The organism is Oxalobacter paraformigenes, from assembly GCF_000158475.2.
Taxonomy (GTDB): domain Bacteria; phylum Pseudomonadota; class Gammaproteobacteria; order Burkholderiales; family Burkholderiaceae_D; genus Oxalobacter; species Oxalobacter paraformigenes.
Genome location: NZ_KI392030.1, coordinates 201,299 through 316,641, shown reverse-complemented (window position 1 = coordinate 316,641; position 115,343 = coordinate 201,299). Strand labels below are relative to the sequence as shown.

The following is a 115,343-nucleotide window of genomic DNA, read 5'->3' as shown; positions in this document are numbered from 1 at the left end:
CAACAATCAGCTGACCGACATGCGGTTTGCGCTCATCCGCCAAAGCCGGGGGGTAACGATAATCAAAATAAAAGTCAAGAGGTGTATCGAAAACAACCTGAACGATAAGATACGACATCAACTTAATGTAAACCCTGTGTATAGAGGCTAAGCATCGATTTTGTAAGACCTTTTTCACCTATCCACAAAGTTTGTGGATAACATTGTGGAAAATAAGCTATTGACAAACCTCTGCCCCAGTATTTATGCGGTTTCCAACAAATTGCCTATCTGGAATGCAAAAAAATAATTGTTGAAAATCAATAACTTAAAAACCAATAAAAAATTACAAAAAAAAATAATTTCAAAAATATTTCTTTATTTTTTTGTGCATAACTTTGATATAAAAAAGAAACGGACTTGACATTTCTCGTTCTGTCATTATCCGGATTTTTCCAAAAAAAGGAAAACCACGGGTTTTCGGACGCGAATCAGCGCGTCCGTCCCGTCCGTTACACGCCCATACTTTGCAGGATATTCGACAACTGCATGATCAGTCCGCCAACATGCGGATGTTTCGCTTCAAATCTGGCCGCCAGAAGTCTGGCCTGTTTATCCAGTTCGGCCAGTTCAGTCGCTCCATTTTCGTTTTGCACTGTTTTCATTGCACGGATATTTTTGTCCAGTTCACGGAATTCTTTCTGGAGTGCCGGATCGACTTTTTCCGTTTTCGCAATATGGGTATGGATCTGATCCAGCATATCGTTGATTTCAACCATTTTCATCTCCTTTTCAATAAAAACGCCGCATTAATCGAATTCATTTCCATCCCTGCCGAAAAAGTTGGCTGGACGTATCGTCTTGATTCACGTCATGGACTATCATTATCTTTAATGGCAACCTTTTTTAATCAACCGCAACGGAGGCAACATGTACAGAAAAATTTTGGTTCCTACTGATGGCAGCGTACTGTCCGAAAAAGCGATTGCAGCCGCTATTGAATTTGCAAAAAGCCATGCGGGCTGTGAAATCGTCGGTTTTTCTGTCGCCGAACCGCTCTCCTTCAATCAAATCGAATCCCTGACCAAATCGGGAGAATCCGATTATATGGTACGCGAACAGCTCTCGGCACAGTCCAGAGTGCAGCGCATTGCGGAACTGGCCAAAGCCGCCGGCGTTCCATGCGAAACGGTTGTCACCCAATCGACGAAACCGCATGAAGAAATCGTTCGGGCTGCCAGTGAATACCATTGCGACTGTATTTTTATGGCTTCCAATGGACGAAAAGGTCTGAACAAACTTTTCATCGGCAGCGAAACCCAGAAAGTGCTCGCCACTGCCCAGGTTCCGGTTCTTGTCTATCGTTAAAAAACCTCCTGACCGGACTTTTCATTTTTCTGGCTGTTTCGGAAGAAGCAGCCAGATTTTGAGTTTTTGCTTCATTTTCCCTGCCTGTTTTCCTGCATCTGAACCAAACCCCCAGAAATAATCCGCCCGTACAGCTCCTTTTATCGCACCGCCTGTATCCTGCGCCATCACCAATTTTCGCAAAGGTACCGGACTGTAAGGCTGCGTCGTATCAATAAATACCGGGGCACCTAATGGAATATGGCGCGGATCGACAGCGATGGAACGTTCCGCTGTCAGGGGGATGCCCAGCGCTCCTTTCGGCCCCTCTTCCGGATCGGTTATTTTTTCCTCCCGAAAAAAAACATAGCTTGGATTGGCATCCAGTACCTCTCTCAAGCGTTCCGGATTTTTGCGGATCCACTCCTTGATCTGCTGTGCCGATGCCTGCCCCGGCTTCAACTCCCCCTTGTCAAGCAGATACCGGCCGATAGAACGATAGGGACGACCATTCTGGTTGGCATAGGCCAACCGGATCGTTTCGCCCGATTCCGGCAAATACACCCTTCCCGATCCCTGAATTTCCAGAAAAAACGCATCCAGGACATCATCGACCCAGACAATTTCATTACCGTCCAGTTTTCCGGATTTTTCAATTTCGGCACGCGTGTCGTAAGGAACGACCCGGTGTCCCTCCAGCTTTCCCCTCAGCCGCAACCCCTTCAATTGAGGATAAGCACTCGCCAGATCAATAACCAGCAAATCGTCCGGTTGCCGGTACAAGGCCGTCTGGAATTTTCCTTTCCGGTTCCGGCTGCCAGTTAACAAGGGTTCATAGTAGCCTGTAGCGAGTCCTGTATCCGAGCCGTTTTCGCCGACAATCCGGTAAGGGTCGAAATACGATTCGAAAAAGGTACGGATAGCGGCCTGATCATTTTTATCGATGCCGCGCGCTTTCAGGCAAATGTTCTGCCAGTCTGTCCTTTTCCCGATAGCGCGGCAACTGTTTAGGAAAGCAGGCCAGACAGCCTTCATATTGTCAGTATTCCAGTCCGGCAAATCGGTAAATGAAACCCGTTGCCGTCTTTCGGGCGGCACGACTTCCGGTTCAGGAATCTCCGGGGGCGTCGTTGTACAGGACGCCAGCAAAACTGCCAGACAGACTAAAACAAAATACGGAATAAAACGTTTGCCAAACATAATCGGAACCTGTGCTCTTTAATCGACCGGAACAGCCGCCTGGGCCATAAAAACATTCTGTTCCGTATCATAAGCCATTATGAGCCGTCCAAACCGTCATACAAGCGTTTATCAGGATTTTAGTGAAGTGTTCTCGGCAAAGACAGCACGAATTCGGGGATTTTCACCTGAAACTGTTCTCCTTTTTCCGTCACGCACAAAAATTCTCCCTGCATTGATCCCTGCGGAGTTGACAGTGCCGTACCGCTGGTATATTCGAATTCTTCCCCGGGCTTCAACAAGGGCTGCCGGCCCACAACGCCCAGTCCGCGAATTTCCTCCACATGGTTGTTGGCGTCCGTAATGATCCAGTGACGGGCGATCAGCTGGGCGCCTACTTGCCCTGTATTTTTGATCGTCACGGAGTACGTAAAGACGTAACTGCCCCGGTCAGGTGCAGACTGATCATCTATGTATCTCGTGGTAACCGAGACATCCAATGCTTGAGAACTCATTCAAATCCTCTTCTTTTCAAATAAGCGTTATTATCCAACGATACAAAACTCCTGAATTTGCGGCTCGCCAAAGTTCTTTCCGATGCCGCCGGTATAAAATAACGGTTTCACCTATTTAACCTGTATTCCCATGACTACTTACCGCATCGCTCCCAGCATACTTTCAGCCGATTTTGCGCAATTGGGCAAGGAAGTACGTGATGTCGTCGCTGCCGGCGCGGACATGATCCATTTCGATGTGATGGACAATCACTACGTTCCGAACCTGACCATTGGCCCCATGGTATGCTCCGCCATCCGCCCGCTGGTAAAAGTGCCGATTGATGTCCACCTGATGGTCAAACCGGTCGATCGTCTTGTTCCGGATTTCGCCAAAGCAGGCGCCGACATTATTTCCTTTCATCCTGAAGCATCAGAACATATCGACCGGACCTTGCAATTGATCCACGACAACGGTTGCAAGGCAGGCCTCGTTTTCAACCCGGCCACCCCGCTGGACTATCTGCTTCATGTCATGGACAAACTCGATCTTATTCTGATTATGTCGGTCAATCCCGGGTTCGGCGGCCAGTCTTTCATTCCGCATGCCCTGAAAAAAATCGAAACGGCACGCGCCATGATCGATTCATCCGGCAGGCAGATCATGCTTGAAGTCGACGGCGGGATCAAAGTGGAGAATATCGCCGAGGTTGCCCGCGCAGGTGCGGATACTTTCGTTTCCGGATCGGCCATCTTCAACGAACCTGATTACGCCACCGTGATACGGCAGATGAGAGAACAGTTGAACACGGTCGTGTCCCCCATTTCGGATTGAACGTCATGCAGAAAACTTCCCAGAAATTACCCCTGACCGACATTCATGTGATCATTCTCGACCTGGACGGCACGATGATCGATTCAGTGCCCGATCTTGATGTCGCCTTGAACGGCATGCTGAAAGAACTGGCGCTTCCGCCTGTCGATGTCTCGTCCATACGCCTGTTTGTCGGCCGTGGCACACAAAATCTCGTACGGAGTACCCTGTCGGTTCATCTGGAATCCGATGAAGTCGAAAAAACCATGAATATCGCCATGACGCTGTTTTACAAGTATTACCGCATCGTCAATGGCGAACACAGCACGGTTTTTCCCGGTGTCCGGGAAGGTTTGAAGCTCATGCGTGAAAAAAAGCTCAACATTGCCTGCGTAACGAACAAGCCGTCCATCTTCACAGAGCCTCTGCTTGCCAAAAACAATCTTTATTCTTACTTTAATCTTATTTACTGTTCAGACACCTTTCTCGTCAAAAAACCTGATCCTTTCCCCATGCAGATGGCTTGCAGAAAATTCGGTTACCGGCCGGATCAGGCAGTCGCTATCGGCGATTCCATCAATGACGCGCAGGCAGCCCGTGCGGCCGGGTGTTCCCTATTTATGGTGCCATATGGTTATAATTACGGAAAACCTGTTGAAGAAATGAATCCGGACGCTACGGTGTCCAGTTTGCTGCAAGCAGCCAATCTTGTTTCCTGAAAGTTTTTGCCAAACATGTTTCTCGTCAAAAAACCGGAGTATTCCCGATCCCGACTTATCTCAGGCGGATTGTGGCGACGCTGGCAAATCTTGTCGTATTAAACAAGTTTGCAGCCTTCCGCTTGCCGGATTGGCCTGTTTTTTGAATATTTCGCCTTTGCGAACTGGAGAAACCCATGACTGAACTCGAATTCAAGGCCCTTGCCAATCAGGGCTATAACCGTATTCCGCTGATCGTTGAAGCCATTGCCGACCTGGACACCCCTCTTTCGCTTTATCTGAAACTGACACAGCACAATCATCAAGGCAGAAATTCGTTTCTGCTTGAATCGGTAGTCGGCGGCGAACGTTTCGGCCGTTACTCTTTTATAGGTCTTCCCGCCTCCACTGTTTTACGTTCCCACGGAATGAAAACCGAAGTGGTGAAAGAGGGAAAGATTGTTGAAACAAACGATGGCAATCCCCTTGATTTCATTGCAGAATATCAATCGCGCTTCCAGGTTGCCATCCGGCCTGGACTGCCGCGTTTCTGTGGCGGTCTCGCCGGGTATTTCGGTTACGATACCATCCGTTACATCGAGCCGAAGTTGCAGGATTCGGCACCGGAAGACGATCTGGGATTTCCCGATATCCAGCTTCTGCTAACGGAAGAACTGGCTGTTATAGACAACCTTTCCGGAAAACTCTATCTCATCGTTTATGCGGATCCAAACCGTCCTGAAGCCTATTCCACAGCCAGGCAGCGCCTTCGTGAATTGCGTGCCATGCTGGACATGCCGGCGATTGCGCCGGCCATGAACGGCAGCCGGCGTACCGAAGTTATCCGCGATTTCAAAAAGGAAGATTTTCTTTCGGCTGTTCAGAAAACCAAAGATTACATCGCCAACGGCGACTGCATGCAGGTCGTTTTAAGCCAGCGTTTGAGAAAGCCGTATGCAGATTCGCCTTTGTCGCTTTACCGTTCCTTAAGAGCGCTGAATCCGTCTCCCTATCTTTACTATTATCATTTTGAAGATCTTCATATCATCGGCTCTTCACCGGAAATTCTGGTACGTCAGGAAAATACACCCGAAGGACGCAAAGTGATTGTCCGGCCGCTGGCTGGAACGCGTCCCCGGGGAACCACTCCTGAAAAAGACAGTCAGCTCGCTTCCGAACTGCTCTCCGATACGAAAGAAATCGCGGAACACGTTATGCTGATTGACCTTGCCCGCAACGATATCGGCCGTATCGCCCGAATAGGAAGCGTCAAGGTCACGGAAAAAATGGCGATTGAAAAATATTCCCATGTCCAGCATATCGTCTCCAATGTGGAAGGTCTGCTGAAACCGGGATTGTCCAACCTGGACGTGTTGAAAGCGACATTCCCGGCCGGTACGCTTTCGGGAGCGCCAAAAGTACGCGCGATGGAAATTATCGACGAAATGGAACCGGTCAAACGCGGCATTTACGGCGGTGCCTGCGGCTATCTCTCTTTTGGCGGCGAAATGGATCTGGCTATCGCCATTCGCACCGGCGTTATCTACAAAGACATGTTGTATGTTGGCGCTGGCGCCGGCATCGTGGCAGACTCTTCACCCGAATCCGAGCTGCAGGAAACGGAAAACAAGGCCCGGGCCGTTATCCGCGCGGCAGAACAAGTTCAGGACGGAACGGACAATTCCCTGCAATAAGGCCATCCATACCGAAGGAGCCAGTGTGGTCAAACACAAAAATTCCGTTTTTACTGATAACAGACTGGCGCCTGAATCCCTGGCTTTCCGGTTGGCGGGAGCGGCCGATGCGGTCACCCGCGTAGCTAAAGGCCAATCCCTGCCGGATGCACTCACTGCTGTCTTTTCGGACGTTTCTGCTGATGCCGCTGCACGGGGCGCCATTCAGGACATCGCGTACCACACTCTTCGTCAATTGGGACTGGTCAGCTTCCTGACCCGCAAACTGACGACACGTCCGCCCGAACCCGTCATGCTTCAAAGTCTTCTGCATTGTGCGCTCGCCTTGCTGATACCGGAAAACAACACCTTGCGTTACGAACCCTATACGACAGTCGATCAAGCCGTTGAGGCGGCAGCGGCAATACGCGTACTCAGAAAAGCGAAAGGACTGGTTAACGCCGTCCTGAGACGTTTTCTGCGCGAACAGCCGAATTTTCTGAAAGCGGCGCGACAAGACTCCGAAGCCTCCTGGAATTATCCGGGCTGGTGGATCGAACAGGCACAGCAAGCTTATCCGGTACACTGGAAAACCATTCTCTCAGCCGGAAACGGAGTTCCCCCTTTGACACTGCGCGTGAACGTGAGGAAAACGACGGTTAACGATTATCTGGAACTGGCGGAAGCGGCAGGAATCGGGTGCATGGCAATCGGGCCTTATGCCGTCAAGCTGATCCAGCCGATTCCGGTCAATCGCATACCCGGTTTTATGGAAGGGCTTGTCTCGGTTCAGGATGCCGCCGCACAACTGGCGGCGCCGCTGCTGGGTCTTGAAGACGGGATGAAAGTGCTGGACGCCTGCGCCGCTCCCGGCGGCAAAGCCGGCCACATGCTGGAAATGGCCCATATCGACTTGCTTGCGCTCGATCGCGACCGCCGCCGTTTAAGGATGATCCAGGAAAATCTGGAGCGTCTCGGTTTAAGGGCAGATATAAAAACGGGCGACGCGACCCGGTCAGACTGGTGGGACAAAAGCCTGTTCGATTGCATTCTGGCCGATGTTCCCTGTACCGCTTCTGGTATCATTAGACGACACCCGGATATCCGCTGGTTGAGAAGACAAAGCGATTCGCACGAACTGTCGCTGGTTTCTGCACGGATTCTGAAGAATTTATGGCCCATGCTAAAGCCCGGAGGCAAACTTCTTTTGGCAACCTGCTCCATCTGGCCTGAAGAATCCGAGCGTCAGGCTGAAGCGTTTGCGGCATACTCTGGCGCACTTCGACTCCCAGCACCGGGACAATTGCTGCCGACAGTCAATGGAATGAATGATCACGATGGCCTGTTTTATGCTTTGTTTAAAAAAACATAACAGGCTATCATATAGAAACAATGTACCTACTTTACGATCCGTGATACGCCGATTATTACAATTCTTTTCTTTTCTTGCCTTTGCTGTCCTGGCAATAAATCCGGTATCGTCTGTTGCCGCAGACGATATCCAGATCAATACGGCAAAAATCGAATTTTCCGACAATACTTACCGATTGCTGACCAGCTTCTCGCTGGAGTTCAATCACAGTCTGGAAGAAACCCTGTTGCACGGTATTCCGCTTTATTTCAAAACCGAAGTAGAGATCAGACGTCCCAGAGCTTTCTGGTTCGATGACGTCCCGGTTTCCAAATCCAGAACCACCCGTATTTCCTATAACGTCCTGACAAGACAATACAGTATATCCATCCCCGGCACCTTACAAAGAAATTATGGATCGCTGGAAGATGTCCTGTCTGCCATCCGCTATCCGCCCGGCTGGGCCATAGCAGACATATCCGATCTTGAAGCAGGTGAAAAATATCATGTTTCCGTACGGGTAATGCTGGATGTTTCCCAGTTACCCAAACCGTTTCAGATAAACGCCCTGAACAATCGCGACTGGAGACTGGCTTCCGAATGGAAACGGTTTTCTTATATGCCCTAACAGAAATCAAAAGTGACTCGCGTTTTACGTTATCTCTGGATTGTCGGCGGCGCCATTATGAGCATTTTGCTCTTTTTGCTCGCCTCCGCTTCTGAAAACACGGATTTTTTCGACAAAAATTATTCGTGGCTCGTCGGAGTGAACATTCTTGTCGCTTTTGCACTTCTGATTCTGGTCGTCTGGATGCTGATTCGTCTGGTAAACCGGTACAGGCGGGGCAAGTTCGGTTCAAAACTGATGACCAAGCTGGTCGTTCTGTTCGCGCTGATGGGGATATTGCCCGGTGCGATCATCTATGTGGTTTCCGTCCAGTTTGTCTCGCGCTCCATCGAGTCCTGGTTTGACGTACGCGTTGAATCCGCACTTGACTCCGGGGTCAAACTGGCACAGTCCGTTCTGGAGACGTCAAAAGAAGAACTGACGCTTCAGGCCAGTCATCTGGCAAACGAGCTGGCTGTACTGCCTCTTTCCGAACAAACCATCCTGCTTACGCGTTTCAGGAACGAAAAGGACGGTATTGAAGCCGTTATCGTCAACAACAAGGGACACCTGATCGCGGCATCGGGCACGGCCAATACCTCCCTATTGCCTGATCTTCCGACTGTCGCCATGTTGAGACAGGTTCACATGATGTCGCATTATGCGGCTATCGAAGGCGAAATCGACGATCCGTCAACGGCCGATTTGCAGGAAGCCGATTTGCTTATCCGCGTCATTGTCGCCATTCCTGCCCACAACTTGTCGATTTCCCTGCAAAACGAGCCGTATTACCTGCAATTGCTGCAGAAAATGCCTGAAAATGTGGCAAACAATGCGGAAGCCCTGCGGGCTGCCTACAGTGAATATCAGATTCGTTCCCTTTCAAGATCGGGACTTCGCAAAATCTACATTGTCACTTTGTCGCTCACCTTGCTGCTGGCCATCTTCGGGGCTATTGCCAGCGCCTTCCAGATAGCGTCCAATCTGGCCAGACCCTTGCTTTTGCTGGCCCAGGGAACCAAAGCGGTCTCGGAAGGCAACCTGTCCCCTCGCCCCATTGTGTCCAGTTCCGATGAACTGGGCACACTGACCCAGTCTTTCAACGCCATGACCCATCAGCTTGCGGAAGCGCGGGCACAGGCAGAAAAAAGCCGCGCCGATCTGGAAGCGGCAAAAGTCTATCTCGAGTCGGTTCTGGCGAACATGTCTGCCGGCGTGATCGTTCTTGACCATGAATTCAAACTGGTCGGTTTTAACGATCCCGTTACCCGCATCCTGAGACACGACCTGACACCGCTTATCGGGCGGGAACTGTCGAAAATCGACGGGCTTTCCGTTTTTGGGGACGCTATTACCAAAGCCTTCTCGCAACTCTCGGCACAGGCCGCTGCAAACAACCGTTCCGATGATCTCCACTGGCAGCAGCAGATCGAGATTCCGCATGATCCGGATACCGCCAATGAATCCGCCATCACCTTGCTGGCACGCGGCTCCTCTCATCTGGTAAACCATGAAAACCGGTATATTGTCGTTTTCGATGACATAACAGAAGTCATCTCCGCGCAACGTTCCATCGCCTGGGGCGAGGTGGCAAGAAGGCTGGCGCACGAAATCAAAAATCCGCTGACCCCCATTCAGCTTTCGGCAGAACGGTTGCAGATGAAACTGCACGACAAACTTTCCGAGCAGGACGCCGCCATCCTGAAAAAAAGTACCGATACCATTGTCAATCAGGTCACTTCCATGAAACAGATGGTGAACGATTTCCGGAACTTCGCCAAAACACCGCCGGCGTTCCTTAAACCCCTGGATCTCAATGCGCTGGCTGAAGATATCGTTCATTTGTATGCGGGAGGCGATTCTCACGAGATCATCCACACCCGTCTTGCCGACAACTTGCCCAAGATTATGGGCGATGAGACCCAACTCCGGCAGGTCATCCACAATCTGCTGCAAAACGCGCAGGACGCCGTTGGCGAAATTCAAAACGGAGTGCCCTATACGCCTTGTATCGAATTAATTACGGAAAAAGTTCATTATCAGGACGCTTCGGGCCAAATCTGCATTGCAGTTCGACTTTCTGTCATGGATAATGGACCAGGGTTCGCACAAAAAATACTGTCGCGTATTTTCGAGCCCTACATCACGACTAAAGAACGCGGTACCGGCCTGGGTATGGCGATGGTCAAAAAAATAATTGATGAACACGGCGGACGTATTGACGTACAAAACCGGTCAGATACAAACGGAGCAAAAGTTTCCATTCTTTTCCTGCAACTGGCTTTACCTGAAATGGATGAAGCTCTTAGCTAGAAACGAAGGAAAGTAACAAATATTCAAGATTTTAAGATATGGCAAATATTCTGGTAGTCGACGATGAAATGGGAATACGTGAACTGCTTTCGGAAATTCTCTCCGATGAAGGTCACGTCGTACAAACGGCTGAAAATGCACAACAGGCCCGGGAAGCCAGGGCCGCTGAAACACCCGATCTGGTTTTACTCGATATCTGGATGCCCGACACCGACGGCGTCACTTTATTGAAAGAGTGGCAAAGAGACGGTTATCTGACAATGCCGGTTATCATGATGTCCGGACACGCGACAATCGATACAGCGGTTGAAGCGACCCGTATCGGGGCCATGAATTTTCTTGAAAAACCAATCGCCCTCCAAAAGCTTCTCCAGGCTGTTCAGCAGGGTCTGGCACGCCATCAGGAAAAAAACAGGCCGATTCCCGTCACTATCGCGCAACAGCCGGCACCCGCCAGTGAACTCCGAACGGGCATAACGACAGGCAATGTCCCGGTTCAGGCGCCTGCACCCGTCATAAACAATTCAAGCACGATCAATACCGCTCTTTTATCGTTTGACTTGCCGCTGCGGGAAGCCAGGGACATGTTTGAACGGATCTACTTCGAACACCATCTGGCTCAGGAAGGCGGAAGCATGACCCGTGTCGCGGAAAAAACAGGGCTCGAACGCACTCACCTTTACCGCAAGCTGAAACAGCTGGGTGTCGAACCGGTCAAGGCGCCCAAAAAACACAATTAAACGAAAGGACAACTGATGGAATACGTCAATCTCGGATCAAGCGGATTGAAAGTATCGCGTATTTGTCTGGGCATGATGACTTATGGCTCGCCAAAATGGCGCCCCTGGGTTCTGGACAAATCCGCATCCCGTCCGTTTATCCGTCGTGCCGTTGAAGCCGGCATCAATTTTTTCGATACCGCCAATCTTTATTCCAACGGTCTGTCCGAGATATTGACAGGCAAACTGTTGAAGGAATATGCAAAACGCGAGGAAATCGTTATCGCGACCAAGGTTTATTTTCACGTTTCAGACGACATATCGGCCGATGCGGCCTCAGCCAGTGCGCAGAAAATTCCTCCCAACACCAGCGGATTGTCGAGAAAACACCTGTTTGCTGCCGTGGACGCCTCTCTCAAGCGGCTGGGTACCGATTACATCGACCTTTACCAGATCCACCGCTGGGATCCATCGACACCGATTGAAGAGACCATGGAAGCGCTTAACGATGTGGTCAGATCCGGAAAAGTCCGTTACATCGGTGCCTCCAGCATGTGGGCCTGGCAATTCGCCAAAGCGCAGCAAGTTGCCAAAGAACACAACTGGTCCCGTTTCATCTCCATGCAAAACCACTACAATCTTGCATACCGAGAAGAAGAAAGGGAAATGATCCCTCTCTGCAAGGATCAGGGCATCGGCTTGATTCCCTGGAGCCCCCTGGCTCGCGGATTTCTGGCCGGGAACCGCAAACCGGACGACAGGGACGCATCCAAAAACAATTCAGCCACGTCACGTGCCAAAACGGATGAAATGGCACTCCGCGTCTTTTATTCCGACGCCGATTTCGATGTCGTGAACGCCCTTAATAAAGTAGCCAGCCAGCGCGGCCTTTCCAATGCACAGGTCGCTTACGCCTGGTTGCTTCACAAGGGCGTTACGGCTCCAATCGTCGGCACCTCAAAACTGCCCCAACTGGACGAAGCCGTTTCGGCGACAACGGTCAAACTGTCTGAAGAAGAAATCGCCGAACTTGAAAAGCCGTACCAGCCCCATCCGGTACTTGGACACCGTTGACCAATGCATTACCCAAAAAAAGGAGGCTTTCAAGCCTCCTTTTCGGTTTTCGGAAAAGCGTGAAACGGAATCATTCCTCGGTTTTCGCTTTCCTTGCCGATGTTTTCCGGGCTGCTGTTTTTTTCACCGCTGTTTTTTCCCTGGCGGTATCGGCCGCTTTAGCGGAGCTTTTCGTTTTGCTGGCCGTCGTCGCTTTTTTCTTTGCGGAGGATGCTTTCACCGCCGTTTCTTCGAACTTGAAACTGACCTTTCCCTCTTTTCCCAAAGCGAGATAAGCCTTGAAAGGCCGGTGAGTTCGCTGGGAAACAAAGCCCGTCAGCAGATCGGTCTGTCCGTCATTCAACAACTTTGCCATCTGTTCCGGGACTATTTCCTGCTGAAGAATGATACGACCACTCCGGAAATCGCAACTTTTAGGCTGTGCCACCGTATTTTCACAAATGTAGGACAAACCGGACTCATAAATTTTTCCTGCGCATTTCGGGCAATTTCCAACAGGAATCTTGCCGGAAAAATCCGCAGTTCCAGCCTCCTCTTCCTGTGGCTGGCCAAAATCGAATTCCAGTTTGAAATTATCCTTGTCAGCATCCGGCACAATTTTCAGAATGGCGGCAAAAGGACGTCCCATTTTCGAACGGAATCCCTGCAACGGGCCGATCTGGCCGTTTCCAAGCAATTCTTCGACTTCGGGAATGGAAAACTGTCGGCTTCCCGGTGTTTTGCTGATGGAAAAATCGCACTGCGTACAGGCGAAACGACGGTAATTTTCACGAACTTCGCCGCCGCATTTCGGACACGGCGTTTGCAGGATGGCATAATCGCCCGGGATCGTGTCTTCATCGTACTCTTTGGCCCGTTTGACGATTACCTGTGCCATTCTGGCAATCTGCTGCATGAATTCTTCGCGACTTATCTGCCCTTTTTCCATTTGAGACAGTTTGAATTCCCACTCTCCTGTCAGCTCGGGCAAGGTCAATTCCTTGACACCCAGGCCCTTTAGCAACGTCATAAGCTGAAACGCTTTAGGCGTCGGAATAAGCTCCCGCCCTTCTCTCAAAAGATATTTCTCGCTCAAAAGCCCTTCAATAATAGCAGCACGCGTTGCCGGCGTACCGAGCCCCTTGTCCTTCATCGCTTCGCGCAGTTCATCCTCGACCAGTTTGCCGGCGCCTTCCATAGCCGAAAGCAATGTCGCTTCCGTATAACGTGCGGGCGGTTTTGTTGCCATATCATCGATCAGGACTTTATCGGTCAAGACGGTTTCGCCCGGCGATACCGGAACCAGCAGGCGATCGTTATCGGCATTCTTGCCTGCGGCCGGCATTTCCTTTCCATAAATGGCGAGCCATCCCGGGCTGGTCATAACCCGCCCTTCACTTTTGAAACGATGACCGGCTACTTCGGTAAACCGGGTAGTGACGAGAAACTCGGCAGCCGGAAAAAACACCGCCATGAACCGGCGCGTAACGAGATCGTACAGTTTCTGTTCGGGTTCGGACAGATTTTTCGGCAACTGTGTGGTAGGAATAATGGCGAAGTGATCCGATATTTTCTTATTGTCGAATATTCGCTTGTTAGGTCGAACCCAGCGACTTTCCAGAATCTGTGAAGCGAATGTCTGATAATTTGCGTTTTCCTTCAGACTTTCCAGAGTCTGCATACTGGTTTGCAGATAATCTTCCGGCAAATGGCGGGAATCCGTTCGCGGGTAAGTCAAAACCTTGTGTTTTTCATAAAGCGCCTGAGCGAGTGAAAGCGTATTTTTGGCGGAAAAACCGAAGCGGGCGTTGGCTTCTCGCTGCAAGCTGGTCAAATCGAACAAGGCCGGGGAAAGAGATGTCGTCGGTTTCGATTCTTCGGTAACCTTTCCATCTTTGCCCAGACAGGCAGTAACAATCGACTCGGCAGCAGCGCGGCTCCACAGTCGTTCCGGCCTTTTTTCGGGATCGGCCCCGTCTTTTTTGAAATGGGAATCAAGCCAGCGGCCTTCATAAACGCCTTTCGCGCAGACAAACTCGGCTCTTACCTCCCAATAATCTCTTGAGACAAAACTTTTGATCTTTTCTTCACGCTGGACGACGATTGAAAGCGTCGGTGTCTGAACCCGTCCAACGGTAGTCAGAAAGAATCCCCCTTCTTTCGAGTTGAAAGCCGTCATGGCACGGGTGCCGTTGATGCCGATCAGCCAATCCGCTTCCGAACGGCTGCGTGCCGCTCTGGCCAGCGGAAGCATTTCCTCATCATCCCGCAAACGTTTGAAACCGTCACGGATGGCTGCCGGCGTCATGGATTGCAGCCACAAGCGTTTGATAGGCTGTTTTGCCTTGGTATACTGGGCAATCAGCCTGAAAATCAACTCGCCTTCACGGCCGGCATCGCATGCATTGACAATGGCAGTAATGTCTTTTCTCCGGATTAGCCGGCTCAACATTTTAAGTCTGGGTTCCGTTTTGGCAATTGGTTCCAGCGCAAAACTGGGGGGAATGACGGGCAAATTGGCAAAACTCCATTTACCGCGCTTGACTTCGTACTCTTCCGGCGCCCTGATTTCCAACAGATGTCCGACTGCCGAAGTCAGGACGTATTGATCCGACTCGAAGTAATCACCCTGTTTGGTAAAACCGCCCAGACTTTTCGCGATGTCATTTGCGACAGACGGTTTTTCGGCAATGATGAGCGTTTTGGTCATAAAAACGAAACTCGTAAAGGGAAGTTGAAAGAGAGAAATGCCATTTCAAACAATGAATCATCGGGACACAGAGCGGGAAATGATAATGTGAGAAGGCTGCCCTCTGCAAGCAAACGATTCAATGTCTGAAAATAAAACGGGAATTTTTATCTTTTACCAACATGTGACTTGTCCGTTATACTGACTGAACAAGGCTTTTCTGATGCAGTGGCAATGCAGTCAACGCTTGACCAGTCGGCGATAAAATCCCCCTGCCAGACTCTCCACTTCACCGGCCAGTTCCAGACTGAGCAACTCCACATTCAAAGAGGCGGCATCAATTTCACATCGCTCGCACAAGGTATCGGAATCCACCGGATCAAACCCCATCTGTAAAAGAATGTCTTCCTGCAGTGAGGTATTTTCAGGTTCCATCTTTCGGTCAGATGATTCAGAGACACTATTATAGTGTTTCAATTCTTCCAGAACGTCTTGAGAAGTCTCAACCAGTTTGGCTCCCTGACGTATCAATTCGTGACAGCCACGGGATAAGGGAGAATGAATCGAACCCGGAATAGCGAAGACATCGCGTCCCTGATCGATAGCTGTTTTGGCGGTTATCAATGAACCCGATCTGGCAGCGGCTTCCACAACCAGGATGCCGCCTGACAAACCGCTGATAACGCGATTTCGCCGTGGAAAGTTCGAGGCAAGAGGGCCCGTTCCCAAGGGGAACTCGCTGATAACGCAGCCTTCTTCCGCAATCTGGAGGGCAAGTTCCCGATTTCGGGCAGGATAGACGATATCGGCTCCCGTACCGACAACGGCAATGGTGGAACCCTTGCCTTTCAGGCCACCACGATGGGCCGCCGCGTCGATTCCCAGCGCCAGACCGGAAATAATAGTCAGCCCCGATTCGCTCAGGGAACGGGCGAATTCCTTGGCATCCATGCGACCCTGTGCCGTAGCATTCCGGCTTCCTACGATGGCGATGGATGGCGACGACAACAACTCCACCCTGCCTTTTACGTAAAGCATAAGCGGTGGATCGGGAATTTCAAGAAGCAATCCCGGATAATTGCTGTCGGACAAGGTTAAAATGGCATTACCCGGTTCCTCAAGCCACTTTTGTGTCTTTTCAATCTGTTCCGTAATCGCTTCGGGAACAGGCGCATAAATGGCGTCCGCAATTTGCGGTGACACGATTCGCTGAAGTTCCCGGTAAGACGTCATGAAAATGTTTTGGGGCAAACCGTAAGCCGTCAGCATTTTGTGTGCCGTCCGGATACCGATGCCGGGAGTCAGGACAAGACGAATCCAGGCTGCCAGTTCTTCTTTATCATAAGGGATCGTTTTACTCAATGTCGGCTTTCCATATGAACTGAAATCAAAACTTCTCTCTTGCTGAAAGAAACGCCATGTTCCTACACAAAAAGAAGGGCTATGCTAAACTTTCAACTTCGCTATTATTCCGGCATCCTGTATTTTCATTGCGGGAAATATAAAATATAGCCTTTTCATCCAGATTCTGCCTAGGAAAATTCCCTCTGGCAAGATTCTCCATCCGATTGTTGCATCTGATAAAGAACAAATGGCACGTTTACCCATTTTGCGCTACCCTGACCCGCGCTTGTTGAAACCGTCCCGTCCTGTTACTTCGTTTGATTCCGAGCTGAAAACGCTGGTTGAAAACATGGCTCAAACAATGTATGAAGCCCCTGGCGTCGGGCTGGCCGCACCCCAGGTCAATGCTCACCGCCAGGTCGTGGTTATTGACGTGTCGGAGAAACGCAACGAACTGCACGTGTTCATCAACCCCCAAATCATTAAGGCAAGCGAGGAAAAAACCCTTTTCGAAGAAGGATGTCTTTCGCTTCCCGGCATTTACGATGAAATCGAACGTCCGGCCAGAGTCACGGTTCGGGCACAGGACGTGGATGGCAAGGCATTCGAAATGGAAGCCGAAGGTTTGCTGGCCGTTTGTGTCCAACATGAAATAGATCATCTGAAAGGACGCGTGTTTGTGGATTATCTTTCTCCCATGAAACGAAACCGGATCAAGAAAAAACTGCTCAAGGAAGAAAGGGAACAGAAAAAAAGCGTGACCGGAGCGAATGTGAAGAAACAGGGAAACAAACGATGAAAATTGTTTTTGCCGGAACGCCTGAATTCGCCAGTACCGCATTGAATGCCCTTGTCCGAGCCGGACATCAAATCGGACTTGTCCTGACACAACCTGACCGCCCATCCGGTCGAGGCATGAAATTGCAGGCTTCGGCTGTCAAGAAACTGGCCGTGTCAGAGGGCATTCCCGTCGAACAACCCGTTTCCTTGCGACTGGATGGCCGGCATGGCGAAGAAGCGAAAAAAGTGTATGAACGGATCGCCCGGATCGAACCGGATGTGATGGTCGTGGTTGCCTATGGTCTTATTCTGCCAAAAGTATTCCTCGAACTGCCGAAATACGGTTGCCTGAACATTCATGCATCGCTTCTTCCGAGATGGCGGGGCGCCGCACCGATTCAGCGCGCGATTGAAGCGGGCGATGAAAAAACCGGCGTTTCCATCATGCAGATGGAAGAAGGACTCGACACGGGACCGGTTCTGCTCAAAGAAACTGTTGCCATTGAAAAAGACGATAACGCTTCCCGGCTCCACGACAAACTGGCCGATTTGGGAAGCCGGCTGATTTTGTCCGCTCTGAACCAGCTTGCGGAGAACTCTGCCCGTTTTACGGTACAGGACGAAGATGCCGCGATTTACGCGGCAAAAATCAGGAAGGAAGAAGCGACTGTAAACTTCACTTTTTCCGCCACTGAAATTGTCAACAAGATACGGGCTTTCGATCCTTTTCCGGGATGTATCGCGAAATACCGGAATATTCCAATCAAGATATGGAAGGCGGAAAACGCAGGAAGCTATCCCGGAACAAAAGCCGGGCAGATCGTTTCTGTCAACGAAAGCGGCATTGTTGTCGGTTGCGTCGAAGATTCTGTAAGAATACTCGAATTGCAGAAACCGGGAGGGAAACGTCTGTCTGCTGCCGAATTCATAAAAGGGTTCTCTTTTGAAAACGGCTGTTTTGAATGAACCATCTCCATTATCATTCCCAAAGCCAACGGCCAGCCGGCCGGGTAGTGGCTCCCATCAACCTGATCCTGTATTTCCATGAAATTTGAACATCTGATCGAGATCAACAATTTTGACGATCCGCGCACCGACATACTGGACCGGAAACAACTGTGGCATGGCTTGCTCTTGCGTGCCAAAGAGCCGACCTTGTTCATTCCGCACATGGATTCGTTCGAAATAGTCGAGGAATCCGACCATGCCATTTCACGAATCCTGAATTTCGGAAAATTCAGGGTAAACGACAAGGTCGAATTCGTTCCCATGCAGAAGTTGTCGTTTTACATTCCGGCACAAGGTGAAATTATCGAATCGAAGCTCGAAATTTCGATTGACGAACCCTTTCCGGGACGCTTTTTTGTCCGGTTCATCTATGAGGATTCCGCACCGGATGAGGGCGCCGAAGCCATGTACAACGATTTCCGGCGTTCTGCCTACAAGGAAACCGATATTGATTCGATCCGGCTTATACGCCAGTTTGCGGCACAGGGCCGTTTGAACGGCCCTGCAACAGACACGGATATGCCCTTGTCTTCCTAGATTACAGAACATCAAGGGGCATTTTGCGATCCGGCGGCGGGAAAACAGCATCCAGTTTATCCAGAACGCCCTGCTCAAGCGTGATATCCCAGGCCTTGCGGTTTTCTTCAACGCGCTTGACGCTGGACGATTTGGGAATCGGTACCGTTCCCTGATGCAAAAGCCAGGCCAATGCCAGTTGCGCCGGTGTAATGGATAATTCCTGGGCAACCTGTTTCAGCTCCGGGCTCCTCAAAAGACGAGTCTGGTAAAGCGGAGAATACGCCATGACAGGAATATTGTGGTTCTTTTGCCAGGGAAGCAAATCCCATTCAATACCTCTTGACGCCAGGTTGTACAATACCTGATTGACACAGATGTGGCCGTTATCGTAACGGGATGCTTCCCGCATGTCGTCCAGATCGAAATTGGAAACGCCGTAGGCGCGTATCTTGCCGGCATCAAGCAGTCTTTCCATGGCTTCGAACGTTTCATCCAGCGGATAGCCTCCCCGCCAGTGCAGCAAATACAAATCGAGATAATCCGTTTTCAGCCGCTGAAGGCTCCGTTCAAAAGCGGCAATCGTTCCCTTTCTGCTGGCATTGCCCGGCAACACCTTGCTGACCAGAAACACCTTGTCGCGCCTTCCGGCAATGGCTTCGCCCGTTACTTTTTCAGCACCGCCTGAGGCGTACATTTCCGCCGTATCAATCAGCGTCATACCCAGATCGATTCCTTTTTGCAGCGCGGCGACTTCATCTTTTTTTGCCGATGAAGACTCTCCCATAAACCAGGTCCCCTGCCCCAGTGTCGGCATCGTGATACCATTTCGCAAGGTGATAACATGTGAAGGCATAATGCAATTCCCTGAAATAAACGTTTATCAATCCGGACCCGGCAAGACTTTCCTGTTCCAGTGCCGAAGCCGCTTTCCGTACATGGCATGCATTATTGCACCGCTTCTCCGGTAAGGACAAGAACCCTGAAAACACGGCTTGACAAAAGTGAGTAAAAAAGAGTGCCCAGACAAAGCCATGCCCGCTGAAATGAAAATTTCAGCATCCGGCCAGCCCTCTCCCTTGCCGGAAAGGCCATTTTCTGTCGAATATACCCAAAATGAAGCAAAAAATCGGCTGGCCCGTTTCGGCAATGCCCTGGCGCGTCACCCGATCGGCATTTCCCGTATTCAGTGGACAATGGTTTTCATCTATTTTTCCCTGCTGCTCCTTCCTGCGCTGTTTCCATTGCCGGAATTCAGCCGGTTTTCCCGGCTGGTGTTCTGGGGAATCGGCTGGCCGTTGATCGTATTGAGCATGATGCTGGGCGGGCGGTTCTGGTGCGGTATTTTCTGCCCGGACGGAACACTGACCGAATTTATCAGCGGACATGGGAAAAAAGGCTCCATACCCCGATGGATCCGCTGGCAAGGGTGGCCCTGTACCATGCTGGTCGGCACGACCTTGTATGGACAATCAACCGGCTTTTACGAGAATTATCCCGCAACGCTGGTTTTACTGGGCATCCCTACCTGTATGGCACTGCTGACGGGCTATCTTTATGGGAACAGCAAGCGGATCTGGTGCATGTATTTATGCCCCGGAAACGGTTTCTTCGGTCTGCTTTCAAAAATAGCGCCCATCCACTTTCGGGTGAACCGGGAAAAATGGAAACGCTTTTCCGGGCCGCCGAAACGCATCAACTGCGCGCCACTGATTAATATCCGGCAGATGCAAAGTGCTTCCGCCTGTCACGCCTGCGGCCGGTGCAACGGTTACCGTGATGCGGTGGAACTGGCCGCCAGACCTTTTTCCATCGAGATCGTTTCCGCAAGAGACAAAACGGTTTCCGGTACGGACGCTTTTCTGTTGGTCTGGGGAATCATGGGTATTGTTACCCTTTCCCTGGCATGGGCACAAAGCAGTTTGCATGAGCAATTTATGGAAATGGTCAAGTTTCTGGACTTGCCGCTTCATTTCAAGCCGCCATGGTGGCTCTCAAGCAGCCCCGCCAGCCTGTATCGTCTTGCTTTTATCGTCTTGACAGGAACCATGGTCAGCCTGCTGGTTTACGGCTTCCTCTGTCTGGCAAGCCGGATTTCAGAAAACCGCGTTTCCTGGAAACACCTGTCTTTTTGCCTGATTCCGCTTGCCGGCTGGGGCATTTTTCTGGGGTTGTGCCGCCTCGGTGCCTCGGTGTGGCAGGAATACGGTTTTTCTCTTCCGTGGGTTCCTTTTTTCGAAACCGCTGTACTGGCGCTTGGGACTGTTTTGTCATTCTGGCTGGGTATCAAAGTCATCATGCAACACTTTTCCACGAAAAATGTTATCGCCACGCTGATCTATTGCCTCCCTCTCGTTTTGCTGAATTATCTGTGGTTGGGGTAAAAAGTTCATGAAAAAAGCCTGTCTCTTCGACAGGCTTTTTCGGGCCGGAAAATGTTTATTGTTCAAGCTGCAAGGCATTGTTTTCCGGTACGCTTTCCGGTACTTTTTCGGGAAACTCCAGACGGATTTCATCCCTGTCGTCCGTATCGACGACAACAGCGCCCCCCGCCACCAGCCGACCGAACAGAAGTTCATCCGCGAGCGCCTTCCGGATAAGATCCTGTATCAGTCGCAACATCGGACGCGCGCCCATCAAGGGATCGAATCCTCTTTTCGCCAGCATACGGCGCAAAGCCTCTGTAAAGACGACATCGACTTTCTTTTCATGCAACTGCTCTTCCAGTTGCATCAGGAATTTATCGACAACGCGCAAAATGATTTCTTCATTCAGCGGCCTGAAACTGATAATCGCATCAAGCCGGTTTCGGAATTCAGGCGTAAACATGCGCTTGATATCGACCATTTCATCACCGCTCTCCTTTTGATTGGTAAAGCCCATGGTCGATCTCTGAAGGCTTTCCGCGCCTGCGTTGGTCGTCATGATAATGACGACATTGCGGAAATCGGCCTTCCGTCCGTTATTATCGGTCAAGGTACCATGATCCATCACCTGCAAGAGGATACTGAAAATATCGGGATGGGCTTTTTCAATTTCGTCCAGCAATAAGACCGCATGCGGTTTTTTGGTAATGGCTTCCGTCAACAGGCCACCCTGATCGAAACCGACATACCCCGGCGGCGCGCCGATCATACGACTGACCGCATGGCGCTCCATATATTCAGACATGTCAAAACGGATCAGGTCAATACCGAGAGCGAAAGCAAGCTGTCGGGCCACTTCCGTTTTTCCCACCCCTGTCGGGCCTGAAAAAAGAAAGGCTCCGATCGGTTTGTCCGTCTTGCCAAGACCTGCCCGCGCCATTTTGATACTGGCCGACAGGGCATCAATCGCGGCATCCTGTCCGAACACGACATTTTTAAGGTCTCGTTCGAGATTTTGCAATTTGCTCCGGTCGTCCTGATTGACTGTCTGTGGGGGAATGCGGGCGATCTTTGAAATAATGTCTTCGATTTCAGCTTTTCCAATCGTCTTTTTCTGCTTTGACTTCGGCAACACGCGTTGAGCCGCACCCGCTTCATCAATCACGTCAATTGCCTTGTCGGGCAGGTGGCGATCATTGATAAAACGGGCAGACAATTCCGCTGCCGTAATCAGTGCCGAAACGGAATACTTGACGTTGTGGTGATCCTCGAAACGGGATTTCAATCCGCGCAATATTTGTACCGTCTGCTCGACCGTCGGTTCGTTGATGTCAATTTTCTGGAAACGGCGTGCCAAAGCATGATCTTTTTCGAAAACGTTACGGAATTCGGCAAATGTCGTCGCCCCGATACACTTGAGCTTGCCGCTCGACAAGGCCGGTTTCAAAAGGTTGGACGCATCCAGCGTACCGCCCGAAGCCGATCCCGCACCGATAATGGTATGAATTTCGTCGATAAAGAGGATGGAACCGGCATTGTCGTCCAGCTGTTTCAATACCGCTTTCAGCCGCTGCTCAAAATCGCCACGGTATTTGGTCCCTGCCAGAAGCGCTCCCATATCGAGCGCGTAAACGACCGCATTCTCCAATACTTCGGGCACGTTCTTTTGCGTGATGCGCCAGGCAAGCCCTTCCGCAATGGCCGTTTTGCCAACACCGGCTTCCCCAACGAGCAATGGATTGTTTTTGCGCCGGCGGCACAACACCTGAATGACACGGTCAATTTCCTCGTCCCGGCCGATCAGGGGATCAATTCTGCCGACAGCGGCTTCCCGATTGAGATTCTGGGTATAAAGATCCAGCGGCGAGTCCTTGCCGGCAACCGCATCGTTCTGGATTTCTTCTGCGCCTTCAGTCTGTTTGGGCGTGTCCTGCTGAGTGTTTTTGCGAACGCCGTGGGAAATGAAATTGACCACATCCAGACGCGTTACGCCCTGCTGGTGCAGATAATAAACGGCATGCGAATCCTTTTCGCCAAAAATGGCAACCAGTACATTGGCGCCTGTCACTTCCTTTTTACCGTTCGAGGCGGACTGGACATGCATAATCGCCCGCTGGATGACTCTTTGAAAACCCAGTGTGGGCTGTGTATCCACTTCTCCTGTACCGGGAACAACCGGTGTGTTGTCCCTGATAAAATCACCAAGCATCTTTCTGAGCTCGTTCAGATTGGCATTGCACGCTCTCAATACTTCGGACGCCGAAGGATTGTCCAGCAAAGCCAAAAGCAAATGCTCGACTGTTATGAATTCATACCGTGCCTGACGCGCCTCTACAAAGGCCATATGCAAGCTGACTTCCAATTCCTGCGCAATCATGCTTCCTCCATCGTGCATTGCAAAGGATGCCCTTCCTGACGGGCATGTCTTATTACCTGTTCCACTTTCGTGTTCGCGATATCTTTCGGGAAAATGCCGCATACACCTTTGCCTTCACGGTGCACTTTCAGCATAATCCGGGTAGCCATTTCCGCATTTTTATGAAAATACTCCTGCAACACGAAAATCACGAAATCCATCGGCGTGAAATCGTCATTCAGGAGCAATACCCTGTACATCGGGGGCGGTTTCAAAACAGTTGCTGTTTCCTCGAGAAATACCTCGTTTCCCTGCTGAGTAACCATTGCTTCTACTTTATCTCGACTAAATATTTTTCCTTGTGCGCAAGCGCAAAGTTCAGATTTGATAATACGTGTTTTTGCCTGTTCGTGCAGCTTGTCACCTTTTGCCGGTTGTACGGCTGCCATCAAATTTTTAGCATATATCAAGAATCCATCCTTTTTTGGGAAAATTGCTTGACTTTGCCTACCTTTATGCCAACAATGGACTCGTTGATAAGGGCAAGGTCCCGCTTTTGTCAGCCGTAAGAAAAGAAAAGGACTGGGTCGGAACAAATTCAATTTTTTCCGATGGTTTCGTGAGTATAATGCGTTTTTATAGAAAGACCCTCTTTTATGGCAACTGGTACAGTTAAGTGGTTTAACGATTCTAAAGGCTTCGGTTTCATTACCCCGGAAGACGGAGGTGAGGATTTGTTCGCTCATTTCTCCGCAATTAATATGAGTGGCTTCAAAACCTTGAAAGAAGGTCAAAAGGTTCAATTTGAAGTCACCCAGGGCCCAAAAGGCAAACAGGCTTCCAACATCCAATCCGTGTAATTCCTGCATTGGATCAAGCCCGGAAACCCCACAAGTTGTGGGGTTTTTTATTGCCTGCAACCCATATAATGACACAAAATCGTTTTTCAAGTTGAAAGCCTGAAATTCTTTTACAATGCTTGCATGAGCATGACACTGGAAAAGATACTGCAAAGCCAGGGATTCGGCAGCCGCAAATTCTGCAGAAATCTGGTTCTTGGCCATCGCGTCGAAATAGCGGGTAAAATTTGTACCGATCCGGACAGGAAGCTTGAAACGGACGATCTGGCGTTCCGGGTCGATGGGGAAACATGGGAATACCGCGAGAAACTCTATCTCGTACTGAACAAACCGGCCGGTTACGAATGTTCCCGTCAACCGCAGCACCATCCCAGTGTATTTGCCCTGCTTCCGGAACCGTTTGTCCAGCGGGGACTGCAATGCGTGGGCAGACTTGACCAGGATACTACCGGATTGCTCCTCCTGACCGACGACGGTCACTTTATTCATCAGTACACCTCACCCCGGAAAAAAGTTCCAAAAATCTATACGGTTACAGGTGTATCTCCTTTCGAAGCCACCCAGCTTGAAAAACTGGTCACGGGTGTTCAGTTGAAAGACGAAAAAACGCTCACCAGTGCACTGGCATGTCAGCTGATTGACGAATACCGTTTACGACTGTCCATTACGGAAGGAAAATATCATCAGGTCAAGCGGATGATTGCGGCGGCAGGCAACAGAGTGGAAACACTGCACCGCTCGGCCATAGGCGGTTTTACTCTGGAAGAAACCTTGCTACCCGGTCACTGGCGTTTTTTGAATGAGAACGACCTGAAAAGGCTGAGTGAACCTTTCCCTGCCTAAAAGCACATGCATTCCTTTATTTTTTCCCGGGGATGTACAGGTCGGCAATCGTTCCCAATCCGATTTCGGCCGCAAACATGACGGTTTCCGACAGCGACGGGTGCGGATGTACGGTCAGTGCGATATCTTCCAGAGCGCAGCCCATTTCAAGAGCCAGCGTCGTTTCCGAAAGCAGTTCGCCTGCGCCTGTTCCGGCAATGGCCGCGCCCAGCAAACGTCCGGTTTTCTTATCCCACAGCAGCTTCGTGAGACCGTCAGGGCGTCCCATCGTCAACGCGCGTCCTGAAGCACTCCAGGGAAAAACGGACTTTTCATAAGGAATACCCTGTTTCACCGCCTGTTCTTCCGTCAATCCCATCCAGGCGATTTCCGGATCGGTATAGGCAACTGAAGGAACCGTCATTGCGTCGTATTCCGTTTTCAGTCCGGCAATCACTTCCGCGGCGACCTTACCTTCATAACTGGCCTTGTGAGCCAGCATCGGTTCACCACAGATATCGCCGATAGCGTAAATGTGCGGCACATTCGTCTGTTGTCTCCGGTTGACGGGAATGAATCCGTGCTCATCGACAAAAACGCCGACCCTGTCCGCCCCAATGGAGGCACCGTTGGGACGACGGCCCACGGCAACCAGCACAAGGTCGAACGCCAGCGGTTCCGAAGGCGCGTTGTTTCCATCAAACGTAGCGATCAGCCGTTTGCCGTCTTCTTCCAGTTTCGTCACACGGGTACGGACAAGAACAGCCTCGTATCGTTTTTTTATCCGGTCAAGAAGAGGCAATACGACATCCCGGTCCGCAGAGGGAATGAGGCCATCCGAAAATTCGGCAACCGTCACCTTGGCGCCTAATGCATCATATACGCACGCCATTTCCAGCCCGATGATTCCGCCCCCGATAACCAGCATTTTTTCCGGAATGCTGTCCAGCTGCAAGGCCCCCGTCGAATCGACAAGCGCGGCATGCCCATACGGGAAACCGGGCAATTTCGCAGCGGACGAACCGGCAGCGATAATGGCATTTTTGAACTGTACGCGCCATTGTCCGTTTTTTCCCGTCACGTCCATTTCATGAGTTCCGGCAAACTGCCCGATCCCGTGCAATACTGTTATTTTCCGTGCCCGCGCCAGAGCGGACAAGCCACCAGTCAGTTTATCGACCACGCCCTGTTTCCACCGGTTCAGTTGCACCGGATCGATCTCGGGTTTTCCATAACGGATGCCGTGATGGGCCATTTCCTGCACATCGGAAATCACTTTTGCCGCATGAAGAAGCGCTTTCGACGGTATGCAGCCGACATTAAGACAAACCCCGCCCAAAACGGGATACCGCTCCACCAGCACGACTTTTTGCCCCAGATCGGCTGCACGGAATGCGGCTGTATACCCACCCGGGCCAGCTCCAAGAACAAGGGTATCGCATTCGACGAAAGTCGGGTTTTCTGCCGCTGAAGGAGCGGTATTTTCCCGAGAGCGGTTATCCGACTGACGTGAACGGTCTTCAGGAACAATCTCCTTCGCCGCTTCTTCCGCATCCAGCAAAAGGAGCGCGGAACCTTCAGAAACCTTGTCACCCAGCTTCACCAGCATTTTTCTTACTTTGCCAGCTTGTGGCGAGGGGATTTCCATGCTGGCCTTGTCCGATTCAACCAGCAAAAGCGACTGGTCTTTTCTGATCTCGTCCCCTTCTTTTACCATCAGCTCGATGACTTCCACCTCTTTGAAATCCCCTATGTCCGGCACCCTGATTTCCATCGTCTTCATCTTCCCGCTCCTTATGGCTTTCGTCTTCCAAGGATTATCAGCCTCATCGGTTCTTGTGGTTTTGCGCAATACCTTTCTCTAAAGAAGCGTCTCTTTCATATCGGCAAGCACTTCCGCCAGATAAGTGACGAAACGAACACCTTGCGCGCCATCAATTACACGATGATCGTAAGAGAGCGACAAGGGCAAAATCAGGCGAGGCCGGAATTGCTGTCCGTCCCAGACGGGCTGTGTGGCAATACGCGAAAGCCCGACAATCGCGACTTCAGGCGCATTGATCAACGGGGTGAAATAGGTCCCGCCAATCCCCCCGAGTGAAGTGATGGTAAAGCTGGCTCCCTGCATATCAGACGGGTTCAGTTTTCCTTCTCTGGCCAGCGACGCCAGTTGCGCCATTTCGCGCGCGATCTGCAAGAGTCCTTTTTTGTCCGCATCCCTTACGACCGGAACGACAAGCCCGTGCACGGTATCGGCAGCGAAACCGATATGATAGTAATGTTTCAATATAAGGTTCTCGCCTGTCGCATCCAGCGATGCGTTGAACTCGGGATATTTCTTCAGCGCAGCAACACACGCCTTGATGACGAACGCCAATACGGTCAGCTTGACACCTTCCTCCCGGTATTTTTCATTGGTCGCTTTCCTGAAAGCTTCGATATCGGTAACATCGGCCTGTTCATACTGGGTAACGTGTGGGATCATGACCCAGTTCCGGTGCAGATTCGGACCGCTGATTTTCTTGATTCGTGAGAGGGGTTGTAATTCCGTTTCCCCATACTGGCTGAAATCCAGGGAAGGCCAGGGAGGAAAATTCAGGGTACTGTCGAATCGGCTGGACGAACCGTCGCGATTCAGCATCGCTTTGACATAAGCCTGCACATCTTCCTTCAGAATCCTTTCTTTCGGGCCTGAGCCTGTGACCTGCCTCAAATCGACCCCCAGTTCACGAGCATATCTCCGAACGGAAGGCGATGCATGCGGTAAAGCGGGATTCATCCGTTGCGCGGGAAAAGCGTCACTGGCTTCATAAAAAGGCAGACCCGCTTCTTTTGCAGCCTTCTCCAGTTTTTCCGCAACCGGAAAATGCGCCGTTTCCGGAACGGTTTGATGCTCCGGCCTTTCCCTATCCGCCGATACGCCCGAAAGCGCTTTTTCCGGCTCCTTTTCCGTTTCCAGAAGAAGCAGAACTGATCCCTCCGACACCTTGTCACCCAGCTTCACCAGCATTTTTCTTACTTTGCCAGCTTGCGGCGAGGGGATTTCCATGCTGGCCTTGTCCGATTCAACCAGTACCAGCGACTGATCCTTCGCGATCTCGTCCCCTTCTTTTACCATCAGCTCGATGACTTCCACATCTTTGAAGTCCCCTATATCCGGCACCCTGATTTCTACTGTACTCATGTTTTCTGTCCTTTCCGACCTGTTGTCCGGACGCGATACGTCAAATCGAAGAGTCTGTTTTGATGCGCAGTTCTCTCACATATCGACCGGATTCGGCTTTTCCCTGTCTATCCGGTATTTTTCAATCGCTTCCGAAACCGTTTCAGCAGGAATATCGCCCGTTTTGGCCAGCGCTTCCAGCGCCGCAAGCGTGACGTAATACCGGTCTATTTCGAAAAAATGGCGCAGATTGGCCCGCGTGTCCGAACGGCCGAAACCGTCGGTTCCCAAAACAGTATAAGACCTGCCTTCCGGAATGTAGGCCCGTATCTGTTCCGCAAAGAGCCGGACATAATCCGTCGAAGCGATGATTGGCCCCGCTGTACTTTTCAGGCATTCGGTTGCGTAGGGAACTCGCGGTGTTTCTCCGGGATGCATCATGTTCCAGCGCTCGGCATCATTGCCTTCACGCGCCACCATCGTAAAGGAAGTGACAGACCAGATGTCTGCCGCGACATTCCAGTCATCTTTCAGAAGATCGACAGCGGAAAGCATTTCATGGGTAATCGTTCCCGAACCGAGCAGCTGGACGCGGTGAGGCAAATTCTTTTCACCTTCCTGCAACAGGTACATGCCTTTCAGAATGCCCTCTTCCTGTCCCGGCTTTATGCCCGGCTGCGGATAGGATTCGTTCATGACGGAAATGTAATAGAAAACATCTTCCTGTTCTTCCACCATACGACGGGCGCCGTCCTGAATGATAACCGCCACTTCATGGGCAAAACCGGGATCGTATGGCCGGCACGTCGGAATCGTGGCGGCAAAAACATGATTCTGTCCGTCTTCATGCTGCAATCCTTCTCCATTCAGGGTTGTCCTTCCCGCCGTACCGCCGATCAGGAACCCCCGTGCCATCATGTCGGCGGCCGCCCACATCAGGTCGCCCGTTCTCTGGAAACCGAACATGGAATAATAGGTATAAAAAGGCAGCATGATCCGGTTGCTGACCGAATAAGAGGTCGCCGCAGCGATCCATGAACACATACCGCCCGCTTCCGTGATGCCTTCCTGAAGAATTTGTCCTGTTTTATCTTCCCGGTAATACATGACTTCATCGGAATCGACCGGTTCGTACAGTTGTCCCTTGGGATTGTAAATGCCGATCTGGCGGAACAGCCCTTCCATGCCGAAGGTCCGCGATTCATCCACCATGATGGGAACAATCCGCCTGCCGATCTCCGGAGCCCGCAGCAGAATGCCCAGTGCCCTGACATAGGCTTGCGTCGTTGAAATCGAACGTCCCGGATGCGTCGGTTCCAGCAGAGCGGAAAAAGCGGAAAGAGGCGGAACCGGCAGATATTCATCCGCTTTCTGTCTGCGATGAGGAAGATAACCGCCCAGCGCTTTCCTGCATTCCCGGAGGTAAATCATTTCCGGCGCGTCTTCCGGTGGCCGGTAAAAAGGAATGTCGTCCAGCCGATCATCAGGAATCGGGACACCTGCCCGATCGCGCAAGGTACGAATGGTCTTGTCATCCAGTTTTTTGACCTGATGGGCGATATTCAGCGCTTCGCCGGCTTTGCCCATTCCATACCCCTTGACAGTCTGGCAGAGTATGATGGTCGGTTGTCCTGTATGTTCCTGCGCGGCCTTGAACGCGGCATAGACTTTCTGGGGGTCATGACCGCCACGCGACAGCCGCCACAATTCATCGTCCGACATGTTCTCGACCATTTTCAGCAGTCGCGGATCCTTGCCGAAAAAATGCTTTCGTACATAAGCGCCGTCTCTTGCCTTGTAACTCTGGTATTCGCCATCCACTGTTTCCATCATGACTTTTTTCAGGATATTGTCCTTGTCCCGAGCCAGCAATTCATCCCAGTCGGAACCCCAGATAACCTTGATGACATTCCAGCCGGCTCCCCGGAAATCGGCTTCCAGTTCCTGAATGATTTTGCCGTTTCCGCGCACCGGACCGTCCAGGCGTTGCAGATTGCAATTGACGACCATGATCAGATTGTCCAGCGATTCACGGGACGCCAGACTGATCGCTCCCTTGGCTTCGGGCTCATCCATTTCACCGTCACCGCAGAATACCCATACTTTCCGGCCTGCCGTATCGGCAATACCCCGCGCCTGCAAGTATTTCAGGAAACGGGCCTGATAAATCGCCATAATGGGCCCCAGTCCCATGGATACTGTCGGGAACTGCCAGAAATCGGGCATCAGTTTTGGATGGGGATAGGAAGACAAACCGTTTCCATGCACTTCACGCCTGAAATTTTCAAGCTGTTCCTCGGTAAGCCGCCCTTCGATAAAGGCACGCGCGTAGACGCCCGGTGAAGAATGCCCCTGAAAATAGACGAGGTCGCCATCGAAGGTTTCCGTTGGCGCCCGCCAGAAATGATTGAATCCCGTCCCGAACATGGTGGCAACCGAGGTAAACGAGGCGATATGTCCCCCCAGATTGTCCCCCTCCCTGTTGGCACGCACCACCATTGCCATGGCGTTCCATCGCATCCATGCCCTAAGACGTGCCTCATAAGCCATATTGCCGGGAGAGCGCTGTTCCCGCTCGGGAGGAATGGTATTGATATAGGCGGTATTGCTGGAAAAGGGAAGGTTGACGCCCTTTTGCCGCGCCACATCGGCCAGCCTTTCCATCAGATAATGAGCCCGTTCCGGCCCTTCGTTTTCGATAACGGCATGAAGCGCATCCAGCCATTCCGATGTTTCCCGTTCGTCCCGATCCTGATAATGAATGAAAACGTCATCCTGCTGACTCGCCATAACTCCTCCCAAATATAGGCCGAAAAACTGCATGCAATCCGAAAGACCACGCATCTGAAAAGATAATAAACCAGAAGATGGCCTGGCACCTGTCAAATCGCAGAGAAAAAGTGACCGCTTACATCACTACATGCAGAAAAAGCCGGCTGACTCTTCATAAAATGCGGATTTTCGTGTAATTTATAGGGTTTACTTGTCGTCAAGCGCGAAAAACGGACAAGATATATCATCGTACAATGTTTTTTTAACGGTTTTTTCATTCATCAAATAACATGACTGCCCAAATTATCAACGGAAATGAGCTGGCCAAGGAAATCCGCAAGGACATAGCCGAACGTGCTGCCAAACTGACGGCGGCTGGAGAAACGCCGGGACTGGCCGTGATTCTGGTCGGCGACAGCCCGGCTTCCATGGTTTACGTGCTGAACAAGGAACGTGCCTGCAAGGCAAACGGCATCCGTTCCATTCTCGAAAAATACGATGCCGACTTCAGCGAAGCGGAACTGCTGGAACGGATTCGTGTCCTGAACGAAGATCCGTCTGTCCACGGCATTCTGGTCCAGTTGCCTTTACCCGACCATATCGATCCCCGCAAGGTAATCGAAGCGATTGATCCGGAAAAAGACATGGATTGCTTTAGCGTGGTCAATACCGGTCTGTTGATGACAGGGCAACCGAGAATCAAACCTTGCACCCCGCACGGCGTCATGAAAATGCTGGAATCGATCAATTACCCGGTTCGTGGAGCCCATGCCGTGATTGTCGGAGCATCAAATATTGTCGGCAAACCGATGTCCATGCTGCTCTTGCAAGCCGGTGCAACCATCACGATCTGTAACTCCAAGACCCGCGATCTGGGTTATCACACCCGCCTTGCCGATATCCTGATCGCCGCGACCGGCCAGCGAAACATTATCAAGGCCGACATGGTCAAACCGGGAGCCGTCGTGATCGACGTTGGCGTCGAACGGGACGAAAACGGCAAACTCTGGAGCGATGTGGATTTTCCGAATGTCAAGGAAGTGGCTGGTTACATCACGCCGGTACCGGGTGGAGTCGGCCCCATGACAATCACCATGCTGCTGGCCAATGCCATCGAGGCAGCTGAAAAAAAACTGCAGTGCAAACAGAAACAATAATGCCTGTCCGGCAAAAAAGGTACGCAAAAGCGTACCTTTTTCATTTGAAATGACTTATTCAAAAGGAGTATCCGATGACCAATCCGTTACTGAACTTTGAAGGTCTTCCCCGCTTTGACCAGATCCGTCCGGAACATGTTACACCGGCAATCGACACACTTTTGAACCACTGCAAAACGGTTGTCGAAGAACTGGAAGCGCCCATGGCGGAAATTACCTGGGACAACTTCATTACACCGCTGGACGACTGTACAGAACAACTGAGCCGCGCCTGGGGTATCGTCGGACACCTCAACGCTGTCGTCGATACGCCTGAACTGCGCGCTGTTTATAATGAAAACATTCCCAAAATCACGGAATTCTGGACATCGCTTTCACAAAATCTGGCCTTGTTCGAAAAATACAAGGCCATCAGGAATGGCTCTTCATTCAGCTCTCTGAGTCCGGCACGTCAACGCGTCATTGAAAACACACTGCGCGATTTCCGTCTGGGCGGTGCGGAACTTCCGGATGACAGGAAAAAGCGTTTTGCCGAAATCCAGGAAAAAACGGCGTCACTCTCTACCCGTTTTTCCGAAAACGTCCTTGACGCCACCAATGATTTCGAGCTGCTTGTCCAGGATGAAGCCGAACTGAAAGGATTGCCGGAAGACATACTCCATGCCGCACGCGCTGCCGCCCAGTCCGAAAACAAGACGGGTTACAAATTTACCCTGCATTTCCCGTCCTTTTATCCGTTGATGCAGTACGCCGACAACCGTCACCTCCGGGAAAAAATGTACCGGGCCAATGCAACCCGCGCGTCAGAACTGGGCGCGCGTCCAGAATGGGACAATACGGGCAATATCGGCGAACTCTTGCGTTTGCGACAGGAAGAAGCCGCTCTTTTGGGTTACCGGAACTATGCCGAGGTATCGCTGGTTCCGAAAATGGCACGCACACCGGACGAAGTTATCGCTTTTCTGGAAGATCTGGCAAAAAGAGCGAGACCTTTTGCTGAAAAAGATCTGGCCGAACTGAAACAGTTTGCCAGAGAGGAACTGGGCATCGCCGATCTGGAGGCCTGGGACATGGCCTACGTTTCCGAAAAACTTCGCCAGCAACGTTACGCTTTTTCCGAACAGGAAGTAAAACAGTATTTTCCGGAACCCCGGGTTCTGGAAGGTCTTTTCAGACTGGTCCAGACGCTGTATTCCGTCACCATCCTCCCCGACAAGGCGCCGGTCTGGCACAAAGACGTCAAGTTTTTCCGGATCGAAAAAGACGGCAATCTGGTCGGACAGTTCTACATGGACCTGTATGCCCGTCCGGGCAAACGGGGAGGCGCATGGATGGATGACGCCCGAAGCCGCCGTATTACCGTAAACGGACTTCAGACTCCTGTGGCTTATCTGACATGCAATTTTTCATCGCCGATCGAAAAAAACGGCAAGTGGCAGCCGGCTCTTTTCACACACGACGAAGTCATGACGCTGTTTCACGAATTCGGACATGGCTTGCATCATCTGCTTTCCAGAGTTGATGAACTTGGCGTATCCGGTATAGCAGGCGTGGAATGGGACGCGGTTGAGCTGCCTTCCCAATTCATGGAAAACTTCTGTTGGGAGTGGGATGTTGTCCGGCATATGACTTCCCATATTGACACGGCAAAACCTCTGCCGAAAAAACTGTTCGATAAAATGCTGGCCGCCAGGAATTTCCAGTCCGGCCTGCAAATGCTGCGGCAGATTGAATTCTCTCTGGCAGACATGCATCTGCATTACGATTACGATCCGGATGGACAGTACAGTGTGCAGGATGTGCTGGATGGAATCCGCAAAAAATATGCAGTGGTCATTCCTCCGGAATTCAACCGTTTCCTGCAATCGTTCAGCCATATCTTTGCAGGCGGCTATGCCGCGGGTTATTACAGTTATAAATGGGCGGAAGTTTTGTCGGCCGACGTTTACAGCGCATTTGAGGAATCGCTTGCGGACGGAAACGATCTGATTTCACCGGAGATGGGCGCCAGACTGCTGGAAGAAATCCTGTCAGTTGGCGGTTCCCGGCCGGCCATCGAATCGTTCGTCGCCTTCAGAGGTCGTCAACCTTCGATCGACGCCCTGCTCCGTCATAACGGACTGGCTGCATAAAACCTTTACTAATGAAGGGAAAACGCTTCATAATTGACCCGGTTAGCATTCGGGGCAATTGACGCATATCTTTCCTCTTCAGGCCGGCAGGTTTTATGACAAAAATCGAATTCCGTACTCATATTGCAGACAAAATCAACTATACCTGCCGATGGGTACGGAAAGCTTTTTTGAATGCGCCTGATTCCAGAATTGTGATTCTGTCATCCGACAGAAATCTGCTAAACAGGCTGGATGATGCATTGTGGACTTTCTCGGACTCCGACTTTCTGCCTCACGCCATGCTCGGAGACCGGCTGGCATCACGCTCTCCGGTTCTCCTGACATACGACGATCAATGCGAAATGCCGCACCATCAGATTCTGGTCAATCTCTCGCCGGCCATACCCGCATGTTACGCCCGGTTCGATCGCCTGATCGAGCTGGTTTCGACTGAAACGGCCGATACGGAAGCAGGCCGTCAGCGATATGTCCATTACCGGGAACGCGGTTACGCTCTCCATCATGAAATGGCGAAATAATGAATACCCCCAACGAATTCAATCCCGACAAAAACGGCATGAAACAGGATAACGATTGTCCGGAAGCCGGTTCAAACGACCATGCTGCAGAGGACTATCCTGTTTTGACCGAAATACTGTCGACATTGCCCGATCTGGTCGATGCGACACAGAACGAAACGGCATGGAACGAGCTTGAACAGCGTTTGGCTGAAAGAATATTGCGGCGCGTGGAGGAACGGATTCAGTTTGTGCTCGAGGAAATCATCCAGCAAAACCTGGCCTCAAGCATCCAGAAAATGACGGGAACGCTCGTTAGCGAAATCCGGAAAGACTTGCAAAGCACGCTGGATGTTGTCGTTACCCATGCCGTGACCGACGAACTTCACAGACTGAGACAAAAAGAATTTTTTTCCACAAACAATCATCTTAAAATAACGGAAAAAAACGGGCCGGGATCGTGAACCGGCTTCAGAACAGATAATCGAAGAGGCGAATTGTGAAAGTCATCGTACTGGGATCGGGTATTACGGGAACGGCTGCAGCCTGGTTTTTGCGTCAGGCAGGACACGAAGTCATCGTTATAGAACGCCAGCCCGGCGCTGCACAGGAGACCACATTCGGAAACGGCTCGCAGATTTCCGTTTCCCACTCTGAACCCTGGGCAAACCCTTCTGCGCCCTCCAAAATCCTGAAATGGCTCGGCAAGGACGATGCGCCTTTGCTGTACCGCTTTCGCGCCGAACAGCTTCAGTGGGAATGGGGCATCCGTTTTCTTCTGGAGTGTACCCCCAAACGGACCGCTTACAATACGCGCCAGTGTGTCGCCATGTCCGACTTCAGCAAAAAAACCCTGAGAGCGTTGCGGCAGGAAGCGGGCATTGAATACACTCATCTGAGCCGCGGAATCATGCACTTCTATACCGACAAGGCGGACTATGAATCCTCCAAGGCAGGCGCGACACTGATGACCTCGCTCGGTTGTCCGCGCAATACTATCAGTCCGGATGAAGTTGTCCGTATCGAGCCGGCCCTGTCTCCGGTGCGTGACAAATTGATCGGTGGCGATTTCACTCCCGACGATGAACACGGCGATTCCCGGGAATTCACGATTGCCCTGTCTGAAAAAGCAGCGGCACACGGTGTCGAATTTCGCTTCAATACCACGGCAACGCGGCTTTTGAAAGAAGGAACCGGTTCTGCCGCCAGAATAAGTGCGGTAGAGACCATCACGCCCACCGGCGAATTCGAGGTTATTGAAGGCGACGCTTTCGTCATTTCGCTGGGCAGCTTCTCGGCACCTTTCCTGAAACCGCTCGGCATCAACCTGATGATCTATCCGGCAAAGGGCTATTCCGCCACCTTTCCGGTCAGGGATCCCGACAAGGCGCCTTATGTTTCGCTGATCGATGCAGGTTACAAACTTGTCTTTTCACGGCTCGGAAACAAGCTGCGCGTTGGGGGAACCGCTGAAATGAACAGTTACGGCCGTCAGCTTAATGAAGCCCGCTGCCAGGCGCTGATCCGGCGCACATCGGAACTTTTCCCGGACGCATGCGATTATGACCAGCCTCATTTCTGGACAGGCCTGCGCCCGATGACGCCTTCCAACATACCCTATATCGGAAAATCGAAGTATCGCAATCTTTTCCTGAATACCGGACACGGCACGTTGGGATGGACGATGGGTTGCGGTTCCGGCCGCTCGATAGCGGATATTGTCTCGGGCCGCTTGCCGGAAGTCGATTTCGAATTTTGCGGAATGAAGTAGGACGGCATGCCCAAAAAGAAAATTACGGAAACGGAAAGCTGTCCATGCGGCAACCCGTCATTTGAAAATTGCTGTGAACCATACCTGACTGGCAAAGCGACTGCTGAAGATGCATTGACACTGATGCGTTCCCGTTACAGCGCCTACGTTACCGGCAATGAACGCTATCTGCTTGAAACGTGGAGCGAAGAAAACCGTCCATCCGGCACCATTATCGAAAAAAATACGCCCATCAAATGGATAGGCCTGAAAATCATCCGTCATCAGGAACATGAAGATCGCGCAACGGTGGAATTCATTGCCCGTTACAAACAGAACGGACGAATGCACAAGCTGCATGAAATCAGCCGATTCATCAAAAAAGATTCGCAATGGTATTACTTTGATGGCACTTTTTTTTAATTTTGAAAACCTGTTTTTGTAAAACACATGCATACCCGATCTTCCCGCTGGATTGAACGGAGCCTGAAAAGCGTCTGGCATCCCTGTACCCAAATGCAACATCATGAAACGCTTCCACTGGTTGCGTTAAAGCAAGGCAAGGGCGTCTGGCTGTACGATCAGGATCGCAACCGTTATTTCGACGCCATCAGCTCATGGTGGACCAATCTGTTCGGACATGCCAACCCTTTCATCAGCAAAGCGGTGAAAGATCAGCTGGACAAGCTGGAACATGGCATGCTGGCTGGCTGTACGCATGAGCCTGTCGTCGAACTCTCCGAACGATTATCTGCATTGACCGGGAATGCCCTCGGGCATTGCTTTTATGCGTCAGACGGCGCATCAGCGATTGAAATCGCACTGAAAATGAGTTTTCACTACTGGAAAAACAGCGGACAACCCCAAAAACAGGAATTCGTCTGTCTTGAAAACAGTTATCACGGTGAAACTATTGGCGCGCTTTCTGTCACGGACGTCACGCTCTTCCGGGATTCCTATGCTCCCCTGATCCGTAATTCCCACATTGTCGCGTCACCCGACAACCGCCAAGCCAAGGATGGCCAGACCGGAACGGATATCGCCCGTGAAGCGGCAGACAAACTGGAAACCCTGCTACAGGAAAAAGCCGGCACGATTGCTGCTGTCATTGTCGAACCGCTTGTCCAATGCGCTGCCGGGTTCGTCATGTACTCTCCGGAATACCTGAAACGGATCCGTGAATTGTGCAAGCACTATCACGTTCATCTGATCGCCGACGAGATTGCCGTCGGCTTCGGCAGAACAGGCACTTTCTTCGCTTGTGAACAGGCCGGAATCTGGCCGGACTTCTTGTGCCTTTCCAAAGGTATTACCGGAGGATATCTGCCCCTTTCCGCGGTCATGACAACGGACACCGTATTCAATGCTTTTTACGACCGGGACATCACCCGGGGTTTTCTTCATTCGCATTCCTATACAGGCAACCCGCTGGCCTGTCGCGCCGCCCTGGCCAGCCTCGACCTGTTCCGACTTCACAACGTCATTTCCCAAAATCGGGGCATTTCGAAAAAGCTGGATAAAGCACTCGACCCCTTGAAGACCCATCCCAAAGTCCGGCATTTCAGGAACTGCGGAATGATCTGGGCATTCGACGCTGTCATGCCTGCCGAAAAAGAAGTCGCTTTCCCGCGCCGTTTTTTCGAGACCGCCTTAAAACATGAATTGCTGGTGCGCCCGATCGGCAATACGGTCTATCTGATGCCTCCCTACATTCTGAACGATACGGATATTGCGCTTCTGGCTGACAAAACGAAAGCGGTGTTTGAAGAGGTTATTGAAGAATGAACCCCTTGTCCTATTTCATTACAGGCACGGACACCGAAATCGGGAAAACCACGGTTTCCTGCGCTCTCATCCGTGCACTGGCAAAAAAAGGGCTGCATGTGGCGCCGATGAAACCGGTAGCAGCGGGCGCTTCCGAAATCGGCGGCCAGTGGCATAACGAAGATGTCGATGCGCTTATCGCCGCTTCCAACACGGAATTGCCGCTATCATTGATAGCCCCCTACCTTTTAAAGACGCCGATCGCACCTCACCTGGCGGCATTGCTGGATCAGCGACCGATCGAGCTGCTCCATATCCTGTCCTGCTACAACGAAATCCGCCGTCAGGCCGATGCTGTCATCGTCGAGGGTGTAGGCGGTTTTTGCGTCCCGTTCACCGACAGTACTTCCAGCGCCGATCTCGCTGTACAATTGAATCTTCCCGTCATTCTGGTCGTCGGACTGAAACTTGGCTGCATCAATCATGCATTGCTGACTGCCGAGGCAATTCGTGCACGTGGCCTGAACCTGGCTGGCTGGATCGCAAACCGGATAGAGCCACACATGCCTTTTGCCGATGACAATATCCGCACACTCGAAACCTGGCTGAATACACCGCTACTGGGAACGATGCCTTATCTTGAATCATTCTCGGAAGCGGATGCCTATCTCGATTTGAGCAAACTGCCGGGCTGTCCCTTCTAAAACCGATTGTACTGAAAGAAAATTACATGTCACAACCCATTACTTTTTATCCTTCTGCCACCCCGACAACCGTTTCCCCACCGGAAACCTGGCCGGTGAAAGACATTCTGGCATTGTACGAATTGCCGTTTCACGAACTGATGTTTCGCGCACAGGAAATCCATCGCGCCCATTTTCCGGAGGGCGATGTTGAACTGGCTACCCTGATATCGCTGAAAACAGGAGCCTGCACCGAAGACTGCGGATATTGTTCACAATCCATTCATCACAACACGGATGTCACTCCCAGCAAAATGCTCAGTCTGGACACAGTCGTTGCCGCAGCCCGCAAAGCCAGGGAAAACGGCGCCACCCGTTTTTGCATGGGCGCATCAGGACGTTCTCCCAATGACCGGGATTTTGAAAAATATCTCCAGATCGTCCGTGCCGTGAAATCACTTGGTCTTGAAACCTGTATGACACTGGGCATGCTGAAGGAAGAGCAGGCGGAAAAACTGAAAGAAGCCGGTCTCGATTATTACAATCACAATCTGGATACAGCGCCGAGTCATTACACCCATATTATTTCGACACGAACCTATCAGGACAGGCTGGATACGCTCGGGCGCGTCCGCAAAGCGGGTATCAAGGTCTGTTGCGGCGGCATTATCGGCATGGGCGAATCGCGTCAGCAACGAGCCGAACTGATTTCCCAGCTTGCCAACCTGAATCCCTACCCGGAAGCGGTACCGATCAATCACCTTGTCCCGATCGAAGGCACGCCATTACAGGATGTGAAACCGCTCGATCCGCTGGAATTTGTCAGAACGATCGCCGTCACAAGAATCGTCATGCCGGAAGCGAGAGTCCGTATGTCTGCAGGACGTCACGAACTGGGGGAAGCCATTCAGGCCTTGTGTTTTCTTGCCGGCGCCAATTCCATATTTTATGGCGAAAAACTGCTGACAACGGACAATTCGGAAGCGAACGAGGATCGCGCCCTGCTGGCCAAACTGGGCCTGAAAACCCATGAATCGACTGAAGTGAAAGCAAGAATGCCCGGTTTGGAGGAACACGACCATGCGCATTCTGTATTATAACGAAGGTGAAAATCCTGCCGAATGGCTGCCGAAACTGGCTGCCGCCTTGCCCGAGGCCGATATCCGCTTATGGCGTGAAGGCGACAGCGATCCGGCGGACTATGCACTGGTCTGGCACCCTCCCGAAGCGCTGTTCCGGAACAGAACGGGGCTAAAAGCCATTTTCAACCTTGCTGCAGGAGTCGATTCCCTGTTGTCCTTAAGCCATGTCATTCCGGCCGGGGTTCCTATTTTTCGCCTGGAAGATGCGGGCATGGCCATTCAGATGGCTGAATACGTTACGCACTCCGTACTCCGGTACTTCCGCCGTTTTGACGAATACGACAGGCAGGCAAGAAACGGAATCTGGGAAACGCTGGAACCTTACCAACGTGAAGACTTTACCGTCGGCATCATGGGCATGGGAATCATGGGAACCGCTGTCGCACAAGCGCTCAAGCCATTCGGATTCCCCATCCGGGGCTGGAGCCGTCACAAAAAGATCATGACTGATGTTGACGGCTATTTCGGCAGGGACCAGCTGTCGGCGTTTCTCAAAAACGTCAGGATACTGGTATGCCTTTTACCGCTCACGGCCGAAACGACAGGCATCCTCAATCTGGACCTCTTCCGCCAGCTTCAACGAGGCGCCTATCTGATCAATGCGGGGCGAGGTGCCCATCTGATTGACAACGATCTGCTGGATGCCTTAAAAAGCGGAATGCTCCGGGCAGCCACTCTCGATGTCACCAGCAAGGAACCGCTTCCACACGATCATCCTTTCTGGAACAACGACAACATTACAATTACGCCCCATATCGGGGCATTGACAATCTGTCGTGAAACGGTGGAACAGGTCGCCAGTTACGTCCACGCATTTGAAAGAGGCGAAACGCTGACTTCCGAAGTCAATCGTCAAAAAGGATACTGAAAAACGGTTTTGTCATAAAAAACCGGCTGCATGTTGCATGCAGCCGATCGCCAATGGAACCCCGCCTGTGCCGCTATGTCGGCATCTTGAACCGAAGGTTCAAGGTGGTCACGGTAAGTCGGACTTCGGGTTCATCGAACGAGCGATGCGCACGCCCATCCAACAAAATTCCGCAACCTGTGCTCAGAAATGGTTCAAAGAATATATGACAATCACGAACACCGCAGGGTAGTTTCAGTCTACCTCAATAAGAACTTCTGTCAACCACTTTATTCCGGAAATTTGCACCGTGTCAGAAAAGATCTTCCTGGGGGATCAGCGCTTGATCCAGCACATTGTTCATGGCATCCATTTTCTGCTTGATTTCCGCCATAGTCATTTCGGACAAAGGGCCATTCGGCGATTTCGTTGACAATAATTCCGCCGCGATAGCCAGTGACGCCATTACCGCGATCCTGTCATTTCCCCGTATTTTTCCGGCGTCGCGGATGGCGCACATTTTCCCATCGAGATAGGCAACGGCTTCCCTTAATTTCTTTTCTTCTTCTTCCCTGCATGCCAGCCGATAAGATTGCCCCATAATGGTCACATCAATCTGTATCATTTAACGGCCTCCTCTTCGCTAGCCGCTACTGGCAACGTCTGTATCAGGGAAGATACCCGCTGGCGGGCACTTTCCATCCGCTCTGCCAGTTGCTGGTTTTCCAGTTTCAATTCCGTGTTCTTCAATCTCAAATCGGCATTTTCTCTTCTCAAGGCATGAGTTAAGCTAGCCAATTGACTGATTTTTTCCGACAATAAGTCAAATTCTGAAATCATTTTCAAATGTCGCAGTAGAAATTAAGGTTGTCAAACCGGTAAAAAACGACTGGTTGCACGATAACGTTCTCTTGTGTACCATTTTTACCCCAAATTCTAACTCTGCACGGATATTACTCAGAAATATTTTGTTCAATCCGAATAATATGTCGTTAATCACGAGCGCCGAAGCTGGAATTTTTCATTTCACCCGATAACTCATAACCGTGTCAAACTCATCCATGAACATTCCCGTCATTACCATTGATGGCCCTACCGCTTCGGGAAAAGGCACCGTAGCGCAAATACTTGCCGGGAAACTTCACTTTCACTATCTCGATTCCGGTGCATTGTATCGCCTGACGGCTCTATCCGTAATGCGATCCGGTATAAATCCGGATGATACCGGTCAAATCGCTTCGATTGCATCTAGTTTACCCTGCCATTTCGAAAAACAGCGGATTTTTCTGGAAAAAGAAGAGGTAACCGACGCTATCCGTACTGAAGCCATCGGAAACATGGCCTCAAAAATCGCTGCTTTTCCTGTCGTGCGACGCGCCCTGATCAATTTGCAGACCGGATTCCGGAAAGCGCCCGGTCTGGTTGCGGATGGCCGCGATATGGGTACTGTCGTTTTTCCCGACGCCGAGCTTAAAATTTTTTTGACCGCCAGCGTGGACGTCCGTGCTGAAAGAAGATATAAGCAGTTGTTGGAAAAAGGAATTTCTGATAACATGGATAGTCTGCGAAGAGATTTGATCGAACGAGACCGTCGGGATACAGAACGCAAGGAAGCGCCGCTTGTTCCGGCTGTGGATGCTGTGACCCTCGATTCATCCGTCATGAGTATAGATGAAACCGTTGAACGCATTTTCCGTTTGTTCGTTCAGAAAAGTAATAATTGCAGTTAAGATCGTACCGGTCTTTTTTGGCCCCGTCCAAGGTGCAAGGCCTTTTCGGGTATTCATAAAACCTAACCCGGCTTTATTCTCTCTGAGATAACCGGTTTTTCACAATTAATATATGCCTACTGTTGCATCCACCCAAGATTCCGGAATGGAAAGTTTTGCCGCTTTATTTGAAGAATCGCTTGTACGTCACGATATGCGTTCCGGCGAAGTCATTTCAGCCGAAGTCGTTCGTATCGACCATAATTTCGTCGTCGTCAATGCCGGCCTGAAATCCGAGTCCTTTATTCCTATCGACGAGTTTAAAAACGATGTCGGCGAACTGGAAGTCAATGTCGGAGATTACGTCTCCGTCGCTATCGAATCGCTTGAAAACGGTTATGGCGACACCATCCTGTCACGTGACAAAGCCAAACGTCTGGCCTCCTGGCTGGCGCTTGAAAAAGCCATGGAATCGGGTGAAATCGTTACCGGTACCGTTAACGGAAAAGTCAAGGGCGGTCTGACCGTTCTGACCAACGGCATCCGTGCTTTCCTGCCGGGTTCCCTGGTCGATACCCGTCCTGTCAAGGACACCACGCCTTATGAAGGCAAAACCCTGGAATTCAAGGTCATCAAACTGGACCGCAAACGCAACAACGTTGTGCTGTCCCGTCGCGCTGTCGTTGAAGCGTCCATGGGAGAAGAACGCCAGAAACTGATGGAAACCCTGAAAGAAGGCACCATCGTAAACGGCGTCGTCAAGAACATTACCGACTACGGCGCTTTCATTGACCTGGGCGGTATCGACGGCCTGCTGCATATTACCGATCTCGCATGGCGTCGCGTCCGCCATCCGTCCGAAATGCTGACAGTCGGTCAGGAAATCACCGCCAAGGTCCTGAAATACGATCAGGAAAAAAACCGGGTTTCCCTGGGCGTCAAACAGCTGGGGGACGATCCCTGGACTGGTCTTTCCCGTCGTTATCCGCAAGGCACCCGCCTGTTCGGCAAGGTAACCAACCTGACCGATTACGGTGCTTTCGTCGAAGTCGAACAAGGTATTGAAGGTCTGGTACACGTTTCCGAAATGGACTGGACCAACAAGAACGTCGCACCGAACAAGGTTGTCAAGCTGGGCGATGAAGTCGAAGTCATGGTTCTGGAAATTGATGAAGAACGCCGTCGCATCAGCCTGGGCATGAAACAGTGCAAGCCGAACCCGTGGGAGGAATTTGCCGAAACCCACAAGAAAGGCGACAAAGTCAGCGGCGCTATCAAGTCCATCACCGACTTCGGCGTATTCATTGGCTTGCCGGGCAATATCGACGGTCTGGTTCATCTCTCCGATCTGTCCTGGACAGAACCGGGCGAAACAGCCGTTCACAATTTCAAGAAAGGCGACGAACTGGAAGCGGTCGTTCTGGCAATCGATGTCGAACGCGAACGCGTTTCGCTGGGCGTCAAACAGCTGGAAGGCGATCCCTTCAATAACTATATCGCCATGAATGACAAAGGTACTGTCGTATCCGGCACTGTCAAATCGGTTGAACCGAAAGGCGCTGTCATTCAGCTGAATGACGATGTCGAAGGTTATTTGCGCGCATCGGAAATTTCGCGCGACCGTGTTGAAGATGCCGGCACCCATTTGAAAGTTGGCGACAAGCTCGACGTCATGATCATCAATATTGATCGCAAATCCCGTACTCTTCAACTGTCGATCAAGGCAAAAGACCAGATGGAAACCCAGGAAGCCATGCAAAAAATCCAGAACGATTCCAGTGCTGCTTCCGGCATGACCAGTCTGGGCGCTTTGCTGAAAGCGAAATTCGACAACAAGCAATAATCAAGAGTGCGAGATGACCAAATCCGAATTGATCGTTTCTTTGGCGAACAGCTATCCTCAATTGCTGGCTAAAGACGCCGAATTGACAGTAAAAACCATACTGGACGCCATGGCCGACGCTTTGGCCGACGGTCAGCGTATCGAAATTCGCGGTTTTGGCAGTTTTGCATTGAGCGTTCGTCCTCCACGAATCGGCCGCAATCCCCGTTCCGGGGAAAAAGTGATGGTAGAAGAAAAACGGGTGCCTCACTTCAAACCCGGAAAGGAATTGCGCCAGCGGGTCGACACAGCGGCGAAATCGGACTGATTGTCTTGCGTCCATTAAGCTTCCTGGTGAAAAAGGGCATCTTCGGATGCCCTTTTTCACGTACAATCATCAATTTCCCCCAAACTGACCCGGCTTGCCGTTTCCATTACAAGGACAGGATTATGAAATGGTTGTCTCGTATAATAGCACTGGTTCTTTTCATCTTTTTTTTCGTGCTTGCGCTGAAAAATACACAGGAAACCGCTTTATACTTTTTTTGGGGTTATGAGCTTCGAGGTCCACTAGTCCTGATCGTGTTGTGCTTCTTTATTGCAGGTTGTATTCTGGGTCTGCTGGCAATGATGCCCATGATTTTCCGGAACCGGCGCGATCTGACACGACAAAGAAAAAAAATCGAGGAAATGGAACTGGCCAAAGAAACGTCGAAAAAAACGGGGGCACCTTCGACTCAGGCGGCTTCCGGTACAAACATTGACTAGTTAATTTTAGAAACTTTATGGAATTCGAAATCTGGTGGTTGCTGAGCATTCCCCTGTTTTTCGGGCTTGGCTGGATAGCGGCACGTATCGATATCAAGCAACTGTTATCCGAATCGCGCAGTCTGCCGAAAGGTTATTTCAAAGGCCTGAACTTTCTGCTGAACGAACAGCCCGACAAGGCGATTGACGCTTTTATCGAAATTGTCAAACTGGATCCGGAAACGGCCGATCTGCATTTTGCGCTGGGCAATCTGTTCCGGCGCCGCGGTGAAACAGAACGTGCCATCCGTATGCACCAGAATCTGCTGCTGCGTCCCGATCTGCCGCCTGAACAGCGCATGCAGGCCCAGTATGAACTGGGTCAGGATTTCCTGAAAGCCGGTCTGCTCGACCGCGCAGAAGAAGTTTTTCAGGAATTGACCGAAACGCCTTATTCCATTCAGGCGCGCCGCGCCCTGCTGGAAATCTTCCAGCGTGAAAAAGAATGGGAACAAGCCATTGACGCGGCAAAAGCATTGCAAAATTCGGGAACCGGAAGCCGGAACAAACAGATTGCCCAGTTTTACTGTGAATTGGCGGAAGACGAACTCGTCAATACGCATCCGGAAAAAGCCCTTCCCTTACTGGAAACCGCCATTTCAATCGACCGCATGAGTGTGCGCGCTACTATCCTGACGGGAGATGCCCTGATGGCCCTGGGAAAACCTGAAGAGGCATTGACCGCCTGGAGGCGGGTTGAAAAACAAAGCATGCCGCATACCGTTCTTGCCGCACAACGCCTGATGGAAGGATATCAGGCAGTTGAACGCCCTCAGGAAGGTATCAGTCTTTTGAAGTCTTATCTGGCGGAAACCGCGTCAATTGACCTGCTCGAAGTCCTCTTCAAGGCCGTTTTAAAACACGATGGCGTTGAGGCGGCCAATACACTGGTGCATGACGAACTGAGAAGGACGCCGACACTGCTCGGGCTGGACAAACTGCTCGAAGCGCAGTTGCTTGTCGTCCCGCCGGAAATCCGGCAGGATCTTTCCTTTGTCCGCAATCTGGTACAACGATACGCTTCCAAACTGTCGCGCTATCAGTGCGATCATTGCGGTTTTGAAGCACGCCAGTTTTACTGGCAATGCCCCGGCTGCCATCAGTGGGAAACCTACCCCCCCAAACGGGTGGAAGAAATGAAGCTGTCGGCATAATATCTTCATGGCAGCCTCTCACCGTTTGCGAACCGACCTCATGTGTACATTGACTTATCATGGACAAGATTAATGCTAAAAACCCCCGCATTCTGATTGCAGGGGATATCATGCTCGACCGTTACTGGTTCGGGGAAGTCAACCGGATTTCACCGGAAGCGCCCGTCCCTGTCGTTCTGATAGGCAGGCATGAAGAACGGCTCGGTGGCGCTGCCAATGTCGCCAGAAATGTGGCCGCTCTGGGAAACGCTTGCAGTCTTTTGGGAATTGTCGGAAAAGATGAGGCTGGATTGACTGTGGAAAAAATGCTCAGGCAGTCAGGAATTGCCCCTTATCTTCATTCATCCACCGAGGTCTCCACCACTGTCAAACTCCGGGTAATCGGACGGCAACAGCAGCTTTTGCGTCTGGATTTTGAAAAAAAACCGACTCATGAAGTACTGGAAGACAAATTGCGGCAATACCGTTCTCTTCTGGCAACGCACGATATTGTTGTATTGTCGGATTATGGGAAAGGTGCACTGGATCATGTCGCCAGCCTGATTGCAGAAGCAAAAAAAGCCGGGAAAACCACCCTGATCGACCCGAAAGGCGACGATTTTTCAAAATACAAGGGCGCAACCCTTCTGACGCCGAACAAATCTGAATTGCGTGAAGTTGTCGGAAGCTGGAAAGATGAAGCCGAACTGACGGCCAAGGCGCAAGCATTGCGCAAAACGCTCGATCTGGACTATCTGTTGCTCACGCGTTCTGAAGAAGGGATGTCCTTATACGGTGCCGACGAGGTTCTTCACATCCCGACCGTAGCGCGTGAGGTTTTCGATGTATCAGGCGCAGGAGATACGGTTATTGCCACGCTCGCCGCCATGATCGGTTCGGGAAAGACTGTTGCCGAAGCGGTGCATGTTGCCAACCGCGCCGCGGGCATTGTCGTCGGCAAACTCGGCACAGCCACCGTTACGTCGGAAGAACTGTTTCCTTCTTAAATCAGGAAACGTGCTCCAGCTTGGCAATGCTCAAATCCAGCAATTTCATGCCCTGACGCCCGAAATTGATGTTGGCGCGAACAGCTGTTCCCTGTCCTTCGAGACTGACAATCACCCCTTCGCCGAATTTCTTGTGAAAAACGGTTTCCCCAATCCGCCATTCGCTGTTTCTGCCAAATGACGCGGGAGTCTGTTTTTCAACAGCAAACGACTTGTCGAACTGCGCGACAGGTTCACGCTTCCTTTGCGGGATGCCAGAATACATTGACTGTTTTCGGGGAGTCAGCCATTTCAGATTCCTGTCGGGCAATTCACTGAAAAACCGGGAAGAGAGGTTATAGCGCATCTGGCCATGCAGCATCCGTGTTTGTGCGTAACTGAGATAAAGCCGCTTTTTCGCGCGCGTAATGGCCACATACATCAGACGTCTTTCTTCTTCAAGGCCATCTTCTTCCCGGGCACTGTTTTCGTGAGGGAACAGTCCTTCTTCCAGACCCGTTATGAAAACCGCATCGAATTCAAGCCCTTTGGCAGAATGCACTGTCATGAGCTGCAATGCATCCTGCCCTTCATCTGCCTGATTTTCCCCGGCTTCAAGTGAGGCATGCGTCAAAAACGCGGCTAGCGGTGACATAATCATCGGAAGAGGAATATCCGCCCCAATAACGCTATCGACTGCCAGCAAAGGATTGCCGGCATTGAGGCCATCTGTCATTTTTTCTGTTAAAAGAGCCGGCGCCTCCAGAGAAAACCCTTCTTCTGACAAAAAGAGTGTCGCGGCTGAAACCAGCTGTTCAAGGTTTTCGATCCGGTCCGCACCTTCCTTTTCAGACTGATAATGCAAAAGAAGACCGCTTTTCTCCAGCGTGGTTTGTATCAGTGAAGGCAAATTCATTTCTTTCACTTCGGCCCGGATAGTCTGGATAATGCGCACAAACGAAGCAAGTGCCGTCCCCGCTTTGCCGGAAACATAGGGAATGGCTCCATAAAGCGAAACATCATGTATCCGCGACATTTCCTGTAATTGTTCGACTGTTCTTGCGCCTATGCCACGCGCCGGAAAATTGACCACTCTCAAAAAGGCGGCATTGTTGTCCGGATTGTCGATCAGTTGAAGATAAGCGATGGCGTGTTTGATTTCGGCCCGCTCGAAAAAACGCAGGCCGCCATAAACCCGATAAGGAATACCGGCACTGAAAAGACCGTGCTCAATGACCCGCGACTGGGCATTGGAACGATAAAGGACAGCGATTTCGCTTCTTGACATGCCATCCCCTATCAAATGATTGACTTCATCCAGTATCCACTGGACTTCATTCAGGTCAGACGGGGCTTCGCATACCCTGATCGGTTCGCCCTCTCCTGCATCGGTATGAAGATTCTTGCCCAGGCGGTGCGTATTGTGCGCAATCAGGGTATTGGCCGCTTCCAGTATATTGCCATGCGAACGGTAATTCTGTTCAAGCCTGATCAGATTCTGGACGTTGAAATCATGCTGGAAAGAAAGCATATTGCCGACATTGGCGCCCCGGAAAGCGTAAATGCTCTGATCGTCATCACCCACTGCGAAGATGGCAGTATTGTTTCCTGCCATCAGTTTCAGCCACTTGTATTGCAGATTGTTCGTATCCTGAAATTCATCGACCAGAATATGGCGAAACCGCTCCTGGTAGTGCTCCCGCAAAACCGGGTTCTTTTCCAGAAGCTCGCAACTGCGCAACAGTAATTCTCCGAAATCGACAACACCTTCACGCTGGCACTGTTCTTCGTACAGGCCATACAATTCGACCATTTTTCGCTCATAGTCGTCCTGCGCCTCGATGACAGACGCCCGGAAACCTCTTTCTTTCGCGCCATTGATGAAATACATCAGATTTCGTGGCGGAAATTTCTCATCATCGATATTGTTCGTTTTGAGCAGCCGCTTGATCGTCGAGAGCTGATCCTGCGTATCCAGAATATTGAATGCCTGAGGCAACGCAGCTTCCCGGTAATGTAACCTCAGCAAGCGATTGCAAAGGCCGTGAAAAGTACCGATCCACAAGCCCCGGGTATTGGCCGGAAACAGTGTGGAAAGACGCGACATCATTTCCTTTGCGGCCTTGTTGGTAAAGGTCACGGCCATGATTCCGGAAGTGGAAACCTGCCCGGTTTTCAAAAGCCAGGCAATACGGGTCGTCAAAACCCGGGTTTTTCCCGACCCCGCGCCGGCGAGAATCAGGGCGGACTGGGACGGCAGGGTAACGGCGGCAAGCTGTTCAGGATTGAGATTTTCTAGCATGTTGTCCATTTCGATATTATCCCGTAAATAGTTGTGGAATGCTTGCCGTTTTCAACCAAAACGCCGGCCAGATCATCACCGGTTTCTTCGGAAATGGCAGAATACCGGCGAACCCTTATTCAGATCGTTATTTGGAGGGTATGATACAGTTTCCAAAATTTTTAACACAAGGCAGGCAATCCCGACCGCTCTAACCGCTTTTATCTGAATCATGCTTCCATACGACGAATTGTTCGGTTTGACATCCAGCTCGCTCGCCTTCATGAAATGGCTGGGAATAGCGTGGCTCGTTTACATCGTCTGTCTTTCAATCTGGATCATCCTGCAGAAACGCGCTCCCGTCTCCACCCTGAGCTGGATATTCGCACTGGCCTTTATTCCCTACGGCGGATTCATCATTTATCACTTTTTTGGCCCCCAGAAACTGAAACGCCAGCAATTCAGGCGCTTGCTGTCGAAAACCGCCTTGAAAGAACATTCCGACTTCCTGCAATTGCGCAATCATATTCTGGCAACCAGTACTCATCCTGTGGAACTGATGCAACTGGCCAACATGATTCGCAATACCACCGGTTTTCCGCTGACAACCGCCAAATCGCTGCGTTTGCTTGTGGATGGAGAACAGACATTCACGACCATACTGGAAGCGATTTCCAACGCGACGCATCACGTTCATCTCGAATATTACATTTTCGATCCGGACGAAATCGGTACCGCCTTGCGCAACCTGTTAATCGCCAAGGCTAAAGAAGGCGTCCATGTCCGATTGCTGGTGGACGGCATCGGCTCGTCTGCACTGAAAAAAGCGTTTTTTCTGCCCCTGATCCGTGCAGGCGCCGAATTTGCCTTTTTCCACAAACCGCATATTACGCAGCTCATCAAACCACTCGTCAACCTGCGGAATCACCGGAAGATCGTTATATGCGATGGCCTGGTCGGCTTCACAGGTGGTCTGAACATTACCGATCAGGAAGATGAACGGGTGCATGAATATGCCTATCATGACACTCATCTGGAACTGACAGGCAATGCCGTTCACTGGCTGCAACTGGTTTTTATGGAAGACTGGGTGTATGCCAGCAAAGTGAAAGATATTCCCGATCTGGCAGAATATTTTCCCATTCAATCCTCTGGCCCTTATCCAGTCCAGGTCATTCCGTCGGGCCCGGATAATGAGTGGGAAATCATTCATCGCATTTATCTGACGATGATCCAGAATGCGCGAAGACGCATATGGCTGACGACACCTTATTTCGTCCCGACGGAAGCGACACTGTTCGCTTTGACTTCCGCTGCCTTGCGTGGAGTCGATGTGCGCTTATTGGTACCGAAAATAAGCGATTCCCGACTGGTCACGGCAGCGGCACGTTCCTATTTTGACGAACTCATCCGGGCAGGCGTCAAAATATGGGAATACAGCGGCCGAATGCTGCATTCCAAAACCATCGTGGTAGACCACCATTACAGCCTGATCGGCACGGCCAATTTCGATTCGCGCAGTTTCCGTCTGAATTTTGAAGTTTGCGTTGCCGCATATGGCCCCAGACTGGCCGAAATGCTTTCGAACCAGTTCGATTGCGACCTGCTCTGCGCAGAACGCGTCCCGGAAAACCGGCCCATCCCTTTCCCCCAGAAAATGTTTGAAGCTACCGCGCGTCTTTTTTCACCCTTGCTGTAAAAAAACCCGGCTTCAATAGAAACCGGGTTATCAAAACCATCCGTTGAACAAGTTTATATTTATTTGAATAGCTGTGCGAATCCGCGAGCTGCCGCTTCCGGATCATCCTGAAAATAGACGCCACTGACAACCGCGACCATATCCGCTCCCAGTTCGACAAGCGGTATAGCATTTTCAACGCTCATCCCACCGATGACACACACCGGCATACTTGGTGTTTCCTTTTTCCAGTCTGAAACGATATTTTGCGGAGTCGTCACGGGGTACTTTTTTACACGGGACGGATAGAATCCTCCAAAAGCGACATAGCTTGCCCCGTCACGAGTTGCCTTGCGCGCCAGTTCCAGATCGCCGTAACAGGAAGCGCCGACGATCTTGTCCGGGCCGACTGCAGCCCGAACCTTTTTGACAGGTACGTCCATTCCGCCGACATGAATACCGTCTGTATCCAGTTCCAGACACAGATCAACATAATCGTTGATGATGAACGGTTTTTCGTAACGACGGCATAAATCCCGCAATGCCCTGGCCTGCTCAAGAAGCAATTCCGGACCAGCCGTTTTATGCCGGTACTGAACGATTTGCGCTCCACCTGTCAAGGCCTTTTCGGTTACCTCAACCATTTTGGCCGTATCGTCCCAGTCGGGGGTGACTATATAAAGACCTTTCATCAAATTCCTCTATTCCTGTTTCTATATGTTTTCCAGAATCCGGCCAAGACACCAGAGCCATGATTTCAGCAAGCCTGTCTGCCCGGGATTTTCTGTCCTTTTGCAATGGAAAAAGCCTTTTCCAATGCGGCTTGACACCAGACCTGTCCCTTTTCCAGCGCTTTCTCCATCAAAAGCCCCTGCGCCAGATAAGCGGCGATGGCCGAGGCAAGCGTACATCCCGTTCCGTGAAATTCTCCGGGCAACCTCCGCCATTTCCATTGCTTCATCCCATCTGCGCCAAACCACTGATTAAAGACCGAATCGGCGTCTTCGCCATGTCCGCCTTTGATCAGCACATTGGCAGCGCCCTGTGCCATCAGATACTCCGCCTGTTTCCTTGTATCCTTCGCCAAAGGACACAGACGTTTCGCTTCCGGCAAATTGGGAGTAACCAGTGTCGCCATACCAATCAATGGAGAAAGAGCATACTCCGGTGTGCCATCCGCCAGAGCAAACCCGTGGCCGCTTCCAAGAACGGTATCCAGAACAACCGGCAAGCCGGGCTGTTTCCGTCTCAGCTCTGAAATCACTTCGCCGATAGCAACGGCATTATCCCGATTTCCGACAATTCCCACCTTGACCGCAGAAACCGGAATTTTCCCTGCCAATACCTGAGCCTGACGGGAAATGATGGCAGCATCAACCGGATTGACGGCATAAACCCTGTCATTGTCCTGAACGGTAAGCGCGGTAACAACCGGCAACGCGTGCGCGCCGACAGCGCCAATTGCCTCAATATCGGCAGAAATACCCGCACCGCCACTGGGATCGAGCCCTGAAAAAACCAGCACACAATGTCGGCTCTTTTCTTTCATGTTTCCAGTCATTCCTGACAGTTCCAAATCCTTGCCACTTCAGTGTTCCGGACAGGTGGATTATGCAGCCCACAGAACCGCATAACCCGATATGCCGCTCAGGCGATACGACCAGCCATCGGCGAAGATGGCGAAGCGGCAAATTTTCTGGGAATGCGTCCGGCAAGGAACGCTTCCCGTCCGGCTTCGACTGCCAGCTTCATGGCACGGGCCATACGGATGGGATCTTTAGCGCCGGCAATTGCCGTATTCATCAGAATGCCGTCGCAACCCAGTTCCATGGCAATAGCCGCATCCGATGCGGTACCGACGCCAGCATCGACAATGACCGGAACGCTCGACTGTTCGATGATCAGCGACAGATTCCAGGGATTCAGGATGCCCATCCCGGAACCGATCAGCGATGCCAGAGGCATGATGGCGGCACAGCCGATATCTTCCAGCATTTTGGCCTGAACAGGATCGTCACTGCAGTAAACCATCACATCGAAACCGTCCTTCACCAGTATCTCGGCTGCTTTCAGCGTTTCGGGCATATTCGGGAACAGGGTTTTTTCATTGCCCAGAACCTCAAGCTTGACCAGTTTGTGGCCATTCAGCAATTCCCGCGCCAGTTGAAGGGTATAAACGGCATCTTCGGCGTTATAACAGCCGGCCGTATTCGGCAAAATGGTATATTTCGTCGGCGGAACGACATCCAGAAGACTCGGCGCATTCGGATCCTGTCCGATGTTCACGCGCCGGATGGCTACCGTGATGATTTCGGCGCCACTGGCCTCCGTCGCTTCACGGGTCTGTTCCAGATCGCGATACTTGCCGCTTCCTACCAGCAAACGTGACCGATACGTTTTTCCTGCAATCGTAAGACCCTGTTCCTGCTTGTTCATTGTTTTTCCTTATTTCCGGTTTCAACAATCCGGCAAAGTTCCCCTGAACCTTGCTGCTCTCTGCCCCTGAGATCTGTCAGCCCCCGCCAATCGCACGCACCAGTTCTACCTGATCGGCCGGCTGCAATACATATTCCGGCCACTTCTGACGCGTCACAACTTTCCGGTTGACGGCAACTGCCAAAGCCCGGTTCGGCAGTTGCAACGAGCTGATCAGGTCGTGCAAGGTAAGCCCGTCTTCCACCTGACGGGATTCTCCGTTCAATCTGATCTCGATACTCATGATTATTGTTTGTGATAAATTTCAGAACCTGTCTTGATGAACTCGACAGAGCGTTCTTCCATCCCTTCCTTTAATGCCTGCACTTCGGAAATGCCCTTTTTGGCCGCATAGTCGCGAACTTCCTGCGTAATTTTCATCGAGCAGAACTTCGGTCCGCACATGGAACAGAAGTGCGCGACCTTGGCGGAATCTTTCGGCAGAGTATCGTCATGGAACTGGCGCGCCCTGTCCGGATCCAGCCCGATATTGAACTGGTCTTCCCAGCGGAATTCGAAACGTGCCTTGGACATGGCATTGTCGCGGATCTGCGCGCCCGGATGCCCCTTGGCCAGATCGGCTGCATGCGCGGCCAGCTTGTAAACAATGATGCCTTCTTTTACATCGTCCTTGTTCGGCAAACCAAGATGTTCTTTCGGCGTGACGTAACAAAGCATCGCGGTACCGTACCAGCCAATCATGGCAGCACCCATGGCTGAAGTGATATGGTCATATCCGGGAGCGATATCCGTTACCAACGGCCCAAGCGTATAGAAAGGCGCTTCATGGCACTGTTCCAGCTGGATATCCATGTTTTCCTTGATCATATGCATCGGAACGTGGCCGGGCCCTTCGATCAGAACTTGAACGCCGTGTTTCCAGGCGATTTCAGTCAACTCACCCAACACGGCCAGTTCACCCAGCTGCGCTTCGTCGTTTGCATCGTAAATCGAACCCGGCCGCAAACCGTCGCCCAGCGAGACAGCCACATCGTACTGCGCCAGAATTTCGCAGATTTCTTCAAAATGGGTATACAGGAAACTTTCCGTATGGTGCGCGAGACACCATTTTGCAATGATGGAACCACCACGGGAAACGATCCCTGTCATGCGTTCGGCAGTTGTCGGCACATGCCGAAGCAGAAGACCGGCATGAATCGTGAAATAATCCACACCCTGTTCCGCCTGTTCAATCAGGGTGTCACGGTAAACTTCCCAGGTCAGATTCTCGGCAACGCCATCGACCTTTTCAAGGGCCTGATACATCGGAACGGTACCGATCGGCACCGGTGAATTACGCACAATCCATTCACGGGTTTCATGGATATGCTTGCCCGTTGAAAGATCCATCACATTGTCGCCGCCCCAGCGAATCGCCCAGGTCATTTTCTCGACTTCTTCCGCGATACCGGACGAAAGCGCCGAATTACCGATATTAGCATTGATTTTAACCAGGAAATTACGGCCGATAATCATCGGTTCGACTTCCGGATGGTTGATATTGGCCGGAATGATCGCTCTTCCGCGAGCGATTTCATCACGAACGAATTCCGGTGTGATTTCGGCAGGAATACTGGCGCCAAACGATTGGCCCGGATGCTGGCGCATCATCATTTTTGCCATTTTCTCGCCTGTCGGGCCAGCTGCTTTCAGACTTTCAAGGTATTCCTTGCGGCGCAGATTTTCACGAATAGCCACAAATTCCATTTCCGGAGTGACAATACCCCGTCTGGCATATTCCATCTGCGTGATTTTCGCGCCTTTCTTGGCACGGCGCGGCTTGCGGGTCAGATTGAAACGCAGTTCATCCAGACTCGGGTCATTCAGGCGTTCACGACCATAGGCTGACGTCGGACCATCCAGTTCTTCCGTATCGTCCCTTTCCAGTATCCAGGGAGTGCGAATCGGCGGAAGACCGGAACGGATATCGATTTTGGCATCCGGATCGGTGTAAGGACCGGAAGTATCGTAAACATAAATCGGAGGATTCTTTTCCGAACCGAACATGACTGGCGTATCGGAGAGGGTGATCTCTCTCATCGGAACACGGATATCAGGACGCGAACCCTGAACGTAGATTTTTCGTGAATTCGGAAAAGGTTGAACCGCTGCTTCATCGACTTTGGCAGTAGCGGACAAGAATTTTGGATTGGCGTTCATATCGATTCCTTAAGCATTTACTCCATTAAACCAGCTCAAGGAACCTCAAGATAAGACTGCGGCTATCGCATGCACACTTTTCGCTTCCCTTCGCTGGCATTACCCAGATCAGGTTCAGAGGGTGTATCTCGCCCGGCCCGTCGGCCAGAACCCCTAGCATTCTGATAAATTTTACTACATTCGGGAATTATAACGTCATCTTTCGAGGTCGCTCCCGTCGTCGTCCATTATAATAAACGCTTTATTGAATTTTAGCAAAACTTACACCAGATCATGGAATTAGCCAAGTCTTTCGAACCCGCCGAAATTGAAAAACACTGGCGGGAAGAATGGGAGAAACGCGGATACTTTCGCGCTTCCCTGGATGAAAACAAATCGTCTTTCGCCATTCAGCTTCCCCCCCCCAATGTCACAGGCACCCTGCATATGGGACACGCTTTCAACCAGACGATCATGGACGGGCTGGTCCGATACCATCGCATGCGCGGCTTCAATACCGCCTGGATTCCGGGAACCGATCACGCCGGCATTGCCACCCAGATTGTCGTCGAACGCCAGCTTGATGCCCAGAACATTTCCCGCCATGATCTCGGCCGTGAAAAATTCCTTGAAAAAGTCTGGGAATGGAAGGAAAAGTCAGGATCGACCATTACAGGCCAGATGCGCCGCATGGGAACCTCTCCCGATTGGGATCGCGAATATTTCACGATGGATAAAACCCGCTCGGGCACCGTTGCCGACGTTTTTGTCCGTCTTTACGAAGAAGGACTGATATACAGGGGAAAACGACTGGTCAACTGGGATCCGGTTCTTGGAACGGCCGTTTCCGACCTTGAAGTGGTATCCGAAGAAGAAAACGGATCAATGTGGCATATCCGCTATCCTTTCGCAGATGGCTCCGGTTCGCTTACTGTCGCCACCACGCGTCCTGAAACCATGTTGGGTGACGTCGCGGTTGCTGTCAATCCGGAAGACGAACGCTACACCGGCCTGATCGGAAAAATGATCGAACTTCCTTTGACCGGCCGCCAGATTCCGGTTATCGCCGACGAATACGTCGATCGGGAATTCGGGACCGGTTGCGTCAAAATCACGCCTGCGCACGATTTCAACGACTATGCCGTCGGAGCCCGCCACGGTCTGGAACCGGTCAGCATCTTCACACTTGACGCAAAAATCAACGACAACGCTCCCGAAGCATATCGTGGACTCGACCGTTTCGCCGCGCGCAAGAAAATCGTGGCCGACCTGCAGGAGCAGGGATTGCTCGAATCGATCCAGCCGCACAAACTGATGGTTCCGCGTGGCGACAGAACCGGCGTCGTTATCGAACCGATGCTGACGGATCAATGGTTTGTCGCCATGAGCAAACCGGCGCCGGAAGGCACCTTTTTCCCCGGAAAATCCCTGGCGGAAGTCGCTCTGGAAAAAGTCCGGGATGGTGAAATCCGGTTCATGCCGGAAAACTGGACCAACACCTACAATCAATGGTTGAACAATATTCAGGACTGGTGCATTTCCCGCCAACTCTGGTGGGGCCACCAAATTCCGGCCTGGTACGATGAAGAAGGCAATATCTATGTTGCCCGGACAGAAGAAGAAGCACGCGCCAAGGCAGGAAACAAACCGATCCGTCGCGATCCGGACGTTCTGGACACCTGGTTCTCATCGGCTCTGGTTCCTTTCTCGACTGTCGGCTGGCCGGATGATACCCCGGAATACAGAATGTTTTTGCCGTCCACCGTTCTGGTCACCGGTTTCGACATTATTTTCTTCTGGGTCGCCCGCATGGTGATGATGACACTGCATTTCACGGGCAAGGTTCCTTTCCGGACTGTTTACGTGCACGGTCTCGTCCGGGATGCCAACGGCCAGAAAATGTCGAAATCCAAAGGCAATACCTTAAATCCAATTGACCTGATCGACGGTATCGACGTCGATTCACTGGTCAAGCAGAGAACATTTGGCCTGATGAATCCCAAACAGGCAGATTCCATTGCCAAAGCCACCCGAAAGGAATTCGGGAAAGGCATTCCGGCATTCGGTACCGATGCCTTGCGTTTCACCATGGCAAGCTATGCCTCTCTGGGACGGAATATCAACTTCGATCTGAACCGCTGCGAAGGTTACCGCAACTTCTGCAACAAGTTGTGGAACGCCACCCGCTTCGTCCTGATGAATACCGAAGGGGAAGATTGCGGGTTTGCCAGCAACGGCGAAATGGAATTTTCACTGGCCGATCGCTGGATCCGGTCCCAGTTCCAGCGTGCCGCATCGGAAGTGGAAAAAGGCTTTTCCGAATACCGTTTCGACAATATCGCTTCCGCTATTTATCGCTTCATCTGGGACGAATACTGTGACTGGTACGTCGAAATGGCGAAAGTCCAGATTCAGGAAGGCAACGACGCCCAAAAAAGAGCGACCCGCCATACGCTTCTGGCTGTTCTGGAAGCAGTCCTGCGCCTTGCCCATCCGGTCATCCCCTTCATTACCGAAGAACTCTGGCAAAAAGTCGCTCCGCTTGCAGGGAAAACCGTCACGGAAAACGATACCCTGATGCTTCAGGAATATCCGGTTCCTGATAACGCCAAAACAGACGAAGAAGCCGACAAATGGATGATGCAATGCAAAGCCCTGATCGATGCCTGCCGTAATCTGCGGGGCGAAATGCAGTTGTCGCCCGCAAAACGGGTTCCGCTTTTCATGGAATCGGCGCAACAAAATGAATATCCGCGCCTGAAATCTTTCACGCCTCATTTGAAAGCGCTGGGCAAACTTTCGGAAATCACCCTTCTTGAAACCTTGCCACAATCCCCCGCTCCCGTTTCCATTGTCGGCGACGTCAAACTCATGCTCAAAGTGGAAATCGATGTCGCTGCCGAGCGGGAACGGCTTTCCAGGGAAATCGCCAGACTGGAAGGAGAAATCGCCAGAATAACGGCAAAACTGTCTAACGAGAATTTCGTTTCAAAAGCGCCCGAGAAAGTGGTAGCAACCGAACGCGAGCGGCTGTCAGGCTTTTCATCAACGCTGGAAAAACTGACAGATCAGTTGTCGAAACTGGATTCGCTTTGATGGGATATCCCTTCAAGGGGTAAGCTCGACAGTCAGTCCGGAAAGGGGCAAACCGGAAACAGCCGTTTGCCACACTTCTCCGGGCTGTACCGGAAGTGGCCTTGTCCAAGAGCCGGTAGCGATAATGTCGCCCACCTGCAAGGGCGGGAAATCAGGCGTCTTTTTCAGCAGCCGGTGCAAAGCCAGCAATCCCTGTAGCGGATTGCTGTATGTTTCACTGCCAAAACCGGCCGTTCTGATAACATCGTTGCTGGACAACGATATACTTGCACATTTCGAAACGGCGTAAAGGCTTTTGCGGCTTCCTTCCGAAACGATTTTCGGTTCCCCGACCAGCAAGGCACCATGCATTCCGAAAGCCGCTATGGCATCGACAAGATTGCGCGATGAAGCCTGAAAGGGATAGTCGGTTATCTCCAGCCCATGCGCCATCCATTCGATACAGCTTGCCAATTCCTGAATACCGGCATTTTCCGGAGGCAATCGCCCCAGTCTGAAAACGATTTCCGTTTCGATACAAGGCGCCAGCATATTTCCCAGACTGAAATTTCCCTCACTGTTTTCCATGAAATGAACGGTGGAATCGTACAGCCAGGACCAGTAGGGAAGCGGTGTTTTCTGATGGTTTTCCGGGGATACATCCACCAGATAGTCGAATTTTCGTCCGACGATATTTTCCCCTTCCGCAGTCCGTATTTCCCCGATTTTCCGTGCTATTTCATAAGCGTCCCCAACAGCAAGCGGATACCGCGAGGAAAGGGAAGGCAGATATTCTGCCTTTTGGCGCGCTTGAATCAGTTGATGCGCATAACGATTGGCAAGACCGGTCATCAACATGGCAAGATCTCGGATAAAAGGATTCTTCAGACCAGAATCACTTTACGCAAGCTCACTCACCTGCCATTGCGCATTCTCATTTACGATGCGATTAAAAGTTCAAAACGACCCGCAAGAAACCGGAAAGCCGGCCGTTACAGCACTCTTCCGGCATAATCCCGTGCAAACTGCCAGGCCGTTCGTCCTGAGCGGGAGCCGCGATGCAAGGCCCACTGCAGGGCTTCTTCCCTTGCCTGTGCGATCTGGTCTTCCGAACAGCCGAACGACCTCAACCAGTGCGCGGTAATGAAGAGGTACTCTTCCTGATTGTAAGGATAAAAAGAAAGCCAGAGACCGAAACGGTCGGAAAAGGATATTTTTTCCTCAACCGTTTCACTCGGATGCAAATCGCCATTTTCGTTATGGGAATATCCCTCGTTGTCGGACATTTTCTCCGGGAGAAGATGCCTTCTGTTTGAAGTGGCATAAATAAGAATATTATCCGGCTGCGCCGCTACGCTCCCGTCCAGCGCCACTTTCAAGGCTTTGTAACTGCTGTCCCCTTCGTCAAACGACAGATCGTCGCAATAAAGGATGAAATATTCGGGACGTGAAGCGATCAGATCGGAAATTTCGTCAAGATCGACCAGATCGTTTTTATCAACTTCAATCAGGCGCAATCCCTTGTCGGAAAATTCATTCAGACAAGCCTTGACCAGCGACGACTTGCCTGTCCCTCTCGCGCCCGTCAGCAAAACATTATTCGCCGGTTTGCCTTGCAGAAACTGCCGCGTGTTCTGTTCCAAAAGCGCTTTCTGGCGTTCGACAAAAAACAGATCGGGTAGTGAAATGGGCGAAATATGTGCAATGGGCGACAAGACGCCACGACCGTTTTTCTTCCGCCAGCGAAAAGCGGATGTCGGCGAATTCCAGTCAATGACCGATGCCGCTTGCGCAGGCAACAAATTTTCGAGGCGCGTCATCAGCAATTCGGCACGCGCCAGAAAGTGTTCAAGCGTTGTCATCAGGAACGGTAATCAGCATTGATGGAAACATAGTCATGCGACAAATCGCATGTCCAGACCGTCGAGGAAGCGTTGCCGCGCGCCAGCGTGATCCGGACAAGAATTTCCTTTTTCTTCATGACACGCTGTCCGTCCTCTTCCAGGTAAGCAGGATTTCTTCCCCCGTTTTTGGCAACCCAAACGTCGTCCAGATACAGATTCAGCTTGTCAACGTCAAGGTCTTCAATGCCTGCATAACCGATAGCGGCCAGAATCCGTCCCAGATTCGGATCGGAAGCGAAAAAAGCCGTTTTGACCAATGGCGACTGGGCAACGGAATAGGCAATCTGGCGGCACTCTTCCTCAGACCGGCCTTCTTCCACAACAATAGTAATGAATTTCGAAGCTCCTTCTCCATCCCGGACGATTTTTTGTGAAAGTTCCTGCGCGAGACCGGTCACGGCATCCCGCATTTTCCGGTAATTGACGGATTGGGTATCGGTAATGCCGATATCGACTTTACCCGTAGCGATCAGAATCAACGAATCGTTCGTCGAGGTATCGCCGTCTACGGTAATACAATTGAATGACTTTTCGACAGCTGATCTCAGCATAGCGTCCAGAACATCCCGAGGAATCGCGGCATCGGTTGCCATGAATCCCAGCATGGTCGCCATGTTCGGTTTGATCATGCCCGAGCCCTTGCACATGCCGGTAATCGTGACGGTTTTCCCGTCTATCACAAGAGTACGCGATGCCGCTTTGGGAATCGTGTCTGTTGTCATGATGGCTTCGGCGGCATTCAGCCAGTTGTCTGCTTTCAGATCAGCGACAGCTACAGGAAGGCCAGCCAGAATTTTATCGACCGGCAGCGGTTCGAGAATGACGCCAGTTGAAAAAGGCAAGACCTGTTCCGGATTACATCCAAGCAATTTGGCCAGAGCGGCACTGGTTTCGACAGCGTCACGATATCCCGCCTCACCTGTCCCGGCATTGGCATTTCCGGTATTGACCATCAGGGCGCATATCTTTTTTCCCTCGGCATGCGTTTTTTCCAGATTGGACTTGCATATCTGCACAGGAGCAGCACAGAAACGGTTTTTGGTAAAAACGCCCGCAACTGTTGCCGACGGAGCCAGCCGCATTACCAGCAAATCTTTCCGATCCTCTTTTTTGATGTTTGCCTTGGCATAACCAAGATCAAGTCCCAAAACGGGTTTCAATTCCGAAGCCATCGGAACAGACAGATTGACAGCCATATTTATCTCATCAATACAGATTAGGGTTATTTTTCACCTTTGTCCATTACGCCTTAATCCAGACGTCCGTGGCAATGCTTGTATTTTTTTCCACTGCCGCAGGGACACTGTTCATTCCGTCCCACCTTTGGAACATCATTGACGACAGGCTGCCGTTTGACTTCAGGCTTTACATTTTCATCATCGCCATTTTCCCCGGAAGCCAGTTCGCTCTCCGGTTCGGGACGATGATAATTCATGTCCGTGATTTGCGATTCGGCCTGCTGCGCGGCAGCCATTTCCACTTCCTCGCGCGTCCGGATCCGGACAAGCACCAGAACGCGGGTGACATCGTTTCTGATCATGTCCAGCATCTGGCTGAAAAGCTGAAACGCTTCGCGTTTGTATTCCTGTTTGGGATTTTTCTGGGCATACCCGCGCAGATGGATACCCTGGCGCAGATGATCCAGCGCAGCCAGATGTTCACGCCAGTAGTTATCCATACTCTGCAACACTACGCTGCGTTCATACTCCGAGAAGGCTTCTTTTCCGACCAGATCAATCTTGGCCTGATAAAACTCGTCCACGGTCTTCAGGATATGTTCAAGCAAATCCTCATCGGTCAGCGTATTGGACTCTTCAAGCAGGGGAGCCAGGGGAATATCCAGTTTCCACTGGGTCAACAATTCTTTTTCAAGTCCTTCGATATCCCATTGTTCTTCGACCGATTCTTCCGGAACGTATGTTCTGAAGAGATCCGTAAAGGCGCCGTGACGAAGCGAAGTAATCAGTTCGGTAGGATCCTCCAGCTCCAGCAATTCGTTTCGTTGCTGATAAATGACCTTGCGCTGATCGTTCGCCACATCGTCGTACTCAAGCAATTGCTTGCGCATGTCGAAGTTGCGGCCTTCGACTTTCCGCTGTGCCGATTCGATGGAACGGGTAACGATGCCCGATTCGATCGGTTCGCCTTCCGGCATTTTCAGGCGTTCCATGATCGAGCGCATCTTGTCGCCCGCAAAGATACGCAACAGCGGATCGTCAAGCGACAGATAGAATCTTGAAGAACCCGGATCGCCCTGACGCGCCGAACGGCCTCTTAACTGATTGTCCACACGCCGCGACTCATGCCGTTCCGTACCGATAATATGCAATCCGCCCTGGGCCAGAACAAAATCGTGCAGCGATTGCCACTCGTTGCGCAATTTCTCGATCTGCGCCTGCTTTTGATCTTCCGGCATCGACTCATTCGCTTCGAGGAATTCGATCTGTTTTTCGACATTACCGCCCAGCACGATATCCGTCCCGCGACCCGCCATATTGGTCGCAATCGTAATCATCTTCGGCCGCCCTGCCTGTGCAACGATTTCCGCTTCCCGGGCATGCTGTTTCGCATTCAGGACATTGTGTGGCAATCCCGCTTTGGTGAGAATGCCGGAAAGCAGCTCGGAATTTTCGATTGACGTCGTACCGACCAGTACAGGCTGCCCACGCTCATAGCAATCCTTGATATCGTTTAGCATGGCCGCGTACTTTTCTTCGGCACTCTTGTAAACCTGATCCTGGCGATCCAGACGCTGATTCGGCCTGTTCGGCGGAATCACAACCGTTTCAAGGCCATAGATTTCCTGGAATTCATAGGCTTCCGTATCGGCAGTCCCTGTCATACCCGACAGCTTTTGGTACATACGGAAATAATTCTGGAAAGTGATCGATGCCAGCGTCTGGTTTTCATTCTGGATCTTGACGCCTTCTTTCGCTTCGACAGCCTGATGCAAGCCGTCAGACCAGCGGCGGCCTTCCATCAATCGTCCTGTAAACTCATCAACGATAATGACTTGTCCGTCCTGGACGACATAATGCTGATCCCTGTGGAACAGGACATTGGCACGCAAAGCCGCATACAGGTGATGGACCAGAATGATATTGCTGGCATCGTATAAAGAAGCGCCTTCCGGCAGCAATCCCATGCTGGTCAGAATCTTTTCCGCTTTTTCATAGCCGGAATCGGTCAGATAGACCTGATTGGTTTTTTCATCCTTGGTGAAATCGCCCGGAACTTCGATCTTCCCTTTGCCGTCACGTGTTTCCTCGCCAATCTGCAAAGTCAGCATTTTCGGTACGGCATTCATCTTGTAGTACAGTTCGGTATTGTTTTCCGACTGTCCCGAGATGATCAGAGGCGTTCTGGCTTCGTCAATCAAAATTGAATCGACTTCATCCACGATGGCATAGACCAGACCGCGCTGAACGCGATCGGCCACATCGTAAACCATGTTATCGCGCAGATAGTCGAAACCGAATTCGTTGTTGGTGCCGTAAGTGATATCGGCTGCATAAGCGGCCTGTTTCTCGTCATGTCCCATCGACGTCAGATTGACACCTGTTGTCAAGCCGAGCCACCCGTACAGACGCGACATCCAGTCCGCATCGCGTTGCGCCAGATAATCATTGACGGTCACAACATGCACACCTTTTCCGGTCAGGCCGTTCAGATAGGCCGGCAGTGTGGCTACGAGCGTTTTCCCCTCGCCGGTTCCCATTTCGGCAATCTTTCCATAATGCAGCGCCATACCGCCGATTAACTGGACATCATATGGGCGCATCTTCAAAACACGCTTGCTGGCTTCACGACAAACGGCAAAGGCTTCCGGCAAAATGCTGTCCAGCGATTCACCGTTGGCGAGTCGTTCTTTGAATTCAGGCGTTTTCGCCTTCAGCTCGGCATCCGTCAGTTTTTCCAGAACCGGTTCAAGCGAGTTGATTTTGTTTACGGTCTTGCTGTATTGCTTCAACAACCGCGAATTGCGGCTGCCAAAAAGGCTGGTCAATATGGACATGTCACGTTCTTGAAATTAAGCAGTGTAATCGACTGCATTTACATAGGCTTTGATAATACATCAATGCTCACCCTGTCAAAACGCATTTTAGCACGCCCTTTTTCAGGCAATAGGGCACTTTAGTATCTCTTTACACTTTTAAACAAAGAGATTTCACAACTGAACCTTTATTTTCCCTGCGGTTGTTGTTTTATTACGGCAGTCCCCGCTTTTATTCCGGTTATACTGGAAAAGCTCTTCCGTCAGTTTTATCCGGTTCATCCAAAAACGATCAAATCCGTTTCCTGAAGAAAATGAAAACCAGGGATTCGTTTCCGACAGCTCTCGAGTATTTGGGGACACATGAAAAAGTGGCCAATCTGATGCATGTAGCGCATCAGCTTATGGAAATCCAGAACGATTGCCTACGAATCCTCCCGGCCTGCTTTGCCGGTTGCAACGTCTTGAAACTGGAAAACGGAACGCTTTTCATCAGTCCCCCCAACCAGGCGGCAGCCGCCCGTTTAAGGCAGAAGATTCCTTTATTGCAGAACGGCCTGGGTTTGAAAGGCTGGCCTGTTCATTCCATTCGCCTCAAGATCCGTTTTTCCCAGAATCCGTTTGCAGACAAGCCTGTCCAACGAAAAAAACTGTCTTCAAAAGCGTATGAGTCGTTTATGGAGCTACACGAAAAACTCGAGAAAAACCGCACCAATATCCATCTGAGCGAAGCGTTGCATCACTTGATAACAAAACGTCAGCCGACGAACAGATGAATGTTTCTGGCAAATTCAGGCCGGAACCCACTCCAGGGTCGATTGCTCAAACAGCGAATTGGGCGCTTCTTCCTCGGAATTGAAAGTGACGACATCATAAGCGTCGGGTTGTGCCAGCAAGGCCCTGATCAACTGGTTGTTCAAGGCATGCCCGGATTTGTGAGCCGTATAGGAAGCCAGCAAAGGATGTCCGATATTGTACAAATCTCCGATAGCGTCGAGAATCTTGTGCCGGACGAATTCATCTTCATAACGCAATGCGTGAGCGTTCAATATTCTGTATTCATCCATGACGATGGCGTTTTCGAGTGAGCCTCCTCTTGCCAGTCCCATGCCACGCAAGGTTTCCACATCTTTTACGAAACCGAAAGTACGGGCTCGCGACACATCCCTTACATAGGAAACATTGCTCAGGTCGATTTCCGCACGCTGATGAGTCGAATCGATAGCGGGATGATTGAATTCAATAAAAAAATCCAGTTTGAAACCGTTGTAGGGGTCAAGGCGGGCCCACTTCCGGTTAGCGCCTTCCCCTTCGGCGATTTCCACTCTTTTCTTGACGCGGATATACTTTTTGGGCACATCCAGCTCTTTCAATCCTGCCTGCTGCAGCAAAAAAACAAAAGAAGACGCCGAACCGTCCATAATGGGAATTTCTTCCGCATTGACTTCGACGTGCAAATTGTCAATACCGAGCCCTGCGCACGCCGACATCAGATGTTCGATGGTAGAAATACGAACGCCATCCTTCACGAGCGTTGAAGCCAGCATGGTTTCCCCTATCGCTTCCGCGCTGACAGGAATAGAGACCACCGGACTCAAATCGGTACGGTGAAATACAATACCGGTATCTGCAGCGGCTGGCCGAAGCATGAGCTGGACTTTGTATCCGGAATGCAATCCGATCCCGACTGTACGGGTTGGATGTTGGATCGTACGTTGTTTTAGCATGGTTTAGCCGTCACTTCATCAGACACCAGATTATCGCTTTGCCAATATTTTACCCCGGCAATAAGAATTCTGCTGACATTGCAAAATATTGACCAAAACGTTACTAACTTATCCTTTTTTGAAAGGAATCGGCAGTTTTTTTACATTTGTAACAAATTCACATAAAAGCCATTCTTACGGCCGGCCGGAACCGGCCGTGAAAACAGCTCCGGCCCATCAATCGGCTTGCCGGCGCAGAAACGCAGGAATATCGTAGGTTTCCATGCCGTTCTTTTCAAGCGCCTTGACCGTATCGCTGGCCGACTCGCGTCCATGACGCCAGACCGCCGGTTTTTGCAAGGTTTCAAAAGATGGCGCCTGTCCCTGTTCCGCCACAGCATCTCCGCTGCCCGGCATAATGACTTCATCATGGGTTCCGGTTCTCAACTGCGGCGTCTGGACCAGACGCATGGGCTTTTTGTTCTTTCCCAAACCGGTCGCAACAACCGTCACGCGAATGTCTTCTCCCATGGAATCGTCGTAAGCGATTCCCTGTGCAATAGTCGCGTCCGGTGAAGCGAAAGCGCGTACCGTTGCCATGACTTCCTTGATTTCCTTGCCCTTCAAGCCACGACTTGCCGTTACATTGACCAGAACCCCACGAGCGCCGGACAAATCGATACCATCGAGTAATGGCGAAGCCACAGCCTGTTCGGCGGCAATTCTTGCACGGTCCATTCCGGAAGCGACAGCCGTCCCCATCATGGCTTTGCCCTGTTCGCCCATAATCGTCTTCACGTCATTGAAGTCCACATTGATATGGCCCCGAACATTGATGATTTCCGCAATACCGGCAACCGCATTGTTCAGCACATCATCGGCATGTTGCAGCCATTCGATCATGCTGTCGTCTTCATAAATTTCCTCGAGTTTTTCGTTCAGAATGACAATCAGAGAATCGACGTGGGCGGACAAGGCTTCCAGTCCTTCCTCAGCGATTTCCATGCATTTGTCGCCCTCGTAAGAAAAAGGTTTGGAGACAACTGCCACTGTAAGCGCGCCCAGCGATTTGGCGACTTCCGCAACAATCGGAGCGGCGCCCGTTCCGGTGCCGCCTCCCATTCCGGCTGCGATAAAAACCATATGCGCGCCACGCAAGGCGTCTTCTATGCGTCCGCGGGATTCTTCCGCCAGCTGGCGGCCGACATCTGGCCGCATGCCTGCGCCCAGACCGGAATCGCCAATCTGGATGATGTTATCCGCATCCGAATGGGACAAAGCCTGCGCATCCGTATTGGCCGCAATAAATTCAACACCGGATACACCCTTGTTGATCATATGCTGGACAGCGTTCCCGCCAGCCCCCCCTACGCCCACTACCTTGATGATAGTGCCCAGCGTTGCATTGTCGACCATATCAAATTCCATGATTAAGCTCCTGTCAAAATGCCGTTTCCATTTGGCAATTCTCACGCGGTGTGACAATTTCCAACTGAAAACCGCCTTTAATTAAACGTCCAATTCCTGTCAAAACTAGAAATTCCCCATAAACCATTCTTTCATCCGTTGCAGTATCGCCTTGGTTGATCCCTGCTGCTTCGTGACGACCGTACCTCTCAAATACTGCTTCTTCGCTTCGGCAAGCAAGCCGTGCGCTGTCGAATAACGCGGACTCCGGACAACATCGGCCAATTGTCCGCTGTATTGCGGAATGCCCAGGCGCACCGGCTTTAAGAAAATATCCTCGGCCAGCTCGGCAATACCCGGCATCAGCGCCGTTCCCCCCGTCAATACCACGCCCGACGACAGGACTTCCTCATATTCGGATTCCCTGACGACCTGCAACGCCAACGCGAACAATTCTTCCACTCGCGGTTCGATCACCGCCGCCAGCATCTGGCGGGAAAGCGTCCGCGGCCCCCGGTCTCCCAGCCCTGGCACTTCGATCGTTTCAGCCGGATCGACCAGGACCTGCTTGGCAATACCGTAACGCCTCTTGATTTCTTCCGCTTCCAGCGTCGGGGTACGGAGCGCCATGGCAATATCGTTGGTGATCTGGTCGCCTGCAATAGGAATAACCGCCGTATGCCGGATCGCTCCTTCGGTGAAAACGGCAATATCGGTCGTTCCGCCTCCGATATCAATCAATACAACGCCCAGCTCCTTTTCATCCTCGGTCAGAACAGCGTCCGCAGATGCCAGGGGCTGAAGAATCAGATCAGAAACTTCCAGACCGCAACGGCGAATACATTTGACGATATTCTGAACAGCGGAAACGGCGCCGGTCACAATATGCACCTTCACTTCAAGACGAATACCGCTCATGCCTATCGGCTCGCGGACATCTTCCTGATTGTCAACGACAAATTCCTGCGAAACCGTATGCAAAAACTGCTGATCCGTCGGGATATTCACGGCACGGGCCGTTTCAATGACCCGTGCCACATCGGCCGCCGTCACCTCCTTGTCCTTGATCGCCACCATACCGCGCGAGTTGAAACTGCGGATATGGCTGCCCGCAATGCCTGTATAGACATTTCTTATCTTGCAATCCGCCATCAGCTCCGCTTCCTCAAGCGCGGCCTGAATCGATTCGACGGTTGCCTCGATATTGACGACGACGCCTTTTTTCAACCCCTTCGATTCATGCTGTCCCAAACCAATGACTTCATGCCTGCCGTCAGGCAAAACCTCGGCAACGACAGCGACGACTTTGGACGTACCGATATCCAGACCGACAATCAAATTTTTAAGCTCTTTACTCATAGCGCCACACTATTTTGTTTAAGACTTGATGCAGGAAGTTTTCCCTTCGCTTTCAAAGCCATTCCGTTCGGATAACGCATATCGATATTTTCAATACCGTTCCCTGTCTTCTCCGCCAGTTGTGGATACGCTTCCATCAAACGATTCATCAGATTGTTCATCGTGTTCTGATCCTTTTCACGGCCGAATTCGATCCGCATGCCATTGTCCAGTTTGACAGACCAGGCATACCGTTCGGAAAGCCTGATTTCCTTGGGAAACAGCTGAACTTCCGAAAATCGTCTGTAAAAATCCTCGTAACGGGCCAGCACCTCTTTCTCGCTTCCTGCCGGCCCGGAAAATTTCAGAAGATCGTAATCTTCTTCCGCCTCAGCCATGTTTACTGTAAACAGATCGCCTTTGGTCGAGAGCAACTGCCCTTCCGTTCCCCAAATGCCCAAAGGCTGATACTCTTCCAGCGAAACGATCAGTCTGTCTGGCCATTCTCTTCTCACACTGGCTTCCCTGACCCAGGGCACCGCTTCAAACGCCGTCCTGACTTCATTCAAATCGACTGTAAAAAAATTCCCCTTTATATTCGGCAACGCTATGCTTCTGACCGTCAAGGCATTGACATGTTTTAACGTTTCCCCGTTGGCCGACTGTACCTTGACCGTCTGAAGGGCATACACCGGCTTCTGGATCAGCCAGCTGACAATACCTGCCCCCACCGCCAGAAAAAATATGGCCAGGCAGGTATTCGATATCGCATTCAATGCCCGAACGTTGTGCCACATAGCGCGTTTCACTTCTCTCTGTGTTTCAAATGATCCAGTGTTGCCGACTGCAAAAGCGTCAGACATAAATCTTCATAACTCAAACCGGCCTGACGCGCGGCCATCGGCACAAGCGAATGCCCTGTCATGCCCGGTGACGAATTCAGTTCCAGCAAAAACGGCTCATTATCACTGGCACGCAATATCACATCGACGCGCCCCCATCCCCGACAACCCAATGCCTGATAACTCTTTAAGGCACACTGCCGGATCTTTTCTTCTGTTTCGGCATCCAGTCCGCACGGACACAGATACCGGGTCTTGTCGTTAAAGTACTTGTTGTGGTAATCGTAATTCGCGTCCGGAGCGATAATCCGGATCAGCGGCAAGGTCTGCGGCTTGCCATCCAGCTCGAGAATCGCACACGTCAGTTCCATACCTTTAATAAATTCTTCCGCCAGTACCGAACGGTCGTATTTCGACGCCAGCGCATAAGCATCCGCCAGCTGGTCCGCCTGTTTTACTCTGGTCAGCCCCAGCGTCGACCCCTCATGAGCCGGTTTGACAATCAACGGCAATCCCAAATGAGCCATCACTTTGCCGGAATCGGAATCCGCCTTCAGTTCCACATAGCGGGGAGTGGGCAAACCTTCTGCCAGCCACAACCGTTTGGTCATGATTTTGTCCATTGCGATAGCCGAAGCCAGCACCCCGGAGCCGGTGTAAGGAATCTGCATCTGTTCCAGCATGCCCTGCATGCAACCGTCTTCTCCATATCTGCCATGCAGTGCAATAAAGACGCGATCGAACCTTTCGTCTTGCAATCTGGCCGGATCGTTTATCCCGGTATCGAAAAGATGCGCATCGACCCCCCTGCTTTTCAGGGCCTCACAAACTGCTTTTCCGGAAACGAGAGACACTTCCCGCTCTGCCGACTTTCCGCCATACAGAACGCCTACCTTGCCAAGCGAATCCATTTTTTTCACTTTATGCATAACTCAACGCCTTTTCCAGGAGTTTTCCCGAAACGCTACTGATCGAACCGGCGCCCATCGTAATCACCACATCGCCATCCTCGATAACATTCAAAACCGCAGACGGCATTTCGGCGATATCTTCGACAAATACCGGATCAACCTTGCCGGCCACCCTGATGGTCCGGGCCAGCGTTCTTCCGTCCGCTGCTATAATTGGCTGTTCGCCTGCCGGATAGACTTCACCCAACAGCAATACGTCCGTTGCCGACAACACTTTGACGAAATCCTCAAACAAATCGCGCGTTCTTGTATAACGGTGCGGCTGGAATACCAGAACCAGCCTCCGGTTGGGATATGCCCCTCTTGCCGCGGCAAGCGTCGCCGCCATTTCCGACGGATGATGGCCGTAGTCATCTACCAGTTCCACTTCCGCAATTTTTTCCCCATCTTTCTGCGGCAAGCGGATTTTTCCGAGTCTTGTGAAGCGGCGATTGACTCCGGTAAATTTTTCCATGGCCCTTTGTATGGCGCTGTCCTCAATACCGAGCTCACGGGCTATCGCTATGACGGCACACGCATTCTGGACATTGTGCATACCGGGCTGATTCAGACAGATTTCCAGAGGAGGATGCCCTTTCTGCAAAGCGGTAAATATCATCAAGGTGCCTTCCGCCCTCGCGTCAATCGCCCGAACATCCGCATCCTCATGAAAGCCGTACGTCGTGATCGGTTTTGAAATGAACGGTTTGATTTCGCGTACATTACTGTCGTCGATACACAGCATGACCCGGCCGTAAAACGGCAACCGCTGCGTAAATTCGACGAATGCCTGTTTCAGCCTTGCAAAGTCGTGACCGTACGTATCCATGTGATCGGCATCAATATTGGTAATGACTTCGATAACCGGATTCAGATTCAGAAAGGAAGCATCCGATTCATCGGCTTCCGCCACAATGAAATCGCCCGCTCCGAGTCCGGCATTGGCCCCGGCACTGTTCAGGCGCCCGCCGATAACGAAAGTCGGATCGAATCCCCCTTCAGCCAGAACGCTGGCGACCAGACTGGTTGTCGTCGTTTTCCCGTGCGTTCCCGCAATGGCGATACCCCTTTTCAACCTCATCAGTTCGGCCAGCATGACGGCTCGTGGAACAATCGGAACATTCTTTTTGCGCGCAGCCAGCACCTCCGGGTTGTCATCCCTGATGGCGCTTGAAACCACAATAGCATCGGCTTTTTCGATATTTTCCGGAGCATGCCCAAGCATGACCTGCGCACCCAGAGCGGCCAGATGCCGGGTTGAGGAATTGCTTGTCAGATCCGAACCCGTAATTTCGTAACCAAGATTGAGCAATACTTCCGCAATGCCGCTCATCCCGCTGCCGCCGATTCCGACAAAATGAATTTTCTTGACTTTATGTTTCATACGACAATCTATTTCCTGTTAATCGTTCTGATCAGAACTTCAGCGATTCTTTCATTGGCATCTCTTTTACCGAGCGAATAAGCCTTTTTTGCCATTTCCATACATTTTTTGCGGGTCATATCTTTCAAAAGTCGTGCCAGAAATTCCGGCGTCAGTTCCGATTGAGGCAAATGGATTGCTGCCCCCTCCCTGTCCATAAACAAGGCATTGTCCCTCTGATGCGATGTACTGGAAGCGATAAAAGGCACGAGAATACTGGCCACTCCGGCCGAGGTCAGTTCGGTTACCGTAATCGCTCCCGCCCTGCATATCACCAGATCGACATCAGCGTACCGGGCGGCCATATCGTCGATAAAATCAACCACTTCGGCATGAACCTGCGCTTTTCTGTACAACTGGCGAACTTCCGCCACATGCTGTCTCCCGGTCTGGTGAACGAGCTTGGGTCTGGATTCGAACGGAAGCAATGCCAGCGCGGCGGGCAAACACTCGTTCAAAACCCTTGCGCCAAGGCTTCCCCCCACTACCATTATTTTCAGGACGCCGTCACGTTTCATATAACGGCTTTCCGGCTCAGGCAAATTCCTGATTTCCGGCCGAACGGGATTGCCGGTACAGACAGCCTTTGAAGCCAACTCGCCATAGTCGCCCGGAAAACCGAACAATACGTGCTTCGCGGAAGAGGCCAACGTCTTGTTGGATAAAAGCAGTCTCGCGTCCGCATTGACCAGCACAATCGGTATGCCGAGCATTCTTGCCGCCATACCGCCCGGTACCGTGACATATCCTCCCATCCCCACCACCAGATCGGGCTTGCGCCTGCGCATGATCCCATGACACGCCATGAAACCGGTCAGCAAGTGGACACCGCCTTTGAGCATGTGCATCAGCCCCTTGCCCCTTAAGCCGGCAAAATCAATACTGTCCATCTCGATATCGTGAGACGGTACGATCTTCCCTTCCATGCCATGCTGTGTTCCCAGCCAGGTAACGTCCCATCCCTCGCGCTGCATGGTCGAGGCGATGGCAAGGCCCGGGAAGATGTGCCCTCCCGTTCCGGCTGCCATAACCATGAGTCTTTTACGGGCATTCATGTCCGTCCTCCTCTCATGATCTTTCTGTTTTCATAATCGACGCGCAACAGAATAGCCATAGCCATGCAATTGATGACAATTCCCGACCCTCCATAACTCATCAAAGGCAAGGTCAGCCCTTTTGTCGGCAAGAGGCCAAGATTGACCCCCATATTGATGAACGTCTGCACACCGATCCAGATTCCGATACCCTGAGCCAGCAAACCCGCAAAAATCCGGTCCATGGCAATAGCCTGCCGTCCGATTTCAAACGCCCGTTTCACAATCCAGTAGAAAATGGCCACTACCGCCAGAACGCCGACAAACCCCAGTTCTTCACCTACCACAGCCATCAGGAAGTCCGTATGCGCTTCGGGCAAATAATGCAGTTTCTCAACGCTGCCTCCCAGCCCCACTCCGAAAATCTCCCCGCGACCGAACGCGATCAGCGAATGCGAAAGCTGGTAACCTTTTCCAAGCGCATTGGCCTCATCCCAGGGATTCAAATACGCAAAAATCCGTTCTCTCCGCCATGGCGACATGAGAATCACCATACTGAAAATGCCCACCAGCGTCGCCGCGATACCGCCAAACCAGACACCGTTGAAACCGCCCAGAAAAAGAATGCCCATGGCAATACAGATAATGACGCCTAAAGCCCCAAGATCCGGCTCCAGCAACAAAAGAAGGCCAATCAGGCCGAGCGCCGTTGCCATCGGCAAAAATCCCTTTGTCAGTTTATGCATGAATTCCTGCTTTCTGACGGTGTAATCGGCGGCATACATGACAATGAACAGCTTCATCAGTTCGGAAGGCTGCAAATTGAAAATTCTGAACGAAAGCCAGCGTCGCGCTCCATTGACGCCTTTTCCGATCCCCGGTATCAAAACCAGCATCAGAAGAAAAAGCGTGATCACGAACAGGAGAGGGGCGTATTTCTGCCAGGTATCGATAGGAACCCGGAACATCATGAATCCCGCAACCAGTCCGAGCACGATGAATACAGCCTGCCGGATAAAAAAATGTTCGTTCCGGTAACTGGCGTATTTCGGCGAATCAGGCAAAGCGATGGAAGCGGAATAAACCATGATCAATCCGAGAAACAGCAAGGCTAAAACCGCGAATATCAGATACTGATCGAACCTCATCATTTTGGCGCTCTTGGCAGAAGACGAACGATTGTCCATCGTTCCCTTCATGCTGCCGAAAAAGCGTTTCACCGATTGCAGGATCATGGCGTCACCTCCCCGGCGGTACCGGCCAGCTGGCGGATTTGTGAAACGAAAACCTCCGAACGGTGAGCATAATTGCGGAACATATCCATGCTGGCGCATGCAGGCGACAAGAGCACGATATCGTTTTTTCTCGCAATCTCCGATCCGCGCAAGACAGCCTGCTCAAGCGAATCGCAATAAATCTGTTCAACACCTGCTGACGAAAGAGCGTCATGAATCAGATGGGCATCCTTTCCAATCAGCAACACAGCCTTGACATATCGGGACACAACATGGGATAAAGGCGAGAAATCCTGCTCCTTGCCAAGACCACCGGCAATCAGAATGATTCTTCGTTCTTCCCGAGCTTCACTTTCGCCCAGCCCCTTGACGGCAGCAACCGTTGCACCGACATTGGTTCCCTTGCTGTCGTCGATATAGGCGACATCTTTCACGATAGCGACCAGTTCGACGCGATGCGGTTCTCCAGGATACTCGCGCAAAGCCTGAAGAAGAGGAGCAAAGGGTAAACCGATGGCCCGACACAAAGCCAGAGCGGCAAGCGCATTGCTGGCATTGTGCCGCCCGCGAATCCGCAATGCACCGGCCGGCATCAGATTCTGGATCCTGTATTCCTGCTGCACAGCGTTCTTCCTGTTTTTCCTGAGCGCTTCCTCTTCGCGAGGAGACATAACGGACAACCATTCGATATCCCGATCGAGGTGCAAACCGTAAGAACCGGGTTCAGACGGTTCATCCGTTCCGAAGCTCACAACCGGTGCCTGCGACGTTCGCATCTGCATGACGGTTTCATCCCCGCGATTCAGCACTCGCACGGTTTTTTCTCCGAAAATCCGCTCCTTGGCAGCCCCATACGCTTCCATACTGCCATGCCAGTCAAGATGATCCTGCGTGAGATTCAGAACCGTTGCCGTATCCGCTTCAAGGCTGTATGTCGTAAACAGCTGAAAACTCGACAGTTCGAGAACCCATATTTCCGGCAATTGGTCTTTTCGGATAACGTCGAGCAAGACATCGAGTGCGGCCGGACTGATATTGCCTGCCAGACGAACGGTTTTGCCAGCCCGCCTGCACATGTGTCCGGTCAGGCTGGTGACCGTCGTTTTGCCGTTTGTTCCCGTCACAGCGATAACATTCGGTCTGTATTGCCGTTCTTTTTCAAGCCCCTTCAACGCTTGTGCGAACATTTCGATTTCACTCCAGACGGGAACATCATGTTCTTTGGCAAAAGCCAGGATTTCTTTCAGTTCAACATCAGGACGCAAACCGGGGCTGACTGCGACAAGATCGAAATTTTCAAAGTCCAGCAGAGCAAACGGACCGGCGACGAACTCCGCTTCCGGAATCTCTTGCCGCAATCGGGGCAATCTGTCAGGATTTTCACGCGTATCGGCGACACAAATGTTTGCCTGGCAATACGCGCACCAGCGCGCCATCGCCAACCCGGATTCTCCGAGCCCCAACACGAGTACTTTTTTGCCTGCCAGATTCATATCATCTAATCTTCAAAGTCGACAAACCGATCAAAACCAGAATCATGGTAATAATCCAGAAACGGACAACCACTTGTGTTTCTTTCCAGCCTTTCTGTTCAAAATGATGATGCAGCGGCGCCATCAGGAAAATGCGGCGTCCGACACCATATTTTTTTTTCGTATATTTGAAATACGTTACCTGCATCATGACGGAAACCGTTTCCACTACGAAAATGCCCCCCATGATGAACAGTACGATTTCCTGCCGGACAATCACGGCTATCGTTCCCAGCGCGCCACCCAATGCCAGCGCACCGACGTCTCCCATGAACATCTGCGCCGGGTACGCGTTAAACCACAGAAAAGCCAGACCCGCGCCCGCCATGGCACCGCAGAAAACAAGCAACTCGCCCGTCCCGGGAATGTAAGGAATAAAAAGATAACGGGAATAAACCGAGTGTCCTGTCAGGTAAGCGAAAACGCCCAGTGCCGTTCCCACCATGATCGTCGGCATGATGGTCAGTCCATCCAGTCCGTCCGTCAGATTGACCGCATTGCTTGTGCCCACAATGACGAAATAGGTCAGGGCGATAAACCCCCAAACGCCCAGCGGATAACTGACGGTTTTGAAAAACGGGATAATGAAATCCGCCTTGGGAGGAAGATTCATACTGAATCCGGACTTTACCCATTCAATGAAAAGATGCCAGACTTCAAAATTGGATTGCCCTGACACGGCAAACGCCAGATAGACAGCAGCCATGATTCCGATCAGCGACTGCCAGAAATATTTTTCGCGTGAGGACATCCCGTTCGGATTCTTGTAAACGACTTTGCGATAGTCATCGACCCAGCCGATAATGCCGAATCCCATCGTCACGATCAGAACGACCCAGACAAAGCGATTGGAAAGATCGCACCACAACAGTGTCGAAATGGCAATGGCAATGAGAATCAGAAGGCCGCCCATAGTCGGCGTTCCCGACTTGACCAGATGAGTCTGGGGGCCATCCGTTCGTACAGCCTGGCCGACTTTCAGTCTTGTCAACAGACGGATAACAGCCGGGCCTGCCACCAAACCGATGGACAGCGCCGTTAACGTGGCAAAGACTGCGCGGAAGGAAATGTAGCCGAAAATCCTCAGCAGACCCAAATCCTGTTGAAAAAACTGTGCCAGCCAAAGCAGCATATCAACGACCTTCCCTGTTCATGTCATTCATCAATTGTTCCACGACCCGTTCCATTCTCATGAAACGCGAACCTTTTACCAATATGGCCATATCCGGTTTAACCAACGCTTTCAAAACGCCGTTCATTTCTTCGAGATCCATAAAGTGCCGTGCCTCTTTTCCATAAGCTTCTGAAGCAAAACGCGCCATTTCACCAAAAGTGAAAAAGTGGTTTATCCGGCGTTCTCTTGCATACGCGCCAACTTCTGCATGAAAACGTTCTCCTTCTTCCCCCACTTCTCCCATATCCCCCAGCACAAAAATTCCATCGGACGGCATATCGGCCAGCACATCAATTGCCGCCCGCACCGAATCCGGATTGGCATTGTAGGTATCGTCAATCAGAAGGGCGCCATTAAAAGCTGTTTTCCTTTCCAGCCGCCCGCGAACCGGCACAAATTTTTCCAGGCCTTCGGCAATCTCCAGCTTGCCGATTCCTGCGGCAAGACAACAAGCAGCGGCCGCCATGGCATTTCTGACGTTGTGCCGTCCACTCGTCGATAAAGACATTTCAACCTGTTCTCCGGCAAGAGACATGACAAGCCTGGTTTTTCCTTTTTCAATCCGGTAAGCCGCTGACACATCGGCATCCTTTGAAAAACCGAAAGTCATGGTCTGCCGGCCACCCGCATAACCGGCCCACAAGGAAGAATAGGCATCGTCTGCCGGAAAAACGGCGATTCCATTTTCCGGCAACATGCGGATAACCGTCCCGTTCTCTCGCGCGACAGCTTCAACACTCTGCATGAATTCCTGATGTTCACGCTGCGCATTATTGACCAGTCCGACAGTCGGCTGTGCGATAGAGGCCAGATAAGCCATTTCTCCGATGTGGTTCATCCCCAGTTCGATGACGGCAGCCCTATGCATTTCGTTCAGCCGGAAAACCGTAAGAGGTACCCCAACGTCGTTATTGAAATTGCCCGAAGTCGCCAGACAATTTTCCCCCCAAGCCGTTCTGAAAATGGATGCGATCATTTCCTTTACAGTGGTCTTGCCGTTACTTCCGGTCACCCCGACAACCGGTATGCCGAATCTGCTCCGCCAGTTTTGCGCAATTTGTCCCATCGCCAGACGGGTATCAGGAACGATCACTGCCGGCAGCGGATAATTTTCGGGCACACGTTCGACAAGAACGGCCGCGACCTTTTTATCAGCCAGTTCCGCCAGGAACTGATGCGCATCGAAATTTTCGCCCTTTAATGCAATAAACAAATTGCCGGGCTGTACATGTCGGCTATCAGTCGATATTCCCTCAAAAAGGGTATCGGCAGTTATTCTGCTCCCCCGTACCCATTGCCTGATCTGTGAAAGCGTCGTTTTCATACAGCCACCTTCTTGTTCGTGACTCGCGACGCCAAAGCCAGCGCGACGTGATCGGCGTCGGCAAACGGAAGCTTCACCCCTTTTATTTCCTGATAGGTTTCATGTCCCTTGCCCGCCAGAAAAATCACATCGTTTTGCGAAGCCTGCCGCACAGCCTGCAAAATGGCCATCGCCCTGTCCTCGTATACCTGCGGTTCTTTTTCCATTCCCGAAATGATCTGTTTCATGATTTCTTTCGGGTCTTCACTACGGGGATTGTCGCTGGTAACGATAACAAAATCCGCTGTTTCGGATACCGATCCCATTTGAGGCCGTTTGCCTTGATCCCGGTCTCCTCCACAACCGAAGACACACCACAACTTGCCATTTCTTTCATTGGCGACATGCCTTAATGTCGCCAGCCCTTTTTCCATGGCATCGGGTGTATGCGCGAAATCGATCACCACAAGCGGCGCATTTTTGCCGCCCATCTGCTGCATCCGTCCCGCAGGTGGTAACAGATCGCCCAAAGTCCGGACAGCGTCGTCCCAGTGAATGCCGGCAGCCAGCAAAACGCCCAGCACACCCAGAACATTACTGGCATTGAAACGGCCGATCAGCCGGGTTCTGATGCGGGCCGATCCCGAAAAAGAGTCGATACTGAACTCGATACCGCTTGTCCGATGACGGATATCGCAGGCTTTCAGAACAGGAATAGCGGTATCTGCGTTTTCCAGTGTATAGCCGGTCAACGATATCCTGGTCTTCAGAGCAGTTGCCAATTCCCTGCCCATCGGGTCGTCGAGATTAAGCACAGCGTGTTTCAATCCCGGCCAATCGAACAGTTTGCGCTTGGCCGCTTTATACGAAGCCATATCATGGTGATAATCGAGATGATCGCGGGTAAAATTCGTAAACAGGCCCACATCGATCGGAATACCGTTAAGCCGCCCCTGATCGATCCCTATGGATGAGGCTTCCATTGCAACGCACTGGACGCTTTCTTTGCGCAATTTGGCCAGAATGCGTTGTAACTGAACCTGATCGGGAGTGGTATACCCCGTCTCTTCAGGAACGCCGCCTTGGCCATTAACGAAAACCGTCACTCCCAGCGTACCGATTACGGCCGTCTTTTTCCCCAGTGCCGACAATGACTGGCCAAGCCACTGTGTACACGACGTTTTGCCATTGGTTCCGGTTACGGCGATGACAAACATGGCTTGTGCCGGATAATCGTAATACGCAGCGGCAACAGACGCGGCGCATGCTTTTAACCCCATCACACCCAAATGAGGAACATTCCACTCCGGATTCCAGTCAAACCCTTCTTTTTCGAAAACAACCGCCTTTGCACCGTTCCCGATGGCTTTGGAAATGTAATCGCGGCCATCGGCAGAATCGCCTTCATAAGCGAAGAAAACAGCATTTCCATCCGCCCCGATTTCACGCGAATCCGAGAAAAGCTGCCCGTTCGGGCAGACTGCCCTGAGCCACCTGACAACCGGCAGGAATTCCTGAGACACGCTAGTCATAGGCTCACCTTCGCCATTTTGTCACCAGACAGCAGATCGTCAACCTGCGCATCCGGCGACACATTCATCGCTCTCAAGGTATCGGCCGCTACGGCAGAGAACACGGGAGCGGCAGCAGCCCCCCCATAATGACCAACAGTCGGTTCATCAATCATGACGGCAATAATGACGCGTGGATCGGAAGCAGGAGCAAAACCGACAAACGAACCGACATATTTGCGAACATATCGCCCGTTTTCAATCTTGTAAGCCGTTCCGGTTTTCCCGGCCACCCGATAACCGGCCACCTGCGCCCTGCGCGCTGTCCCTTCGGCGCCGGTCACCATTTCCAGCATCTGCCGCATTTCAAGTGCGGTCTTTTTTGAAATAATCTGACGGCCTTCCGGCAATTCGTCGCGTTTCAAAAAGGACAGCGGGATCATATCGCCGTCACGCGCGAAAATCATGTAGGACTGCGCCATCTGGAAAAGCGACACGGAAATGCCATGTCCATAACTCATCGTCGCCTGCTCGATCGGCCGCCACGATTTGAAAGGGCGTACACGGCCGGCAACAGCGCCGGGAAAACCGAAACGCGGCTGTTGTCCGAAACCGACCGAAGTAAACATTTCCCACATTTCCTGCGGTTTCATTTGCAGGGCGATTTTTGCTGTTCCGATATTCGAGGATTTTTCGATAACCTGAGCGACAGAAATCGTTCCATTCGGATGCGTATCGCCGATGGTTGCCGTGCCGATCGTCATTTTTCCCGTTCCCGTCGGTATCATGGTGCCCGGTTTCACATTTCCTTTTTCCAGCGCCAGCGCCACGGTCAACGGCTTCATGACGGAACCGGGCTCGAAAGTATCCGTCATAACCCGATTCCGGAGCTGCGCTCCGGTCAAACGCCTGCGGTCATTCGGGTTGAAACTGGGCATATTGACCATAGCAAGCACCTCACCGGTACGGGTATCCAGCACAAGAACGCTTCCGGCCTTTGCCTTGTGTTTGGCAATAGCCTCGTTCAGATACTTGTAGGCGATATACTGCAGTTTGCTGTCAATGGACAAGACCAGATCTTTTCCATCCATCGGTTCGCGTATAGCCCGAATGTCTTCCACGATATGTCCCAGACGATCCTTGATAACACGCCGGCTGCCTTTCGTACCGGCCAGAACATCCTGAGAAGCGAGTTCGATGCCTTCCTGTCCCACATCTTCCACATTGGTGAAACCGACTACATGAGCCATGACTTCACCTTCCGGATAAAAGCGCTTGTATTCTTTCCGGGTCTGAATACCGGCAATTCCCAGTTTGACGATTTCATCTGCCACATCGTTATCAACCTGACGCTTCAGATAGACAAAGCTTCTGTCCGAATCGAGCTTGGCATATAGCGCGTTTTGGCTCATGCCCAGCAATGAAGCAAGTTTGCCGATTTTATCCCTGGGCTGTGTCATCACATCCTCCGGAATTGCCCAGATAGCCTTGACCGGCACGCTGGACGCCAGGACGTGACCGTTTCTGTCCAGAATTTTGCCGCGGGTAGCCGGCAATTCCAGTGTTCGCGCATACCTCGATTCGCCTTGTTTTTGCAGGAAATCCGTCGATATGCCCTGCAGCCACAAGGCCCGGGCAATCAAGCCGACAAAAGCCAGAAACAGCATGAACAACACCAGCCGCGAGCGCATGGGCGACAAACTTACCTTGAGCTCTGGAGTAGCGGAAAAAGAAACTCCCTTTGCTGCAGCAACACGCGAATTTTTCAAAAATTTCATATTGCGTATCATGGCGTGCTTATCTTCAAAAACTGGGTGTTGGCCGGAGTAACGCGTGTCATGTTCAATTCGTTTACCGCTTTTTCCTCAATCCGTGCATGTTTGCTCAAGGTCGACTGTTTCAGTTGCAACTGGGCCCATTCAATCTCCAGTTCCCGCGTTTGGGTTTGCGCAAACTCCAGCTCGATAAAAAGTTTTCGCGCACGATACTGGGAGTTGACCAGCAAAAGTGCGGATAATCCCAGTAACACAGCCAGAATGAATGGTAATCTAAGCCGCACTCACGCCTCCTTCCGGCAAGGCAACCCGTGTTGCCACCCGCAAAATAGCCGAGCGTGCCCTGACATTTCTTTTCACTTCAGCAGCAGAAGGTTTTATTTTGCCCAGCAGCTTCATTTCAGGACGAGGCAATTCGCTGGCCCGGATCGGAAGACGCCGGTCAGGCATTTTTACCGTGGCCTTTCCGGCGAAAAATCTTTTGACAATACGATCTTCCAGAGAATGGAAACTGATCACGGACATTCTCCCCTCCAAACCCAGACGTTGCCAGGCTTTTTCCAATCCTATTTCCAGCTCCTCGAGCTCTCGGTTGACGTAAATCCGTATAGCCTGAAATGTGCGGGTGGCCGGATTTTTGCCCTTTTCAAAAGTCTTGACTGCCCTTGCCACGATTTGGGCAAGTTGTTTCGTGCTATCAATGGGCTGGATGGCCCTGCCAGCAACAATCTCCTTTGCAATCTGAAAAGCAAACCGTTCTTCCCCATACTGATAAATAACCTCCGCAATTTTTTTCTCGGTCTCAACAGCCAGCCATTCTCTTGCCGACATTCCTCTCGTAGAATCCATGCGCATGTCCAGCGGGCCGTCCAATCGGAAACTGAACCCCCGTTTTGCATCTTCCACCTGAGGAGAAGAAACCCCCAAATCAAGCAATATCCCGTCAATAGCCTTTATTTTTCTTTCTTCAAGCACCTCTTCAAGAGCGGCAAAAGTGCCATGCACTATCTCGAAACGGGGATCGCCGATCTCTTTTGCCACCCTGACGGCTTCAGGATCCTTGTCGAACGCGACAAGACGGCCTTTTTCACCAAGCCGCTCCAGAATCAGGCGACTATGTCCTCCACGGCCGAATGTCCCGTCCAGATAAACACCATCAGCACGCTTCCCGCTGATATCCAGCGCATCGACAGCTTCATTCAGCAATACCGAATCATGAACAAATCCCGGCACTTCCATTTACCCCGGCATTTTCAAAAGGAGAAATCCTGCAAAGCTTCCGGCATACCCGATGCAATCGCCTGCGCCTCGTTTTCTGCCAGTTTTGCGGCATCCCATATTTCGAAATGACTGCCCATTCCCAACAACATGACGTCTCTGGACAATTCCGCCGCTTTTCGGAGTTCCGGCGGAATCAGTATCCTTCCGGCAGAATCCATTTCCACATCTGAGGCACTCCCCAGAAAAATACGCTGCCATGCCCGCGCCGACATGGGCCATGAAGCGATCTTTTCCCGGTGAGTTTCCCATACCGGTCTCGGGAAAAACAAAAGACAACCGTGAGGATGGCGAGTCAGGGTAATTCGCCCCTCGCACTGAAGGGACAGGGCGTCGCGATGCCGGGATGGAATGACCATCCTTCCTTTTGCATCGAGACTGATTGACGAGGCTCCCTGAAACACGTGAGTATCCTTTTAACAATTGTGTCCTAACAGCAGGCTTTTAGAAATTTACCCCACAAATAACCACAATTTCACACTTTTACCCACTTTATTAGATGCTCTATACCGGGTCAAGATATTTTTTTCTTCCAAATCCAAAAATTCCCAATGAACTCAAAGACTTAGAAGCACTTCCCCGCAAAAGCGGAAATATAATTCACCAAATAAATGAACCACTTAGAACGCATAGTGAAAGCACAACCTTACACAAACACATGTATATGGCCATCCGATACCCTGCATTCAGTTGCAGGAAGACGCCGAAGCTGAACCTTGCTGTGTTGGAAAACTGATACGGAAAAGAGGAGAAAAAAGGAAGAAAAACAAACGCATAGTCCAGGTGGAAAAAAGCAAGCCGATAGGCCGGATTCTGTTACGGTACCTTAGTACTATGACAGCCATTCATCTAGGCGCCGGATTGCTCCGGCGCTCGAGCTTCCTACCCGCACGCTCCGCGGACCGCATCATAGCGTGCCTATTTGGAATTGCACCGGGTGGAGGTTGCCGCGTTTCACCGTAACTTAATACGCTCGTCTCTGTGGCCCTGTTCCTCGTCTTATGCCTCTCGGTTTTCGACGGACGGCCGTTAACCGTCACCCTGTCCTGTGGTGTCCGGACCTTCCTCCCGTTTCCGGAAAAGACCGGAAACCGGCGGCTGCCTGGCTTGCTTCGTGGCGTATTTTACAGGGAACAAACAAAATGAGATAGTTATCCCAACAATTCAGTTATAGTCTCCCCATGTGATGGTTCTCATCACGACGCGGTAAATCATAAAAGCCGTGCCATACCATAACCGTTTATACCATGGGCGATTCATGAAACTGCTCTGAAAAACCGGTTCTGCATCAGAGATAGCGGCTTCAATACGCTTTTTCAGATCCTGCGCAAAATAGGCATCCCGTATGACAACGTTGGCTTCGTGATTCAGAAAAAGACTCAATCCATCACAATTGCTCGATCCAACGGTCGCCCAACTGTCATCAATAACCGCCACCTTTCCATGTAATTGCGTCTTGCGATATTCATACACTTTAATGCCATCCTTGAGCAACTTGGGATAAAAAGACTGCGCCACCGAATCCTGAACCCAGAATTCTCCGCACCCGATCAGTAAAATGACTTCCACCCCTCGGGAAGCCGCGGAAGCCAACGCATTTCTGAACCGTTTTCCGGGGGCAAAATAGGGAGTCGACAGTATGATCCGCCTACGCGCCATTCCCATCGCTTTCAGATAGGCTCTTTGAATGGTACGTCTGTTTCTGAAATTGTCGCGTACGATAAAACCGGCCAGTGCCGTTTTGGCGTTCTTTATTCTGTCCTTCAAATAAAGGGAACGATAACGGCTAAACCGTTCCCAGAGGGAAAGCTTGCCTGTCTGCTCCCACAGGCGGATCGCTTCCTGGTAAATCATCATCGCCAATGCACCTTCTATTTTCACGGCGAAATCCTGTCTGGGCGAAGCCAGCATCTGCTTTCTGTTATAGTCGTACCTCAGGTCATTCAAGATATTGATACCACCCACGAAAGCGATCCGGTGATCGACGACACAGATCTTCCGGTGCAGTCGAACGAATCCTCTTTTGAACCAGCTGTTGAAAATATGGTACTGGATACCCGACTGGCTGAATTCCCTTGATAGCAAACCACATAATTTCGGACCCGTTCCGAGCCAGTCGATAATGACGTGAACATCAACGCCACGCAGGACGGCTCGTTTTAAGGCATCAATGATTCGCCGTCCCACTTCATCAGGGAAAAAAATGTAGGTTTCGAGATAAATCTCGGAAACGGAATGATCGACTGCCGCAATCAATGCAGGGAAAAAATCGTCGCCATTCTGCAATAACTTCAAATGATTGTCGGACGTATAGCGGACGATGCTCATGCCCTTTACTCTGTTCGAAGCGAGGCGACGAGCGGGGCATGATCCGACAGCGCCGTCCAGGGAGAACCCTGCATGACACAGGCGGAATCGACCTGGAAACCCCGGACATAAATCCTGTCAAGCCTGAAAAAAGGGAACAAGGCAGGAAATGTCCTTGCCGGCAGGGGTTTCGGGACTTTTCCGGTCAACCTGGGGAAAAAAGATTTTTTTCTTTCCTCACGTTCAGCCATTTCATCAAACACTTCCTTGACCCGAAGCGTTTTTCGCAACAGATCCGAAAGATTGTTATTCCAGTCGTTGAAGTCGCCGGCAATAATAACGGGCGCATCGTTCGGTGCCGAGCGCTGAACAGTGTCGATCAGGGCATGAGTCTGTCTTACCCGGCTTCCGTTAAAAAGCCCAAGGTGAATGACGTAACAATACACTTTCGTTTCCGGAGTCTGCAAAACGCAATGCAAAATTCCCCTTGACTCCAGCGCATGGTCTGAAACATCGGTGTTGTATTGTGAAACGATGGGATAAGCGCTCAAAAGCGCATTGCCGTGATGGCCATAATCGTAAACAGCATTTTTTCCATAAGCACAATAAAGCGAACTGCCCGCAAGATAAGCATGTTGCCCCTGATCCTGCCACAACAGGGCATGCCGGTTAGCCATCAGATCGTGACGTCCCTGGACTTCCTGCAGAAAAATCACATCGGCGCTCAAAGACCGGATAGATCTTTTCAGCTCCTGTATAACGGGTCGATGATCGATCGACGCGCCTTTGTGAATATTGTAAGTTGCAATACGAAGTTCCATAGCGACCTTATAAATTGCACCTCAATCTGGACCGGTCCGGGTCGATTCCGTCATCGTGAGGATATCCATATCGGCCGTCTCCGTTTCAGGTCAAATGCAAAACCGAATACTATTGAACCACCAAAAACAATATCCATATTGTACTTTGTAAAAAATATTCAAGTGCAAGGCTTTAAATTTCTCCCGGTTTGACTCTTTAGCAATAACATACGTCCTTCAATTTCAAGGATAATACTGCCAGTCAAAAATACGAGATGATTTCATGCGACTTTTGTATTCCATAATATGGTGGCTTATCCTCCCTGTGGCGCTTTTCAGGCTTTACTGGCGCGGTCGAAAGGAACCGGGTTATCGCCGTCATATTCCTGAACGTCTCGGTTTTTTTCCGGATACCGTGCCAGCAAAACAGCGTATCTGGATCCATGCCGTTTCCGTTGGCGAAACCCGCGCCTCCGAACCCCTTATCCGCGCCTTGTTGTCCCGGTTTCCCGAATGCCAGATCCTGCTGACCCATATGACTCCCGCAGGACGCGTAACAGGCCACGACCTTTTCGAAACCGAAAAACGGTTTAACAGGCTAATCCAGGTTTACTTGCCCTATGATACAAACACGATGATGCGCCGGTTCATCCGGCATTACGGGCCCTGCGCCTGCATTCTGCTTGAAACCGAAATCTGGCCGAATCTGATCAGACAATGCGTCAAAAATCAGGTGCCTCTCGCCCTTGTCAACGCCCGCCTGTCTGAACGTTCCCTGAAAAAAGGGCAGAAAATCCGGTCTATCATGAATGAAGCAGCCCGCGGCTTCTCTCTTGTTGCCGCCCAGACGCAAACGGACGCGCAGAGGCTGAAGCAGTTCGGCAGCGAAAATATCGTCGTGACAGGCAGCGTCAAATTCGATATCGATCCACCTGCCTCCGCTTTGGCCAAGGGGGAGAAACTGCGCAAACTTATCGGCAATCGGCCTGTCCTGATGTGCGCCAGCACACGCGACGGTGAAGAAGTACAGATTCTCGACGCTCTGGAAAAACTGGACACTCAGGCATTGATGCTTCTTGTACCGAGACATCCACAACGTTTTGAGGAAGTGGCACAGCTGATTGAAACACGCCGAATTCCCATGATCAGGCGTTCCGTTCTGAATGATTTTTCCGGAAAGCCCATTTCACCGGACACGCGAATCCTGCTCGGCGATTCGATGGGAGAGATGTTCATGTATTATGCCGCCTGCGATATCGCCTTTATAGGAGGCAGTCTCGAAAAACTGGGAGGGCAGAATCTGATCGAGGCCTGCGCTGTCGGCAAGCCTGTTCTGATCGGCCCGCATACCTTCAATTTCGAGGCAATAACCGTTGACGCCATCAGAGAAAAAGCGGCCATCCGTATCACTACCGCAACCGAACTGATGCAACAGGCAAACGACCTGCTCACTGATAAAACCCGTTGTCGCGAAATGGGACACAACGCACAACAGTTCGCAAAAAAACAGCATGGCGCGACAGAACGTACCCTCGCGTTACTGGCCCCGCTTATCGAATCCACCGCATCCTGATAACGTTGCGAAATCTCCAGAAATCAGCTGTTTGCCGGAATGGTGAAAATCAGTGTTGTTCCCGTATCGCCTGTGGCGATTTTAAATTCTCCGTTCAGCATTCCGATACGTTCGCGAATTCCAGCCAATCCGTATGACTTGATTTTCCGGTTTCGTACTTTCGGCATGCCTACCCCATTATCCGACACCTGCAAAACCAGATTTCCGCCGTCGCGTTTCAAGCGGATGTCCACCCTGTCCGCCCTCGCATGCTTGACGATATTGGTCAATGCTTCCTGAAGAACACGAAACAGTACCGTTGCCGGTTTATCATCCAATTCGATAGCCGCGTCATTGGTATGGAAAACACACTCGATCCCGTTTGCACGCGTAAAATCCCTGGCTTGCCACTCCAGTGACGCCACCAGTCCCAGATCGAGAACGGCCGGTCTCAAATTATTGATCAACGTCCTGACACTCTTGACCGTCGTATCGACATGTTCAAGAATTTCGTCAATCCGCTCGGAACGTTTATCGTATGAGTCGAAAATTTCCTGTTTCAAAAGAGACACTTCAATGCGGAACGCCAGCAAATGCTGGCCCAGTTCGTCATGAATTTCACGTGCGATACGCTTTCGTTCGTCTTCGCGGATTTTTTCCTGATGATCAATCAGTTCCCGCAATTCCTCTTCTTTGACTTCCTTGCCCATCTGTTTCCCCAAACGAACGATTCATTAAAATGACTCAGAGTCTGATGAAATGTTCACGGTAATATCGCAATTCCTCAATGGACTCCATAATGTCAGCCAAAGCGGTATGTTTCTGCAACTTTTTGAATCCTTCCATCAGTCCCGGCTTCCAGCGACGGCTCAGTTCCTTCAACGTCGAAACGTCCAGATTGCGGTAATGGAAATAGGCTTCCAGTTTCGGCATCGTCTTAGCCATGAAACGGCGATCCTGGCAAATCGTATTGCCACACATCGGCGATTTCCCTTTGGGCACATACGCTTCAAGAAATTCGATTAACGCATCCTCCGCCATCGCTTCGGTCACGTTGGACGCCTTTACGCGCTCGATCAAACCCGATCTGCCATGCGTTCCCTTGTTCCAGGCATCCATTGCATTCAATATTTCATCCGGCTGATGAATGGCGTAAACCGGACCTTCTGCAAGGATATTCAGATCCGGATCCGTCACGACCAAAGCAACCTCGATAATCCGGTCGGTCTCCGGATCGAGCCCCGTCATTTCGAGATCGACCCAGATCAGATTCAGTTCGTTGGGCCGTTTTTTCATGCTGTTATTTTGAGATGGTTCCGGTTGCGTTTCCTGCGCTTGTGACATAATTCTTTCCTTATTGACATAATCGACCATTTTCTCACAAGGATAAAATGTCAGCATTCGCGTTTACGCAATTATTCGTTTTTTTTCTGCTTTTGACTTTTATTGTCCGTTTCTGGTTGGCTTTCAGACAATGGCACACTATCCGGAACCATTGCGATCATGTCCCTGAACAGTTCGCTCAAAATATCAGCCTTTCCGCACATCGGAAAGCGGCTGCCTATACTATGGCGAAAACCCGTTTCAGTCTGGTCTCGCTGACTGTCGATACCATTGTCTTGCTCGGTTTTACCCTCTTTGGCGGTTTGCAATACCTTGCCGAATTCATTCTTGCTCATACCGGCAACAACATAATTTACGAAATAGCATTGATTGCTGTGGTCAGCATCATTACCGGACTGATTGATTTGCCATTGGATTATTATCGCCAGTTCGTCATCGAAGAAAAGTTCGGGTTCAACAAAATGACTCTCTCGCTTTTTGTGGGAGATATCGCGCGAAACACCGCGATAGGAGTCATTATCGGTCTTCCTGTCCTCTGGATTTTGCTGGCCGTTATGGAAAAAGCCGGAACCTTGTGGTGGCTGTATGCCTGGTTCCTCTGGTGCGCTTTCCAGTTTTTAATGCTTTTCCTCTACCCTTCGTTCATTGCCCCGCTTTTTAACCAATTCTCGCCCCTGGCCGATGAGAATTTGCGGCAACGTATTGAACAGCTTTTACAACGCGTCGGATTTCAGGCAAAAGGTCTTTTTATCATGGACGGTTCAAAAAGGAGTTCCCATGGAAATGCCTATTTCACTGGCTTCGGGGCAGCCAAACGGGTTGTTTTTTTCGATACCCTTGTCGAGCGCCTCACGCCGGAAGAAATCGAAGCGGTACTGGCTCATGAACTGGGTCATTTTCGGCTGAAACATGTCACCAAACGGATAATCTTTACCAGTCTGGCTTCGCTGGCATTTCTGGCATTGCTGGGATATCTGAAAAACGAAAGCTGGTTCTATGCCGGACTGGGCATTAATCCGGATCTGGCATCGAATGCCATCGCCCTTATCCTTTTTGTACTGACGCTTCCGGTTTTTACTTTTTTCCTGTCTCCGCTCATGGCAATGAATTCCCGAAAACATGAATTCGAGGCGGATGCCTTTTCGGCAAAATATACCGATGCACGCGATCTGGCCAGCGCTCTGGTCAAAATGTATCAGGACAACGCCTCGACACTGACCCCGGATCCGCTCCATTCCGCTTTTTATGACTCTCATCCGCCGGCCAGCCTCCGTATCAACCGTCTGCTGGAGCATTCATGACAAAAGAACTGTTGACAGCACAAATTATCGCCGCACACGGACGGCATTATCTGGCCACTAGCGAAGGGAAAATGCTTCATTGCGTCACGCGAGGCAAAAAAAGCGATGTCGCCGTGGGCGATACTGTCCATGTCTTGCCAACCGCAAAGGGACAGGCTGTTATCGAATCCATCAATGAACGCCACTCGCTCCTGTATCGTTCCGATCAATACAAATCGAAACTTCTGGCCGCCAATATCGACCAGTTGTTTATTGTCGTCGCGACTGAACCTTCCTTTTCAGACGATCTCGTATCCCGTGCCCTTGTAGCAGCGGAAGCGGCGAAAATTGAAGCGCATCTTGTCCTGAACAAAACCGACGTTACCGGTCAGCTTGAAAAGGCCCGCTTGCGCACCGCCTTTTATGCATCTCTTGGATATCCGGTTCATCAGGTTTCCGCAACCGCCAAACCCGATGAAACGTTTTCCCTCTTAATGCCGCTCGTCAAAAACCGGACTTCCATTCTGATCGGCCAGTCCGGCATGGGCAAATCATCGCTGATCAACCTGCTGGTCCCCGGCGCCGATATTGCGACCCGGGAAATATCGACCGTTCTGAATTCCGGAAAACACACCACCACATTTACCCGGCTATACCGTATCGACGAAAACACGGCTGTCATCGATTCACCGGGTTTTCAGGAATTCGGCCTGTACCATCTGACAGAAGGGATGCTGGAACGTGCCTTTCGCGAATTCCGTCCCTACCTGGGACATTGCCGATTTTACAATTGCCGCCACTTGACCGAACCCGGCTGCGCCATTCTGGAAGCGGTAAAAACGGGACATATTTCCGGAACGCGTCACCAGTTATACCGGCAACTGGTTCATGAATCGGAACAAAAAATTTACTGAAAGTCACTTACCGAAAAAACCCCTGAAACATAACGAAGGGAAGCGTTTTTTTAAAATTCGCGAAAATCCACTATAATCATGCATTAACCTGTTTCAGCGGCGTGTTTCATCCGCCCCAGTCATCTATGACAATCAAACATTATCTTCAATTTTCCGACTTTTCTCTTTCCGAGTACGAATACCTGATCGAGCGTGCTCGCATCATCAAACAGAAATTCAAAAACTACGAGCCATACCATCCATTGCAGGACCGGACACTCGTCATGGTTTTTGAAAAAAGTTCCACCCGAACCCGCCTTTCTTTTGAAGCCGGCATGCACCAGCTCGGCGGAACCGCCATTTATCTCAATACACGCGACAGCCAGCTGGGCCGCGGTGAACCGATTGAAGACGCGGCACAGGTCATGTCGCGTATGTCCGATATCATCATGGTCCGTACCTTCGGACACGACATTATCGAACGGTTTGCTGCCTGTTCACGCGTTCCGGTCATTAACGGCCTGACCAACGAGCACCATCCCTGCCAGGTGTTTGCCGATGTGTTCACCTTTATTGAACACCGCGGTTCCATCCAGGGCAAAACCGTTACCTGGATCGGTGATGCCAACAATATGCTGTATTCCTGGCTACAGGCTGCCGAAGTATTCGATTTCCATGTCAACGTATCGACTCCGAAGGGTTACGACATCGACTTCAAACTGGTATCGCCCGATCACAGCCACTTCACCCGTTTCGACAATCCGGCCGACGCCTGCGAAGGCGCTCACCTTGTCACAACCGATGTATGGACAAGTATGGGATTCGAAGAAGAAAACGCTGCCCGCAAGAAGGCGTTCGCAAACTGGAACGTGGATTCCGACAAGATGCGCCGCGCAGCATCCGATGCGCTTTTCATGCATTGCCTGCCTGCCCACCGGGGTGAAGAAGTCACTGCCGAAGTGATCGACGGTCCGCAATCCGTCGTCTGGGACGAAGCTGAAAACCGGCTGCATGTCCAGAAAGCCCTGCTTGAATACCTTGTCAAGGGAACCGTCTGAAACTGAACCGTCACTTCCCTGCTATACCGGTATAGCAGGGAACGATCGGCTCCTTAATCTATTGCCGACCGGTTTCCGTTTCGCGGGAAACGGCATAAAATGGTTCTGTTGAAAATCCGGACGTCCAATAATACGTTCCATTCCTTCATCCTTTCCAACTGAAACATACGAAAGACACCTTATGAGCGACGTAAAAAAAGTTGTTCTCGCCTATTCAGGCGGCCTGGACACATCGGTCATTCTGAAATGGCTGCAAGATACCTATCAATGTGAAGTAGTCACCTTTACTGCCGATCTCGGCCAGGGCGAAGAACTGGAGCCTGCCCGCCAGAAAGCGCTGAAATTCGGCATCAAGCCGGAAAACATTTTCATTGACGACCTGCGTGAAGAATTCGTCCGCGATTTTGTATTTCCCATGTTTCGCGCCAACACCATTTATGAAGGTGAATATTTGCTCGGTACCAGTATCGCCCGTCCGCTGATCGCGAAACGGCTGATTGAAATCGCCCGCCAGACTGGCGCCGACGCCATCGCTCACGGCGCAACCGGCAAGGGGAACGATCAGGTCCGTTTCGAACTGGGCGCTTACGCCCTGATGCCGAACATCAAGATCATCGCTCCCTGGCGTGAATGGGACCTGCTTTCCCGTGAAAAACTGCTCAAATATGCGGAAGACGCCGGAATCGAAATCGAAATGAAACACAAACAGGGCGGCGCGCCTTATTCGATGGATGCCAACCTGCTGCATATCAGTTATGAAGGCAGACACCTTGAAGACCCCAACGCTGAACCGGAAGCATCCATGTGGCGCTGGACAGTCAGCCCCGAAGACGCACCCGATCAGGCTGAATATCTGGATATCGAGTTCGAAAAAGGCGACATCGTTGCATTGAACGGCAAACGCATGACCCCGGCTGCCGTGCTGGCCGAATTGAACCGTCTGGGCAGCAAACACGGTATCGGACGTCTGGATCTGGTCGAAAACCGGTATGTCGGCATGAAATCCCGCGGCTGTTATGAAACTCCGGGTGGAACGATCATGCTGAAGGCCCACCGTGCCATCGAATCCCTCACACTGGACCGTGAAGTCGCTCATCTGAAAGACGACCTGATGCCACGTTACGCATCAATGATTTATAACGGTTACTGGTGGGCTCCGGAACGCGTCGCGCTCCAGCAATTGATCGATCACACACAGGAACACGTCAACGGTACTGTCCGTCTGAAGCTGTACAAGGGCAACGTCATCGTGGTTGGCCGCGATTCGAAAACAGATTCGTTGTTTGACAACACTATCGCGACTTTTGAAGATGACGCGGGCGCTTACGATCAAAAAGACGCCGGCGGTTTCATCAAGCTGAACGCGCTTCGCCTCCGCATCGCCGCCAACGCCCGTCAGAAAAAATAAAAATAACGGTTGTATTTATCTGCGGTTTTGCCGAAAAAAATGGCAAAACCGCTTTTTTTTCCGGCAAGAAGAAACCGTTTCCTTTTTCTGTCGTCCAGACAGTTGCATAATCGTTTCTGCCATTCAATAATGTCAGCTGGATTTCAATAAACTGGGACAGGCATGATCGGCATTATCGGCGGAAGCGGTATTTATGATATCGAGGGACTGACTGACATAAAGTGGAAAGCGATTTCCTCACCTTTCGGGACGCCATCAGATGCGCTTCTTTACGGCAAACTTAACGGGCAACAGCTGGTATTTCTTCCCCGTCACGGTCGTGGTCACAAATTATCGCCGGGGGAAATCAATTACCGCGCCAACATCGATGCGCTTAAAAGAGCAGGCGTCACCGATATCCTGTCCGTCAGTGCCGTCGGATCCCTGAAGGAAAGTCTGAAACCGGGCACTTTTGTCATTGTCGACCAATACATCGACCGTACTGTTCAGCGCGAGCGATCTTTTTTCGGAAAAGGTTGCGTCGCCCACGTTTCAATGGCTTACCCAACCTGCCGCCGCCTGTCGCATCTCATCCATGAGGTTTCAAGGCAAGCCGGTATTGAAACCGTACCCGGCGGAACGTATCTGGCAATGGAAGGACCGCAATTCTCGACGCATGCCGAATCCGAAATGTACCGCAGCTGGAACTGCGATGTTATCGGCATGACCAACATTCCGGAAGCGAAACTGGCCCGTGAAGCGGAAATGTGTTACGCCAGCATTGCCATGGTAACGGATTACGACTGCTGGCATCCTGAACACGATCAGGTTACTGTACAGCAAATTATCCGGATTCTGACAGAAAACGCTTCCAAAGCTCAAAAACTGGTAAAAGAAGTCGTCCTGCCTGTTGACAGCGATTCATCGGCTTCTTCGTGCAGTTGCCGGTTTGCGCTTGAAAACGCCATCATTACTTCGCCTGAAAATCGCGATCCCGACAAAATCCGCCAGCTTGACGCTGTTGCCGGACGTGTCCTCAAAAAGGGATGAGCCATGTTCCACACGGAAATGTCTCCCGCGTTACCTAAAAACGTTGAACTGGCAAACCGGATTGTCGAAGCCAGCAGACAGCTTGTTTCAAATGGCATGAACCGCGGTTCATGCGGAAACATCAGCGTCCGATGTGAAACGGAAACCGGCGCCGGAAATGGATTTCTTATTACTCCCAGCGGGATTGATCCGGCAAAAATGATCGCCGCCTCCATTTGTCTGATGAATATGAGTGGAGAAAACACCGGCAATGAAAGACCCAGCAGTGAATGGCGCATGCATCGGGACATTTATGCAGCGCGGCCGGATGTGCACGCTGTCGTTCATACACATTCAACATTCGCCACGACACTGGCATGCCTGCAACTGGAAGTCCCTCCTTTTCATTACATGATTGCCGTTACCGGCGGCAACACGATACCATGCGCGCCATATGCGCTTTTCGGAAGTCAGGAATTATCAGACGTTGCGCTTGATGCGCTGGATAGCCGTTATGCCTGTCTGCTGGCCCATCACGGTATGCTTGCGCTCGGTTACAACCTCGACCATGCCATGTCGGTCGCTGTTGAGGTCGAATCGCTTTGCGAACAGTACTGGAGGATCCTGCAAGCAGGTCATCCCAACGTATTGACAGAAGAACAAATGAAAGACGTACACGAAAAATTCAGGGATTACTTCAAAAAATAACTCAACTTCCATCGGAATCCGCTTATGTCACTTACTTCCTATATTCGCACCATTCCCGATTATCCCCAAAAAGGCGTCCAGTTCCGGGATATCACGACCCTGCTTCACCATCCGGCCGGACTCAAATCCGCGATAGATCAACTGGTCGAACATTACCGGGATAAAAAAATCGACCGGATTGCCGTTATCGAATCCCGCGGTTTTCTGCTGGGCGCACCGCTCGCCTATCTCATGGGTACCGGTTTAGTGCTCATCCGCAAAAAAGGGAAACTTCCGGCAGCGACAATCGGAGAAGACTACGACATGGAATATGGAACAAGCACGATCGAAGTCCACACGGACGCCATTTCACCCGGCGATCAGATCCTCTTGATCGACGATCTGATCGCTACGGGAGGAACCGCGGAAGCGGCCATCAAACTGATCCGCAAATGCGGCGGCGAAGTCGTCGAATGCGCCTTTCTGGTTGATCTCCCCGAACTGGGCGGCAACGAGCGCCTGCAAAAGATCGGATGTCCGGCTTTTGCGCTTTGCGCTTTCGAAGGAGAGTAACGGTTGTGAAAAGGGTTATGGAACGGGTTCAGACCCTGCGCTGGAATGGCAAACAGATTGAACTGATCGATCAAAGGCTGTTGCCTTTCCGAACTGAATATGTTGCGTGCGATTCGGCAAAAAGCGTTGCCGGCGCCATCCGCGATATGGTCGTCAGGGGTGCGCCCGCTATCGGCGTTGCGGCAGCATATGGTATCGCCCTCGAAGCCCGTCGCCTTGCGGGAACAATGCCATCGGTATTTGCGGAACGGCTCAATGAAGGCTTCAACATTCTGGCCGCCAGCAGACCGACCGCCGTCAACCTGTTCTGGGCACTCGACAGGATGAGAAAGCTCTGGTTATCGCATCCGGACAAGTCATTGAAGGAGCTGTCCGGTATCCTGCTTCAGGAAGCCCATGCCATACTGGACGAAGATATCGGCATCAATCGAAAAATGGGTCAATATGGCGCAACCCTTTTACCGGATGGTGCAAAAGTCCTGACCCACTGCAACGCTGGTGCCTTGGCAACTGCCGGACATGGTACCGCTTTGGGCGTTTTCCGCTCGGCAATCGAAGCGGGAAAACGCCTTTCTGTTTTTGCCGATGAAACCCGGCCGTTCCTGCAAGGCGCACGTCTGACGGCGTGGGAACTGCTACAGGAAAACATACCCGTCACTCTGATAACGGACAATATGTCAGGTTATCTGATGAGCCGGGGAGAAATCGACGCCGTTGTGGTCGGAACAGACCGGGTCGCCGCCAACGGGGACGTCGCCAACAAAATCGGGACATATATGGTTGCCGTACTGGCAAAACGCCACAACATCCCTTTTTACGTTGCCTGCCCGCTCTCGACCATCGATCTGTCGCTTGCAACGGGTAGCGACATTCCAATTGAGGAACGCCCTGCCAATGAAGTGAAAGGCTTTCGCGATTGCCACTGGGCCCCCGAAGGCGTTGCCATTCGCAATCCGGCATTCGATGTTACGCCGGCCGAACTGGTTACCGCTCTGGTAACAGAAAAGGGCATTGTCACCAATGACACCTTGATGAAAGGCGGGTTATCCGGTTTCGTCAAGAACGGCCGGCAATAAACACCGGTCAGACAAACACCGGTTCCGGTTCCAGCCGGATGGCAAAACGGTCGAAAACCTCTTTTTCAATAGCTTTCGCCAGAGTGGCGATGTCCGCTCCACTGGCACGGCCATGATTGACCAGTACCAGCGCCTGTGTTTCGCAAACGCCGGCATTTCCCATTCGTCGTCCCTTCCAGCCACACTGGTCAATCAGCCAGCCGGCCGCGATACGATAACGGCCATCCGTTTGTATATAAGCGGGCATTCCGGGATAATTTATCTTCAACTCGGATAATCTTTCCGCTGTTATTGCCGGATTTTTGAAAAAGCTCCCTGCATTCCCCAAAACAGCCGGATCGGGAAGTTTGCGTTGCCGGATTTCCACGATGATTTCACTGATCTCTTCAGGCGTGGGTCCCGTGATTCCGCGCCTTTTCACTTCTCTTTCAACCTCTGCATAAGTTATATTGGGTTTCCAGCTTTTCGGTAATGCAAACGTCACCTCTACAATAGCTACCCTGTTTCTCAGCGCATTCTTGAAAACACTGCTCCGGTAAGCGAACCGGCAATCGGCCTTACCCAATTCGATAAGGATTCCCTTCTCGAAATCGAATGCCTTAAGCGAAAAAAAACAGTCTTTCAACTCAGCACCATAAGCGCCGATATTCTGGACAGGCGCGGCACCTACTGTTCCTGGAATCCATGAAAGGTTCTCAAGCCCCCCCAAACCGCTTTTCAATGTCCATGAAACCAGATCGTGCCATTTTTCTCCTGCGGCCGCACTTACATAAACATACTCTTTATCTTCTCTTTCAATGTGCATGCCTTTCATCGCCATCCGGAGCGCTAATCCATCAAAGTGGCCGGTTAACAGAAGATTGCTGCCCCCTCCAACGATAAGCCGGGGTACTTTCATAAGCGAGGCATGGCGGTAAATCTGCATCAAATCGTCAACGGTTTTCACTTCCATGTAAAGCGATGCGGTTTCATCAATTCCGAAAGTATTGAATGACCGCAAGGAAAAATCACGTTTGATGAAATCGGGAAAATTCATGACCGGGATAAAAGAGTATTGATGCCAGGTGGCATACAGGAATTTTGTTCGCTACAATTCAGACTGCAATCTTAATGACAATTGACAGCCTCTGTCGAGGATTTTAAAGGAAAGGTTACCCATGCCATCTTTTGACGTAGTATCTGAAGCCGATATGGTCGAAGTCCGCAATGCGGTCGATCAGACGAACAAAGAGATCGGCACCCGTTTCGACTTCCGTGGCAGTGACGCCCGCGTCGAACAGAAAGAACACGAACTGACCGTTTTTGCCGATTCCGAATTCCAGCTGGGTCAGGTCAAGGATGTCCTGACCGGGAAAATGGCCAAACGAAAAGTCGATGTCCGTTTTCTGGACGAAGGCAAAATCGAGAAAATCGGTGGCGACAGGGTCAAACAAATCGTGACCGTCAAAAACGGTATCCAGACGGATAGCGCCAAAAAAATCGTCAAACTGGTCAAGGACAACAAACTCAAGGTACAGGCCAGCATTCAGGGCGACGCCGTCCGGGTAACTGGCGCAAAAAAAGACGATTTGCAGGCAACCATGGCCATGCTTCGCAAGGAAGTCCCGGATATCCCGCTCGAATTCAACAACTTCCGGAACTGAAAAAAGCCGCCTTTACAAAAGGCGGCTTTTCTTTTTCATTTCTTTAACGCATCCCGGCGCTGTTTTACGGAATCAGCCAGATTCCGGAGAAGTTTGCTGCTTTCGTCCCAGCCGATGCAGGCATCCGTTACGGACTGCCCATAGACGAGCGGTTTTCCGGGAACGTGATCCTGGCGTCCACCGACCAGATTCGATTCGATCATGACACCGATAATCCTGTCATTCCCGCCTGCGATATTATTACCGACTTCTGCACACACCGGCATCTGATTTTCCGCTTTCTTGGAACTGTTCCCGTGGGAAGCGTCAATCATGATTTTAGGCGCAAGACCTGCCGCTTCGACCGCCTTGCAGGCCGCATCGACGCTGGCTGCATCATAATTGGGCTTGTATCCTCCACGTAAAATGATATGGCAATCGTGATTTCCCTGCGTTTCGAAAATAGCTGTATGCCCTCCTTTCGTGACCGACAGGAAGTGATGCGGATGCGAAGCCGCCTTGATTGCATCAATGGCGATCTTGATATTGCCGTCGGTACCATTCTTGAAACCGACCGGGCACGACAGGCCAGACGACAACTCCCGATGAACCTGGGATTCCGTCGTCCTCGCCCCGATCGCGCCCCAGCTGATCATGTCAGCGACATATTGAGGGCTGATCATGTCGAGATATTCGGTCGCAGCGGGCAAACCCAGATCGTTGACGTCCCTTAAAAGTTCGCGTGCAATATGCAGACCTTCGTTGATACGATAACTGTGATCCATGAAAGGATCGTTGATCAGGCCCTTCCAGCCAATCGTGGTACGCGGCTTTTCGAAATAGACGCGCATGACGACAATCAGATCCTCCGTATAACGCTGCTGTTCCTCCGCAAGCCGATGGGCATATTCCATCGCCGCTTTCGGATCGTGAATGGAGCAGGGTCCGATAATGACGACCAGCCGGTCATCCTGATCGTGCAATACACGATGAATCGACTCTCTGCAGGTTGAAACCGTTTCGGCTGCCTTTTCCAGGCAGGGAAACTCGCGTATTAAATGAGATGGGGGTGTCAGTTCTTTCATCGCGAGAATTCTTAAATCATCGGTGGGTTTCATTTTTTTTCCAGTATTGATAAACGAAAAAACCGCCAAATCTGGCGGTTTTCAGGAATTTCGGTTTGTTCTCTTTACTCGAGCGCTTGCCGCTTCTCCACCGCCAACGGGCTGGAATAGCCAAAGTAAAAAAAATAAAAATAAGCGAAATTCAGCATTTTTACAAAACAAGCACTTAAGTCAAAACGTTTGATTATTGTAAACCAGTTTTTTCAGTCTGACAAAACATTCTTTTTTCCCGTCATGCCGTTCCGCCAACGGTAACATCTTCGATACGAAGTGTCGGCTGTCCAACCCCGACTGGCACGCTCTGGCCTTCCTTTCCGCAAACGCCGACTCCGGAATCGAGCTGCATGTCGTTCCCGATCATGGACACACGCTTTAAAATATCAGGGCCATTACCGATCAATGTGGCGCCTTTTACCGGGTAAGCGAGCTTCCCGTTTTCAATGACGTAAGCTTCACTGGCCGAGAATACGAATTTACCGTTGGTAATGTCTACTTGCCCGCCACCGAAATTCGCGGCATACAATCCCTTTTTGACTGAAGCGATGATTTCCTGCGGATCCTTGTTTCCGGCGAGCATAAAGGTATTGGTCATGCGTGGCATCGGCAAATGGGCGAAAGACTCCCGGCGGGCATTTCCGGTGACTGGCATATTCATCAGACGCGCATTCAAGGTATCCTGCAAATAAGCTTTTAAAACACCATTTTCGATCAATACCGTACGTTGTGTCGGATTGCCCTCGTCATCCATGTTCAGCGAACCCCTTCGGTTGGCAATCGATCCGTCATCGACGACCGTAATGCCACCGGCCGCCACTTTCTCTCCAAGCCGCCCTGAAAAAGCACTAGACCCCTTCCGGTTGAAATCGCCTTCCAGCCCGTGCCCGATCGCCTCATGCAGCAGCACACCAGGCCATCCCGCTCCAAGGACAACTGTCATCGGACCCGCCGGCGCCGGTCTCGCCTCGAGATTGACCAATGCCGAACGCGTCGCTTCGTGAACGTATTTCCGGACGACTTCGTCCGTAAAATAAGCATAACCGTAACGACCGCCGCCTCCACTGGTTCCCATTTCACGACGTCCGTTCTCTTCCGCGATAACCGTAACAGACAAACGGATCAATGGCCTGACGTCAGCAGCAAGCTTTCCATCGCTCCGGACGACCAGAACGACGTCGAATTCGCCAGCCAGCCCGGCCATAACCTGAACGATACGCGGATCGGTCGCCTTGGCCAGTTTTTCCACTCTTTCCAGTAACGCCACCTTTTCAGCCGCGCTGATTGTCTGGAGGGGATCGTCAGGAACGTACAGGAAGTGATTATTGACGGGCACAATGGAAGAGGCCAGTTTGACTTTACCCTCTCCCCGTGCGCCGATCGTCCGGGTCGTTCTGGCGGCGTCCTCCAGAGAAACCGGGGAGATATCCTCCGAATAGGAAAAAGCCGTTTTTTCCCCGGCCACGGCCCGAACGCCAACGCCCTTGTCAATCGAAAAGCTTCCCGTTTTGACAATTCCTTCTTCAAGACTCCAGCTTTCATTTTTCGTAAACTGGAAATACAGATCGGCATAATCGACCTGATGAGTGAAAATCACGCTCATCGCCTTGATCAGAGCGCGCTCGTCCAGACCAAACGGTTCTAAAAGAAGAGATTTTGCCAAATCGAGATTGGCGTTTGCCACATTATTCGAAGACATCGATAAAAATCCTATGAATTCAATTCAGGTTGCGATTGTAGAGCATTGTCCGGGAAGCTGCAGCCGTTGCATTGTTTGAGCAAACAGCCAAACGGTGTTACACAATAATAAACGCAATCCGGCATTCCGGATTGCGTCAGGCCAATATTATTCCTATCGGCAAACAAACACAGGTTCAACAGAAAAAATCAAAGTTTGCGATGTTTCAAGGCGGGCAGTTTTTCCCGGATTAAAGCAAGCCAGTCGAAATCCAGTTCCCCTGTCACGACGCCTTCGCCTTCGGGCAAAACGGCTTTCACTTCCCCCCAGGGATCGATCAGTATTGTGTGTCCCCATGTCCGGCGTCCTGTCACATGTCTTCCCCCCTGAGCGGCCGCCAGCACATAGGCCTGATTTTCAATGGCACGAGCCCGAAGCAGTATTTCCCAATGGACTTTTCCGGTGGTATAGGTAAAAGCCGCTGGCACGACAATCAAGGCACATTCCCCAAAAGCACGGTACAACTCGGGAAATCTCAGGTCATAACAGACCGACAGGCCGACTTTTCCGAAAGGCGCGTCAAAAGTAACGACTTCATCCCCGCCGCTAATGGCAAGCGACTCGTCATACGACTCCCGTTCCGTTGAAAATCCGAACAGGTGAATCTTGTCGTAACGGGCCACATTTTTCCCGTTGGCATCATAAACCAGAGAACTGTTCAACACTTTTTCCGGTTCAGGAGAAACTAGCGAAAGCGTTCCCCCTATCAACCAGATTTTATTCTTTTGTGCGACTTCCGCCATAAAATCCTGAATGAGACCGCTTCCGAAAACCTCGGCATGTTGCAGTCTCTCCGAATCGCTGTGGCCGATACTGGGCCAGTATTCGGGCAAAAGCACCAGATCGGCGCCCTTCCCGGCTGCCTCATCAATCAGCCGCCGCGCAGTCTTTATGTTTTCCTCAATGACGGGTGTAGAAACCATCTGGATGGCAGCAACCTTTGTCATTGTCATTTCTCCCCATAAACAGTCTGTTCAGGCCAACTTTACGACCCGCTTTTGATTTCCTGGATAGACGGGTCATTCCAGGAACCGGTGACGCGATATTCATGCGTAAACTGTTTCATCAAGGGTTCCCGCAAAAACATCTGGGCAAGAAACGTACCGATTCCAATAGCCGGATTGACAAAACCGTAAGCAATTGAAGCGGCTGCAGCGTTGATTTCGGGAATCACGACAACGTGCAGGTTCTGCGATTCTTCCCCAATATTGACGCTACCGTCCATCAACACCGCCGCGTTGACTCCGTTCATTTTCAGGTTTTCCGTCGTCATTATGCCGTTGGCAATCCGGGCATTGGCTGTAATTTCATCAAAGGCGAACCCTTTTGAGAAAACATCGCGAAAATCCAGATTCAGACGGCGTGGCAAAGACTGCAGACTGATCACACTTAACAATTTGGCCGCGCCAGGATCGGCTTTCAAAAATTGCCCGGATTCTACTTTAAGCGACAATTTACCCGATAAAGACGGAATGTCCAAGGCGAAAGGCAACCCGTCCCAACTGATATCACCCTTCATTTCCCCGTGACCGCCCCTGATGAGATCATTGTAGCCGAAACGGGTCAGCAATTTACCGGCATTTTTTATGTTCAGTACGTAATTCAGTTTGGTCTGCTGGCGATTTTCCGCGGACGTAATCCAGCTTCCCGATGATTCAAGCACGGCATCAGGATTGGCGATTTTCAGGCGATTGATTCTCCATTCCCTGCCATCTTTAAACGAAACGTTATTGGCGACAATCTCGGTCTTGCCCAAATGGATACCGAACAGAACCAGATCGTCCGTTACGATGTCCAGTGCAGGAATCCGGTAAATATCTTCCCTGCCCGTCATGTCCGATACTTTTTTCAGAGACGATTGCAAAATATTCAGGGATTTGAGACGCGCCACCAGCTTGCCTTCCTCTGTTTTTCCAGAACCTTCAATCCATTTCAACTGGCCATTCATCTGATCGGAGCGGATTGCGATATCCCAGCGCCCGGATTGACGCGTTCCGTCCAATCGCGCATTGGTCAGCCACAAATCCATTGCCGTCATTTCATCAGCATCAACGGAAAAATGGTCGGGATACAAGTACTGGGCCAGTCCGTCGCTTCCTGACGAAGCTGGCGCACTTTCACCGCCTACGGAATAAAAATCCTTTAAAACATCGCTCCATTCATTGAAATCGATATTGTGCAAACTCAGATCGAGGGAAAGCCCTTCCTTCGGCTCCATGCTCTTATTGATCCCGATATTGCCCCGGACAACCCGCCAGTTTCCCTGTTTCGTTTTTTGGCGCATGTACCTGGCCGACATATTGTCGCCATAAGCGATATCGAGTTCATCACGCAAGATATTTCCGGACGCGGGCCGGTCTTTAAGCACGATTTTCAACGGAACCGTACTGATTGCCTGCTTGCCCAGTGGAGCGGGCAAACCGATTTTCAACCCCTTCAAACCGGAATCGATACGTATTTCACTATCGCTGACATTGACGACATAAGGAGAGCTACCCGCCAGTTTTTCCATCATCTTGCCCATCATTCCGGTCGCATACGTCCGTTGCAGCCCCCGGGCACTCAATACCCCGTCCGCACGTACCAGAAAACGGCCGCCAGCCAGCGTACCACCCGATACCGTCACCGGCTCATTCAAAAAGCTGGCCTTTATTTTTTCCAGCCTGAAACCCTTTTCGGAAAAATGAAGCTGACCCTGCGTTTTCGCAATGACCGGCAAATCTTCCAGCAAAACGATATCGTTGTCGTTGAACCGCAATGTACCGGCAACTGTTGAGCTCTCCAGCCTTTCAATCGGCAATTGCAATTTCAGCGCCAACGCGGCGTTCCCCGATGCCACCGTCTTTTCAGTCAAATGGCCGATCCAGTCAGAAACGGGCGTTACATTGACGAACCCGACCAGATTCTGAAGGGTTCCATCCGCGTCGCCTTTGACCTCCAGAAGGGGGTTGTTTGCCAGAACATCGGGAATCACGACTTCCACGTTTTTCAATTCGACATTATTCGTCAATGCCTTGTCCGCATGAATTGCCAGAAGGGCGCCATTCATTTGAAACTGACCCTGTATCTTTTCGATAACCGGCCAGAGCGGCCGCCTTCCGTCCGGCGAAAGCAGGGTAGGCGCATAATTCAATGCACCATCAACCAGTTTCGCCTGAACCGTAAAAAGACCTTCTGTTTTACCGCTGGCATATGGGAAATCGGCCAGATCGCCTTTTATCTGGATCATCCCTTCACTGACCCTGCCTCCCTTCAAGGCGCCGAAAAGCCATTGATGCAGCGTTTCGGGAGTCTGAAGCGGGATATATTTTTTTACATCAGCGATATCCAGATTTTGGATTTTTGCCGATAAATCCAGAGAACCATATCGGTTTGTCTTATCGTCGAGACTGTTCGTATATCGGCCCGAAACATCCGCACGCATTCCCCTTTGCAAAAACGACAGTTCTTCCACCTCGACCGCAAGAACATTTTCATGGGAACGTTTCCATTGCAACCGTGCCTTCAGTTCGTCGAATTTCTGCGGCAGGGTTTTCGGATAAAGCGGCAAAACCAGTGCAGAATGCCTGGAATCCAGTTCCAGATTACCGCCATATTCATTGACGGAAATCGATCCCGTCAGATTTTCAAACCCCAGATTTGCCGAAATCGCAGACATTAAAGCGGGAGTCTTCTTCAAGCGGGTCTCTTCATTTCCCGGCTTTTCCATGAATGTCAAACCGTCGAAATGGCCTTTGATCAGATACGAACTCTTTTCCGCCGATGTTTTTTTCCAGTCCAGAAAGAAATTGGATACTCTGCCTGAAAAATCATATTTATCGATTTGCCGACGGATATCTTCGTCGAGCGGCAGATAAGGAAGAAACGCTTTCAGCTCCCCGACGTCCAGTCTCTCCGCTTCAACCATCGCCTCATCAGGCGCATTTGCTTCCCCCGGAACATACGTGACAGAAAAACTGGCATCGTCAAGTTTTTTCCGGTTCAGGGTTTCCAGCGACAAATGACTGGCGGAATACGAATAGACCGGTTTCGCTTCCGCTCCCTTGACGAGAGGCGGCCTGCCGGTTTTCTGGATTGAAAGGCGTCCGGACGCCTTCAGCAAATCAAGCTGAGGCAACGTCGCTTCCATCTTTAGCCGGATATCTTCCCCATCAATGTCTGCCGTCAAGCCGGTCAGCTGAAATTCATCCAGCGTCAACCAGGCCTGGACGGCCCCCCGTCCGCTAATCAGGCCGATCGGAAAATCGGCCAGTCTTTTCCATTCTGCCATATCGACACCGGACATATCGACATAGAGCTCGCCCTTCCATCTGGAAATATCGGATATTTTGTCCGCGAACCGTGGATGCAAAAGATTACCCCGGATATCCAGCGAGCCCGTCAATTGTGAATCCGGAACAGCAGTCATCCGAAACTTGTGCCTGCGCCCGCGATTCTTCATGGCAAAATCGACCTGTTCCAGATTCAGTTCGGCACCATTACGAAATTCGTCTTTCCAGTGCAGCACACCGTCACTAAGGACAATCTCGTGCTGCTTTAAAATCCAGTCGGCAATGCTGTTTTCATTCTGTGCCGCAGGATCGACAAGCACACCGGCCACATGAAAACGTCCCTGCTTGTCCCGCATGACGGTGATATCCGGCCTGTCGATCTGTAACGAGGCCAGTCTGACATCCATCAGCGGCAAAGACCACCACGAAACAATCGCCGACACATTCTCCAGTCTGACGACTTCATTACCGTTACTGTCGGCCACCCTCACATTTTCAAGATCGATTTTAGGCTGAAGTCCATACCAGGAAGCGGAAACCCGGGAAAACGTAACCGGCCTGCCGATCGATTCACTGGCCAATGTTTCAAGTTCGGACTTGTAAGCGCTGACATGTGGCAACACAAGATAACGAACCCCCAGAAAAACACTCGCCACAAGCAGGTAAAAGATAAAGAAGCCTGTTAAGGCAGTCCTTAAAAAAGACCGGTAACGGTAAGCGAAATCGCCAAGCACATCTGCAGAACGCGTCCAGAACGTATTCCGTTTTTCCGTGGATTTCCGATTTTCCTGCCGATCTGATTGCATCACATATGAGAAAACAAGTAATAAACGTAAAATACCACAGTGTCGCATCAATTTTTAAACCATGGCCCAGAATAACCCCGGTTAATCTTGCGCAAAACGATATTTACCCGCTGTTACAAAAATGAAACCTTCATTAATTCCGGCAGAACAGGCTTCCCGCTTTTACCTGCACTGGTTAAACGCCGATCGTGAAAAACGTCAGCCGAAAATACAGGCCCTGAGTCAAACGCCGTTGAACCGGCTGGATTTTCCAGCCTTGTTGAAACAGGAAACGGATAGCGGTTACTCGCTGCCAAGAGCCATGCGCAGAATCAGGAATCTGCTTGTCTGTACCATTATCGAACGCGATCTTTCGGGAAAAGCGGACTTGTCCGAAGTGGTGGAAGCCATGACACTGTTTGCCGAATTCGCCATCCGCACCCATCTGGCGTCCATTTATGACGAACTGGCTGATATCCACGGTGTTCCCATGGGAGCGCAATCGGGGAAAAAACAGGAAATGATCGTTTTGGGAATGGGCAAACTGGGAGGCCGTGAGCTGAATGTCTCCTCGGATATCGACCTGATTTTCGTTTATCCCGAAAACGGAGATACCGTATCGTCCCGGCCGGGACAACGGCTTCTGTCCAATCAGGAATTTTTCACCCGGCTTGGCAAACGCTTCATTGGTGCGCTTTCCGAAATTACCGAAGACGGATTTACTTTCCGGGTAGATATGGCCTTGCGTCCCAATGGCGCATCGGGCCCCCTCGTCGCCAGCATTGGCATGGTCGAACAATATCTGATCGTACAGGGCCGTGAATGGGAACGTTACGCCTGGATCAAGGCACGGGCTGTTACGGGGAATCCGGAAGATATTGAAACATTGCAGCGCATCGTCCGCCCTTTCATTTACCGCCGGTATCTCGATTTCAGCGTTATTGATGCCATTCGCAACTTGCACCAGCAAATCCGTGCGGATGTGGTACGCCAGGAAAGGCTCCATCCCGAACGCAGCAACAACGTCAAACTGGGACGGGGAGGGATCAGGGAAATCGAATTTCTGGCCCAAATGTTCCAGTTGATCCGTGGCGGCCGCGATCAGGCCTTACAGGATAGATCGACCCGCAACACCCTTCACATTCTTGCGGAGAAAAGACAGCTTGACGAAGAAACCGTCAATGCCCTGCTCGATTCCTATACTTTTCTCCGTAATCTGGAACATCGCATCCAGTATCTTGACGATGCGCAGGTACATTCCCTTCCATCAAACGAAAACGACCTTTTGTTGATTGCACAGGCGATGGGAATGGACGATTCTCGCCAGTTGCTAGGCACCTTGCAAAAACACCGGGAATTCGTTTCCGCCCAATTCGACGCCATTTTCAGCGACAAATCGACGCCCCAGGATCAGTCAAAACCCGTCATTCCCCAACCGCTACTTTCCAGCCAGACAGAAGAAGAACAAATCCATACCCTGCAAACGAAATTCGAGATGCTTGGCTTTGCAGACACCAAAGCGGCCGCGCAACGGATGCTGGCATTCTGGAAAACAAACCGGATTTTATCCCTGTCCGACAATAACCGGACAAAACTGATTTCCCTCATCAATTCCCTTCTGCCCGAACTCCGGGCCAGCGCTCACGATCCGTTAGTGACGCTCGGCCGGCTTCTGGATTTTTTCGAATCCATTGCCCGCCGCACGGCCTATCTTTCCCTGCTGACCGAATATCCGGCCGCCGCCCACCGGCTCATGAAAATGCTCGATGCCAGTGAATGGGCGGCAAGGTATCTGACCAGGCATCCCATACTGCTGGATGAATTGTTGGATGCCCGAACGCTGCTGGCGCCGCCAGACTGGCATTTTTTTACCTCGGAACTCGACCGGCAACTGGAAAATCAGCGCAGTGACACCGAACGGTTGATGGATACATTGAGAGAAGCCCATCATGCCCAGCTTTTCCGTTTTCTGGCACAAGACCTGGCAGGCGGCCTGACAGTCGAGCGGCTGGCCGATCATCTGTCGAAACTGGCCGATATTATCGTCGAGGCCACTTTACGGGAAGTCTGGCTTGCCATGCCGAAACGCCACAGGGATACCCCCCGCTTTGCAGTCATCGCCTACGGAAAGCTCGGCGGAAAAGAACTGGGCTATGCCTCCGATCTTGACCTCATCTTTCTTTACGAAGACGATCATGCCGATGCCCCCATGTTATATGCCCGTCTGGCCCAGCGTTTCATTACCTGGATGACCAGTCCTACTTCAGCGGGTATCCTTTTCGATATCGACATTGCCTTGAGACCGGACGGAGCCAGCGGATTGATGGTATCCAGCTTCGAGTCGTTCGAACGGTATCAGAACGAATCCGCCTGGGCATGGGAACATCAGGCCCTGACACGCGCCCGCTTTTGTGCGGGAGACGAAACGATCGGCAAACGCTTTGAAGCCTTGCGCAACCGTATTCTCCGCCAGCCCCGCGATCCGGCCTGGCTCAGGGAAAAAATTCTTGAAATGCGGCAGAGAATTCATGACGCCCATCCGAACCGTTCTGCCCTGTTCGATCTGAAGCACGATGCCGGAGGCATGATCGATATCGAATTCATCGTGCAATATCTTGTCCTGGAGTATTCGTTGCAATACCCTGAATTGACAGAAAACTTCGGCAATATCGCCCTATTGAAAATGAGCGAGGGATTGGGTCTGATTCCAAAAGATTCCGGCGAAAAAGTCTCGGCCATTTACCGCAACTTCCGGAAACTCCAGCATCAGATTCGCATGCAGGGAGCGGAACAGGCGAAAGTGACGCCGGAAAGCGTTATCGAACAGAGCGATGAAGTGAAAAAACTGTGGAAACAGGTTTTTGGATAGGAACGGATTGGCAGGAACCGGCCTTCAGCCATGAAAAACTTTTTTCGGCGCTCAGTTGTCCTTGCTGTAAAGAACATCCGCCTCATCCCGCACATGACGCGACAGCAGCTGGGATACTGTACTCTTGATGGAAACCTTATCGAAAAGAATGCCTGCAACCGCATTGGCAATCGGCATTTCCACTCCCATTCTGGCCGCCAGAAGCTTGACGGTTTGTGCGCAGCGAACACCTTCTGCCACGTGTCCCAGCTCGGCGATAACCGTCTCGAGGGATTTTCCCTTGGCAAGCCCAAGTCCGACCCTGCGATTGCGGGACAGGTCGCCAGTACAGGTCAGTATGAGATCGCCCATGCCCGTCAGGCCCATGAATGTTTCCGGCCTGCCCCCCAGGGCGACACCCAAACGGGTGATTTCGGCCAGACCACGCGTAATCAGCGCGGCTCTTGCGTTCATGCCAAGCTCCAGTCCATCTGACATGCCAGTGGCAATTGCAAGAATGTTTTTGACTGCACCCCCGACTTCCACACCGGTTATATCATCGCTTGAATAAATACGCATGTTACCGCCATTGATGGCATCGACTGCCACCTGGCGAAGCGTGGGAGACTTTGAGGCAATCGTCAAAGCGCATGGCAAACCGGCTGCGACTTCCTGCGCAAAAGACGGCCCGGAAAGAACGCCTGTATTCATCCGGTTACCGGTTACCTCGGAAATGACCTGATTAGGCATCAGGCCGGTATTTTCCTCAAAACCTTTGCAAAGCCAGATCAGATTGACGATTCCCTCATCCCGGAGATTTCGGGAAACGTCACGTAGACCGGCCACCGAAGTCGCGATTATCACTATCCCGTCCCGTCCGTTTGCATGCGAAACCGCCGCATCGAAATCCGTTGTCAGTTTCAAGGGTTCCGGCAATGTGAAGCCGGGCAGCCCTACCTTGTTCTGACGGGTCTTTCCGGCTTCAACAATGACACTGCTTTTTCGATCCCACAAGACGACGGTATGTCGCAATGCAAGATTGATGGCCATCGCGGTGCCCCAGGCGCCCGCACCGAGGACAGTAATATTCATCTTTTGTGGTTCAAAAAACGGAAAGAACCCGCTCAATGCGGGACATTGGCCGTATCCGTTTGCGCTTCAGCTTCCTGTTTTTGCGCTTTCTGCTGAATACGATCACGATAATAGGCTTCGAAATTGATCTCGGCCAGATGAGCCGGTGGGAAACCGGCTCTTAAAATCATATCCGCAATATTGGCGCGAAGATAAGGATACACAATGGTAGGACAGGTAATAGCCAATACCTGATCCATGGCTTCTTTGGGAAATCCGCTTATTTCAAAAATACCGGCCTGTTTCCCTTCTACAAGATAAGCGGTTTTATCGCCGATTTTCGCCGTGACGGTTATGGTCACAGTCGATTCAAAAGTGGTTTCCGCCAGGGATTCGAAACCGACATTCAGGGACACTTCCAGTTCCGGCATTTTCTTTTCGAGAAAGATAGCCGGCGAATGAGGCTGTTCCAGCGACATATCTTTAAGATAAACGGTCTGGATCTGAAAAACGGGTTGTGAAACCTCGGATGACATGGTTACTCCGAAAAAATTAATGAAAATATTAGGCAGATTGCAAAAGAGGCAACAGTTTTCCCTCTTTATCCAAAGCGGACAAATCGTCGAACCCCCCTACATGCGTATCCCCGATGAATATTTGGGGCACCGTACGGCGGTTCGTTTTCCCGATCATCTCGGCACGAAGATTTTCGTTGGCATCGATCAGGATTTTTTCAATATCCGTTACGCCACGGGACTTCAGAAGCTGCTCCGCCATTCTGCAATAAGGGCAAACAGCAGTACTGTACATCACCACACGAGCTGTCATATCCATATCCTTTCATTTGGTGACGGGCAGGCCTTCACCCACCCACGACGACATACCACCCTTTAAAATGTTTACCTGACTGAACCCTTCCTTTTTCAGGATAGCGGCAGCCTTGTCCGATTCTTTCCCGGATTCGTCGACGATAATAACAGGTTGTCCCTTGAATTTTTCCAGTTTTGAAACCCGCTGCTCCAAATTGGAGAAAGGAACATGAATGGCATTCAGAATATGGCCGGCCTGATACTGCTTCTGGTCCCGTATATCGATAATGGCGGTTTTTCCCTTATTGATGATTTTTGTCGCCTGGGAATTGGTAATTTTTGCGCCTTTGCGAATGTAGGGCCATGCCAGTGCACCGATACAATAAAGGGCCACGCAGATAAGAAAAATGTTGTCTCTAATAAAATTCACGAGTTTATCCTGCTAGAAGTCAACGATAACAAACCGATACATTATAAAATAGAAAGACACGAGACATTCGGGTTAACTTATTTTCATTTCGATTATGCATAAAATAGTTTTCATGCGGCACGGCCAATCCATCTGGAACTATGAAAACCGCTTTACCGGCTGGACCGATGTCGACCTGACAGAACGTGGCAAAAAAGAAGCCAAAGCGGCCGGGCGCATACTGCGGGAAGCCGGTTTCGAATTCGATCTGGCTTACACTTCCGTACTGAAAAGAGCGATCAGAACCCTATGGATTGTACTCGATGAAATGGACGAAATGTGGGTACCCGTTGTCTGTGACTGGCGGCTGAACGAACGCCATTATGGCGCGCTTCAGGGCCTTAACAAGGCCGAAACAGCCAGAAAATATGGCGAGCACAAGGTTCATATGTTGCGCAGAAGCTACGAAGTAGCGGCAGAACCGCTCCTTCCCAATGATCCGCGAACCTCCTACAACGATCCCGCGTATGCTTCTTTATCAAAAGAACGGATCCCTTTGACGGAAAGTCTCAAAGATACAGTGGCGAGGGTGAAGCCTTTATGGTTTGAATCGATCGCCCCTGAAATTCGCAAGGGAAAACGTATCCTGATCGCTGCACATGGAAACAGTTTGCGCGCCCTGATCAAGGAACTGGACAATATCAGCGACAAGGATATCGCCTTGCTGAACATACCCACCGGACAGCCGCTGGTTTACGAACTGGACGACGAGCTGAAACCGGTTCGCCACTACTACCTCGGCGATCCGGCACAGATAGCCGAAGCCTTGCAGGAAGTAGAAGCGCAGGGTAGCGCAAGCTGACTTTGCGGCATAAATTAACGTTCGGGCAAAACCATACCTATTTTTTGCTCTGCAAAACGCATGAAAAAGGTCATCTTTCTTTTTTTTCTGCTCGTCTTCACTTCTGTGACCGTTCATGCCGCACAGACCGCGCCAAAACCCGGTGCATCCAGACCACAGAAAAAGTCTGCCCAAAAAACTTCCGGGAAAAATAACAGCAAGAAAACGGCTTCAACCCAATCACAGGACAAGACAAAGCAGAAACAGGCAGCCGAGGCAAAACAGAAAAATCTGAACCGCCAGCTGGCTACGCTCAAAAAGGAAATCAACCGGACAGAAAAAGCGAAAGACAAGGTCACCGAAGAACTTGCCCAATCCCAAAAAGCCATTTCCACGACCGAACGTTCCCTTTCCGAGCTCGGAAAACAGAAAACACAAACCGAAAACAGGCTTTCGCAGCTTGCGCTGGAACAGGGTCAACTCCTGGCAACCGTATCCCGGCAACAAAGCCAGCTCGCAAACATCCTGCGGGAGCAATACATAACCGGCAGTGAAGACCGGATGAAACTGCTCTTTTCCGGCGACAATCCCAACAGGATCAGTCGCGAGTTGCAATACATGAACTATTTTTCCGTCTCTTACGCCGAACTGATCAATGCCTTAAAAAAGAATCTGAAAACTGTCGATACAAAACGCCTGCAAACCGCACAATCCAAACAGGAACTGGAAAAAATAGTTGCAAAGACCCATCAGCAAAAAAACGCGCTGGAAAAGGAAAAAGCCCAGCACGCTATCCTGCTGGCCCAGCTTTCCAAAAAACTGAATGCCCAGAAAAAACAGGCTGAACGGCTGGCGCAAGATGAAAAACGGCTTGCAGGACTTGTCGGCCGTCTCGCACGGGCTATTGAAGCGCAACGAAAAGCTGCAGCAAAACAGGAAGCCGAAAGACGTCTTGCGGCAAAAAATGCAAGAAAACAGCCTGGAAAAACAAAAAGAGGCCAAAAATCCCGACCGGCCGAATACGAGACCGGGTTTGTCAAAGAAGCGCCTTACCAGCCGGATACAGCCAGTGCATTCGGAAAGATGCGCGGACGTCTGAAAATGCCTGTTTCCGGTACCGTAACGGCCCATTACGGCATGAAACGTGCGGAAGGCCCGAGCTGGAAAGGCATTTTCATCAAGACGACGGCAGGCGCTCCTGTTCGTTCTGTCGCAAACGGCCGTGTCGTTTTTGCGGATTTTCTTCGCGGCTTCGGCAATCTGATAATTGTCGATCACGGCAATCAATACATGACCATATACGGAAATGCTCAATCGCTAAACAAACGGGTCGGCGATAATGTCTCCGGCGGCGACACGATTGCCAGCGCCGGCAACAGCGGTGAGAATACGGAAACCGGGTTATACTTCGAAATACGGCACAATGGACGTGCCTATAATCCTCTGGACTGGATAAGGTGATACATGGGTAACAAATTTCGGAATATTTTGCTGGTTGGACTGGGCATTGTGGTCGGCGTGGTCGCCTCAGTCCAGTTTTCCGCCATGGCCCAGAAACAGACAGCACCATTGCCGCTTGAGGAATTGCGGCAGCTAGCTGATGTATTCGGATTGATCAAGTCGGATTACGTCGAACCGGTAGAAGACAAAAAACTGTTGACCGAAGCCATTTCGGGCATGGTCTCCTCACTTGATCCCCATTCCGCCTATCTCGACAAAAAAGCCTTTCAGGAATTGAAAGAAGGCACTCAGGGCCGCTTCGGGGGACTGGGAATCGAAGTCGGCATGGAAGACGGCTACGTCAAGGTCATTTCTCCTATTGAAGATACGCCTGCTTATCGCGCCGGTATCAAACCCGGCGATCTGATCACCAAACTGGACAGCACATCAGTCAAGGGACTGTCACTGGATGAAGCGGTCAAAATCATGCGAGGCGATCCCAACACCAAAATCACCCTGACGATTGCCCGCAAAAACATGACGAAACCGATCGTTCTCACCCTCGTCAGAGAAGAAATCCAGGTAAAAAGCGTCAAGTCGAAAATTATCGAACCTGGATATGCATGGTTGCGTGTCGCCCAGTTCCAGGAACCGACTGTGGAAGATCTGGTGACTCATATCAACCGCATTTATGCCAAAAATCCGAACATCAAAGGTATTGTTCTGGATTTGCGAAACGACCCGGGCGGAATCCTTCCCGGCGCTATTGGAGTCGCCTCGATATTTTTGCCGAAAGATTCGCTGATCGTTTCCACAAATGGCCAATTGCCGGAATCGAAAGCGACTTTTTATGCGCGTCCAGAGTACTACGCCGGCAGAACGATTAACGACCCGCTTGCAAAACTTCCCGCTTCCATCAAAACCGTTCCCGTAGTGGTTCTCGTCAACATCGGTTCCGCTTCCGCATCCGAAATCGTGGCGGGTGCTTTGCAGGATCACAAGCGTGCCACCATCAT

At 51.2% G+C, this 115,343-nt stretch carries 101 protein-coding genes, 2 other RNA genes and 1 riboswitch (2 of these 104 running past the window's edge); of the genes, 48 read left to right on the top strand and 55 right to left on the bottom strand.

Annotated features, from left to right (window positions below):
• Both OFAG_RS01460 and OFAG_RS01455 read right to left on the bottom strand, forming a co-directional pair.
• Positions 1 to 118, bottom strand: partial view of a primosomal protein N' gene (locus OFAG_RS01460; protein WP_005878046.1) — the start only. 1,913 nt of this gene lie to the left of the window's left edge; 118 of the gene's 2,031 nt are visible here — the first part of the coding sequence; the start codon lies at positions 116 to 118; the stop codon falls past the left edge of the window.
• Between the two features lie 373 nt (positions 119 to 491).
• Complete coding sequence (locus OFAG_RS01455) at positions 492 to 764, bottom strand: DUF4404 family protein (RefSeq protein WP_005878048.1); 273 nt, start codon at positions 762 to 764, stop codon at positions 492 to 494.
• Between the two features lie 145 nt (positions 765 to 909).
• On the opposite strand from OFAG_RS01455, the gene OFAG_RS01450 reads away from it, so the two are divergent.
• Positions 910 to 1,347 (top strand): universal stress protein, encoded by a 438-nt coding sequence (locus OFAG_RS01450; protein WP_005878051.1) that lies wholly within the window; start codon positions 910 to 912, stop codon positions 1,345 to 1,347.
• A gap of 21 nt (positions 1,348 to 1,368) precedes the next feature.
• Here the strand turns inward: OFAG_RS01450 and mltA are convergent, their stop codons facing one another.
• Both mltA and apaG read right to left on the bottom strand, forming a co-directional pair.
• Positions 1,369 to 2,526, bottom strand: a complete 1,158-nt coding sequence (gene mltA / locus OFAG_RS01445) for a murein transglycosylase A (RefSeq protein ID WP_005878056.1) — start codon at positions 2,524 to 2,526, stop codon at positions 1,369 to 1,371.
• Between the two features lie 119 nt (positions 2,527 to 2,645).
• Positions 2,646 to 3,020: a Co2+/Mg2+ efflux protein ApaG gene (apaG, locus tag OFAG_RS01440; RefSeq protein ID WP_005878058.1), complete on the bottom strand. Its 375-nt coding sequence runs from the start codon at positions 3,018 to 3,020 to the stop codon at positions 2,646 to 2,648.
• Positions 3,021 to 3,150: 130 nt separating this feature from the next.
• Between apaG and rpe the strand changes: the two genes are divergently transcribed.
• The 8 genes from rpe to OFAG_RS01400 all read left to right on the top strand — a co-directional run bounded on the left by rpe (position 3,151) and on the right by OFAG_RS01400 (position 12,248).
• Positions 3,151 to 3,834 (top strand): ribulose-phosphate 3-epimerase, encoded by a 684-nt coding sequence (gene rpe, locus OFAG_RS01435; protein ID WP_005878060.1) that lies wholly within the window; start codon positions 3,151 to 3,153, stop codon positions 3,832 to 3,834.
• A 5-nt stretch (positions 3,835 to 3,839) separates the two neighbouring features.
• Positions 3,840 to 4,532, top strand: coding sequence for a phosphoglycolate phosphatase (locus OFAG_RS01430; protein ID WP_020994715.1), 693 nt, complete (start codon positions 3,840 to 3,842; stop codon positions 4,530 to 4,532).
• 176 nt (positions 4,533 to 4,708) lie between these two features.
• The gene (trpE, locus tag OFAG_RS01425; RefSeq protein ID WP_005878064.1) at positions 4,709 to 6,205 is read left to right on the top strand and encodes an anthranilate synthase component I; all 1,497 of its coding nucleotides are present in this window, start codon (positions 4,709 to 4,711) and stop codon (positions 6,203 to 6,205) included.
• A gap of 25 nt (positions 6,206 to 6,230) precedes the next feature.
• Positions 6,231 to 7,556, top strand: coding sequence for a 16S rRNA (cytosine(967)-C(5))-methyltransferase RsmB (gene rsmB / locus OFAG_RS01420; protein WP_005878069.1), 1,326 nt, complete (start codon positions 6,231 to 6,233; stop codon positions 7,554 to 7,556).
• Positions 7,557 to 7,596: 40 nt separating this feature from the next.
• A complete protein-coding gene (locus OFAG_RS01415) occupies positions 7,597 to 8,163 on the top strand; it encodes a DUF4390 domain-containing protein (protein ID WP_040719302.1) in 567 nt (188 codons plus the stop codon).
• 12 nt (positions 8,164 to 8,175) lie between these two features.
• The gene (locus OFAG_RS01410) at positions 8,176 to 10,455 is read left to right on the top strand and encodes a sensor histidine kinase (protein WP_005878073.1); all 2,280 of its coding nucleotides are present in this window, start codon (positions 8,176 to 8,178) and stop codon (positions 10,453 to 10,455) included.
• 38 nt (positions 10,456 to 10,493) lie between these two features.
• Positions 10,494 to 11,195: a response regulator gene (locus OFAG_RS01405; RefSeq protein WP_005878075.1), complete on the top strand. Its 702-nt coding sequence runs from the start codon at positions 10,494 to 10,496 to the stop codon at positions 11,193 to 11,195.
• Positions 11,196 to 11,210: 15 nt separating this feature from the next.
• On the top strand, positions 11,211 to 12,248 hold the full coding sequence (locus tag OFAG_RS01400) for an aldo/keto reductase (protein ID WP_005878077.1): 1,038 nt from the start codon (positions 11,211 to 11,213) through the stop codon (positions 12,246 to 12,248).
• A gap of 70 nt (positions 12,249 to 12,318) precedes the next feature.
• Here the strand turns inward: OFAG_RS01400 and OFAG_RS01395 are convergent, their stop codons facing one another.
• Positions 12,319 to 14,937: a DNA topoisomerase III gene (locus OFAG_RS01395; RefSeq protein WP_005878079.1), complete on the bottom strand. Its 2,619-nt coding sequence runs from the start codon at positions 14,935 to 14,937 to the stop codon at positions 12,319 to 12,321.
• 219 nt (positions 14,938 to 15,156) lie between these two features.
• Positions 15,157 to 16,278 carry a DNA-processing protein DprA gene (gene dprA, locus OFAG_RS01390; protein ID WP_005878086.1) on the bottom strand — a complete coding sequence of 374 codons (1,122 nt, stop codon included), beginning with the start codon at positions 16,276 to 16,278 and terminating at the stop codon, positions 15,157 to 15,159.
• Between the two features lie 229 nt (positions 16,279 to 16,507).
• Here dprA and def point away from each other — a divergent pair, with 229 nt between their 5' ends.
• The 3 genes from def (at position 16,508) to OFAG_RS01375 (ending at position 18,585) form a co-directional block, all read left to right on the top strand.
• Positions 16,508 to 17,059, top strand: a complete 552-nt coding sequence (gene def, locus OFAG_RS01385) for a peptide deformylase (protein WP_005878088.1) — start codon at positions 16,508 to 16,510, stop codon at positions 17,057 to 17,059.
• Positions 17,056 to 18,006: a methionyl-tRNA formyltransferase gene (gene fmt / locus OFAG_RS01380; protein ID WP_005878091.1), complete on the top strand. Its 951-nt coding sequence runs from the start codon at positions 17,056 to 17,058 to the stop codon at positions 18,004 to 18,006. Before def ends, fmt begins: the two co-directional genes overlap by 4 nt.
• Positions 18,007 to 18,084: 78 nt before the next feature.
• Positions 18,085 to 18,585, top strand: coding sequence for an SRPBCC family protein (locus OFAG_RS01375; RefSeq protein WP_005878093.1), 501 nt, complete (start codon positions 18,085 to 18,087; stop codon positions 18,583 to 18,585).
• 1 nt (position 18,586) lies between these two features.
• Here the strand turns inward: OFAG_RS01375 and OFAG_RS01370 are convergent, their stop codons facing one another.
• Complete coding sequence (locus tag OFAG_RS01370) at positions 18,587 to 19,420, bottom strand: aldo/keto reductase (RefSeq protein WP_005878095.1); 834 nt, start codon at positions 19,418 to 19,420, stop codon at positions 18,587 to 18,589.
• 190 nt (positions 19,421 to 19,610) lie between these two features.
• Between OFAG_RS01370 and OFAG_RS01365 the strand changes: the two genes are divergently transcribed.
• A complete protein-coding gene (locus OFAG_RS01365; protein ID WP_222707668.1) occupies positions 19,611 to 20,948 on the top strand; it encodes a 4Fe-4S binding protein in 1,338 nt (445 codons plus the stop codon).
• A gap of 55 nt (positions 20,949 to 21,003) precedes the next feature.
• Here OFAG_RS01365 and clpA read toward each other — a convergent pair whose 3' ends face one another.
• Together clpA and clpS are read right to left on the bottom strand one after the other, a co-directional pair.
• Entirely contained in the window at positions 21,004 to 23,307 is a 2,304-nt protein-coding gene (gene clpA / locus OFAG_RS01360) for an ATP-dependent Clp protease ATP-binding subunit ClpA (RefSeq protein ID WP_005878097.1), read from the bottom strand.
• On the bottom strand, positions 23,304 to 23,612 hold the full coding sequence (clpS, locus tag OFAG_RS01355; RefSeq protein WP_040719412.1) for an ATP-dependent Clp protease adapter ClpS: 309 nt from the start codon (positions 23,610 to 23,612) through the stop codon (positions 23,304 to 23,306). Before clpS ends, clpA begins: the two co-directional genes overlap by 4 nt.
• Before the next feature lie 330 nt (positions 23,613 to 23,942).
• On the opposite strand from clpS, the gene cspE reads away from it, so the two are divergent.
• Entirely contained in the window at positions 23,943 to 24,146 is a 204-nt protein-coding gene (gene cspE / locus OFAG_RS01345; protein WP_005878100.1) for a transcription antiterminator/RNA stability regulator CspE, read from the top strand.
• Positions 24,147 to 24,275: 129 nt separating this feature from the next.
• A complete protein-coding gene (locus tag OFAG_RS01340; protein ID WP_040719410.1) occupies positions 24,276 to 24,989 on the top strand; it encodes a pseudouridine synthase in 714 nt (237 codons plus the stop codon).
• 16 nt (positions 24,990 to 25,005) lie between these two features.
• On the opposite strand, the gene lpdA is transcribed toward OFAG_RS01340, so the two are convergent.
• The 3 genes from lpdA to aceE form a co-directional block, all read right to left on the bottom strand.
• Positions 25,006 to 26,742 carry a dihydrolipoyl dehydrogenase gene (gene lpdA / locus OFAG_RS01335; protein WP_005878102.1) on the bottom strand — a complete coding sequence of 579 codons (1,737 nt, stop codon included), beginning with the start codon at positions 26,740 to 26,742 and terminating at the stop codon, positions 25,006 to 25,008.
• An 87-nt stretch (positions 26,743 to 26,829) separates the two neighbouring features.
• Positions 26,830 to 28,152, bottom strand: coding sequence for a dihydrolipoyllysine-residue acetyltransferase (gene aceF / locus OFAG_RS01330; RefSeq protein WP_005878104.1), 1,323 nt, complete (start codon positions 28,150 to 28,152; stop codon positions 26,830 to 26,832).
• 75 nt (positions 28,153 to 28,227) lie between these two features.
• On the bottom strand, positions 28,228 to 30,921 hold the full coding sequence (gene aceE / locus OFAG_RS01325) for a pyruvate dehydrogenase (acetyl-transferring), homodimeric type (RefSeq protein WP_005878106.1): 2,694 nt from the start codon (positions 30,919 to 30,921) through the stop codon (positions 28,228 to 28,230).
• A 272-nt stretch (positions 30,922 to 31,193) separates the two neighbouring features.
• Between aceE and folD the strand changes: the two genes are divergently transcribed.
• From folD to OFAG_RS01275, 10 genes are all read left to right on the top strand, one after another.
• Positions 31,194 to 32,060, top strand: coding sequence for a bifunctional methylenetetrahydrofolate dehydrogenase/methenyltetrahydrofolate cyclohydrolase FolD (folD, locus tag OFAG_RS01320; protein ID WP_005878108.1), 867 nt, complete (start codon positions 31,194 to 31,196; stop codon positions 32,058 to 32,060).
• A 74-nt stretch (positions 32,061 to 32,134) separates the two neighbouring features.
• On the top strand, positions 32,135 to 34,192 hold the full coding sequence (locus OFAG_RS01315) for a M3 family metallopeptidase (protein ID WP_005878110.1): 2,058 nt from the start codon (positions 32,135 to 32,137) through the stop codon (positions 34,190 to 34,192).
• A gap of 95 nt (positions 34,193 to 34,287) precedes the next feature.
• Positions 34,288 to 34,713, top strand: coding sequence for a DNA polymerase III subunit chi (locus OFAG_RS01310; RefSeq protein ID WP_005878113.1), 426 nt, complete (start codon positions 34,288 to 34,290; stop codon positions 34,711 to 34,713).
• Positions 34,713 to 35,156: a hypothetical protein gene (locus OFAG_RS01305; RefSeq protein ID WP_005878115.1), complete on the top strand. Its 444-nt coding sequence runs from the start codon at positions 34,713 to 34,715 to the stop codon at positions 35,154 to 35,156. Before OFAG_RS01310 ends, OFAG_RS01305 begins: the two co-directional genes overlap by 1 nt.
• A gap of 35 nt (positions 35,157 to 35,191) precedes the next feature.
• Positions 35,192 to 36,463 (top strand): D-amino acid dehydrogenase, encoded by a 1,272-nt coding sequence (locus OFAG_RS01300; protein WP_005878117.1) that lies wholly within the window; start codon positions 35,192 to 35,194, stop codon positions 36,461 to 36,463.
• A gap of 6 nt (positions 36,464 to 36,469) precedes the next feature.
• Positions 36,470 to 36,865: a YchJ family protein gene (locus tag OFAG_RS01295; RefSeq protein WP_005878119.1), complete on the top strand. Its 396-nt coding sequence runs from the start codon at positions 36,470 to 36,472 to the stop codon at positions 36,863 to 36,865.
• Between the two features lie 27 nt (positions 36,866 to 36,892).
• Entirely contained in the window at positions 36,893 to 38,227 is a 1,335-nt protein-coding gene (gene bioA, locus OFAG_RS01290; protein ID WP_005878121.1) for an adenosylmethionine--8-amino-7-oxononanoate transaminase, read from the top strand.
• Positions 38,224 to 38,910 (top strand): dethiobiotin synthase, encoded by a 687-nt coding sequence (gene bioD / locus OFAG_RS01285; RefSeq protein WP_005878129.1) that lies wholly within the window; start codon positions 38,224 to 38,226, stop codon positions 38,908 to 38,910. Before bioA ends, bioD begins: the two co-directional genes overlap by 4 nt.
• A 26-nt stretch (positions 38,911 to 38,936) precedes the next feature.
• Positions 38,937 to 39,989 (top strand): biotin synthase BioB, encoded by a 1,053-nt coding sequence (gene bioB, locus OFAG_RS01280; RefSeq protein WP_005878131.1) that lies wholly within the window; start codon positions 38,937 to 38,939, stop codon positions 39,987 to 39,989.
• Positions 39,970 to 40,899: a 2-hydroxyacid dehydrogenase gene (locus OFAG_RS01275; protein WP_005878132.1), complete on the top strand. Its 930-nt coding sequence runs from the start codon at positions 39,970 to 39,972 to the stop codon at positions 40,897 to 40,899. Before bioB ends, OFAG_RS01275 begins: the two co-directional genes overlap by 20 nt.
• Before the next feature lie 54 nt (positions 40,900 to 40,953).
• Here the strand turns inward: OFAG_RS01275 and ssrS are convergent.
• From ssrS to OFAG_RS01260, 3 genes are all read right to left on the bottom strand, one after another.
• Positions 40,954 to 41,132: non-coding RNA, 6S RNA (gene ssrS / locus OFAG_RS13175), on the bottom strand.
• Positions 41,133 to 41,191: 59 nt separating this feature from the next.
• A complete protein-coding gene (locus OFAG_RS01265; RefSeq protein WP_005878133.1) occupies positions 41,192 to 41,503 on the bottom strand; it encodes a cell division protein ZapA in 312 nt (103 codons plus the stop codon).
• Entirely contained in the window at positions 41,500 to 41,676 is a 177-nt protein-coding gene (locus OFAG_RS01260) for a DUF904 domain-containing protein (RefSeq protein ID WP_335328965.1), read from the bottom strand. The genes OFAG_RS01265 and OFAG_RS01260 overlap by 4 nt, the downstream gene beginning before the upstream one ends.
• Before the next feature lie 263 nt (positions 41,677 to 41,939).
• Here OFAG_RS01260 and cmk point away from each other — a divergent pair, with 263 nt between their 5' ends.
• The 6 genes from cmk (at position 41,940) to rfaE1 (ending at position 47,356) form a co-directional block, all read left to right on the top strand.
• Complete coding sequence (gene cmk, locus OFAG_RS01255; RefSeq protein WP_020994711.1) at positions 41,940 to 42,608, top strand: (d)CMP kinase; 669 nt, start codon at positions 41,940 to 41,942, stop codon at positions 42,606 to 42,608.
• A 112-nt stretch (positions 42,609 to 42,720) separates the two neighbouring features.
• The gene (gene rpsA / locus OFAG_RS01250; RefSeq protein ID WP_005878136.1) at positions 42,721 to 44,430 is read left to right on the top strand and encodes a 30S ribosomal protein S1; all 1,710 of its coding nucleotides are present in this window, start codon (positions 42,721 to 42,723) and stop codon (positions 44,428 to 44,430) included.
• A gap of 13 nt (positions 44,431 to 44,443) precedes the next feature.
• A complete protein-coding gene (locus OFAG_RS01245; RefSeq protein ID WP_005878137.1) occupies positions 44,444 to 44,737 on the top strand; it encodes an integration host factor subunit beta in 294 nt (97 codons plus the stop codon).
• Between the two features lie 122 nt (positions 44,738 to 44,859).
• Positions 44,860 to 45,177, top strand: a complete 318-nt coding sequence (locus OFAG_RS01240) for a LapA family protein (protein WP_005878139.1) — start codon at positions 44,860 to 44,862, stop codon at positions 45,175 to 45,177.
• A 17-nt stretch (positions 45,178 to 45,194) separates the two neighbouring features.
• On the top strand, positions 45,195 to 46,370 hold the full coding sequence (gene lapB / locus OFAG_RS01235; protein ID WP_005878141.1) for a lipopolysaccharide assembly protein LapB: 1,176 nt from the start codon (positions 45,195 to 45,197) through the stop codon (positions 46,368 to 46,370).
• A 59-nt stretch (positions 46,371 to 46,429) separates the two neighbouring features.
• Positions 46,430 to 47,356 carry a D-glycero-beta-D-manno-heptose-7-phosphate kinase gene (gene rfaE1, locus OFAG_RS01230; protein WP_005878143.1) on the top strand — a complete coding sequence of 309 codons (927 nt, stop codon included), beginning with the start codon at positions 46,430 to 46,432 and terminating at the stop codon, positions 47,354 to 47,356.
• A gap of 1 nt (position 47,357) precedes the next feature.
• Here rfaE1 and OFAG_RS01225 read toward each other — a convergent pair whose 3' ends face one another.
• The gene (locus OFAG_RS01225; RefSeq protein WP_005878145.1) at positions 47,358 to 49,646 is read right to left on the bottom strand and encodes a UvrD-helicase domain-containing protein; all 2,289 of its coding nucleotides are present in this window, start codon (positions 49,644 to 49,646) and stop codon (positions 47,358 to 47,360) included.
• Between the two features lie 202 nt (positions 49,647 to 49,848).
• On the opposite strand from OFAG_RS01225, the gene cls reads away from it, so the two are divergent.
• Positions 49,849 to 51,315 (top strand): cardiolipin synthase, encoded by a 1,467-nt coding sequence (gene cls, locus OFAG_RS01220; protein WP_020994709.1) that lies wholly within the window; start codon positions 49,849 to 49,851, stop codon positions 51,313 to 51,315.
• Between the two features lie 59 nt (positions 51,316 to 51,374).
• Here cls and thiE read toward each other — a convergent pair whose 3' ends face one another.
• The 5 genes from thiE to thiC form a co-directional block, all read right to left on the bottom strand.
• Positions 51,375 to 51,986: a thiamine phosphate synthase gene (gene thiE / locus OFAG_RS01215; protein ID WP_005878149.1), complete on the bottom strand. Its 612-nt coding sequence runs from the start codon at positions 51,984 to 51,986 to the stop codon at positions 51,375 to 51,377.
• Between the two features lie 65 nt (positions 51,987 to 52,051).
• Positions 52,052 to 52,843 carry a bifunctional hydroxymethylpyrimidine kinase/phosphomethylpyrimidine kinase gene (thiD, locus tag OFAG_RS01210; RefSeq protein WP_187138763.1) on the bottom strand — a complete coding sequence of 264 codons (792 nt, stop codon included), beginning with the start codon at positions 52,841 to 52,843 and terminating at the stop codon, positions 52,052 to 52,054.
• A 98-nt stretch (positions 52,844 to 52,941) separates the two neighbouring features.
• Complete coding sequence (locus OFAG_RS01205) at positions 52,942 to 53,730, bottom strand: thiazole synthase (protein ID WP_005878153.1); 789 nt, start codon at positions 53,728 to 53,730, stop codon at positions 52,942 to 52,944.
• 76 nt (positions 53,731 to 53,806) lie between these two features.
• On the bottom strand, positions 53,807 to 54,013 hold the full coding sequence (thiS, locus tag OFAG_RS01200; protein ID WP_005878156.1) for a sulfur carrier protein ThiS: 207 nt from the start codon (positions 54,011 to 54,013) through the stop codon (positions 53,807 to 53,809).
• 2 nt (positions 54,014 to 54,015) lie between these two features.
• On the bottom strand, positions 54,016 to 55,929 hold the full coding sequence (gene thiC / locus OFAG_RS01195; protein ID WP_005878158.1) for a phosphomethylpyrimidine synthase ThiC: 1,914 nt from the start codon (positions 55,927 to 55,929) through the stop codon (positions 54,016 to 54,018).
• Between the two features lie 68 nt (positions 55,930 to 55,997).
• Positions 55,998 to 56,094, bottom strand: a riboswitch (TPP riboswitch).
• 108 nt (positions 56,095 to 56,202) lie between these two features.
• Here thiC and OFAG_RS01190 point away from each other — a divergent pair.
• A complete protein-coding gene (locus tag OFAG_RS01190) occupies positions 56,203 to 59,004 on the top strand; it encodes a valine--tRNA ligase (protein ID WP_005878160.1) in 2,802 nt (933 codons plus the stop codon).
• A 12-nt stretch (positions 59,005 to 59,016) separates the two neighbouring features.
• On the opposite strand, the gene OFAG_RS01185 is transcribed toward OFAG_RS01190, so the two are convergent.
• From OFAG_RS01185 to secA, 4 genes are all read right to left on the bottom strand, one after another.
• Positions 59,017 to 59,841, bottom strand: a complete 825-nt coding sequence (locus OFAG_RS01185) for a 2-keto-4-pentenoate hydratase (RefSeq protein ID WP_005878162.1) — start codon at positions 59,839 to 59,841, stop codon at positions 59,017 to 59,019.
• Between the two features lie 134 nt (positions 59,842 to 59,975).
• Positions 59,976 to 60,845 (bottom strand): ATP-binding protein, encoded by an 870-nt coding sequence (locus OFAG_RS01180; protein WP_020994707.1) that lies wholly within the window; start codon positions 60,843 to 60,845, stop codon positions 59,976 to 59,978.
• Positions 60,845 to 62,083 (bottom strand): bifunctional glutamate N-acetyltransferase/amino-acid acetyltransferase ArgJ, encoded by a 1,239-nt coding sequence (gene argJ, locus OFAG_RS01175; protein ID WP_005878167.1) that lies wholly within the window; start codon positions 62,081 to 62,083, stop codon positions 60,845 to 60,847. Before argJ ends, OFAG_RS01180 begins: the two co-directional genes overlap by 1 nt.
• Before the next feature lie 53 nt (positions 62,084 to 62,136).
• Complete coding sequence (gene secA / locus OFAG_RS01170) at positions 62,137 to 64,902, bottom strand: preprotein translocase subunit SecA (protein WP_005878169.1); 2,766 nt, start codon at positions 64,900 to 64,902, stop codon at positions 62,137 to 62,139.
• Between the two features lie 293 nt (positions 64,903 to 65,195).
• On the opposite strand from secA, the gene OFAG_RS12685 reads away from it, so the two are divergent.
• Positions 65,196 to 65,657 (top strand): hypothetical protein, encoded by a 462-nt coding sequence (locus tag OFAG_RS12685; protein ID WP_005878171.1) that lies wholly within the window; start codon positions 65,196 to 65,198, stop codon positions 65,655 to 65,657.
• Positions 65,658 to 65,672: 15 nt separating this feature from the next.
• On the opposite strand, the gene lpxC is transcribed toward OFAG_RS12685, so the two are convergent.
• The 19 genes from lpxC to OFAG_RS01075 all read right to left on the bottom strand — a co-directional run bounded on the left by lpxC (position 65,673) and on the right by OFAG_RS01075 (position 86,517).
• On the bottom strand, positions 65,673 to 66,608 hold the full coding sequence (lpxC, locus tag OFAG_RS01160) for a UDP-3-O-acyl-N-acetylglucosamine deacetylase (protein ID WP_005878173.1): 936 nt from the start codon (positions 66,606 to 66,608) through the stop codon (positions 65,673 to 65,675).
• A gap of 216 nt (positions 66,609 to 66,824) precedes the next feature.
• Positions 66,825 to 68,015 (bottom strand): cell division protein FtsZ, encoded by a 1,191-nt coding sequence (gene ftsZ / locus OFAG_RS01155; RefSeq protein ID WP_005878175.1) that lies wholly within the window; start codon positions 68,013 to 68,015, stop codon positions 66,825 to 66,827.
• A 105-nt stretch (positions 68,016 to 68,120) separates the two neighbouring features.
• Positions 68,121 to 69,353, bottom strand: coding sequence for a cell division protein FtsA (gene ftsA, locus OFAG_RS01150; RefSeq protein ID WP_005878178.1), 1,233 nt, complete (start codon positions 69,351 to 69,353; stop codon positions 68,121 to 68,123).
• Positions 69,350 to 70,129: a cell division protein FtsQ/DivIB gene (locus tag OFAG_RS01145; protein ID WP_005878179.1), complete on the bottom strand. Its 780-nt coding sequence runs from the start codon at positions 70,127 to 70,129 to the stop codon at positions 69,350 to 69,352. Before OFAG_RS01145 ends, ftsA begins: the two co-directional genes overlap by 4 nt.
• Before the next feature lie 8 nt (positions 70,130 to 70,137).
• Positions 70,138 to 71,103, bottom strand: a complete 966-nt coding sequence (locus OFAG_RS01140) for a D-alanine--D-alanine ligase (RefSeq protein ID WP_005878181.1) — start codon at positions 71,101 to 71,103, stop codon at positions 70,138 to 70,140.
• Complete coding sequence (gene murC / locus OFAG_RS01135) at positions 71,096 to 72,508, bottom strand: UDP-N-acetylmuramate--L-alanine ligase (RefSeq protein WP_005878183.1); 1,413 nt, start codon at positions 72,506 to 72,508, stop codon at positions 71,096 to 71,098. Before murC ends, OFAG_RS01140 begins: the two co-directional genes overlap by 8 nt.
• Positions 72,509 to 72,516: 8 nt before the next feature.
• On the bottom strand, positions 72,517 to 73,602 hold the full coding sequence (gene murG / locus OFAG_RS01130) for an undecaprenyldiphospho-muramoylpentapeptide beta-N-acetylglucosaminyltransferase (protein WP_005878184.1): 1,086 nt from the start codon (positions 73,600 to 73,602) through the stop codon (positions 72,517 to 72,519).
• Positions 73,599 to 74,780, bottom strand: a complete 1,182-nt coding sequence (gene ftsW, locus OFAG_RS01125) for a putative lipid II flippase FtsW (RefSeq protein WP_231371656.1) — start codon at positions 74,778 to 74,780, stop codon at positions 73,599 to 73,601. The genes murG and ftsW overlap by 4 nt, the downstream gene beginning before the upstream one ends.
• Before the next feature lie 32 nt (positions 74,781 to 74,812).
• On the bottom strand, positions 74,813 to 76,309 hold the full coding sequence (gene murD, locus OFAG_RS01120; protein ID WP_005878188.1) for a UDP-N-acetylmuramoyl-L-alanine--D-glutamate ligase: 1,497 nt from the start codon (positions 76,307 to 76,309) through the stop codon (positions 74,813 to 74,815).
• Between the two features lies 1 nt (position 76,310).
• Positions 76,311 to 77,480 carry a phospho-N-acetylmuramoyl-pentapeptide-transferase gene (gene mraY, locus OFAG_RS01115; protein ID WP_005878190.1) on the bottom strand — a complete coding sequence of 390 codons (1,170 nt, stop codon included), beginning with the start codon at positions 77,478 to 77,480 and terminating at the stop codon, positions 76,311 to 76,313.
• Position 77,481: 1 nt separating this feature from the next.
• Positions 77,482 to 78,846 (bottom strand): UDP-N-acetylmuramoyl-tripeptide--D-alanyl-D-alanine ligase, encoded by a 1,365-nt coding sequence (locus tag OFAG_RS01110; protein ID WP_005878192.1) that lies wholly within the window; start codon positions 78,844 to 78,846, stop codon positions 77,482 to 77,484.
• Positions 78,843 to 80,357, bottom strand: a complete 1,515-nt coding sequence (locus tag OFAG_RS01105) for a UDP-N-acetylmuramoyl-L-alanyl-D-glutamate--2,6-diaminopimelate ligase (RefSeq protein ID WP_005878193.1) — start codon at positions 80,355 to 80,357, stop codon at positions 78,843 to 78,845. The genes OFAG_RS01110 and OFAG_RS01105 overlap by 4 nt, the downstream gene beginning before the upstream one ends.
• A complete protein-coding gene (locus OFAG_RS01100) occupies positions 80,354 to 82,126 on the bottom strand; it encodes a peptidoglycan D,D-transpeptidase FtsI family protein (RefSeq protein WP_005878194.1) in 1,773 nt (590 codons plus the stop codon). Before OFAG_RS01100 ends, OFAG_RS01105 begins: the two co-directional genes overlap by 4 nt.
• The gene (gene ftsL / locus OFAG_RS01095; RefSeq protein WP_005878195.1) at positions 82,123 to 82,395 is read right to left on the bottom strand and encodes a cell division protein FtsL; all 273 of its coding nucleotides are present in this window, start codon (positions 82,393 to 82,395) and stop codon (positions 82,123 to 82,125) included. The genes OFAG_RS01100 and ftsL overlap by 4 nt, the downstream gene beginning before the upstream one ends.
• Positions 82,385 to 83,350: a 16S rRNA (cytosine(1402)-N(4))-methyltransferase RsmH gene (gene rsmH, locus OFAG_RS01090; RefSeq protein ID WP_005878196.1), complete on the bottom strand. Its 966-nt coding sequence runs from the start codon at positions 83,348 to 83,350 to the stop codon at positions 82,385 to 82,387. The genes ftsL and rsmH overlap by 11 nt, the downstream gene beginning before the upstream one ends.
• Positions 83,351 to 83,364: 14 nt before the next feature.
• The gene (mraZ, locus tag OFAG_RS01085; protein ID WP_020994706.1) at positions 83,365 to 83,793 is read right to left on the bottom strand and encodes a division/cell wall cluster transcriptional repressor MraZ; all 429 of its coding nucleotides are present in this window, start codon (positions 83,791 to 83,793) and stop codon (positions 83,365 to 83,367) included.
• A 382-nt stretch (positions 83,794 to 84,175) separates the two neighbouring features.
• Positions 84,176 to 84,503, bottom strand: an RNA gene (gene rnpB / locus OFAG_RS12715) — RNase P RNA component class A.
• A 50-nt stretch (positions 84,504 to 84,553) separates the two neighbouring features.
• Positions 84,554 to 85,717: a cardiolipin synthase ClsB gene (gene clsB / locus OFAG_RS01080; RefSeq protein WP_005878198.1), complete on the bottom strand. Its 1,164-nt coding sequence runs from the start codon at positions 85,715 to 85,717 to the stop codon at positions 84,554 to 84,556.
• A gap of 5 nt (positions 85,718 to 85,722) precedes the next feature.
• Positions 85,723 to 86,517, bottom strand: a complete 795-nt coding sequence (locus tag OFAG_RS01075; RefSeq protein WP_005878199.1) for an endonuclease/exonuclease/phosphatase family protein — start codon at positions 86,515 to 86,517, stop codon at positions 85,723 to 85,725.
• 262 nt (positions 86,518 to 86,779) lie between these two features.
• Here OFAG_RS01075 and waaA point away from each other — a divergent pair, with 262 nt between their 5' ends.
• Complete coding sequence (waaA, locus tag OFAG_RS01070) at positions 86,780 to 88,069, top strand: lipid IV(A) 3-deoxy-D-manno-octulosonic acid transferase (protein ID WP_005878200.1); 1,290 nt, start codon at positions 86,780 to 86,782, stop codon at positions 88,067 to 88,069.
• Positions 88,070 to 88,092: 23 nt separating this feature from the next.
• Here the strand turns inward: waaA and OFAG_RS01065 are convergent, their stop codons facing one another.
• Positions 88,093 to 88,758: a sensor histidine kinase gene (locus OFAG_RS01065; RefSeq protein WP_005878202.1), complete on the bottom strand. Its 666-nt coding sequence runs from the start codon at positions 88,756 to 88,758 to the stop codon at positions 88,093 to 88,095.
• Between the two features lie 34 nt (positions 88,759 to 88,792).
• The gene (gene orn / locus OFAG_RS01060) at positions 88,793 to 89,392 is read right to left on the bottom strand and encodes an oligoribonuclease (RefSeq protein WP_020994705.1); all 600 of its coding nucleotides are present in this window, start codon (positions 89,390 to 89,392) and stop codon (positions 88,793 to 88,795) included.
• Between the two features lie 47 nt (positions 89,393 to 89,439).
• On the opposite strand from orn, the gene OFAG_RS01055 reads away from it, so the two are divergent.
• The 8 genes from OFAG_RS01055 to mtnA all read left to right on the top strand — a co-directional run bounded on the left by OFAG_RS01055 (position 89,440) and on the right by mtnA (position 97,375).
• Entirely contained in the window at positions 89,440 to 90,693 is a 1,254-nt protein-coding gene (locus OFAG_RS01055; RefSeq protein ID WP_005878203.1) for a M48 family metallopeptidase, read from the top strand.
• The gene (rsgA, locus tag OFAG_RS01050) at positions 90,690 to 91,586 is read left to right on the top strand and encodes a ribosome small subunit-dependent GTPase A (RefSeq protein ID WP_005878205.1); all 897 of its coding nucleotides are present in this window, start codon (positions 90,690 to 90,692) and stop codon (positions 91,584 to 91,586) included. The genes OFAG_RS01055 and rsgA overlap by 4 nt, the downstream gene beginning before the upstream one ends.
• 125 nt (positions 91,587 to 91,711) lie before the next feature.
• Positions 91,712 to 92,623 (top strand): ornithine carbamoyltransferase, encoded by a 912-nt coding sequence (gene argF, locus OFAG_RS01045; protein ID WP_005878206.1) that lies wholly within the window; start codon positions 91,712 to 91,714, stop codon positions 92,621 to 92,623.
• A gap of 181 nt (positions 92,624 to 92,804) precedes the next feature.
• The gene (locus OFAG_RS01040) at positions 92,805 to 94,031 is read left to right on the top strand and encodes an argininosuccinate synthase (RefSeq protein ID WP_005878207.1); all 1,227 of its coding nucleotides are present in this window, start codon (positions 92,805 to 92,807) and stop codon (positions 94,029 to 94,031) included.
• 162 nt (positions 94,032 to 94,193) lie between these two features.
• The gene (locus tag OFAG_RS01035) at positions 94,194 to 95,060 is read left to right on the top strand and encodes an S-methyl-5'-thioadenosine phosphorylase (RefSeq protein WP_005878208.1); all 867 of its coding nucleotides are present in this window, start codon (positions 94,194 to 94,196) and stop codon (positions 95,058 to 95,060) included.
• A gap of 3 nt (positions 95,061 to 95,063) precedes the next feature.
• Positions 95,064 to 95,747, top strand: coding sequence for a class II aldolase/adducin family protein (locus tag OFAG_RS01030; protein WP_005878209.1), 684 nt, complete (start codon positions 95,064 to 95,066; stop codon positions 95,745 to 95,747).
• A 24-nt stretch (positions 95,748 to 95,771) separates the two neighbouring features.
• The gene (locus OFAG_RS01025) at positions 95,772 to 96,299 is read left to right on the top strand and encodes an adenine phosphoribosyltransferase (RefSeq protein WP_005878210.1); all 528 of its coding nucleotides are present in this window, start codon (positions 95,772 to 95,774) and stop codon (positions 96,297 to 96,299) included.
• A gap of 5 nt (positions 96,300 to 96,304) precedes the next feature.
• Complete coding sequence (mtnA, locus tag OFAG_RS01020) at positions 96,305 to 97,375, top strand: S-methyl-5-thioribose-1-phosphate isomerase (RefSeq protein ID WP_020994704.1); 1,071 nt, start codon at positions 96,305 to 96,307, stop codon at positions 97,373 to 97,375.
• Positions 97,376 to 97,382: 7 nt separating this feature from the next.
• Here the strand turns inward: mtnA and murB are convergent, their stop codons facing one another.
• On the bottom strand, positions 97,383 to 98,411 hold the full coding sequence (murB, locus tag OFAG_RS01015) for a UDP-N-acetylmuramate dehydrogenase (RefSeq protein ID WP_005878213.1): 1,029 nt from the start codon (positions 98,409 to 98,411) through the stop codon (positions 97,383 to 97,385).
• Between the two features lie 121 nt (positions 98,412 to 98,532).
• Between murB and OFAG_RS01010 the strand changes: the two genes are divergently transcribed.
• Entirely contained in the window at positions 98,533 to 99,018 is a 486-nt protein-coding gene (locus OFAG_RS01010) for a YajQ family cyclic di-GMP-binding protein (protein WP_005878214.1), read from the top strand.
• A 35-nt stretch (positions 99,019 to 99,053) separates the two neighbouring features.
• On the opposite strand, the gene aroG is transcribed toward OFAG_RS01010, so the two are convergent.
• The 4 genes from aroG to OFAG_RS00990 all read right to left on the bottom strand — a co-directional run bounded on the left by aroG (position 99,054) and on the right by OFAG_RS00990 (position 106,930).
• Positions 99,054 to 100,115 carry a 3-deoxy-7-phosphoheptulonate synthase AroG gene (aroG, locus tag OFAG_RS01005; protein WP_005878215.1) on the bottom strand — a complete coding sequence of 354 codons (1,062 nt, stop codon included), beginning with the start codon at positions 100,113 to 100,115 and terminating at the stop codon, positions 99,054 to 99,056.
• A 238-nt stretch (positions 100,116 to 100,353) separates the two neighbouring features.
• The gene (tldD, locus tag OFAG_RS01000; RefSeq protein ID WP_005878216.1) at positions 100,354 to 101,814 is read right to left on the bottom strand and encodes a metalloprotease TldD; all 1,461 of its coding nucleotides are present in this window, start codon (positions 101,812 to 101,814) and stop codon (positions 100,354 to 100,356) included.
• 188 nt (positions 101,815 to 102,002) lie between these two features.
• The gene (locus OFAG_RS00995) at positions 102,003 to 102,800 is read right to left on the bottom strand and encodes a carbon-nitrogen hydrolase family protein (RefSeq protein WP_020994703.1); all 798 of its coding nucleotides are present in this window, start codon (positions 102,798 to 102,800) and stop codon (positions 102,003 to 102,005) included.
• Between the two features lie 38 nt (positions 102,801 to 102,838).
• Positions 102,839 to 106,930, bottom strand: a complete 4,092-nt coding sequence (locus OFAG_RS00990; protein ID WP_020994702.1) for a YhdP family protein — start codon at positions 106,928 to 106,930, stop codon at positions 102,839 to 102,841.
• Between the two features lie 121 nt (positions 106,931 to 107,051).
• Here OFAG_RS00990 and glnE point away from each other — a divergent pair, with 121 nt between their 5' ends.
• The gene (gene glnE / locus OFAG_RS00985) at positions 107,052 to 109,778 is read left to right on the top strand and encodes a bifunctional [glutamate--ammonia ligase]-adenylyl-L-tyrosine phosphorylase/[glutamate--ammonia-ligase] adenylyltransferase (protein ID WP_005878219.1); all 2,727 of its coding nucleotides are present in this window, start codon (positions 107,052 to 107,054) and stop codon (positions 109,776 to 109,778) included.
• Between the two features lie 51 nt (positions 109,779 to 109,829).
• Here glnE and OFAG_RS00980 read toward each other — a convergent pair whose 3' ends face one another.
• From OFAG_RS00980 to OFAG_RS00965, 4 genes are read right to left on the bottom strand one after another with little or no spacing between them, the layout of a single operon-like run.
• Positions 109,830 to 110,849 (bottom strand): NAD(P)H-dependent glycerol-3-phosphate dehydrogenase, encoded by a 1,020-nt coding sequence (locus tag OFAG_RS00980; protein WP_005878220.1) that lies wholly within the window; start codon positions 110,847 to 110,849, stop codon positions 109,830 to 109,832.
• 32 nt (positions 110,850 to 110,881) lie between these two features.
• The gene (secB, locus tag OFAG_RS00975; RefSeq protein ID WP_005878222.1) at positions 110,882 to 111,364 is read right to left on the bottom strand and encodes a protein-export chaperone SecB; all 483 of its coding nucleotides are present in this window, start codon (positions 111,362 to 111,364) and stop codon (positions 110,882 to 110,884) included.
• A 28-nt stretch (positions 111,365 to 111,392) separates the two neighbouring features.
• Complete coding sequence (gene grxC, locus OFAG_RS00970) at positions 111,393 to 111,656, bottom strand: glutaredoxin 3 (RefSeq protein WP_020994701.1); 264 nt, start codon at positions 111,654 to 111,656, stop codon at positions 111,393 to 111,395.
• A gap of 12 nt (positions 111,657 to 111,668) precedes the next feature.
• Entirely contained in the window at positions 111,669 to 112,067 is a 399-nt protein-coding gene (locus tag OFAG_RS00965) for a rhodanese-like domain-containing protein (RefSeq protein ID WP_005878225.1), read from the bottom strand.
• A gap of 94 nt (positions 112,068 to 112,161) precedes the next feature.
• On the opposite strand from OFAG_RS00965, the gene gpmA reads away from it, so the two are divergent.
• The 3 genes in view from gpmA to OFAG_RS00950 are tightly spaced (at most 60 nt apart) and all read left to right on the top strand, a layout consistent with a single transcriptional unit that may run on beyond the window.
• Positions 112,162 to 112,908 carry a 2,3-diphosphoglycerate-dependent phosphoglycerate mutase gene (gene gpmA, locus OFAG_RS00960; RefSeq protein ID WP_005878226.1) on the top strand — a complete coding sequence of 249 codons (747 nt, stop codon included), beginning with the start codon at positions 112,162 to 112,164 and terminating at the stop codon, positions 112,906 to 112,908.
• 60 nt (positions 112,909 to 112,968) lie between these two features.
• Positions 112,969 to 114,348, top strand: a complete 1,380-nt coding sequence (locus OFAG_RS00955) for a murein hydrolase activator EnvC family protein (protein WP_020994700.1) — start codon at positions 112,969 to 112,971, stop codon at positions 114,346 to 114,348.
• Positions 114,349 to 114,351: 3 nt separating this feature from the next.
• A protein-coding gene (locus OFAG_RS00950) for a S41 family peptidase (RefSeq protein WP_005878228.1) crosses the window boundary here: on the top strand, positions 114,352 to 115,343 show its 5' portion. Its footprint extends 472 nt past the window's final position; the window shows 992 of its 1,464 coding nt (coding positions 1–992); the start codon lies at positions 114,352 to 114,354; its stop codon lies off the right edge, out of view.

Excerpts from the sequence above, each read along its gene's own strand:
- OFAG_RS01455 (WP_005878048.1), bottom strand. The coding sequence starts at position 764 with ATGAAAATGGTTGAAATCAACGATATGCTGGATCAGATCCATACCCAT.
- OFAG_RS01450 (WP_005878051.1), top strand. The coding sequence starts at position 910 with ATGTACAGAAAAATTTTGGTTCCTACTGATGGCAGCGTACTGTCCGAA.
- mltA (WP_005878056.1), bottom strand. The coding sequence starts at position 2,526 with ATGTTTGGCAAACGTTTTATTCCGTATTTTGTTTTAGTCTGTCTGGCA.
- apaG (WP_005878058.1), bottom strand. The coding sequence starts at position 3,020 with ATGAGTTCTCAAGCATTGGATGTCTCGGTTACCACGAGATACATAGAT.
- rpe (WP_005878060.1), top strand. The coding sequence starts at position 3,151 with ATGACTACTTACCGCATCGCTCCCAGCATACTTTCAGCCGATTTTGCG.
- OFAG_RS01430 (WP_020994715.1), top strand. The coding sequence starts at position 3,840 with ATGCAGAAAACTTCCCAGAAATTACCCCTGACCGACATTCATGTGATC.
- trpE (WP_005878064.1), top strand. The coding sequence starts at position 4,709 with ATGACTGAACTCGAATTCAAGGCCCTTGCCAATCAGGGCTATAACCGT.
- OFAG_RS01405 (WP_005878075.1), top strand. The coding sequence starts at position 10,494 with ATGGCAAATATTCTGGTAGTCGACGATGAAATGGGAATACGTGAACTG.
- OFAG_RS01400 (WP_005878077.1), top strand. The coding sequence starts at position 11,211 with ATGGAATACGTCAATCTCGGATCAAGCGGATTGAAAGTATCGCGTATT.
- OFAG_RS01395 (WP_005878079.1), bottom strand. The coding sequence starts at position 14,937 with ATGACCAAAACGCTCATCATTGCCGAAAAACCGTCTGTCGCAAATGAC.
- def (WP_005878088.1), top strand. The coding sequence starts at position 16,508 with ATGGCACGTTTACCCATTTTGCGCTACCCTGACCCGCGCTTGTTGAAA.
- fmt (WP_005878091.1), top strand. The coding sequence starts at position 17,056 with ATGAAAATTGTTTTTGCCGGAACGCCTGAATTCGCCAGTACCGCATTG.
- OFAG_RS01375 (WP_005878093.1), top strand. The coding sequence starts at position 18,085 with ATGAAATTTGAACATCTGATCGAGATCAACAATTTTGACGATCCGCGC.
- OFAG_RS01370 (WP_005878095.1), bottom strand. The coding sequence starts at position 19,420 with ATGCCTTCACATGTTATCACCTTGCGAAATGGTATCACGATGCCGACA.
- OFAG_RS01365 (WP_222707668.1), top strand. The coding sequence starts at position 19,611 with ATGAAAATTTCAGCATCCGGCCAGCCCTCTCCCTTGCCGGAAAGGCCA.
- clpA (WP_005878097.1), bottom strand. The coding sequence starts at position 23,307 with ATGATTGCGCAGGAATTGGAAGTCAGCTTGCATATGGCCTTTGTAGAG.
- clpS (WP_040719412.1), bottom strand. The coding sequence starts at position 23,612 with ATGGTTACTCAGCAGGGAAACGAGGTATTTCTCGAGGAAACAGCAACT.
- cspE (WP_005878100.1), top strand. The coding sequence starts at position 23,943 with ATGGCAACTGGTACAGTTAAGTGGTTTAACGATTCTAAAGGCTTCGGT.
- OFAG_RS01340 (WP_040719410.1), top strand. The coding sequence starts at position 24,276 with ATGACACTGGAAAAGATACTGCAAAGCCAGGGATTCGGCAGCCGCAAA.
- lpdA (WP_005878102.1), bottom strand. The coding sequence starts at position 26,742 with ATGGAAATCAGGGTGCCGGACATAGGGGATTTCAAAGAGGTGGAAGTC.
- aceF (WP_005878104.1), bottom strand. The coding sequence starts at position 28,152 with ATGAGTACAGTAGAAATCAGGGTGCCGGATATAGGGGACTTCAAAGAT.
- aceE (WP_005878106.1), bottom strand. The coding sequence starts at position 30,921 with ATGGCGAGTCAGCAGGATGACGTTTTCATTCATTATCAGGATCGGGAC.
- folD (WP_005878108.1), top strand. The coding sequence starts at position 31,194 with ATGACTGCCCAAATTATCAACGGAAATGAGCTGGCCAAGGAAATCCGC.
- OFAG_RS01315 (WP_005878110.1), top strand. The coding sequence starts at position 32,135 with ATGACCAATCCGTTACTGAACTTTGAAGGTCTTCCCCGCTTTGACCAG.
- OFAG_RS01310 (WP_005878113.1), top strand. The coding sequence starts at position 34,288 with ATGACAAAAATCGAATTCCGTACTCATATTGCAGACAAAATCAACTAT.
- OFAG_RS01305 (WP_005878115.1), top strand. The coding sequence starts at position 34,713 with ATGAATACCCCCAACGAATTCAATCCCGACAAAAACGGCATGAAACAG.
- OFAG_RS01295 (WP_005878119.1), top strand. The coding sequence starts at position 36,470 with ATGCCCAAAAAGAAAATTACGGAAACGGAAAGCTGTCCATGCGGCAAC.
- bioA (WP_005878121.1), top strand. The coding sequence starts at position 36,893 with ATGCATACCCGATCTTCCCGCTGGATTGAACGGAGCCTGAAAAGCGTC.
- bioD (WP_005878129.1), top strand. The coding sequence starts at position 38,224 with ATGAACCCCTTGTCCTATTTCATTACAGGCACGGACACCGAAATCGGG.
- bioB (WP_005878131.1), top strand. The coding sequence starts at position 38,937 with ATGTCACAACCCATTACTTTTTATCCTTCTGCCACCCCGACAACCGTT.
- OFAG_RS01275 (WP_005878132.1), top strand. The coding sequence starts at position 39,970 with ATGCGCATTCTGTATTATAACGAAGGTGAAAATCCTGCCGAATGGCTG.
- OFAG_RS01265 (WP_005878133.1), bottom strand. The coding sequence starts at position 41,503 with ATGATACAGATTGATGTGACCATTATGGGGCAATCTTATCGGCTGGCA.
- cmk (WP_020994711.1), top strand. The coding sequence starts at position 41,940 with ATGAACATTCCCGTCATTACCATTGATGGCCCTACCGCTTCGGGAAAA.
- rpsA (WP_005878136.1), top strand. The coding sequence starts at position 42,721 with ATGCCTACTGTTGCATCCACCCAAGATTCCGGAATGGAAAGTTTTGCC.
- OFAG_RS01245 (WP_005878137.1), top strand. The coding sequence starts at position 44,444 with ATGACCAAATCCGAATTGATCGTTTCTTTGGCGAACAGCTATCCTCAA.
- OFAG_RS01240 (WP_005878139.1), top strand. The coding sequence starts at position 44,860 with ATGAAATGGTTGTCTCGTATAATAGCACTGGTTCTTTTCATCTTTTTT.
- lapB (WP_005878141.1), top strand. The coding sequence starts at position 45,195 with ATGGAATTCGAAATCTGGTGGTTGCTGAGCATTCCCCTGTTTTTCGGG.
- rfaE1 (WP_005878143.1), top strand. The coding sequence starts at position 46,430 with ATGGACAAGATTAATGCTAAAAACCCCCGCATTCTGATTGCAGGGGAT.
- OFAG_RS01225 (WP_005878145.1), bottom strand. The coding sequence starts at position 49,646 with ATGGACAACATGCTAGAAAATCTCAATCCTGAACAGCTTGCCGCCGTT.
- cls (WP_020994709.1), top strand. The coding sequence starts at position 49,849 with ATGCTTCCATACGACGAATTGTTCGGTTTGACATCCAGCTCGCTCGCC.
- thiE (WP_005878149.1), bottom strand. The coding sequence starts at position 51,986 with ATGAAAGGTCTTTATATAGTCACCCCCGACTGGGACGATACGGCCAAA.
- thiD (WP_187138763.1), bottom strand. The coding sequence starts at position 52,843 with ATGAAAGAAAAGAGCCGACATTGTGTGCTGGTTTTTTCAGGGCTCGAT.
- OFAG_RS01205 (WP_005878153.1), bottom strand. The coding sequence starts at position 53,730 with ATGAACAAGCAGGAACAGGGTCTTACGATTGCAGGAAAAACGTATCGG.
- thiS (WP_005878156.1), bottom strand. The coding sequence starts at position 54,013 with ATGAGTATCGAGATCAGATTGAACGGAGAATCCCGTCAGGTGGAAGAC.
- thiC (WP_005878158.1), bottom strand. The coding sequence starts at position 55,929 with ATGAACGCCAATCCAAAATTCTTGTCCGCTACTGCCAAAGTCGATGAA.
- OFAG_RS01190 (WP_005878160.1), top strand. The coding sequence starts at position 56,203 with ATGGAATTAGCCAAGTCTTTCGAACCCGCCGAAATTGAAAAACACTGG.
- OFAG_RS01185 (WP_005878162.1), bottom strand. The coding sequence starts at position 59,841 with ATGTTGATGACCGGTCTTGCCAATCGTTATGCGCATCAACTGATTCAA.
- OFAG_RS01180 (WP_020994707.1), bottom strand. The coding sequence starts at position 60,845 with ATGACAACGCTTGAACACTTTCTGGCGCGTGCCGAATTGCTGATGACG.
- argJ (WP_005878167.1), bottom strand. The coding sequence starts at position 62,083 with ATGGCTGTCAATCTGTCTGTTCCGATGGCTTCGGAATTGAAACCCGTT.
- secA (WP_005878169.1), bottom strand. The coding sequence starts at position 64,902 with ATGTCCATATTGACCAGCCTTTTTGGCAGCCGCAATTCGCGGTTGTTG.
- OFAG_RS12685 (WP_005878171.1), top strand. The coding sequence starts at position 65,196 with ATGAAAACCAGGGATTCGTTTCCGACAGCTCTCGAGTATTTGGGGACA.
- lpxC (WP_005878173.1), bottom strand. The coding sequence starts at position 66,608 with ATGCTAAAACAACGTACGATCCAACATCCAACCCGTACAGTCGGGATC.
- ftsZ (WP_005878175.1), bottom strand. The coding sequence starts at position 68,015 with ATGGAATTTGATATGGTCGACAATGCAACGCTGGGCACTATCATCAAG.
- ftsA (WP_005878178.1), bottom strand. The coding sequence starts at position 69,353 with ATGAGTAAAGAGCTTAAAAATTTGATTGTCGGTCTGGATATCGGTACG.
- OFAG_RS01145 (WP_005878179.1), bottom strand. The coding sequence starts at position 70,129 with ATGTGGCACAACGTTCGGGCATTGAATGCGATATCGAATACCTGCCTG.
- OFAG_RS01140 (WP_005878181.1), bottom strand. The coding sequence starts at position 71,103 with ATGCATAAAGTGAAAAAAATGGATTCGCTTGGCAAGGTAGGCGTTCTG.
- murC (WP_005878183.1), bottom strand. The coding sequence starts at position 72,508 with ATGAAACATAAAGTCAAGAAAATTCATTTTGTCGGAATCGGCGGCAGC.
- murG (WP_005878184.1), bottom strand. The coding sequence starts at position 73,602 with ATGAATGCCCGTAAAAGACTCATGGTTATGGCAGCCGGAACGGGAGGG.
- ftsW (WP_231371656.1), bottom strand. The coding sequence starts at position 74,780 with ATGAAGGGAACGATGGACAATCGTTCGTCTTCTGCCAAGAGCGCCAAA.
- murD (WP_005878188.1), bottom strand. The coding sequence starts at position 76,309 with ATGAATCTGGCAGGCAAAAAAGTACTCGTGTTGGGGCTCGGAGAATCC.
- mraY (WP_005878190.1), bottom strand. The coding sequence starts at position 77,480 with ATGCTGCTTTGGCTGGCACAGTTTTTTCAACAGGATTTGGGTCTGCTG.
- OFAG_RS01110 (WP_005878192.1), bottom strand. The coding sequence starts at position 78,846 with ATGAAAACGACGCTTTCACAGATCAGGCAATGGGTACGGGGGAGCAGA.
- OFAG_RS01105 (WP_005878193.1), bottom strand. The coding sequence starts at position 80,357 with ATGACTAGCGTGTCTCAGGAATTCCTGCCGGTTGTCAGGTGGCTCAGG.
- OFAG_RS01100 (WP_005878194.1), bottom strand. The coding sequence starts at position 82,126 with ATGATACGCAATATGAAATTTTTGAAAAATTCGCGTGTTGCTGCAGCA.
- rsmH (WP_005878196.1), bottom strand. The coding sequence starts at position 83,350 with ATGGAAGTGCCGGGATTTGTTCATGATTCGGTATTGCTGAATGAAGCT.
- clsB (WP_005878198.1), bottom strand. The coding sequence starts at position 85,717 with ATGAGCATCGTCCGCTATACGTCCGACAATCATTTGAAGTTATTGCAG.
- OFAG_RS01075 (WP_005878199.1), bottom strand. The coding sequence starts at position 86,517 with ATGGAACTTCGTATTGCAACTTACAATATTCACAAAGGCGCGTCGATC.
- waaA (WP_005878200.1), top strand. The coding sequence starts at position 86,780 with ATGCGACTTTTGTATTCCATAATATGGTGGCTTATCCTCCCTGTGGCG.
- OFAG_RS01065 (WP_005878202.1), bottom strand. The coding sequence starts at position 88,758 with ATGGGCAAGGAAGTCAAAGAAGAGGAATTGCGGGAACTGATTGATCAT.
- orn (WP_020994705.1), bottom strand. The coding sequence starts at position 89,392 with ATGTCACAAGCGCAGGAAACGCAACCGGAACCATCTCAAAATAACAGC.
- OFAG_RS01055 (WP_005878203.1), top strand. The coding sequence starts at position 89,440 with ATGTCAGCATTCGCGTTTACGCAATTATTCGTTTTTTTTCTGCTTTTG.
- rsgA (WP_005878205.1), top strand. The coding sequence starts at position 90,690 with ATGACAAAAGAACTGTTGACAGCACAAATTATCGCCGCACACGGACGG.
- argF (WP_005878206.1), top strand. The coding sequence starts at position 91,712 with ATGACAATCAAACATTATCTTCAATTTTCCGACTTTTCTCTTTCCGAG.
- OFAG_RS01040 (WP_005878207.1), top strand. The coding sequence starts at position 92,805 with ATGAGCGACGTAAAAAAAGTTGTTCTCGCCTATTCAGGCGGCCTGGAC.
- OFAG_RS01035 (WP_005878208.1), top strand. The coding sequence starts at position 94,194 with ATGATCGGCATTATCGGCGGAAGCGGTATTTATGATATCGAGGGACTG.
- OFAG_RS01030 (WP_005878209.1), top strand. The coding sequence starts at position 95,064 with ATGTTCCACACGGAAATGTCTCCCGCGTTACCTAAAAACGTTGAACTG.
- OFAG_RS01025 (WP_005878210.1), top strand. The coding sequence starts at position 95,772 with ATGTCACTTACTTCCTATATTCGCACCATTCCCGATTATCCCCAAAAA.
- murB (WP_005878213.1), bottom strand. The coding sequence starts at position 98,411 with ATGAATTTTCCCGATTTCATCAAACGTGATTTTTCCTTGCGGTCATTC.
- OFAG_RS01010 (WP_005878214.1), top strand. The coding sequence starts at position 98,533 with ATGCCATCTTTTGACGTAGTATCTGAAGCCGATATGGTCGAAGTCCGC.
- aroG (WP_005878215.1), bottom strand. The coding sequence starts at position 100,115 with ATGAAACCCACCGATGATTTAAGAATTCTCGCGATGAAAGAACTGACA.
- tldD (WP_005878216.1), bottom strand. The coding sequence starts at position 101,814 with ATGTCTTCGAATAATGTGGCAAACGCCAATCTCGATTTGGCAAAATCT.
- OFAG_RS00995 (WP_020994703.1), bottom strand. The coding sequence starts at position 102,800 with ATGACAAAGGTTGCTGCCATCCAGATGGTTTCTACACCCGTCATTGAG.
- OFAG_RS00990 (WP_020994702.1), bottom strand. The coding sequence starts at position 106,930 with ATGCAATCAGATCGGCAGGAAAATCGGAAATCCACGGAAAAACGGAAT.
- glnE (WP_005878219.1), top strand. The coding sequence starts at position 107,052 with ATGAAACCTTCATTAATTCCGGCAGAACAGGCTTCCCGCTTTTACCTG.
- OFAG_RS00980 (WP_005878220.1), bottom strand. The coding sequence starts at position 110,849 with ATGAATATTACTGTCCTCGGTGCGGGCGCCTGGGGCACCGCGATGGCC.
- secB (WP_005878222.1), bottom strand. The coding sequence starts at position 111,364 with ATGTCATCCGAGGTTTCACAACCCGTTTTTCAGATCCAGACCGTTTAT.
- grxC (WP_020994701.1), bottom strand. The coding sequence starts at position 111,656 with ATGACAGCTCGTGTGGTGATGTACAGTACTGCTGTTTGCCCTTATTGC.
- gpmA (WP_005878226.1), top strand. The coding sequence starts at position 112,162 with ATGCATAAAATAGTTTTCATGCGGCACGGCCAATCCATCTGGAACTAT.
- OFAG_RS00955 (WP_020994700.1), top strand. The coding sequence starts at position 112,969 with ATGAAAAAGGTCATCTTTCTTTTTTTTCTGCTCGTCTTCACTTCTGTG.